This window comes from Microvirga pudoricolor, assembly GCF_016892705.1.
In the GTDB taxonomy this organism is placed as follows: Bacteria; Pseudomonadota; Alphaproteobacteria; order Rhizobiales; family Beijerinckiaceae; genus Microvirga; species Microvirga pudoricolor.
This window is the reverse complement of record NZ_JAFEMB010000003.1, coordinates 227,501-342,843: the sequence shown is the minus strand read 5'-3', so window position 1 is coordinate 342,843 and position 115,343 is coordinate 227,501. Positions and strand designations below refer to the sequence as shown.

Annotated in this window: 97 protein-coding genes and 1 tRNA gene (2 of these 98 running past the window's edge); 41 read left to right on the top strand and 57 right to left on the bottom strand. The window is 66.8% G+C overall.

The genetic code is table 11. The annotated features are described in order from the left end of the window. Positions 1–1,639: the 5' portion of a M3 family oligoendopeptidase gene (locus ILT42_RS13200; RefSeq protein WP_204216073.1), read on the bottom strand. It extends 218 nt beyond the left edge of the window; 1,639 of the gene's 1,857 nt are visible here — the first part of the coding sequence; it begins with the start codon at positions 1,637–1,639; its stop codon lies beyond the left edge, outside the window. Between the two features lie 170 nt (positions 1,640–1,809). Here ILT42_RS13200 and ILT42_RS13195 point away from each other — a divergent pair, with 170 nt between their 5' ends. From ILT42_RS13195 to ILT42_RS13185, 3 genes are all read left to right on the top strand, one after another. Continuing rightward, complete coding sequence (locus tag ILT42_RS13195; RefSeq protein ID WP_204216072.1) at positions 1,810–2,835, top strand: sigma 54-interacting transcriptional regulator; 1,026 nt, start codon at positions 1,810–1,812, stop codon at positions 2,833–2,835. A 100-nt stretch (positions 2,836–2,935) separates the two neighbouring features. Next, positions 2,936–4,690, top strand: coding sequence for a L,D-transpeptidase family protein (locus ILT42_RS13190; RefSeq protein ID WP_204216071.1), 1,755 nt, complete (start codon positions 2,936–2,938; stop codon positions 4,688–4,690). A gap of 135 nt (positions 4,691–4,825) precedes the next feature. Then, the gene (locus ILT42_RS13185) at positions 4,826–6,604 is read left to right on the top strand and encodes a DUF882 domain-containing protein (protein WP_204216070.1); all 1,779 of its coding nucleotides are present in this window, start codon (positions 4,826–4,828) and stop codon (positions 6,602–6,604) included. 39 nt (positions 6,605–6,643) lie between these two features. On the opposite strand, the gene ILT42_RS13180 is transcribed toward ILT42_RS13185, so the two are convergent. The 4 genes from ILT42_RS13180 to coxB are packed head-to-tail and all read right to left on the bottom strand — an operon-like array spanning position 6,644 to position 11,400. Then, entirely contained in the window at positions 6,644–7,414 is a 771-nt protein-coding gene (locus ILT42_RS13180) for a cytochrome c oxidase assembly protein (protein WP_204216069.1), read from the bottom strand. 25 nt (positions 7,415–7,439) lie between these two features. Continuing rightward, positions 7,440–7,790: a hypothetical protein gene (locus tag ILT42_RS13175; protein ID WP_204216068.1), complete on the bottom strand. Its 351-nt coding sequence runs from the start codon at positions 7,788–7,790 to the stop codon at positions 7,440–7,442. After that, positions 7,790–10,348, bottom strand: a complete 2,559-nt coding sequence (locus ILT42_RS13170) for a cbb3-type cytochrome c oxidase subunit I (protein WP_204216067.1) — start codon at positions 10,346–10,348, stop codon at positions 7,790–7,792. Before ILT42_RS13170 ends, ILT42_RS13175 begins: the two co-directional genes overlap by 1 nt. Continuing rightward, positions 10,345–11,400 (bottom strand): cytochrome c oxidase subunit II, encoded by a 1,056-nt coding sequence (gene coxB, locus ILT42_RS13165; protein WP_204216066.1) that lies wholly within the window; start codon positions 11,398–11,400, stop codon positions 10,345–10,347. Before coxB ends, ILT42_RS13170 begins: the two co-directional genes overlap by 4 nt. A gap of 114 nt (positions 11,401–11,514) precedes the next feature. Here coxB and ILT42_RS13160 point away from each other — a divergent pair, with 114 nt between their 5' ends. Beyond that, a complete protein-coding gene (locus tag ILT42_RS13160; protein WP_204216065.1) occupies positions 11,515–11,952 on the top strand; it encodes a c-type cytochrome in 438 nt (145 codons plus the stop codon). Here ILT42_RS13160 and ILT42_RS13155 read toward each other — a convergent pair. The 6 genes from ILT42_RS13155 to ILT42_RS13130 are packed head-to-tail and all read right to left on the bottom strand — an operon-like array spanning position 11,949 to position 18,891. Then, positions 11,949–12,998, bottom strand: coding sequence for a hypothetical protein (locus ILT42_RS13155; protein WP_204216064.1), 1,050 nt, complete (start codon positions 12,996–12,998; stop codon positions 11,949–11,951). The two genes, ILT42_RS13160 and ILT42_RS13155, sit on opposite strands and share 4 nt — an antisense overlap. After that, complete coding sequence (locus ILT42_RS13150; RefSeq protein ID WP_204216063.1) at positions 12,995–13,477, bottom strand: c-type cytochrome; 483 nt, start codon at positions 13,475–13,477, stop codon at positions 12,995–12,997. Before ILT42_RS13150 ends, ILT42_RS13155 begins: the two co-directional genes overlap by 4 nt. Next, the gene (locus ILT42_RS13145) at positions 13,474–14,007 is read right to left on the bottom strand and encodes a DUF3341 domain-containing protein (RefSeq protein ID WP_204216062.1); all 534 of its coding nucleotides are present in this window, start codon (positions 14,005–14,007) and stop codon (positions 13,474–13,476) included. Before ILT42_RS13145 ends, ILT42_RS13150 begins: the two co-directional genes overlap by 4 nt. After that, positions 14,007–15,317, bottom strand: coding sequence for an NrfD/PsrC family molybdoenzyme membrane anchor subunit (gene nrfD / locus ILT42_RS13140; RefSeq protein WP_204216061.1), 1,311 nt, complete (start codon positions 15,315–15,317; stop codon positions 14,007–14,009). The genes ILT42_RS13145 and nrfD overlap by 1 nt, the downstream gene beginning before the upstream one ends. 2 nt (positions 15,318–15,319) lie before the next feature. Then, complete coding sequence (locus ILT42_RS13135) at positions 15,320–18,238, bottom strand: TAT-variant-translocated molybdopterin oxidoreductase (protein WP_204216060.1); 2,919 nt, start codon at positions 18,236–18,238, stop codon at positions 15,320–15,322. 2 nt (positions 18,239–18,240) lie between these two features. Next, entirely contained in the window at positions 18,241–18,891 is a 651-nt protein-coding gene (locus ILT42_RS13130) for a cytochrome c3 family protein (RefSeq protein WP_204216059.1), read from the bottom strand. A 227-nt stretch (positions 18,892–19,118) separates the two neighbouring features. On the opposite strand from ILT42_RS13130, the gene ILT42_RS13125 reads away from it, so the two are divergent. Then, entirely contained in the window at positions 19,119–20,429 is a 1,311-nt protein-coding gene (locus ILT42_RS13125; protein WP_204216058.1) for a PQQ-dependent sugar dehydrogenase, read from the top strand. Positions 20,430–20,484: 55 nt separating this feature from the next. Here the strand turns inward: ILT42_RS13125 and ILT42_RS13120 are convergent, their stop codons facing one another. From ILT42_RS13120 to ILT42_RS13100, 5 genes are all read right to left on the bottom strand, one after another. Continuing rightward, positions 20,485–25,575: a putative Ig domain-containing protein gene (locus ILT42_RS13120; RefSeq protein ID WP_204216057.1), complete on the bottom strand. Its 5,091-nt coding sequence runs from the start codon at positions 25,573–25,575 to the stop codon at positions 20,485–20,487. 280 nt (positions 25,576–25,855) lie between these two features. Further along, a complete protein-coding gene (locus ILT42_RS13115; RefSeq protein ID WP_204216056.1) occupies positions 25,856–26,212 on the bottom strand; it encodes an antibiotic biosynthesis monooxygenase family protein in 357 nt (118 codons plus the stop codon). 111 nt (positions 26,213–26,323) lie between these two features. Further along, the gene (locus tag ILT42_RS13110) at positions 26,324–26,584 is read right to left on the bottom strand and encodes a DUF2312 domain-containing protein (RefSeq protein ID WP_204216055.1); all 261 of its coding nucleotides are present in this window, start codon (positions 26,582–26,584) and stop codon (positions 26,324–26,326) included. 61 nt (positions 26,585–26,645) lie between these two features. After that, the gene (locus ILT42_RS13105) at positions 26,646–26,951 is read right to left on the bottom strand and encodes a DUF1244 domain-containing protein (RefSeq protein ID WP_229428620.1); all 306 of its coding nucleotides are present in this window, start codon (positions 26,949–26,951) and stop codon (positions 26,646–26,648) included. 13 nt (positions 26,952–26,964) lie between these two features. Next, a complete protein-coding gene (locus tag ILT42_RS13100; protein ID WP_204216054.1) occupies positions 26,965–27,804 on the bottom strand; it encodes an N-formylglutamate amidohydrolase in 840 nt (279 codons plus the stop codon). 125 nt (positions 27,805–27,929) lie between these two features. Here ILT42_RS13100 and ILT42_RS13095 point away from each other — a divergent pair, with 125 nt between their 5' ends. The 3 genes from ILT42_RS13095 to pyk all read left to right on the top strand — a co-directional run bounded on the left by ILT42_RS13095 (position 27,930) and on the right by pyk (position 30,892). Continuing rightward, positions 27,930–28,856 carry a DMT family transporter gene (locus ILT42_RS13095; RefSeq protein ID WP_204216053.1) on the top strand — a complete coding sequence of 309 codons (927 nt, stop codon included), beginning with the start codon at positions 27,930–27,932 and terminating at the stop codon, positions 28,854–28,856. Positions 28,857–28,991: 135 nt separating this feature from the next. Next, on the top strand, positions 28,992–29,453 hold the full coding sequence (locus ILT42_RS13090; RefSeq protein WP_204216052.1) for a DUF1036 domain-containing protein: 462 nt from the start codon (positions 28,992–28,994) through the stop codon (positions 29,451–29,453). Between the two features lie 2 nt (positions 29,454–29,455). Next, complete coding sequence (gene pyk, locus ILT42_RS13085; protein ID WP_204216051.1) at positions 29,456–30,892, top strand: pyruvate kinase; 1,437 nt, start codon at positions 29,456–29,458, stop codon at positions 30,890–30,892. Positions 30,893–31,114: 222 nt separating this feature from the next. On the opposite strand, the gene ILT42_RS13080 is transcribed toward pyk, so the two are convergent. The 5 genes from ILT42_RS13080 to cpdR all read right to left on the bottom strand — a co-directional run bounded on the left by ILT42_RS13080 (position 31,115) and on the right by cpdR (position 33,806). Further along, the gene (locus ILT42_RS13080; RefSeq protein WP_204216050.1) at positions 31,115–32,101 is read right to left on the bottom strand and encodes an alpha/beta fold hydrolase; all 987 of its coding nucleotides are present in this window, start codon (positions 32,099–32,101) and stop codon (positions 31,115–31,117) included. A gap of 12 nt (positions 32,102–32,113) precedes the next feature. Continuing rightward, on the bottom strand, positions 32,114–32,749 hold the full coding sequence (locus ILT42_RS13075; protein ID WP_204216049.1) for a tetratricopeptide repeat protein: 636 nt from the start codon (positions 32,747–32,749) through the stop codon (positions 32,114–32,116). A gap of 112 nt (positions 32,750–32,861) precedes the next feature. Next, positions 32,862–32,987, bottom strand: coding sequence for a type B 50S ribosomal protein L36 (gene ykgO / locus ILT42_RS13070; protein WP_196272754.1), 126 nt, complete (start codon positions 32,985–32,987; stop codon positions 32,862–32,864). Between the two features lie 288 nt (positions 32,988–33,275). Continuing rightward, positions 33,276–33,350: transfer RNA gene (locus ILT42_RS13065), tRNA-Val, on the bottom strand. A gap of 99 nt (positions 33,351–33,449) precedes the next feature. Beyond that, positions 33,450–33,806, bottom strand: coding sequence for a cell cycle two-component system response regulator CpdR (cpdR, locus tag ILT42_RS13060; RefSeq protein WP_204216048.1), 357 nt, complete (start codon positions 33,804–33,806; stop codon positions 33,450–33,452). 197 nt (positions 33,807–34,003) lie between these two features. Here cpdR and ILT42_RS13055 point away from each other — a divergent pair, with 197 nt between their 5' ends. Then, the gene (locus ILT42_RS13055) at positions 34,004–34,891 is read left to right on the top strand and encodes an N-formylglutamate amidohydrolase (RefSeq protein WP_204216047.1); all 888 of its coding nucleotides are present in this window, start codon (positions 34,004–34,006) and stop codon (positions 34,889–34,891) included. A gap of 350 nt (positions 34,892–35,241) precedes the next feature. Next, positions 35,242–36,024, top strand: a complete 783-nt coding sequence (gene hisN / locus ILT42_RS13050; RefSeq protein WP_204216046.1) for a histidinol-phosphatase — start codon at positions 35,242–35,244, stop codon at positions 36,022–36,024. Here the strand turns inward: hisN and ILT42_RS13045 are convergent. Beyond that, the gene (locus ILT42_RS13045; RefSeq protein ID WP_204216045.1) at positions 36,021–37,079 is read right to left on the bottom strand and encodes an alpha/beta fold hydrolase; all 1,059 of its coding nucleotides are present in this window, start codon (positions 37,077–37,079) and stop codon (positions 36,021–36,023) included. The two genes, hisN and ILT42_RS13045, sit on opposite strands and share 4 nt — an antisense overlap. Before the next feature lie 213 nt (positions 37,080–37,292). On the opposite strand from ILT42_RS13045, the gene ILT42_RS13040 reads away from it, so the two are divergent. Next, positions 37,293–37,766: an Hsp20 family protein gene (locus tag ILT42_RS13040; protein WP_204216044.1), complete on the top strand. Its 474-nt coding sequence runs from the start codon at positions 37,293–37,295 to the stop codon at positions 37,764–37,766. A gap of 174 nt (positions 37,767–37,940) precedes the next feature. Here ILT42_RS13040 and ILT42_RS13035 read toward each other — a convergent pair whose 3' ends face one another. Continuing rightward, entirely contained in the window at positions 37,941–39,017 is a 1,077-nt protein-coding gene (locus ILT42_RS13035) for a threonine aldolase family protein (RefSeq protein ID WP_204216043.1), read from the bottom strand. Between the two features lie 586 nt (positions 39,018–39,603). On the opposite strand from ILT42_RS13035, the gene gltB reads away from it, so the two are divergent. Together gltB and ILT42_RS13025 are read left to right on the top strand one after the other, a co-directional pair. Continuing rightward, positions 39,604–44,235, top strand: coding sequence for a glutamate synthase large subunit (gene gltB / locus ILT42_RS13030; protein WP_204216220.1), 4,632 nt, complete (start codon positions 39,604–39,606; stop codon positions 44,233–44,235). Between the two features lie 74 nt (positions 44,236–44,309). Next, positions 44,310–45,731, top strand: coding sequence for a glutamate synthase subunit beta (locus ILT42_RS13025; RefSeq protein WP_204216042.1), 1,422 nt, complete (start codon positions 44,310–44,312; stop codon positions 45,729–45,731). 31 nt (positions 45,732–45,762) lie between these two features. On the opposite strand, the gene ILT42_RS13020 is transcribed toward ILT42_RS13025, so the two are convergent. Next, a complete protein-coding gene (locus ILT42_RS13020) occupies positions 45,763–47,037 on the bottom strand; it encodes an SGNH/GDSL hydrolase family protein (RefSeq protein WP_204216041.1) in 1,275 nt (424 codons plus the stop codon). A gap of 56 nt (positions 47,038–47,093) precedes the next feature. Next, complete coding sequence (locus tag ILT42_RS13015; protein ID WP_204216040.1) at positions 47,094–48,320, bottom strand: lytic murein transglycosylase; 1,227 nt, start codon at positions 48,318–48,320, stop codon at positions 47,094–47,096. Between the two features lie 299 nt (positions 48,321–48,619). Here ILT42_RS13015 and galU point away from each other — a divergent pair, with 299 nt between their 5' ends. Further along, positions 48,620–49,486 carry a UTP--glucose-1-phosphate uridylyltransferase GalU gene (gene galU, locus ILT42_RS13010; RefSeq protein WP_204216039.1) on the top strand — a complete coding sequence of 289 codons (867 nt, stop codon included), beginning with the start codon at positions 48,620–48,622 and terminating at the stop codon, positions 49,484–49,486. Positions 49,487–49,532: 46 nt separating this feature from the next. Beyond that, positions 49,533–50,540, top strand: coding sequence for a KpsF/GutQ family sugar-phosphate isomerase (locus tag ILT42_RS13005; RefSeq protein ID WP_204216038.1), 1,008 nt, complete (start codon positions 49,533–49,535; stop codon positions 50,538–50,540). On the opposite strand, the gene ILT42_RS13000 is transcribed toward ILT42_RS13005, so the two are convergent. The 6 genes from ILT42_RS13000 to ILT42_RS12975 all read right to left on the bottom strand — a co-directional run bounded on the left by ILT42_RS13000 (position 50,537) and on the right by ILT42_RS12975 (position 55,713). Then, positions 50,537–50,986: an NfeD family protein gene (locus ILT42_RS13000; RefSeq protein ID WP_204216037.1), complete on the bottom strand. Its 450-nt coding sequence runs from the start codon at positions 50,984–50,986 to the stop codon at positions 50,537–50,539. The two genes, ILT42_RS13005 and ILT42_RS13000, sit on opposite strands and share 4 nt — an antisense overlap. Next, positions 50,983–51,975 (bottom strand): SPFH domain-containing protein, encoded by a 993-nt coding sequence (locus tag ILT42_RS12995; protein ID WP_204216036.1) that lies wholly within the window; start codon positions 51,973–51,975, stop codon positions 50,983–50,985. The genes ILT42_RS13000 and ILT42_RS12995 overlap by 4 nt, the downstream gene beginning before the upstream one ends. Before the next feature lie 73 nt (positions 51,976–52,048). Continuing rightward, positions 52,049–52,456, bottom strand: a complete 408-nt coding sequence (locus ILT42_RS12990) for a DUF2000 family protein (RefSeq protein WP_204216035.1) — start codon at positions 52,454–52,456, stop codon at positions 52,049–52,051. Beyond that, on the bottom strand, positions 52,456–52,878 hold the full coding sequence (locus tag ILT42_RS12985; RefSeq protein WP_204216034.1) for a MarR family winged helix-turn-helix transcriptional regulator: 423 nt from the start codon (positions 52,876–52,878) through the stop codon (positions 52,456–52,458). The genes ILT42_RS12990 and ILT42_RS12985 overlap by 1 nt, the downstream gene beginning before the upstream one ends. 100 nt (positions 52,879–52,978) lie before the next feature. Further along, complete coding sequence (gene hemH / locus ILT42_RS12980; RefSeq protein WP_229428619.1) at positions 52,979–54,043, bottom strand: ferrochelatase; 1,065 nt, start codon at positions 54,041–54,043, stop codon at positions 52,979–52,981. 161 nt (positions 54,044–54,204) lie between these two features. Further along, the gene (locus ILT42_RS12975) at positions 54,205–55,713 is read right to left on the bottom strand and encodes a bifunctional metallophosphatase/5'-nucleotidase (RefSeq protein WP_204216033.1); all 1,509 of its coding nucleotides are present in this window, start codon (positions 55,711–55,713) and stop codon (positions 54,205–54,207) included. A gap of 188 nt (positions 55,714–55,901) precedes the next feature. Here ILT42_RS12975 and ung point away from each other — a divergent pair, with 188 nt between their 5' ends. Next, positions 55,902–56,603 carry a uracil-DNA glycosylase gene (gene ung / locus ILT42_RS12970; protein WP_204216032.1) on the top strand — a complete coding sequence of 234 codons (702 nt, stop codon included), beginning with the start codon at positions 55,902–55,904 and terminating at the stop codon, positions 56,601–56,603. Between the two features lie 30 nt (positions 56,604–56,633). On the opposite strand, the gene ILT42_RS12965 is transcribed toward ung, so the two are convergent. Continuing rightward, entirely contained in the window at positions 56,634–60,134 is a 3,501-nt protein-coding gene (locus ILT42_RS12965) for an indolepyruvate ferredoxin oxidoreductase family protein (RefSeq protein ID WP_204216031.1), read from the bottom strand. Positions 60,135–60,376: 242 nt separating this feature from the next. On the opposite strand from ILT42_RS12965, the gene ILT42_RS12960 reads away from it, so the two are divergent. Both ILT42_RS12960 and ILT42_RS12955 read left to right on the top strand, forming a co-directional pair. Continuing rightward, a complete protein-coding gene (locus tag ILT42_RS12960; RefSeq protein ID WP_204216030.1) occupies positions 60,377–61,024 on the top strand; it encodes a DUF1007 family protein in 648 nt (215 codons plus the stop codon). Beyond that, a complete protein-coding gene (locus ILT42_RS12955; protein ID WP_204216029.1) occupies positions 61,015–62,034 on the top strand; it encodes a nickel/cobalt transporter in 1,020 nt (339 codons plus the stop codon). Before ILT42_RS12960 ends, ILT42_RS12955 begins: the two co-directional genes overlap by 10 nt. On the opposite strand, the gene ILT42_RS12950 is transcribed toward ILT42_RS12955, so the two are convergent. Then, complete coding sequence (locus ILT42_RS12950; protein WP_204216028.1) at positions 62,031–63,626, bottom strand: gamma-glutamyltransferase family protein; 1,596 nt, start codon at positions 63,624–63,626, stop codon at positions 62,031–62,033. The two genes, ILT42_RS12955 and ILT42_RS12950, sit on opposite strands and share 4 nt — an antisense overlap. 149 nt (positions 63,627–63,775) lie before the next feature. Between ILT42_RS12950 and ILT42_RS12945 the strand changes: the two genes are divergently transcribed. Continuing rightward, positions 63,776–64,063, top strand: a complete 288-nt coding sequence (locus tag ILT42_RS12945; protein ID WP_204216027.1) for a hypothetical protein — start codon at positions 63,776–63,778, stop codon at positions 64,061–64,063. A gap of 9 nt (positions 64,064–64,072) precedes the next feature. On the opposite strand, the gene ILT42_RS12940 is transcribed toward ILT42_RS12945, so the two are convergent. The 4 genes from ILT42_RS12940 to ILT42_RS12925 all read right to left on the bottom strand — a co-directional run bounded on the left by ILT42_RS12940 (position 64,073) and on the right by ILT42_RS12925 (position 68,910). Further along, positions 64,073–65,077: a hypothetical protein gene (locus ILT42_RS12940; RefSeq protein ID WP_204216026.1), complete on the bottom strand. Its 1,005-nt coding sequence runs from the start codon at positions 65,075–65,077 to the stop codon at positions 64,073–64,075. 95 nt (positions 65,078–65,172) lie between these two features. Beyond that, on the bottom strand, positions 65,173–65,592 hold the full coding sequence (locus ILT42_RS12935; RefSeq protein WP_204216025.1) for a DUF1850 domain-containing protein: 420 nt from the start codon (positions 65,590–65,592) through the stop codon (positions 65,173–65,175). Continuing rightward, positions 65,538–67,850 (bottom strand): TRAP transporter permease, encoded by a 2,313-nt coding sequence (locus ILT42_RS12930; protein ID WP_204216024.1) that lies wholly within the window; start codon positions 67,848–67,850, stop codon positions 65,538–65,540. The genes ILT42_RS12935 and ILT42_RS12930 overlap by 55 nt, the downstream gene beginning before the upstream one ends. 91 nt (positions 67,851–67,941) lie before the next feature. Then, positions 67,942–68,910, bottom strand: a complete 969-nt coding sequence (locus ILT42_RS12925) for a TAXI family TRAP transporter solute-binding subunit (protein ID WP_204216023.1) — start codon at positions 68,908–68,910, stop codon at positions 67,942–67,944. Between the two features lie 145 nt (positions 68,911–69,055). On the opposite strand from ILT42_RS12925, the gene ILT42_RS12920 reads away from it, so the two are divergent. From ILT42_RS12920 to ILT42_RS12880, 9 genes are all read left to right on the top strand, one after another. After that, positions 69,056–70,633 (top strand): glucan biosynthesis protein, encoded by a 1,578-nt coding sequence (locus ILT42_RS12920; protein ID WP_204216218.1) that lies wholly within the window; start codon positions 69,056–69,058, stop codon positions 70,631–70,633. Between the two features lie 229 nt (positions 70,634–70,862). After that, a complete protein-coding gene (locus tag ILT42_RS12915; protein ID WP_204216022.1) occupies positions 70,863–71,012 on the top strand; it encodes a hypothetical protein in 150 nt (49 codons plus the stop codon). A 4-nt stretch (positions 71,013–71,016) separates the two neighbouring features. Further along, positions 71,017–71,763 (top strand): zinc ABC transporter ATP-binding protein AztA, encoded by a 747-nt coding sequence (gene aztA, locus ILT42_RS12910; protein WP_204216021.1) that lies wholly within the window; start codon positions 71,017–71,019, stop codon positions 71,761–71,763. Positions 71,764–71,812: 49 nt separating this feature from the next. After that, positions 71,813–72,679, top strand: a complete 867-nt coding sequence (locus ILT42_RS12905; RefSeq protein WP_204216020.1) for a metal ABC transporter permease — start codon at positions 71,813–71,815, stop codon at positions 72,677–72,679. A 22-nt stretch (positions 72,680–72,701) separates the two neighbouring features. Beyond that, complete coding sequence (locus tag ILT42_RS12900; protein WP_204216019.1) at positions 72,702–73,634, top strand: metal ABC transporter substrate-binding protein; 933 nt, start codon at positions 72,702–72,704, stop codon at positions 73,632–73,634. Positions 73,635–73,924: 290 nt separating this feature from the next. Next, positions 73,925–74,884, top strand: a complete 960-nt coding sequence (locus ILT42_RS12895) for a CobW family GTP-binding protein (protein WP_204216018.1) — start codon at positions 73,925–73,927, stop codon at positions 74,882–74,884. Positions 74,885–75,095: 211 nt separating this feature from the next. Continuing rightward, complete coding sequence (locus ILT42_RS12890) at positions 75,096–76,103, top strand: WD40 repeat domain-containing protein (protein WP_204216017.1); 1,008 nt, start codon at positions 75,096–75,098, stop codon at positions 76,101–76,103. A 3-nt stretch (positions 76,104–76,106) separates the two neighbouring features. Then, positions 76,107–76,376, top strand: a complete 270-nt coding sequence (locus tag ILT42_RS12885) for a hypothetical protein (RefSeq protein WP_204216016.1) — start codon at positions 76,107–76,109, stop codon at positions 76,374–76,376. A 15-nt stretch (positions 76,377–76,391) separates the two neighbouring features. Next, complete coding sequence (locus ILT42_RS12880) at positions 76,392–76,910, top strand: DUF2937 family protein (protein ID WP_204216015.1); 519 nt, start codon at positions 76,392–76,394, stop codon at positions 76,908–76,910. A gap of 1 nt (position 76,911) precedes the next feature. Here ILT42_RS12880 and ILT42_RS12875 read toward each other — a convergent pair whose 3' ends face one another. Both ILT42_RS12875 and ILT42_RS12870 read right to left on the bottom strand, forming a co-directional pair. Next, on the bottom strand, positions 76,912–77,250 hold the full coding sequence (locus ILT42_RS12875) for a hypothetical protein (protein ID WP_204216014.1): 339 nt from the start codon (positions 77,248–77,250) through the stop codon (positions 76,912–76,914). A gap of 159 nt (positions 77,251–77,409) precedes the next feature. Continuing rightward, a complete protein-coding gene (locus tag ILT42_RS12870; protein ID WP_204216013.1) occupies positions 77,410–78,837 on the bottom strand; it encodes a homospermidine synthase in 1,428 nt (475 codons plus the stop codon). 244 nt (positions 78,838–79,081) lie between these two features. On the opposite strand from ILT42_RS12870, the gene ILT42_RS12865 reads away from it, so the two are divergent. Then, entirely contained in the window at positions 79,082–80,305 is a 1,224-nt protein-coding gene (locus tag ILT42_RS12865) for an MFS transporter (RefSeq protein ID WP_204216012.1), read from the top strand. Positions 80,306–80,363: 58 nt separating this feature from the next. After that, entirely contained in the window at positions 80,364–81,566 is a 1,203-nt protein-coding gene (locus ILT42_RS12860) for an MFS transporter (RefSeq protein ID WP_204216011.1), read from the top strand. Between the two features lie 28 nt (positions 81,567–81,594). Here ILT42_RS12860 and ILT42_RS12855 read toward each other — a convergent pair whose 3' ends face one another. Both ILT42_RS12855 and ILT42_RS12850 read right to left on the bottom strand, forming a co-directional pair. Then, on the bottom strand, positions 81,595–82,167 hold the full coding sequence (locus tag ILT42_RS12855) for a GNAT family N-acetyltransferase (RefSeq protein WP_204216010.1): 573 nt from the start codon (positions 82,165–82,167) through the stop codon (positions 81,595–81,597). A 160-nt stretch (positions 82,168–82,327) separates the two neighbouring features. Beyond that, a complete protein-coding gene (locus ILT42_RS12850) occupies positions 82,328–83,482 on the bottom strand; it encodes a type III PLP-dependent enzyme (protein ID WP_204216009.1) in 1,155 nt (384 codons plus the stop codon). Positions 83,483–84,169: 687 nt separating this feature from the next. Between ILT42_RS12850 and ILT42_RS12845 the strand changes: the two genes are divergently transcribed. From ILT42_RS12845 to ILT42_RS12810, 8 genes are all read left to right on the top strand, one after another. Continuing rightward, positions 84,170–85,747 carry a glucan biosynthesis protein gene (locus ILT42_RS12845; RefSeq protein ID WP_204216008.1) on the top strand — a complete coding sequence of 526 codons (1,578 nt, stop codon included), beginning with the start codon at positions 84,170–84,172 and terminating at the stop codon, positions 85,745–85,747. Between the two features lie 86 nt (positions 85,748–85,833). After that, positions 85,834–86,841 carry an ABC transporter substrate-binding protein gene (locus ILT42_RS12840; protein ID WP_204216007.1) on the top strand — a complete coding sequence of 336 codons (1,008 nt, stop codon included), beginning with the start codon at positions 85,834–85,836 and terminating at the stop codon, positions 86,839–86,841. A 3-nt stretch (positions 86,842–86,844) separates the two neighbouring features. After that, complete coding sequence (locus ILT42_RS12835) at positions 86,845–87,639, top strand: ABC transporter ATP-binding protein (protein WP_204216006.1); 795 nt, start codon at positions 86,845–86,847, stop codon at positions 87,637–87,639. Further along, positions 87,636–88,490 (top strand): ABC transporter permease, encoded by an 855-nt coding sequence (locus ILT42_RS12830; RefSeq protein WP_204216005.1) that lies wholly within the window; start codon positions 87,636–87,638, stop codon positions 88,488–88,490. Before ILT42_RS12835 ends, ILT42_RS12830 begins: the two co-directional genes overlap by 4 nt. A 133-nt stretch (positions 88,491–88,623) precedes the next feature. Then, entirely contained in the window at positions 88,624–89,157 is a 534-nt protein-coding gene (locus ILT42_RS12825; protein ID WP_229428618.1) for a MarR family winged helix-turn-helix transcriptional regulator, read from the top strand. Positions 89,158–89,256: 99 nt separating this feature from the next. Next, positions 89,257–90,183, top strand: a complete 927-nt coding sequence (locus ILT42_RS12820) for a DMT family transporter (protein WP_204216003.1) — start codon at positions 89,257–89,259, stop codon at positions 90,181–90,183. After that, a complete protein-coding gene (locus tag ILT42_RS12815) occupies positions 90,180–90,482 on the top strand; it encodes a TfoX/Sxy family DNA transformation protein (RefSeq protein ID WP_204216002.1) in 303 nt (100 codons plus the stop codon). The genes ILT42_RS12820 and ILT42_RS12815 overlap by 4 nt, the downstream gene beginning before the upstream one ends. A 33-nt stretch (positions 90,483–90,515) precedes the next feature. Then, positions 90,516–91,481, top strand: coding sequence for a 2-hydroxyacid dehydrogenase (locus ILT42_RS12810; RefSeq protein ID WP_204216001.1), 966 nt, complete (start codon positions 90,516–90,518; stop codon positions 91,479–91,481). A gap of 58 nt (positions 91,482–91,539) precedes the next feature. Here the strand turns inward: ILT42_RS12810 and ILT42_RS12805 are convergent, their stop codons facing one another. The 5 genes from ILT42_RS12805 to ILT42_RS12785 all read right to left on the bottom strand — a co-directional run bounded on the left by ILT42_RS12805 (position 91,540) and on the right by ILT42_RS12785 (position 98,258). Further along, complete coding sequence (locus ILT42_RS12805; RefSeq protein WP_204216000.1) at positions 91,540–93,348, bottom strand: IlvD/Edd family dehydratase; 1,809 nt, start codon at positions 93,346–93,348, stop codon at positions 91,540–91,542. 165 nt (positions 93,349–93,513) lie between these two features. Continuing rightward, a complete protein-coding gene (locus tag ILT42_RS12800) occupies positions 93,514–94,290 on the bottom strand; it encodes a tellurite resistance TerB family protein (protein WP_204215999.1) in 777 nt (258 codons plus the stop codon). A 60-nt stretch (positions 94,291–94,350) separates the two neighbouring features. Next, the gene (eda, locus tag ILT42_RS12795; RefSeq protein ID WP_204215998.1) at positions 94,351–94,998 is read right to left on the bottom strand and encodes a bifunctional 4-hydroxy-2-oxoglutarate aldolase/2-dehydro-3-deoxy-phosphogluconate aldolase; all 648 of its coding nucleotides are present in this window, start codon (positions 94,996–94,998) and stop codon (positions 94,351–94,353) included. A gap of 33 nt (positions 94,999–95,031) precedes the next feature. Beyond that, positions 95,032–97,203 (bottom strand): TRAP transporter permease, encoded by a 2,172-nt coding sequence (locus tag ILT42_RS12790; RefSeq protein ID WP_204215997.1) that lies wholly within the window; start codon positions 97,201–97,203, stop codon positions 95,032–95,034. A gap of 71 nt (positions 97,204–97,274) precedes the next feature. Further along, positions 97,275–98,258, bottom strand: a complete 984-nt coding sequence (locus ILT42_RS12785; protein WP_204215996.1) for a TAXI family TRAP transporter solute-binding subunit — start codon at positions 98,256–98,258, stop codon at positions 97,275–97,277. Between the two features lie 298 nt (positions 98,259–98,556). Here ILT42_RS12785 and ILT42_RS12780 point away from each other — a divergent pair, with 298 nt between their 5' ends. After that, entirely contained in the window at positions 98,557–98,796 is a 240-nt protein-coding gene (locus ILT42_RS12780) for a hypothetical protein (RefSeq protein WP_204215995.1), read from the top strand. A 356-nt stretch (positions 98,797–99,152) separates the two neighbouring features. Here ILT42_RS12780 and ILT42_RS12775 read toward each other — a convergent pair whose 3' ends face one another. The 8 genes from ILT42_RS12775 to ILT42_RS12740 all read right to left on the bottom strand — a co-directional run bounded on the left by ILT42_RS12775 (position 99,153) and on the right by ILT42_RS12740 (position 106,696). Then, positions 99,153–99,362 carry a hypothetical protein gene (locus ILT42_RS12775; protein WP_204215994.1) on the bottom strand — a complete coding sequence of 70 codons (210 nt, stop codon included), beginning with the start codon at positions 99,360–99,362 and terminating at the stop codon, positions 99,153–99,155. 373 nt (positions 99,363–99,735) lie between these two features. Then, complete coding sequence (locus ILT42_RS12770) at positions 99,736–100,881, bottom strand: alpha-hydroxy acid oxidase (protein ID WP_204215993.1); 1,146 nt, start codon at positions 100,879–100,881, stop codon at positions 99,736–99,738. A 105-nt stretch (positions 100,882–100,986) separates the two neighbouring features. Further along, positions 100,987–102,150: an ABC transporter substrate-binding protein gene (locus tag ILT42_RS12765; RefSeq protein WP_204215992.1), complete on the bottom strand. Its 1,164-nt coding sequence runs from the start codon at positions 102,148–102,150 to the stop codon at positions 100,987–100,989. Between the two features lie 65 nt (positions 102,151–102,215). Next, complete coding sequence (locus tag ILT42_RS12760; protein WP_204215991.1) at positions 102,216–103,031, bottom strand: ABC transporter ATP-binding protein; 816 nt, start codon at positions 103,029–103,031, stop codon at positions 102,216–102,218. Continuing rightward, entirely contained in the window at positions 103,028–103,795 is a 768-nt protein-coding gene (locus tag ILT42_RS12755; RefSeq protein WP_204215990.1) for an ABC transporter ATP-binding protein, read from the bottom strand. The genes ILT42_RS12760 and ILT42_RS12755 overlap by 4 nt, the downstream gene beginning before the upstream one ends. Beyond that, positions 103,792–104,760, bottom strand: a complete 969-nt coding sequence (locus ILT42_RS12750) for a branched-chain amino acid ABC transporter permease (RefSeq protein WP_204215989.1) — start codon at positions 104,758–104,760, stop codon at positions 103,792–103,794. Before ILT42_RS12750 ends, ILT42_RS12755 begins: the two co-directional genes overlap by 4 nt. Continuing rightward, the gene (locus ILT42_RS12745) at positions 104,760–105,602 is read right to left on the bottom strand and encodes a branched-chain amino acid ABC transporter permease (RefSeq protein WP_204215988.1); all 843 of its coding nucleotides are present in this window, start codon (positions 105,600–105,602) and stop codon (positions 104,760–104,762) included. The genes ILT42_RS12750 and ILT42_RS12745 overlap by 1 nt, the downstream gene beginning before the upstream one ends. A gap of 329 nt (positions 105,603–105,931) precedes the next feature. Then, positions 105,932–106,696 (bottom strand): enoyl-CoA hydratase/isomerase family protein, encoded by a 765-nt coding sequence (locus ILT42_RS12740; protein ID WP_204215987.1) that lies wholly within the window; start codon positions 106,694–106,696, stop codon positions 105,932–105,934. 320 nt (positions 106,697–107,016) lie between these two features. On the opposite strand from ILT42_RS12740, the gene ILT42_RS12735 reads away from it, so the two are divergent. Together ILT42_RS12735 and ILT42_RS12730 are read left to right on the top strand one after the other, a co-directional pair. Beyond that, positions 107,017–108,111 carry a TRAP transporter substrate-binding protein gene (locus ILT42_RS12735; protein WP_204215986.1) on the top strand — a complete coding sequence of 365 codons (1,095 nt, stop codon included), beginning with the start codon at positions 107,017–107,019 and terminating at the stop codon, positions 108,109–108,111. 268 nt (positions 108,112–108,379) lie between these two features. Then, positions 108,380–110,287, top strand: coding sequence for a flavin-containing monooxygenase (locus tag ILT42_RS12730; protein WP_204215985.1), 1,908 nt, complete (start codon positions 108,380–108,382; stop codon positions 110,285–110,287). 14 nt (positions 110,288–110,301) lie between these two features. Here the strand turns inward: ILT42_RS12730 and ILT42_RS12725 are convergent, their stop codons facing one another. From ILT42_RS12725 to ILT42_RS12715, 3 genes are all read right to left on the bottom strand, one after another. Next, positions 110,302–110,853 carry a TetR/AcrR family transcriptional regulator gene (locus ILT42_RS12725; protein WP_204215984.1) on the bottom strand — a complete coding sequence of 184 codons (552 nt, stop codon included), beginning with the start codon at positions 110,851–110,853 and terminating at the stop codon, positions 110,302–110,304. 259 nt (positions 110,854–111,112) lie between these two features. Continuing rightward, complete coding sequence (locus ILT42_RS12720; protein WP_204215983.1) at positions 111,113–111,886, bottom strand: SDR family NAD(P)-dependent oxidoreductase; 774 nt, start codon at positions 111,884–111,886, stop codon at positions 111,113–111,115. Positions 111,887–111,927: 41 nt separating this feature from the next. After that, a protein-coding gene (locus tag ILT42_RS12715) for an indolepyruvate ferredoxin oxidoreductase family protein (protein WP_204215982.1) crosses the window boundary here: on the bottom strand, positions 111,928–115,343 show its 3' portion. It continues 13 nt past the right edge of the window; only the last 3,416 of its 3,429 coding nucleotides appear in the window; the start codon falls outside the window, past its right edge; its stop codon occupies positions 111,928–111,930.

Sequence of the window (115,343 nt, the reverse complement as noted above, 5' to 3'; positions counted from 1 at the left end):
AATCGCCGAACGCGTAGGCGTACACGTAGAACGGCGAATGGATAAAGTGCGGAATGTAGGTCCAGAACGACTCGTAGCCCTCGCCCATGCGGATCGCGGGCCCGAGGCTCTCGGCCTGAACGGACATCCAGAGTTCGCACAGTTTCTCGGCGGTCAGCTCGCCGTTGCGGCGCTCCAGGTGGACCTTGCGCTCGAAGGAATAGAACGCGATCTGGCGCACCACCGTGTTGATCATGTCCTCCACCTTGGAGGCCAGCATCGCCTTGCGCTGCACCGGATTCGTGGTCTGGTCGAGTAGGCGCCGGAAGGTGAGCATCTCGCCGAACACGCTCGCGGTCTCGGCGAGCGTTAGGGGCGTGGGCGCCATGAGGGCTCCGTTCGGAGCGGCAAGCACCTGATGCACCCCGTGGCCGAGTTCATGAGCCAGCGTCATCACGTCCCGGGGCTTGCCCTGGTAGTTGAGAAGCACGAAGGGATGCGCGGACGGCACGGTGGGGTGCGCGAAGGCACCCGGCGCCTTGCCGGGACGGGTCGGCGCGTCGATCCAGCTCTCGTCGAAGAAACGCCGGGCGATGCCCGCCATCTCCGGCGAAAAGGCCGAATAGGCCGACAGAACCGTGTCCCGGGCCTCGTTCCAGGGGATGGTGCGCTGCTCGACCTTCGGCAGGGGCGCGTTGCGGTCCCAGTGGTCGAGCTTGTCCTTCCCGAACCACTTGGCCTTCAGGGCGTAGTAGCGATGCGACAGGCGCGGATAGGCCTCGCGCACCGCCGACACCATGGCCTCCACGACCTCGCGCTCGACCCGGTTCGCCAGGTGGCGCGAATCCGCCACGTCCTCGAAGCCGCGCCAGCGGTCGGAGATTTCCTTGTCCTTCGCAAGGGTGTTGATGATGAGCGCGAAGGTGCGCAGGTTCGCCCGGAACGTCTTGGCGAGCGCGTCGGAAGCGTCCTTGCGCACGCTCTCGTCCGGGTCCTGCATCTTGTTGAGGGTCGGCTCGATGGCCAGTTCCTCGCCGCGCACGGTGAAGCGCAGGGACGCGATGGTCTCGTCGAACAGGCGGTTCCAGGCCGAGCGGCCCGACACGGACTTCTCGTGGAACAGCTTCTCGATTTGGTCGTCGAGCTGGTAGGGCTTGTCCTTGCGCAGGTCCTCCAGCCAGGGCCGGTAATGGGCCAGGGGCTGGGACTCCATGGCCCCGTCGAGCACCGCGTCGTCGATCCGGTTGAGCTCCAGCCCGAAGAACAGCAGGTCGCTGGAGGCCGCCGTCAGGCGCTCCTGGGTGTCGCCGTAGAACTTCGCCCGCGCCGGATCCGTGGTGTCGCCCGAATAAATCAGGCCCGCATAGGACATGAGCCGCCCGAGCAGGTCCTCCACGGCCTCGTAGCGCTTCACGGCCTCGCCGAGCGCAATCGCCGCGTCGGGCCCAGCCGCGAGGTCGGCGAGCTTGCCGCGATAGGCATCCGCCAGCGCCGTGCACTCGGCCTCTGCTTTGGCAAGATCGGCCCTGAAGGCCTCGCTGTCCATGGCCGGGTACAGGGCGGAGAGATCCCATTCCGGCAGCGTGCCGTATTCGGTGACGACGGCTCCCTGGGCGGAGGCGTGCTGGCGGGGGCTCGGGGCGTCGGGGAATGTGCGCATGGACCGTCGGAAGGGTTGGGAGAGGGGTTGAGAACAGGCTTGAGGGTCATATTGGCTGAGCCGGGGCCGGGATCAACCCGGCGGGCGGGTCCTGGCGCAAAAGGAGCGGCGTTAAGAACCGGTTTACCATAAGGGCGCAGCATCGCGCCGAACGAAGAATTGATTCCTTGATGCTTTTGACTTCCTTGCTGGCGGACACGATCCGGGCCCTGCGCGACGGCGGGCCGGGTTCGGTGCCGGCCCTGCACGACAGCCGAGCGATGCGCCAGGCCGAGCGCGCCTCCCGCACGGCGCTGCCGGTTCTGATCGAGGGCGAGCCGGGCACGGGTGGCGACGCCCTGGCGCGGGCCGTCCACGATTGCGGCGACCGGCGCTCCGCCCCCTTCGTCCGATGCCATGCGGACGATTCGAGCCTCGGCCTCTCCCTCTCGCATCGCCTGGCGGAGGCCCATGGGGGCACGCTCCTGGTCCAGGGCGTCGAGTCCCTCGGGTCCGGGGATCAGGGAACCCTCCTGCGGCTGCTCCAGGAGCGGGACGCCGATGGCGGGCGTCGGCCAGGGCGGCCGGACGTGCGCGTCATCGCCCTGACCGACGGCCACCTGATCGAGCGGGTGCGGGACGGGAGCTTTCGGGACGACCTGTTCTATCGCCTCAACATCCTGCCGGTCACCCTCCAGCCCCTGCGCGCCCGCCGCGAGCTGGTTGGACCGCTGGCCCGCCACCTCATGGGGCGCTTCGCAGCCGAGGAAGGCAAGCGAATCGCGCATCTCTCCCCCGAGGCCGAAAGCCTCCTGGCGGCCTATGACTGGCCGGGCAACGTACGCCAGCTCGAGAACGCCGTCTTCCGCGCCGTCCTGCTGGCGGAAGGCCTGCGCCTGACGCCGACGGAATTTCCCCAGATCGTGGCCCGCACGGGACGACGGCGCATCGATGTCCCTCCCGCTCCCCTCGCCTTCGCTCCCGAAGCGGCCGCCCTGCCCCCGGCCCTGCCCGATCCCCAGTCGATGCGTCTCACGAACGAGGACGGCGAGGTGCGCTCCCTCGCCGTGCTGGAAGCCGAGATCATCCGTTTTGCGCTGATCCATTATGGGGGCCACATGTCGGCCGTCTCCCGCCACCTCGGCATCGGCCGCTCGACCCTTTACCGCAAGCTGAAGGAGCTGGGCCTAGAGAGCGGCGTATCCCACGCGGCGTGAAAGCGCGGAACCATAAGCTTGGCCGGTGCCTTTACACACTGGCAAAGCTTTCGGGCTATGTAACATCCGATCATCACCGCGAATCGGGGAGCGCAGCGGAATGAAAGCCTTTCGTAAGGCCGTCGGAATGGTGGGCCTGGCCGGGTCCGTCTCGCTCATCGCCCTTGCGGCCATGGCGGAGGATATCGGCCTGCCGGAACCGCCGGCGCCCGCTCCGGTCTCCATCGAGGCCGCCGCAGCGCCGCAGCCGGCCGAAGCTGCGGTTCAGGACCCGGCAATCCCCGAGGTGACGCCGGCCCCCGTCACCATCACGGCGCAGGATGCGGCGCCCAAAGCGGCAAGCCCCGAGATCGTCCTCCCCGACATGCCGCCCGCCGCCGTGGTCTTCACCGCGACCGACTGGCTGCGGGCCGCGATGACGCAGGTTCTGGCGGACGAGACCTTCGTCAAATCCCTGCGACTCGACTCCAAGAACACCAGGGCGCTGACGGCCTACTATGCCGAGACTTCCGCGCCCGCGCTCTGGACCAAGGGCGGCGCCTGGAACCCCGGCGCGCTCGCTCTGGCGGGAACCATCCGCAACGCCGCCGAGGACGGCCTCGACCCGACGGATTATCCTCTTCCGGACATGGGCGCGCCAAGGGGCTGGAACGACAAGGCCTGGGCCGAGGCTGAGCTGAAGCTGAGCGCCGCTGCGGTCCGCTACGCCCGCGATGCGCGCGGGGCCAGGATCAACCCGGCGCGCCTCTCGAACCTCGTGGCGCCGTCCATGAGCGTTCCCGACGCGGGCGAGGTGCTCGCGAGCCTCGCGTCCTCGAAGAATCCCGGCATCACGCTCAACGCCTACAACCCGCCTCAACTCGGCTATCAGGCCCTGAAGGCGCGCCTGGCGCGCCTGCGGGAGAACCGCGTCACACGGCCGATGGTAAACGTTCCCCGGGGCCCGATCCTGAAGGTGGGCATGCGCGATCCTCGCGTGCCGCTCATCCGCGCCCGCTTCAACCTCGGCCCCGCCGGGGGCGACGAGACGGCTTACGACGAGCGCGTCGCCTCCGCCGTGGCCGATTTCCAGAAGAAGGAAGGCCTGCCGACCAACGGCAACCTGAACGCCCAAACCATCGCGGCCCTCGGCGGTCCGTCCCCGGCCCGGCTCGAGGGCGACCTCGTCGCCAACATGGAGCGCTGGCGCTGGCTGCCCCGCGATCTCGGCCAGAAGCACATCATGGTCAACGTGCCGGAATACAGGCTCCGCCTCAGCGACAGCGGCCGGGTGGTGCACCAGACCCGGGTGATCGTCGGCAAGGCGGAATCGCAGACCCCGATCTTTTCGGAGACCATGAAATACCTGGTGGTGAACCCGTCCTGGACCGTGCCGCCGTCGATCCTGAAGAAGGAGTTCCTGCCCGGCCTGGCGGCCGACCCGAGCTATGCGGCGCGGCGCGGCTACAAGGTGATCCGGCGCGGCAATTCGATCTCGGTGCAGCAGCCGCCCGGCGAGCGCAACGCGCTGGGCTGGGTCAAGTTCATGTTCCCCAACAATTACGCGGTGTACCTGCATGACACGCCGAACCGGAACCTGTTCAACGCCGAGAAGCGCGCCTTCAGCCACGGCTGCGTGCGCGTCGACCAGCCCTTCGAGCTCGCGGAAGAGATCATCGGCGCGCAGGGCTGGCCCGAGAAGAAACTGCGAGGCCTGATCGGCAAGGGTGAGCGCTACATCCACCTGAAGGAGCCGCTGCCGGTGCACCTGACCTACTTCACGCTCTCGGTGGACGAGGACGGCAACACCCGGTCCTTCGACGACATCTACGGCCTGCACCGCAAGGTCCGGTCCGCGCTCGGCCTCGATTCCTGACCTGACAAAAACGCGGTCCGGCCGCAGTTTCGTCGCCGGACTTAACGGGTAAGTAACCGTCTTCGGCAATGATCCTTTCACGATAAGGATGCCGCAGCTGTTCCCTGCGGCGAAGCGTAAAAAACGAGTATCACAGTGAGAGTATTGCGTTCGGGCCGCTCTGCGGCAGCGTCGGCCGGCGTGCGCCGGCTCGGCATCGGTCTGGCGGCCCTCGTCACCGTTTTCGTGGTGGGGACCCGCGGCACACAGGATGCCGTCGCCAATGGCGACACCCGCACCCTCACCCTCTATCACAACAACACCAAGGAGAGCCTGACGGTCACGTTCCGCCGGAACGGGCAATACGATTCCAACGCTCTCGACCAGTTGAACTGGTTCCTGCGCGACTGGCGCCGTTCCGAGACGACCAAGATGGATCCGCGCCTCTTCGATACGGTGTGGGAAGTCTATCGCGAGGTGGGCGCGAGCGAGCCGGTGCAGGTGAACTCCGCCTACCGTTCGCCCAACACCAACGCCATGCTCCGCCGCCGCTCCAGCGCCGTGGCCAAGAACAGCCAGCACATGCAGGGCAAGGCGATGGACTTCTACATCTCCGACGCCTCGACGGCGCAGCTGCGCGCCATCGGCATGCGCCTGCAACGCGGCGGCGTCGGCTATTATCCCAACGCCTACACGCCCTTCGTGCACCTGGACGTCGGTAGCGTGCGCTCCTGGCCGCGCATGACCCGCGACCAGCTCGCGCGCATTTTCCCGGACGGCAAGACCGTGCACATCCCGGCCGACGGACGCCCGATGGAAGGTTATCAGGAAGCCCGCGCCGAGGTGCTGGCGCGCGGCGGCTCGGTGGCGGGCTACAGCATGGTGGCGGAGGCCGAGGAGGCCGCTCAGCCGCGCCGCAAGAGCTTCTGGGCGACCCTGTTCGGCGGCAGCGACGAAGACGAGGACGTGGAGGAGATCCGCGCCGCCTCACGCCCGGGCCGCAACCTTTTTGCGACCCGCGGCACGAACCAGCGCAATCCCTACGCGGCCGACAACGACTCGCCCACCTCCGTTCTCCAGGCCTACAACGAGGGCCGCAGCGCACCGCAGCCGACGACCCGGGTGGCGGCAGTAGCACCGCAGCGCGCTCCCGAGCCCGAGCCCGAGCCGGTCCAGCCCCGCGTGACCGTGGCGGCCGCCCCGCCGCCGCCCGCCGCCTTCCGCGAGCCCATGACTCCGCCTCCCCTGCCGCCGACCCGGATCGCGGGCCTGCCGAGCACGGTGGCGACCCCGTCCGGTCCGGCGCTGGCCTGGCAGCAAGGTCCGGCGGGACAGAATGCCAATGGGGTTGAGATGAGCATCGGCCGCAGCACGGATCTGGCGCCGCTTCCGCCGCGCAGGCCTGGAGCCGGGGGCGGAGATGAAATCGTGGCCACGGGCGCCATCGCCTATGCGCCGATGCCACCGGCCCGGCCCGGATCACTCGCAGCCACCAACCCGATCCCGGCGCTCACGGAGCTGCGCGGCCCGGTTCAGGCGGTCGCCGCTCTCCAGGGTGTCGACCATCCCCTGCCGCCACCACGCCCCGGCATGCGTCCGGTGGCCGTGGCCTCGGCGGGCCCGATCGAGATCCCAGCCGCTCCGGTCCCGACTGCTCCGGCCATCAAGGCCAAGGAGCCCGCCAAAAAGGAGCCCGTCAGGATAGAGGCCGTGAAGCCCGAACCGGCAAAGTCCGCGAAGCCTCTAGCCTCGCCGACGACAACGGCTTCGATCAGCGCCGCCTCGAAGGCCGCCGCGAGCCCGGCCAAGGCGAAGGCCTCGGTGCTGACCGCGAATGGGCCCGGCTTGAACATGGGCTTCTCGGCCAAGCCGATGGGAGACCTTGCCACCAACCGTTTCACGGGACCTGCCGTGAAGCCGCTGCAAGTGCGATAAACATAGAAGGGCGGGCTTTCGGATCCGCCCTTTTCGTGTCTAGCCGTTCGATGCCGTACGGGTTTCCATACCGTCGAGCCAGCGCGAGACCTGCAGGAGAGCGACCGCGATGTACGGAATGGCGGGCGGGACCCACATGATGAGACCCGCCAGTTGCTGGTCTTCCAGGGGGGTGAGGCCCCACGGCAGGGTCGTGGCGAGGTGAGGCTCGTAGAGTGGCGTCCGCGCAAAGGTGATGAGCGCGCCGAGAAATCCCATCTGCACCGTGGTGCCGAGCAGCGCGAGTGCCACGCCGCCCGGCGAGCGGCACGCGAAGACCGCACGCCAGAAGAACAGGGCGGTACCGAGCAGGCTCAGCTCCATGAGCCAGAACAGTCCATGATGGGCCATGGCGGCCGCATAAGGCGCGGGTGCATGCCAGACCCAGACCGCGATGGTTTGCAGAAGCGTCGCGATGCCGAGGCGCAAACCTTGCGACATCTCTCCGGCGGGATGTGATGTCCAAGCCAGGGCGATGAGCGGCGCCGCAAAGGCGACGAGCACTGTGTGATGCGCGACGCGGGCCGAGAACAGCGCGGAGCTCAGCGCGCAGACCGGCGACACGAACACAACGGCAAGCAACAGCCAGCCCGCGATGAAGAGCGCGGAGGAGCGCGCCTTCTGGGGCTCCGGCTGACGCCGGACATGAAAACCGAAGGCGACCGCCAGCCCCAGGAGCCCCGTGAGGAGGAGTGGATCGAAGTTCCAACTCGCCCAGAACTCCGCCGGAACCGGTGCCGGGCCGCAATAGGGTACCGTATCGGGCATCATGGCGTGCTCCCTTGCGCGGCATTTTTCAACCGCATGATGGCACCACGAGGGCCGGAAGCCCCGTCCACAAGATGGCGAAGAGGGAAATGCCGGCAATCAGCGCCGTGACCTGCCGAATGAACCGATCGGTCGGGGATGCGTCCGCTCCCGATGGCCGGAGGGAGAGGACGAGCACCAGACCGGTCGCGGCGAAGCACAGGGCCGTTGTGGCCAGCACGCCCAACGACGCGGCGTCGAAGCCGCCCAGGACAGGCGCCGCATCGCTCTTCGCGCAGACGATGGACGCCACCATGTAGACGAGGGTGAACTGCAGGCCCCAGATCAGCAATCCGGCATTCATCACCAGAAGGCGCAGGATCGGGTTGCGAAGCAGCATCACGCGGCTCCGATGAGGTGCGGGAAGCCGTAGACCACCACGAGCCCCGCCACGCCCTGGCCCGAGGTGTAGTACCAGAACAGCATGGTGTTATCGAAAGTGGAGCGGCGGACGGCATCGAGCCGTCCCGACCACCAGCGCGCCATGGTGTAGAGGCCCATGAGAACCGCCGTGGCGGCGACGACGCCGTGGATGGACAGGATCGCGTAGACCGTCGCCCCGTAGGCGCTGTCCTCGGGCCCGAGGCCGGTGCGCCATTGCGCGGTGAGATCCAGCACCCACCCGGCCGCCAGCAGCACGACGGCGAGGCCGATCAGCCAGGGAACGGAGGGCGCGCGCCCCGCGCCCGCGAGACGCCGGCTCGCGAGGGCGATCAGGGCGCTGCTTCCGACATAGAGCCCGCCCGCCGCGAGCGACCAGATGGTACTCGGCAGCGTGACGCCCTGCGGCGGCCAGGCGGTGGTGTTCACGAGCCAGAGGAAGAAGTACGAGAACAGCAGGCAGGTGAAGATCATGCCGATGACCACGAGCAGGATCGACACCGCCCACCAGGAATGGCTGACCGAGCCGGTGGCGTAGACCGGGAGTGTGATGCCGCCTCCGATTTGGGCGGGCGGATGGTTCTGGCCCGGATCGGTCGCCCACATCCAGTAGAGGATGAGCCCGATGGCGAGCACGCCGCAGATCGCTGACAGCATGACGAACTTCACGGTGAGCAGCATGAAGAACGCCGCCGTGAAGAAGGCCGACAGGATCGGCGGCCAGCACGGTTCGCCCGGGACCTGGAGAATGTATTGCGGCCGCGCCTCGATGGGGCTCGTCACGATGGTCTCGCGCCCGCCCGTGACGGAGGCCGGCAGGTAATAGCGCCCCTTGTCCACGTCCTCGCCGAGATTGGGCTGGTCCCACAGCGGCTCGCGGCTCCTGACATGGGGAATGCTGCGCGTGCCGTAGGAGGTGTTGTTGAGCCATTCCAGGGTGCCCGCCTTCCAGACGTCGCCCGCATTGTCGTCGAAGCTGAAGCGGAAGCGCCGGGCGACGTCGATAACGAACAGGCCGACGCCTGCCGCGATCATGTAGGAGCCGATCGTCGAGACGAGGTTGTAGACATCCCAGCCGAGGCCGGCATGGTAGGTGTAGACCCGGCGCGGCATGCCGATGAGCCCCGCCACGTGCTGGGGGAAGAACGTGACGTTCACGCCCACGAACATGAGCCCGAACACCCACTTGCCCACGGGCTCGGAGAGCGCGTGCTTGCTGGCGGTGGGAAACCAGTAATAGATCGCGGCGAAGAGCGGGAACACCATGCCGCCGATGAGCACGTAATGCAGGTGCGCCACGATGAAGTACGTATCGTGCGCCTGCCAGTCGAATGGTGCCATGGCGACCATCACGCCCGTGAGGCCCCCTAGGGTGAAGATGAACAGGAAGCCCAGCACGAAAAGGGCCGGGGTGGTGAGCTTCATGCGGCCCGACGCGATGGTGGCGATCCAGGCGAAGACCTGGATGCCGCTCGGCACCGCCACGGCCGTGCTGGCGGCCGCGAAGAAGCCGGTCGAGAGCTTCGGGATGCCCGTCGTGTACATGTGGTGCACCCACAGGCCGAAGCTGAGCACCGTGGTGGCGATCAGGGCCAGCACCACGAGCCGGTAGCCCACCAGCGGCGTGCCCGCCATGGCGGGCACGATCATCGACACCATGCCGGCGGCGGGCAGGAAGATGATGTAGACCTCCGGGTGACCGAAAAACCAGAACAGGTGCTGCCACAACAGCGGATCCCCGCCCCGTTCGGCGATGAAGAAAGGCCAGTTGAAGGCGCGTTCCATCTCCAGCAGCGTGGTGGCCAGGATCACCGCCGGAAACGCGATGATGATCATCACGGCCAAACACAGCATGGCCCAGGAATAGATTGGGAGCTTGTCGAGGCTCATGCCCGGCGCGCGGGTCTTCAGCACCCCGACGATGATCTCGATGGCGCCCGCGATCGCGGAGATTTCGATGAAGCCGATCCCGAGGAGCCAGAAATCCGCATTCTCGGCGGGCGAGTATTGCGAGCTCGACAGGGGCGGATACATGAACCAGCCCGTATTGGGCGCAAGCCCCACGAAGATGGTGCAGAAGAAGGTCAGGCCACCGAAGAAATAGGCCCAGAACGCGTAGGCGCCAAGACGCGGGAACGGCAGGTCGCGGGCCGCCTGCATATTGGGCAGGAGGTAGACGGAGACCGCCTCCACGGCCGGCACGGCGAACAGGAACATCATGACCGTGCCGTGCATGGTGAAGAGCTGGTTGTAGAGCCCGTGCCCGACGAGATCGAGCTCCGGCTGGGCCAGCTGCGTGCGCATGATGAGCGCGAGGATACCGGCGAGCACGAAGAACAGGAGCGCGGTGCCGATGTAGAACACACCGATATAGGTGTTGTTGATGGCCCCCAGGATGCGCCACCCCTTTGGGGCCTTCCAGATCTCCCTGAGCCTGTCCTCCTCGCCTGCCGGGCGCGAGCCTGGATTCGGGAGCGCGGAGTCCTCCGCTTCCATCCGGTCGAGGGCGGCGCTCATTTTAGGCTCTCCATGTACTCGGCCACCGCCCGCAATTCCTCTCCCGTGAAGCTGCCGTAGGACGGCATGCGCGCGCCGCCTTTGAGATGCTGCGTGTTCGCGATCCAGCCGCCGAGGGTTCCGGCATTGTTCGGGAAGACCCCGGCCCCGATGCTGCGGCGGCTGCCCACATGGGTCAGGTCCGGCCCGAGAACGCCCTCGGCCCGCGTGCCGCGCACCGTGTGGCAATTGCCGCAGCCGCTGCGGATGAACAGCTCCTGTCCTCTCGCCAGGAACGGCGTCGCCGGAGCGGCAGCGTCCCGCGTTTGGCGCGTGCGCCATCCCGCGAAGGCGGCCGGCTCCGACGCCACCACGTCGAAGACCATGAGCGCGTGCTGGTCGCCGCAGAACTCGGTGCACTGCCCGCGATAGACGCCCTCGCGCTGGGCGGTGAAGTGCAGGCTGTTGGTATGCCCCGGAATCATGTCGACCTTGCCGGCGAAGTTCGGAATCCAGAAGGAATGGATCACGTCGGCGGACTTGAGCAGGATCTGGACCCGCCTGCCGACCGGGACATGGATCTCGTTGGCGGTCACGAAAGCGGGGTCGGCGCCGTCCTCCAGATAGGTCACCCGCCACCAATATTGTTCGCCGATCACTTCGATCCGCAAGGGATCGGCCTCGCCGGACGCATTATTGGCCCGCATCATGGAGAGGCCGAAGATCAGAAGGGCGGTGAGGGTCACGGTGGGAAACACGAAGCCGCCGATCACGATGGCGCGAGACGACCCCAGCCATCGTCGGCGCTCGGGCGGCGCGTAGACGGCCACGAGCACCAGCGCCATCACGAGCACGAAGATCGCCGTCCCGCCCCCGAACAGCACCCAGCTCAGAAGCGCGAGCCGGCCCGCATCGTCCGCGGCGGGGTCGAGGGCCGACTGAACGCCCTGGCAGCCGGAGAGCGTCGTGAGGAGCGGGAGGGCGAGCAGGCGACCCCAGGCGGGCCTCGGATCGATGCGTCGCGGATGCGCGAGGAAAGTGGTCAGCCCGTCAAGGGTCGATCGATGTTCCATCCGCTCCCGTCGAATTCCCGTGCCGTTTCCATGAGGCGTCACTTAGGGCGAAGCTTGCGCCGGACCAGCAGGGCCGGCCATGGAACCGTCCCGCTTGGGCCGGGTTGCGCCTTCATGCCGAGCCGTTCGCCCCTCCTTGCAAGCCTTTTCGCCCTCGCGGGCCTGACGGCCTGCGGCAATTCCTCCTCGCCGCCGGATTTTCTCCAGATCGCCGGGGCCGAGCCCGAGCGCGGGCGGCATCTCATCTATTCCTATGGTTGCGGCACCTGCCACGCCATCGAGGGCGTGCCGGGCGCGCGGGGCATGGTGGGACCGAAGCTTGACGACTTCGCGCAGCGCACGATGCTGGCCGGGATCCTGCCCAACGTGCCGCGCCATCTCGTGCCATGGCTGGTCGACCCTCCCGCCATCGAACCGAAGACCGGCATGCCCAAGATGGGCGTGACGGACGCCGAGGCCCGGGACATGGCGGCCTACCTGTACACGCTCGGGGCGGCGGACGTGCGGGTGGCGCCGGCAGACCTGCCCGTGGACCTGCGACCCGCCGACTAAGGCGGGTCGAGCGTGCGTCGCCGCGTCAGCAACGCGCCGTAGCACCCGGCCCAGAGCGCCGCAAATCCCGTCACGGTGGTGACGTCGCTCCAGCTCCACTGGTCCCACGCATGGGTGATCGGCCAAAGCAACCATGTCATGTAGGCGAAGTGGTGCAGAAGCAGCAGGGCCGCCCCCAGGCCGATGATGCCCCGGCCGATGCCGGGAGGCACCAGGATCACGACCGCCAGAGCGAGGGCGGCGACGGCGGCTCCCAGCAGCCAGAGCCAGTTTCCGGCCCGCGACAGGTACCAGGCGGCCTCGTGTGGGAGATCGGTGAACCAGACGATCAGGAATTCGGCGAAACCGGACCAGAGCGAGAGCAGCGCCAGGGTCAGCAGGGCCCGTTCCAGGCTGATCAGGCGGGACCGACGGTGATGCTCGGGCCGCAGCAGCGACACGAGGATCGCCAATGCCAGGGCCGCCAGGAGCTGGGACAGCAGGAACGAGACGCTGAACAGGCTCGACCACCAGAGCGGCGTGCGGGACAGGACCCAGTCCAGGATCGCGAACATCGCGAGCGGCACGAGGACAACAAGGCCTACGATGCTCGCGCGCCGGACCTGTCTCGCCTGCGCAACCCCATAGGCCAGAAGCGGCAGGCCCGCGAGATAGATCAGGCCGCGGCCCGCGAAGAAGGGCCCGGACAGATAGACGTCGCGAAGGGCCGGCAGATCGAGACGCATGCCGCCGTCCATCCACGGGAACAGCGCCGGGAGGTTCAGCGCGAGTGGGACCGCGACGGGAAGGAGGAGCGGCGCCGTGAGAGACGCGGCCTCCGCTTCGCGACGGACGGGATGAAGCCATTCCTCGCCCATGAGGTGGCCCAGCGTGAGAAGTCCCAGGCTGCCGATGACGAGGCCGAAAACGAGAATGAAGGCGAGGTAGTTGCCCTCGAGGCTGAACGATCCCGTTCCGAGCAGGGCCAGGAGCAGGACTGCGCCCCCACCTCCGATCGCAAGGCTCGCCGGATGGCGCGGGGTTCGAAGAGCCGTGGCCGCCGTCATGGCCTGGCGCTCCCCGATCCCGCCTGCAGGGATTTCACGTAATGGGCGATGGCCCATCGATCCTGCGGCGGGATGGATTCCGCAAGCGGATACATGGCGCCGAGGCCGTGGGTGATGACGCTGACGATCTGCTCGGGATCGGCGCTCGCGAGCCGGGCGTCCTGAAAGGAAGCAGGCCTCGGGAAGCCTCGGGCGGTGACGGAGCCGTTTCCGCTGCCGTCCGCGCCGTGGCAGGGCGTGCAGAACACCGCATAGCGCTCCCCGCCCCGACGCAGGAGGTCGTCCGTGACGGCTGGGCCGGGCGCCGCGAGAGCGAGCACGGCGGCGCCCGCGCCGCGCGGGACGGACCCGGCGGGCACCGGCGCATCGCCACGCATGACGGCGCGGGTCGAGGACGTGGTGGGCAGGTCATCGGTGCCGGAATCGCACGAGGCCAAGGCGAGCGCGGCGATGAGAGGGACGGCGATCACGATCCTCATGCGGGCACCTCGCGCACGGCGGTAGGCCTTCGGGCCTGGAGGAACGCATGGACTCCAGGAAGGTCGAAGCGGGGATCGTCGCTCTGGATCAGCAGGAAGAACCGGTCCTCGGAAGCGCGCTCGAAATCCTTCACGGCGAAGACCGGGTGGTGGAGGCGCGGCAGGTGCAGGATGAACAGCATCGACAGGAGCGCGGCCGCACCCGCCCAGAGGATCGCGACGATGACCGTGGACGGGAGGAAGGCGGGCCACGAATGAAGGGGGCGCCCGCCCACATTGATGGGGTAGTCCACCGCGTTCATCCAGTACTGCGAGCCGTACTGGAGGATCGCGCCGATCAGTCCGGCGATGACGGCGATGCGGAAGACGACGCCCGGCCGCGCGCCCAGCAGGGCCGCCGTCTCGCGCAACGGGAAGGGGCTGAAGGCATCCATGCGGGTATAGCCCGCGTCGCGGGCGTCCCGCACGGCGGCCTCCAGGCTCTCCGCCCGGTCGAACTCCGCGATCACCCCGTGCAGGCGTTCGGACATCAGGAGGCCTCCTCATGCTCGTCATGCCGGGTTTCGAACATGGAGACGACGGGGATGAAGCGGACGAAGAGCAGCAGAAGAGCCGCGAACAGTCCGACCGTCCCGACGAGAAGTCCCGTCTCGGTGATGGTCGGCGCGTAGGACCGCCAGGTGGACGGGAGGTAGTCGCGCTGAAAGCCGCCGACGATGAGGGAGAAGCGGTCGAACCACAGGCCCGCGCTGATGCCGAGCCCCACGAACACGGTGGCGACGACGCTGCGCCTCGCCGCCTTGATCCAAAGGATCTGAGGGATCAGGACCGTATAGACGACAGCGGCCCAGTAGAGGCCCGCATATTCGCCCGTCATCCGGTTGAGCCCCGCGATCTGCTGGCGGGGACCGGAGAGCAGAATGGCCATGAACTCATCGAAGTAGAGATAGCCGCAGACGAGCGCACTCGCGAGGGTCAGCTTTCCCAGGAGCTCCACGTCATAATCGTCGATGTATCGCTCGAGCCGCAGGAACCGGCGCAGCAGCATGGCGATGACGAGCACCATGGACAGGCCTTGAACGAGACCCGTGGCGACGAAGTGCAGGGGCAGGCGCGTCTCGTGCCAACCGGGCACGAGGGTGGTGGCGAACTCGAACGCGACGGTGCTCTGCATCACGAGGATAAGGGGCAGGACCAGGATGGCGACGACCCGGTAGGCTGCCTGATGATAGCTCCAGTGCCGCACCGAGCCGCGCCAGCCCAGGGCCAGCACGCCGTAGACGCGCTTCGCCAGGGGCCTGCGGGCGCGGTCGCGCAAAGTGGCGAGATCGGGGATCAGGCCCACGTACCACAGCAGAGTGGTGACGATCGCATGCGTGCTGATGGCCCAGAAATCCCACGTGAGCGTGGAGCGGAACTGCGGCCAGACCTGGTACGTGGCCGGATAGGGAAACACCCAATAGAAGAGCCAGGGCCGCCCCAGATGCACGATGGGGAACATGCCGGCGCAGATGACGCCGAACAGGGCGACGCTCTCGGCGAACCGGTTCACCGCCGTGCGCAGGTCATGGCGGCGCAGCACCAAGGTGGCGGCGAACAGGCTCGCGCCGTTGGCGATGCCGATCCACCAGGCATAGTTGATAAGATCGAAGCCCCACACATTGGGAATGTTCACGCCCCAGAGACCGACACCGAAGATGAGCGAGGACACGAGCGTCAGCCCGAGCAATCCCACAAGTGACAGCGCCACGAGAAGACCACCCCACCAGAGCGGCCCGAAATGCGGCGCGAGAGGAATTTCGGCGACCGGTGTGGTAATGGAGCGAGCGCGGCTTCGCATGCCTATTTCTCCACGTCGCCGGCGGACTGCTTCTCGATGCGTGCCAGGTAGGTGGTGCGGGGCTTGGTGTTGAGTTCGCCCAGGAGCGCGTAGTTGCGCTCGCTCGCCTTCGCGCGGCTGACCTCGCTCTCCCGGTCGTTCAGGTTACCGAACGTGATCGCCTGGGTGGGGCAGGCCTGCTGGCAGGCCGTCCGGATCTCGCCGTCGCGCACCTCGCGGTTCTCGATCCTGGCGTTGATGCGCGCCTCGCCGATGCGCTGGATGCAGAACGTGCATTTTTCCATGACGCCCCGGTCGCGGATCGAGACCTGTGGGTTCATCACATCCTCGGACGCCGAGAGAGGCGTGGCGTGATAGTCCAGGAAGTTGAAGCGGCGCACTTTGTAGGGGCAATTGTTGGAGCAGGTGCGCGTGCCGATGCAACGGTTGTACACCATGTCGTTGATGCCTTCCGACGAATGCACGGTGGCATTGACCGGACAGACAACCTCGCACGGCGCGGTCTCGCAATGCATGCAGGGCACGGGCTGGAAATAGGTGTCGGGGTTCTCGGTCGTGCCGGCGAAGTAGCGATCGATGCGAAGCCAATGCATCTCACGGCCCCGCGCCACTTCCTCGGGACCCACCACCGCTACGTTGTTCTCCGACTGACAGGCGATGACGCAGGCGTTGCAGCCGATGCAGGCGTCGAGATCCACCGCCATGCCCCAGGCGTACCCGTCATAGGTCCAAGGCGGATACAGGGAGGGTGGTGGCTCCGGCCGCTCCTCGGCCACCGGTTTCTGGGCAGAGACGATGCGGATGATGTCGTCGCTGTTCAGGGCATGGTGATGCTGCGTCGAGATGAGCTTTTCGCTCGAGGCGAGCGCCCGGACCCGGCCCGAGCCGATCCAGGGTTGGGCCGTGGGACGAACCCGGTAGGCGTCGAAGCCGATGCCGTTCCCGAGAGAGCCCGCGCCCGTGCGGCCATACCCTAAGGGAAGGGTCAGGGTGTCGGGGGCTTGGCCGGGCTGGAGCCAGACGGGCGCGACGATGCTGCGGCCCTCGACGCCGATCTCGACATGCGCGCCGTTGGAGAGGCCCAGGCGCCCGGCCGTCTCTGGGGCGATGAGCGCCGCATTGCCCCAGGCCTGCTTCGTGAAGGGCTTGGGCAGTTCCTGGAGCCAGCCGTTATTGGCGTAGCGCCCGTCCCAGAGCGACGGGTCGGGCGCGAAGACGATATCGGTCTCGCCCGGCGGCGGCGCGTTGGGAGTCCCCGGCGCGTCGCGGGGCGCGGCGGCCACCGGCGTGGAGGCCGAACCCTCGACGACGCCGTCCTCCAGGGCCTTCTCCCACCGGCCCCGGAAGGACGCCTCCCCGGTTTCGGCCCAGGCGGCACGCCAGGTGGCCTGGGTCAGCGCCATCCCGTCCAGGCCCTGTCCGGCCAGAAGGCCCAGGATCTCGTCGCGGCTGAAAGACGGCGCCAGGCGGGCCTGGGTCGGTTGGCGCAGCCCGGCCGTTCCGTCGACCGCGCGCGTATCGCCGAAGGCCTCGAAGGGATGGCATTGCGGGATATGCCAGCGGCACGCTCGTCCGGTCTCGTCGTAATGGGAGCTCAGGTGGACCGAGAACGGCACGCGTCGGATCAGGGCCGGGAGGCCGAGATCCGCCGGCCCATCGTAGGCCGGGTTTCCGCCGAGGATCAGAAGCCGCGACACGGACCCGGCTTCGATAGCCCGCGCCAGGGCGGACAGGGATTCGTCCCCCGCGACGGGCGGCACGACCGGATCGAGCAGCCGCACGGTGCCGCTGAGGGCGCCGAGCCGCGCATGCATGCGGTGGGCCAGGGCGTGGATCGCGGCAGGCTGCTCGCGCCCTACGGTCACCAGCGCCCGCGGGCCCGCGCCGCGCAGCTCCGAGGCCAGACGCCGGGCACGCGGGTCTAAGGCAGCTCCCGCAGGGTCATCGAGCGCCCGCAGGATGTCCCGGGCGAAGGCCTCCATGTCGCGCGGCCTCAGGACGACGCGCTCATCCGCCTTCGCGCCGACGAGGCTCGGGGTGCTCTCCACGGCGATCAGCCGGGTCGCCGCGCCGCCGTTCCGCCGACGCCCCTGATAGTCGGCGGCATGGCGCAGGCTGCCAGGCTCGGTCAGGAACAGGTCGCCGCCCAGCGCTACGATCACGTCAGCGGCGCTCAGGTCGTAGAGGGTGTCGAGAGGCCGGCCGAACGCCTCCGTGGCGCCCGCGTGACGCGCGTCGCCGGCCAGAGGCGCATACCTGTGCCAGCGGGCTCCCGGCAGCCTGTTCCGCACGGCCTGAACCAGGCGGAAAGCGGTCGGGGACGCCGTCGGCTCCATCAGCACGTGAAGCCCCCGGCCCTCCCCCGCGCTCAAGGCGTCACGGATCGGCTCCAACAGGCGCAAGGGATCGCCGTCCTGGCGCTCGCGGCCGTTCTCGCGAAAGGAACGGGACCGGTCGGGGTCGTAGAGCGACAGGACCTCCGCCTGCATGAACGCATCGGTGGCCCCAAGACTCGCGGGATGGAGCGGGTTGCCCTCCACCTTCACCGACCGCCCGTCCTGCGCCCGCACCAGCACGCCGAGACCATAGCCGTCCCGCTCCAGGGAGGTGGCGAAGATCACCGGCGTTCCCGGTGCAACGCCGGGAACGTTGCGGGCGCGGGAAATCAGCGGGGCCTTGCCGGAGACGCCGCCGTCGCCGCATGCGCCGAGGCCGGCCAGGGCCAGGGATGCGCCCATGAGGCGGAGCAACGTGCGCCGGTCGATGCTGCCTGCGCGCATCAGGTCCGGGAACTCGGCCTCCACATAAGCGCGCATCTCCGGCGCGTCCGCGAGGTCCTCCAGGCTGCGCCACAATCGTTGGCCGGTCTGGCCCGACAGGCGGGCTCGGATCGCGTCCGTGTCGAGGGGAGAGGAGGCCATGCTCAGCGATGGCACGTATTGCAGCTGGTCAGCCGCTGGGATGCCGCGCGATAGAAGGCCCGGACGTCCTCCGGCATGTCCCGATCGTGGGGTTTCCAGTCCATGGTGAACACCGCCTCCTGGGGACGCAGATGGGGCACGGGGTCCCGGTGGCAATCCAAGCACCAGCCCATGGAAAGGGTCTGGGTCTTCACGGTCTCGGCCATTTGATCGACTCGGCCGTGGCAGGTCTCGCAGGCCACCCCCTTCGACACGTGCGCTCCATGGTGGAAGAACGCGTAAGCCGGAAGGCGGTGCACGGACGTCCAGGTGACGGGCTGGTCGAGGGCGAGGCTGGAGCGCAGCGGCTCCAGCAGGCTCGCGCCCGCCCAGACCTGGGAGTGGCAGGTCATGCAGGTCTGGGCCGAGGGCATCCCGGCATCAGCGGCCTTCTCGACCGAGACGTGGCAGAACCGGCAGTCGATCTTGAGAGTCCCGCTATGCAGGTCGTGACGGAACGGGATCGGCTGCGGCGCGGGCTTACCAACGTTCCAGGTGCTGTCGGAGCGCGACGACACGTAGCCCAGGCCCGCCGCTCCCGCCACGGCGACAAGACCCAGGACGAGGCTGGCGCGAAAGACGGTCGTGGCCCGGCGGGAAAAGAGCTGCGCCATGACTCCCTTTGAACAGACTGATGCGGCCGAGGCCCGGCAATGGACAAGCTTCAGTGCAGCTAACTGGAGCCGTCCGGTTTCGTTCCGTCCTCCGAGGCCGCCTCACGGGAGCGTTATGGCGCGCACCCGCACACGAAGTTGTGTGAGCGTCGTGCCCCTTTCCTGGATCGATCGCGGTGTGGCCGCGTTGGACGGCCATCGATCGATCGACCCAAAGGCCAACCTGAATGCTCCACGCCCGATCCAGCGCCCTTCTCTTGGGCGCGAGCCTGCTTGCCACGACCCTAGCGGCCACCGCCACCCTCGCGCAAGCCCCGGCCGGAACCGGCGCGTCGCCGGGCTTGCCCGCCCCGGACCTCGCTCACGAGGCCCAGAACTATTCCCAGGTGACGATGTGGCCGGAGGGCGCGGCCCCGCGCGCGCCGGACGGTTTCGACGTCAAGGCCTTCGCCCGCGGTCTCGACAGCCCCAGAGGCCTCCTGGCCTTGCCGAACGGCGACATCCTGGTGGCCGAGGCCACCACCAAGGCCAAGCCGCCGGCCGAGCAGGACGAGAAGGCGAAAGGCCAGGTGCAATCGGGATCGGCGGGCGTGAGCGCGAACCGGATCACCCTGCTCAGGGACGCGGACCAGGACGGCGTGGCGGAGACCCGGCACGTGATCCTCACCGGATTGAACCAGCCTTTCGGCCTCGCCTTCGCGGGAGACCATCTCTACGTCGCCAATACGGACGGCGTCGTCCGGTATCCCTACAAGCCCGGAGACACGACCGTCACGGGCGAGGGCCGGAAGATCGTCGAGCTGCCGGCCGGCGGCTACAACAACCACTGGACCCGCAACCTGCTCCTCAGCCGGGACGCCGCGAAGCTCTACATCTCCGTCGGATCGGCCAGCAATATCGGCGAGTTCGGACTGGACAACGAGGTCCGGCGCGCGGCGATCCTCGAGGTCAACCTCGACGGGTCGGGAGAGCGGATTCTGGCATCGGGCCTTCGCAACCCGGTGGGCATGGACATCCAGCCCGAAAGCGGCGTTCTGTGGACGGCCGTCAACGAGCGCGACGGGATCGGCGACGACCTCGTGCCGGACTACATCACGGGCGTGAAGGACGGCGGCTTCTACGGCTGGCCCTACAGCTATTTTGGGCAAAATCCCGATCCGCGCCTGAAGGGCCAGCGCCCGGACCTGATCGCCCAGGCCATCGTGCCCGATTATGCGGTGGGGTCCCATACGGCGTCGCTGGGCCTCGCCTTCTACGACCAGGCCGCGTTCCCCGCAGCGTATCGCGGTGGCGCCTTCGTGGCGCAGCGCGGGTCCTGGAACCGCAGCAGCTTTAGCGGCTACAAGGTGATCTTCGTGCCCTTCAAGGACGGCAAGCCCTCAGGACCGCCGCAGGACTTCCTCACGGGCTTCATGGTGGATCCCGGCACCGGCAAGGCCCATGGGCGCCCCGTCAGCACCCTCGTGGACGGGCGGGGCGGGCTCCTGGTGAGCGACGATGCCGGAGACACGATCTGGTCCGTCCGGCATCGGTCGTAAACGTTCCAGCCTTGTAGGATGGAGCGCGGCTCGGGGCCGCGCTCCATGACGATGTCTAGATCACGAAGAAATCCTTGTAGGTGATCTTCAGGTTCTTGCCGACCTTGGCGAAGTCCACCTTCTGGCTACCGGTGCCCGAACCGTCCGCGTCGTACGAAATCACCCCCGTCTTGCGGTCGTAGAGGATGAAGTCGTTGGCATCCTTCGCCTTGTCGCCGATGGTGAAGTAGTCCTTCTTGAGGCGTCCCACCTTGCCGAGCTTCTTGAAGATCGCGTTGTCGAGCTCCAACCGGTCGTCTCGGACCGAGAAGTCGCCGATGCTGTCGAAGTTCACCTTCCGATCGGTGCTGGAGGTGCCCAGGCGCGTCGTGAAAACGAAGCTGTCATTGCCGCCCCCGCCGAAGAGCCGGTCGTTGCCGTTGCCGCCATTGACGCGATCGTTTCCGCCCACCGCTTGGATCGTGTTCTGGCCGGCGTTGCCCACCATGGTGTTGTCCAGATCGTTGCCGATCAACGTGACGGAGGCACGGCCGGTCGCCGTCACGTTGACCACGCCCGAAGGCAGGGTCAGGCTGGACGAGGTCACCACCGACTGCGAAACCGGCAGGTCGAGCACGGGCCTGGCGGGCTGTGTGAACGATAGGCCGTTGGCGTCGTCGCCGTAGATCACGTCCACGCCGCCCGCGCCGTAGAGCCTGTCGGAGCCGGAACCGCCCACGATCAGGTCGTCGCCGCCGTTGCCGTAGACGTTGTCGTTCTCGGTGCCGGCCAGGAGCGTATCCTGAACGTTGCCGCCGTAGAGGTTGTCCGCGCCGGCATTGCCCTCGATCCAGTTCACGCCCTCGTTGCCGTAGAGCAGGTCGCGGCCGTCTCCGCCCAGCAGCACGTCCATGGCGTTGCCGCCGAACAGCAGGTCGTCGCCCGCATAGCCTTCGATCCAGTTGTAGCCGTCGTTGCCGTAGATCCTGTCGCCGGCGGCACCGCCGCCGAGGATGTTGTTGCCGTTGCCGCCCGCGAACTCGATCCCGCCCAGGCCGCTCTGGACCGGATCGTTGCCGTAGCCGGGATGGGCCACCGGGTTCACGGCCGTCTCGCCGACGATGCCCCGGTCGGCCTTCGCGAGCAGGTCCACCCAGGTGACGTTGACGCCGGCGAGCGACAGGATGACGTCCCCGGATTTGGGACCCGGGAAGTCGTTGAAGACGATGGCGCCTTGGTCGTTGCCGAAGAAGATGACGAGCTTCTCGTGGGTGCCGGTTCCAATCCGGTTCGTCACGTCCCGGATGAACCCGACGCGCACGTCATTGAGGCTGAAGCCGCTGACGCGGATGATGTCCTCACCGGGCCGGAAGTCCCAGATCTCGTCGATGCCGTCTCCCTGGGCGTAATAATACGTGTCCCGCCCGTCATTGCCGTAGAGGTTGTCGCCGACGACGAGTTCCGTGAGCCTTCCGGACGCGAGATCGCGAACGATCTGGCCGCGGTCCTGCCCGCCATAGATGATGTCGTCGCCGCCCTCGCCCTGCATCTCGTCGTTGCCGAGCCCGCCATGGATCCAGTCGTTGCCGTCGCCGGCCTCGATCAGGTCGTCATAGGTCTCGCCCGCGACGGGGGTTTCCGCCGGACGGATGGCGACCGCGAACGTATCGGACACGGAGAAGGACCCGTCGCTGGCCGTGACGGTGAACTCGTAGCTGCCGTTCTGGCCTTGCGGCGGCGTTCCCGCGAAGGTGCGGGTCGTCGCGTCGAAGGTCAGCCACGGCGGCAGGGCCGACCCGTCCGCCAGGGTCGCCGTGTAGGTGAGCGTGCCGCCATCCGCATCGGTGAAGAGGTTGGCCGGAAGCTGGTAGGCCCAGGCAGCGCCGGCCGTGATGAGCTGGTCGACGACGGGCGCGGAGACGACGGGAGCGTCGTCGACCGCCGTGATCGTCAGCTTGAACGTGCTGGAGGCGTTCAGGGCCCCGTCGCTGGCGATCACCTTCAGGTCGAAGACGCCGTTCAGGTTCGCCGGGGGCGTGCCCGAGAACGTCTGGGTGGCGGCGTCGAAGAGAATCCAAGCCGGCAGGGCGGACCCGTCCGCCAGGGTCGCCGTGTAGGTCAGGCTGCTGTCGGCGTCGGTGAACGCGCCGGACGGCACCTGGAACGTCCAGGCCGTATCCTCGGCCAGGGTCTGATCGGCGATGGCGGCGTTGGCGACCGGCGCATCGTTCACGGCCGCGATGGCGAGCGTGAAGGTGCTCGACGCCTCCAGCCGCCCGTCGCCCGCCGTCACCCGGAGATCCAGGGAGCCGGGCTGATTGGCGGGCGGCGTGCCCGACAGGGTCCGGGTCGTCGGGTCGAAGACCAGCCATGACGGCAGCGCCGCCCCACTGGCCAGCGTTACCGCATAGGTCAGGGTGTCGCCGTCGACATCCGTGAAGGCGCCGGCGGGGATCTGGAAGGACCAGGCGGCGCCTTCGGTCGCGCCCGGGCCCACGATGGCGTTCGCCGCCACGGGCGCGTCGTTGACGGGCGTCACGACGAGGCGGAACGTGTCGTCGATGGTGGCCAAGCCGTCGCTCGCCGTCACCTTCAGGTCGAAGGCGCCCGTCTGGTCGCGCGGCGGCGTCCCCAGAAAGGTTCGCGTCGCCGCATCGAAGGTCAGCCACGGCGGCAGCGGCGAACCGTCCGCGAGCGTGGCCGTGTAGGTCAGCGGGCCGTCCACGTCCGTGAAGGAGCCGGGCGGCACCTGGAAGGTCCAGGGGGTGTCCTCCGCCACCGTCTGGTCGAGAATGGGAGCGCTCACCACGGGCGGGTCGTTCGCCGGAGTGACGGACAGCCGGAAGGTGTCGGAGGCCGAGAGACTTCCGTCGCTGGCCGTGACCGTGATGTCCAGGGCACCGTTGAAGTCCGCAGGCGGCGTGCCCGTGAAGGTGCGCGTCGTCGCGTTGAAGGTGAGCCAGGACGGCAGGACGCTCCCGTCCGACAGGAGAGCCGAGACGGTCAGGCTGGCGCTGTCCACGTCCGTGAACGTGCCTTCGGGGATCTGGAAGGACCAGAGCGTTTCCTCGGCCACGGCCTGATCGCCGATCGGACGGGCCACGGGCGCGTCGTTGACGGGCTGAACGATCAGGGTGAACGAATCCGGCACCGCCGTGGTGCCGTCGGTGGCCGTGACGGTCAGCGTCAGGCTGCCGTTGAAGTTCGCGGGCGGCGTGCCGCTGAAGGTCTGGGTGACCGGGTCGAACGCCAGCCATGCCGGCAGGGGGGATCCGTCCCCGAGGGCGGCCGTATAGGTCAGGTTCGGGCTGTCGATATCGGCGAACGTGTTCGGCGGCAGCTGGAAGACCCATGCGGTGTCTTCGTCGATCACCTGGTCGCCGATATCGGCCGCGACGGGTGCGTTGTCCACCGGCGTGATTTCGAGCCGGAAGGTGTCGGAGGCGTTCAAGGCGCCGTCACCCGCCGTGACCTTGATGTCGTAGGAGCCGTTGAAGTTTGTCGGAGGCGTTCCCGTGAAGGTGCGGGTCGCGGCATCGAACGACAGCCAAGACGGCAGCGGGCTTCCGTCCGACAGGGTCGCCGCATAGGTCAGGATGGGATTGTCCACGTCCGCGAAGGCGCCCGCCGGAACCTGGAACGTCCAGGATGTCTCCTCGGGGATCGCTTGGTCCGCGATCGGCACGGCGGCAACCGGCGCGTCGTTGACGGGCGTGACGTTCAGGGTGAAGGCCGAGGACGCGCTGAGCGCGCCGTCGCTCGCAACCACCCGCAGGACGACGGACCCATTGAAGTTCTCCGGCGGCGTGCCCGTGAAGGTCCGGGTCGCGGCGTTGAACGACAGCCAGGCCGGGAGAGGCGTCCCGTCGGCGAGCGTTGCCGAATAGGTCAGGCTGCTGTCCACGTCCGTGAAAGCGCCGGCCGGTACCTGGAACGACCAGGGCGTATCCTCGGCCACCTGCTGGGCCGCGATGGGAAGAACCGCGACGGGGGCGTCGTTCACGGGCGTGATGGTCAGGGTAAAGGTGTCGGAGGCCGACAGGGACCCGTCGCTGGCGATGATTGTGAGGTCCAGGGAGCCGTTGAAGTTCGCGGGCGGCGTTCCCGTGAACGTGCGCGACGCGGCATCGAAGGTCAGCCAGGACGGGAGTGGGGCGCCGGTGGCGAGCGTCGCCCTGTAGGTCAGGGCGCTGTCCACGTCCGTGAAGGTGCCCGCGGGAACCTGATAGCTCCAGGGCGAGTCTTCGGCGATGGACTGGTCGGGAATCTCGACGGCCCGAACCGGAGCGTCGTTCACCGCCGTGACGGTGAGCGTGAACGTGTCCGACACGGATAGCGACCCGTCGCTGGCCGTGACCTTCAGGTCATACGTCCCGTTGAAGTTCTCCGGAGGCCTTCCGGTGAAGGTGCGGGTCGCCGCATTGAACACGAGCCAGGACGGCAGGGGCGCTCCGCTTGCGAGCGTGGCCGTGTAGGTCAGGCTCGCGCTATCCACGTCCGTGAAGGCGCCGGCCGACACCTGGTAGGTCCAGGGCGTATCCTCGGCGACCGCCTGATCGGGGATCGGCGCCGCGACGATCGGCGCGTCGTTGACGGCGTTCACGGTGAGGACGAACGTATCGGAGGTCGAAAGCGACCCGTCGCTGGCCGTCACCCGCACGTCGAGGGAGCCGTTGAAGTTCGCGGGCGGGTTGCCCGTGAAGGTGCGCGTCGTCGCGTTGAAGGTGAGCCAGGACGGCAGGGCCGCCCCGCCCGCGAGGCTTGCCGTATAGGTCAGCGTGGGGCTGTCCACGTCCGTGAAGGTGCCGGACGGAACCTGGTACGTCCAGGTGGTGTCCTCATCGAAGGCCCTGTCGGGAATCGGGATCGCGACGACCGGCGCGTCGTTGACAGGGGTGACCGTCAGGTTGAACACGTCGGAACTGGTGAGCAGGCCGTTGCTGGCCGTGACCCGAATGTCGAGCGATCCGTTGTAGTCCTGCGGGGGCGTGCCCGTGAAGGTCCGGGTCGCGGGGTTGAACCTGATCCAGCTCGGCAGCGCCGAACCGTTCGCGAGGGTCGCCGAATAGGACCAGTCCCAGGGGAGCAGGGTCGAGAGCTGATAGGACCAAGCGGTGTCTTCTCTAACGGATTGGTTCGATAGGAACCCGAACAAGGAAAGAATCACGTGTAACGCCCCTTCGCGCGCATAAAAGCTCTCCCGTAAGCGCCTCCGGCCGAGCCCAGCGGACGAGCGCTTGCAGGCATGACGAAGGCTCCCCGGCGGATGCCGAGAGCCCAGTCACAACCTAGCACTCCCTTATGTGTGATTGCATTTATTTAGATATTATTCGCGCTCTGGGTGCAAGAGCCGCGATGAAAAACGGCCGTTATGTCGCGGCTTCCGGCCTGCGAAGTACTTGGATTCGCGAAGTATTTCGTATCTTTATATCAAATGTTAGGAGATTTCAGCAGGCGTCAGAGCTTGGACGTCCCCCGCTGTCCGCGGGTGCATGCACTCGATCCTGCGGACCATAATCGCGCAGCACCTCTGTGATCCGCAGCCGGTCATCCGCGAACATCTCCTGCCGGCCGATGGCCTGGGCCCGGCGGTGCTGGAGATGGTTGCGCCATTGGCGCACGGCCTCCTCGTCGCGCCAGAACTGCAGCGAGAGGAGCTTGCCCTCCTCGTAGAGGCTTTCGAATCGCTCGACGGAAATGAACCCGTCGATGGCCTCGGCCTCCGCCCTGAGGCTTGCGGCCATCGCCGGGTAATCGTCCCTCCGCCCGCCCGCGGGCCAGACTTCGAATATGACGGCGATCATCGCCGCACCTCGCGCGAGCGCCGGATCATGCAGGGGGCAAGTGGCCGGGCCGATGGTCAGGGCCCGCGCCACCCCGCCGACCGGGGATCTCGGCGGGCACTCCCGATGCGGTCAGCCGGCCATTCCCAGGGCCTGCATGTAAAGCTCCAGGATCGCCTCCTCCTCCTGGCGCTCGGCGTAGTCGCGCTTGCGCATGGAGATGATCTTGCGGATCACCTTGGTGTCGAAGCCGTTGCCCTTGGCTTCCGCATAGACATCCTTGATGTCGCCGGCGATGCCGGCCTTTTCCTCCTCGAGGCGCTCGATGCGCTCGATGAAGGCCTTGAGCTGATCGGCGGCGACCGATTCGGTCTGAAATGCTGCGTCGTCCATGAAATAAACCCTTGAAAGTGACCTTGGCGGTCAGAACTACCGGCATTTGGTTGAGGCCGCTTTAATGGCCCGGCTTCGACTTCTCAAAGCTCTCGCGCTGCGACGCATTGGCCTGCGCCTGGTGACGGGCCTTCCACTCTTCGTAGGGCATCCCGTAGACCGCCTCCCGGCTCTCGTCCTTGGAGAGCGGCACGCCCTTCTGGTCGGCGGCGTCCTTCAGCCAGTTCGACAGGCAGTTCCGGCAAAAGCCCGCGAGATTCATGAGATCGATGTTCTGGACGTCCGTCCGCTCGCGCAGATGGTCCACGAGGCGACGGAAGGCGGCGGCTTCGAGCTCGGTGCGGGTGGCGGAATCGATGTCCTTCATGGGGCTCTGGTCCTCAATGGCGGCGCAGGCGATCGCGCGTCCGGGTCGGCTGGAGGGAGGGTTTTCGCAGGTCCGGCCGGGCCGCGAGCGGCCCGATCAGGCGGGCGAAGCGCTCGGCCCACGCTGCCGCGCCCGTCCGGTCGGCGATCAGGTCCTGGCGGATCTCGATCAGCGCGTTGGCGAGGCCGCGAACCGTGGCGTGCCGGTCCACCGTGTCGCCCGCGAGCGCCCCGTCATAGGGTTCGTTGTCGCCCACCACGAGCCCGTCCTCGGCCGAGAGCCCCTCCAGGAGCGGGCGGGCGAAGCGGGCGTCGGCGTCCCATAGGATGCCCACGTGCCACGGGCGGGGCCAGCCGCGCCAGATCGGCGTGAAGCTGTGGACCGTCACGATAACGGGGGGATGTCCGGCCGCCATGGCGGCCTCGATGGCGGCCGTGACGGCAGCGTCGTAGGGGTCGTAGAACCGCTCGATCCGGGCCTGGATGTCGGCCTCCGTCAGCCGGGCGTTGCCGGGCACCACCGCGCCGTCCGACAGGCGCATCACGAGGGTCGGGTCGTCCCGGCCCCGGTTCGGGTCGATGATGAGGCGCGAGAACCGCGTGAGGATCGCAGGCGCGCCGAGGCGCTGGGCCAGGCATCGTGTCACGTCCGCGGCGCCGATGTCGTAGGCGATGTGACGCTTGAACTCGCTCTCCGGCACACCGAGGTCGCCCAGATCCTGCGGCACGGCGTTGGAGGCGTGGTCGCACAGGATCAGGACGCCGGAGGACAGGGGTCCGGGAATGATCTCCACCGGATGGGGCAAAGGACCGGCTGGGGCCGGGTCCATCCGGCGGGAGGCTGTAGCGGGCATGAAAATTCGTCGGCTAAAGGATCAGGGCAAGGATCAGGGATTGCTGAAGGGGCTTAACCTGCCATAGGAACCCTGGCAACGCGACTCATCGCGCGGCGATTCTTCAGGCACGATCCCCGAACCCCATGGCTACCGCTTCCACCCAGGCGCCACCCGGCACCGGCTTTGCCGCCGCCTTCGCGGCCCTCTGCGCCGGGGCCGTGGCCATGGGCATCTCGCCAGTGTTCGTCCGCTATTCGTCGGCCGATGTCGGCCCCTTCGCCAGCGCCTTCTGGCGGGTCGCCCTGGCCATGCCGGTGCTCTATGCCTGGATGCGGATCGAGGAGGGCCGGGCTCCGGCTTCCGCCCCGCGCCGGCGCTTCGGCCGCGCCACGATCCTCAGCGGCGTCGCCTTCGCCGGAGACCTGTTCTTCTGGCATCTGGCGATTTTCAACACCACGGTGGCCAACGCGACCTTCTTCGGCACCACCGCCCCCCTCTTCGTGATCCTCATCACGTGGCTCGTCCTGAGGCAGCGGATCGCCTCCAGCACCGTCCTGGGGCTGGCCCTGTGCCTTCTGGGCGGCGCCGCCATCATCGGCCAGAGCCTCCAGGTGGATCCGGCCCGCCTCAAGGGGGACCTCTATGGCATCGCCACGGCGTTCTTCTTCGGCCTCTACTTCCTGACCGTGAGCCGCGCCCGGGAGAGCGCGGGCGCCGCGCGGGTGACCTTCGAGGCCAGCGTCATCACCTCGGCGGTGCTGTTCGTCGTGGCCCTCGGTCTCGAGCCGCACATCCTGCCCAGGACCTGGACCGGTGCCGCCGCGCTCCTGGCCATGGCCTGGGTGAGCCATGCGGGCGGACAGGGGCTCCTGGTCTTCGCCCTGGGGCGCCTGCCGGCGGTGTTCTCATCCCTGGTGATCTTTCTCGAAGCCCTGGCGGCGGCGCTCTTCGGATGGGTGCTCCTGGGAGAGGCCCTGACCCTGCCGCAGGCCCTTGGCGGAGCCCTGATTCTGCTCGGCATCTGGACCGCGCGGCCCAGATCCGGATCCGGATCCGCGCCGGCGTCATGAGTCTGAAATGCATCAATGATACAAAATTTCATCGGCCTTTGGGGCAAAGCCTTGAAGCCCCCCGCGTTCTCGCGGACAACGATTCGACATTTTCCTGCCGCATGGGGCGCACGCGCTGAAGCTCGAACCACATTCATGATCTCCTTTCCCTTCTCTTCGACCCGCCTCGTGCGCCTGTGCGTCTGGCTCGCGGCCCTGCTGCCGGCGGGATCGCTCCTGGCGGCCGCGCCCGCGCTGGCGGACCTGCGCCTGTGCAACATGACGAGCAGCCGGGTGGGCGTGTCCCTGGGCTACCGCGACGGCCAGGGCTGGGTGACGGAGGGCTGGTGGAACCTCAATTCGCGCTCCTGCGAGACCCTTCTCAAGGGCCAGCTCGCCGGACGATTCTATTATGTCTATGCGCTCGACTACGACCGGGGTGGCGATTGGAGCGGCCGCTCCTTCATGTGCACCCGCGAGCGGGAATTCACGATCCGGGGAACCGAGGATTGCCTGGCGCGCGGCTTCGACCGCAGCGGCTTTTTCGAGGTCGACACGGGCGAACAGCAGAGCTGGACGATCCAGCTCACCGACACCAACCGCGCAGGGGGACAATAACGATGAGACGCGCACGGCGGACGAAGATTCTGGCCACCTTGGGACCCGCTTCGGAGAATCCGGAGATGGTCGCCAAGCTGTTCCAGGCCGGCGCGGACGTGTTCCGCCTGAACATGAGCCACCTGCCCCGTGAGAAGCTGCGCGAGCGGGTGCAGATGATTCGGAGCGTGGAGGAGAAATTCAAGCGCCCCATCGCGATCCTGGCCGATCTGCAGGGCCCGAAGCTGCGCGTGGGCGCCTTCGCGGGCGACAGCGCCGATCTGGTCAAGGGCCAGGCCTTCACCCTCGACAGCGACAAGACGCCCGGCAATGCCGAGCGCGTGCACCTGCCGCACCCGGAAATCCTGTCGTCCCTGGAGATCGGGCACACCATCCTGATCGACGACGGCAAGCTGCGTCTGCGCGTGACGGACGTGCGCGACGGCGCTGCCGTGACCGAGGTCGAGGTTGCGGGCAAGATCATGAACCGGAAGGGCGTGAGCCTGCCCGACACGACGATTCCCGTGGCGGCCATGACCGACAAGGACCGCTCGGACCTGGAAGCCGCCCTCGACGCGGGCGTCGACTGGATCGCGCTGTCCTTCGTGCAGCGTCCCGAGGACGTGGCGGAGGTCAAGAAAGTGGCGCAGGGCCGCGCCCTCGTCATGTCGAAGCTCGAGAAGCCGCAGGCCATCGCACGGCTCGACGAGATCATCGAAATCTCGGACGCCGTCATGGTGGCGCGCGGCGATCTCGGCGTCGAGATGCCGCTCGAGAAGGTGCCGGGCATCCAGAAGCGCATCGTGCGCACGGCCCGCAAGCTCGGCAAGCCCGTGGTCGTGGCAACCCAGATGCTGGAATCCATGATCACCTCGCCGGTGCCCACCCGCGCCGAGGTCTCGGACGTCGCCACCGCCGTCTATGACGGCGCGGATGCGGTGATGCTCTCGGCCGAAAGCGCTTCGGGCCAGTATCCCATCGAGGCGGTGACCACCATGAACCGCATCGCCGAGGAGATCGAGCTGGATTACAGCTACTGGTCGATCCTCCAGGCCCAGTCCGCCGAGCCGGAGGCGACGGGGTCCGACGCCATCGCGGCGGGTGCGCACCAGATTGCCGAAACCCTCAACCTGAAGGCGATCGCGGCCTGGACGTTCTCGGGCTCCACGGTGTTCCGCCTTGCCCGCGAGCGCCCCAACTCCACGGTGATCGCGCTCACGCCCAACATCAACACCGCCCGGCGCCTCGCGCTGGTCTGGGGCGTCCACCCCATCCGCACCAAGGATGCGAGCGACGTCGACGACATGGCGTTCCGGGCCTGCAAGTTCGCGGTGCGCGAGGGCTTTTCGCAGATCAGCGATCGTATCATCATCGTGGCCGGCGTTCCCTTCGGCACGCCCGGCGCCACCAACATGGTGCGCATCGCCTTCATCGGCCAGGAGCACGCCGCGAAGGCCTAAGGGACTGGTGCGCGACGGCGCGAGGGCGCCCCTCACAGGGGCGCCTTCCCCTCGCGCCATGCCCGGATCGCCAACGCCCTGCCGTCATGGCCGGACCTGATCCGGCCGCCTCCGTCCGGCGAGGTCGGGGCGTGCCCCCGAACGAATCCGAGGGATGGCGGCGGTGGCGAGCGTTGATCCACTCACGCGGCCCAGACGCCCCTGCCCTGCGACGTTCCTGCCCTACTGCGCCGCGGCCTTCTTGCCCGCTCGCGCAACCTGCTCGGCCAGGGCCTCGATCTCACGGATCACGCGCTCGGGCTGTGTGTATTGCGGCATATGGCCGACCCCCGGCAGGGTGACGAGCTTCGCGCCCGGAACGGCGGCCGCGAAGGATCGGACGTGGAGGTCTGTCCAGACGATCCTGTCCGCCTCCCCGCCCATCACCGTGGCGGGAACCCGGATGTCCTTGTAGCGCGGGCTCTGCTCGATCACGGCCCGGTTGAGCTCCGCCACATCCTCGGCATTCGCCTGAAAGACGCTGGGGCGGAAGATGAGCCGGATGCGGGAGGCCTCCAGGAAGCCCGGCGGCAGGGGCTGGGGCGCGAAGGACGAGCTTGCCCCGGGCTTCAGGAGAAGCAAGCCGACGGGGGTCGTGACCGTTCGGGTGAACACCCAACCCAGCCAGGACGTGGCCGCCGTGTAATGCCAATCGATCGCCCCGTCGGGCCACGGATAGGTGACTCCGGACAGTTCCAGGATGGCGCCCGTCACGTCGCGATGGTCCAGGGCGAGGTTGGGTATGATGGAGCCCGAGAAGGAGTGGCCGACAACCACGGCATCCTTCACGCCGAGCTGCCGCATCCCGTCCGCCAGGACGGCGGCCTGCCGGTCCGGGCGCGCCGCGCCGTCGCCTCCGATCCGGTCGCTCCAGCCGTGGCCCGGCCGGTCGAAGGCGATGACGCGGTAACGGCCGACCAGATGGGTGCCGAGCCCCAGCATGGCCTCCTCCAGATTGGAGGAGGCGCCGTGCAGCAGCACGATCGTGCCCAGAACCTGGCCCTGCGTCGGGCCGGTTTCCCGGTAATGCAGGCGGCCTCCCGGCACGGTCACGAAGCGGCCCGTGGGCGGATAGGTGCGCTCGATCCACCACGCGTAAATCTGCGTGAACAGCGCGCAGGCGGCCACGAGCAGCGCCAGGCCGAGGGCGCCATAGCGAAGGATCGTCATCGGGGGATCTGGTTAGAGGTCAAGTCCGTCGACCTCGTGGGACAGGCGCTCCACGATGGTCTTGAGGGTGGGAAACTGCGGGTTGAGCTTCAGGGCACGGCGATAGGCTTCGAGGGCCCGCGCCTTGTCGTCGGACGCCATGAAGATGTGGCCGAGCCCCGCCCAGGCATTGTATTCGCGCGGTTCCAGCTGCAGCACCCGGTGCAGGTCGACCATGGCGGCGACGGGATCGTCGAGCTGGTAGAGAACCGTGGCCCGCTGGCTCCAGGCCTCGGCCCAGTTGGGCTGGAGAGCGATGACCCGGTCGAGCAGCTCGACCGCGAGCGGATAATCCTTCTTGCCGGCGGCCTCGTTGGCCCGGCGCATGAGCAGATCGGCCGTGTCCGAGCCCGACCGCTCCCAGCGCCGCTCGATCAGGGCTCCGATGCCCTTGGCCTCGTTCTCGTCCTCGGCCTTGGCCAGCCGGTCGAACAGGTCGTCGAGGGACATGGACCGGCGCGGCTCGCGCTTCGACTCGATGGGCGTGTCGGGCTTGGGCCCGGTGGCGCCAGGCGGCGACCCGGCCGGAGGGGACCCGGTCCCCTGGGCGTGCAGGGGCAGGCTGGCGAGGCTGACCGCAGCGGTCAGGAGGAACGCAGAAAAGCGCATGGCGGGATCATCTAGGATCCCGCCATGCGCCGTCAATTCCCCGTCGGTGCGGCTGATTGTTGTGCCCCACCGGCATTCCCCGAGGCGCGAGTGTCCCCGCGCCTCGAAAACCTTAGCCCTGGCGGGCCTTGTAACGCTTCTGCGTCTTGTTGATCACGTAGATGCGACCCTTGCGACGAACCAGCTGGTTGTCGCGGTGACGGCCGCGGATCGACTTCAACGAGTTACGGATCTTCATGTCCGATCTCCAGCGGCCCGAAAGGCCGGATTGAAAGCAAAACGACAGGTGCGGCCAGGCTCGAAACGAGCGACCCCTAGAGGCTTAGCGCACCAGTGAGTGGGGGCCGTGTAAGGCATATCGGGAGATTTTGCAACCGCGATCCCCTGCAAAAAACGGCAAATTCGCGGGTTTTCTCAGAGGCTTCGGGCTCATCGCGGCGCAGACCCGCAGGTCCAGCCCAGGCTTTCCTGAAACAACCGTCGATCGGATGATAACGCCGCAGGGTCTCTGGCGAGACGGTGGAGATGGTGGGCGATACAGGGATTGAACCTGTGACCCCACCCATGTCAAGGGTGTGCTCTCCCGCTGAGCTAATCGCCCATCTCCAAACCCCGGGACCCGCGGCGGCGGACCTGAGGCGTGTATGCGGGCCGTATAGCCGCAAGCGCGTTGCGACGCAAGCCGGCCCACGAACCTTTTTCAGGCCGCCATCATCTTCTCGACCTCGTTGACGAGCTCGCGCAGATGGAAGGGCTTGGACAGGACCTTGGCGTCCCGCGGGGCCTGCGAATCCGGGTTCAAGGCCACGGCGGCGAAGCCCGTGATGAACATCACCTTGATGTCGGGATCGAGCTCGGTGGCCCGCCGGGCCAGCTCGATGCCGTCCATCTCGGGCATCACGATATCTGTGAGAAGAAGCTCGAAGGGCTCCTCCCGCATGCGGTTATAGGCCGAAAGGCCGTTGTCGAACGAGGCTACGTCGTAGCCGGCGTTCTCCAGGGCCTTGACCAGGAAACGGCGCATGTCGTTGTCGTCTTCGGCCAGAAGGATCTTCATGTCTCGTGAATCCCGAATCGTCGCGAGATGGGTTTGAGCCTTGATGCGGCCCGGACGGTAAACAAGCGGTGAAGATTGGCGGCCCTCCGGCCATTTGCAGGGGTTCTCCGCGCAATAATGACAATGGACAGATGACCATCGCGCCGCCACATTACCCTGGTCTGCGGTGATTTTCCCCTCCAGCGATCAGAGTTACGATGCGGCCCGTCCTCACCGGTGAATTCGACCCTCCCTTCATCGTTGCAGAACCGACGCAGCAAACCGTTCCGTTCGTGTTCAACGTCCCGCATGCGGGCGCCGTCTACCCGGCGGCCTTCCTGGAGGCGTCCCGCCTGGACGCCCTGGCGCTGCGCCGCTCCGAGGACGCCTTCGTGGACGAACTCTTCGCCGACGTGACGGCCATGGGCGCGCCGCTGATGACCGCCTGCTTCCCCCGGGCCTATCTCGATCTGAACCGGGAGCCCTACGAACTCGATTCGCGCATGTTCGACGGGCGGCTTCCGGCCTTCTCCAATACCCGCTCGATGCGCGTCGCAGGCGGTTTGGGCACCATTCCCCGCATCGTGGCGGACGGGCAGGAGATCTATCGCTCGCGCCTGTCCGTGGACGAGGCCCTGCGGCGGATCGACTGGCTCTACAAGCCCTACCACCGCGCCCTGCGCCAGCTGGTCCACAGAACGTCCCAGACCTTCGGGCATGCTTTCCTGATCGACTGCCACTCGATGCCGTCGGGCAGCGTGAGCCGGGACGATTGCAAGGCCGACATCGTGCTGGGCGACCGCTACGGCACGAGCAGCGCGGGCATCCTCGTGGATCTGGTCGAGGGCGCTTTCCGGAGCCTGGGCTACCGGGTGGTGCGCAACAAGCCCTATGCGGGCGGATTCATCACGGAGCATTACGGCGAGCCCTCCCTGGGGCGCCACGCCCTCCAGATCGAGATCAACCGGGCCCTCTACATGAACGAGCGCGCCCTGGAGAAGAAGCCCGACTTTTCGACCCTGTCCCACGACCTGACCCTGGTCTTCGCCGGGGTCATGCAGGAGATCGACGGCTACTTCACGCCCCGCCAGATCGCGGCCGAATAGGACGAACCCACCGGGAGCGGACAAGAAAAAAGGCCGCTGTTGCCAGCGGCCCGAAGTTTAGGGAGGAAACGCCCAAGAAGGGCTGCGATAGAGCGACGCCATCGCCATATCGCACTGCAAAATATACAGTGCGCTGCACAATATTCAAGAACTTTCGAAGCCTCGCGCATGCAAGTCGCGCATGCCAGACCGCGAATAAACGGATAGTTGGACGCCCCTCCACGTCATGTTTCGAAACCACAGAGGCCGAAAAACGACAACATCATTTCAAAACCCGGTTTCCGGAGGAGCGGCTGGCGGCTAAAAGCGTCGCGACATCCGAGCCCTCGGACACGAGCAGGACCGCCTTCATGAAGCCCATCGATTTTACGCATTTCGTCAACGAGCTGGCGACCTCATCGGGCCAGGCGATCCTCCCCTTCTTCCGAACCGCCATCGCCACCGAGGACAAATCCCGGGGCGGGGCCTTCGATCCCGTGACGGAAGCCGACCGGGCCTCCGAGGCGACCATGCGCCAGCTCATCAAGCGCAGCTTCCCGACCCATGGCATCCTGGGCGAGGAGTTCGGGGCCGAGCGGACCGACGCCGAATATGTGTGGGTGCTCGATCCCATCGACGGCACCCGCGCCTTCATTGCCGGGCTGCCCACCTGGGGCACCCTCATCGGCCTCAACCGCAACGGCCGCCCGGCCTATGGCATGATGCACCAGCCCTTCACGGGCGAGCGCTTCTTCGGCGACGGCGGCAGCGCCACCTATCGGGGCCCCGGCGGCGAGCGCAAGCTGATGACCCGCCGCTGCGCCTCCCTCAAGGACGCCGTGATCTCCACCACGAGCCCCCGGATCTTCGAAGGCGACGAACTGCGCGCCTATGACCGGGTCGAAAGCGTGGCCCGGCTGGCTCGCTACGGCTGTGATTGCTATGCCTATTGCATGCTGGCGGCCGGCCATATCGACCTGGTGATCGAATCGGGCCTCAAGCCCTACGACATCGTCGCCCTGATCCCGATCATCGAGGGCGCGGGGGGGATCGTCACCGCGTGGGACGGCGGGTCGGCGGCCGAAGGCGGGCGCATCGTGGCGGCGGGCGACAGGCGCGTCCACGCCGCCGCTGTCGAGCTTTTGAGCCGCTAGGCTGAATCGACGGTCGCTCTTGGTAGGCGAATGTCCTCCGGCGCGACACGCGGACGTTCGTCTTCAGCGAGAGATTGCACCACGATCACCGGATCGAGCGCGTCCCCGAACGCCGTGTCGGGCGTGCCGGGGATGAAGGCGTCGAAGGCGGCCCAGAAATCCTGGCGGATCGCATCCCGCTCCATCATGATCTCATGGCGCGCGCCCGGAATGACGAGGGCGTGCCCGGCCTTGAGGCGCGCGGCGAACCGCTCGGTGGCGGGCGTGGCGCAGACCGGATCGGCCCCCGCCGCCACGATCAGGGTCGGCAACCGGATCTTCAAGGCATAGCGCGGATCGAGGAAGCGCTTCATGAAGCGGAAAGCGGAGTCGAGCCAAGCCACCGTTGGGGCCCCAACCGCCCCCGCTCCCACCGCCATGGCGGACCCGGCATTGCGGGCGTACCGGACCGGATCGCTCGTGAGGCGGTTGCCCGTGAAGGGCTTCGCGGAGATCGAGGTCTCGCCCCCGCCGGGCACGAACATCCGGCCGAGCCCGAGCCACTTCAGGAACCGGGCCGAGAAGGCCGCCAGCCGCAGGTGCTTGATGATGCACAGGGCGATCATCGGCGTGGTGGTGACGAGCCGTCGGAACGGGAGCCAGCTCTCATAGGCGGCGCTCAGCGCGACGGCCCCGCCCATGGAATGGGCCAGGCCGAAATGCGGTTCCGGCATGTGCGGCACCAGGATCTGATCCCTCACGGCTTCGAGGTCGAGCCTGTAATCCGCGAAGCGGCGCACATGCCCCTTGCGGGCGTTGCGCACCTGCCGGCTCGACAGGCCCTGGCCGCGCCAATCGAAGGCCACCACGGCAAAGCCCCGCTCGAGGAGCTCGCCCACGACCTCGAAGTACTTCTCGATCCACTCCGCCCGCCCCTGCAGAAGGCAGACGGTGCCCCGCGGTTCGCCCTCCGGCATCCAATAGGCGGCGCGCAAGGTGAGCCTGTCCTTGGTGGTGACGGCCTGGAGGACCGGATCTCCCGGAACCGGGTTGTCGGAGGTGGGGAAAAACTGCACGCGCGGGCCCTTGCGAACGGCTGCCGACCATCCGGCTGAACCCCCTTTATAGGGCGTGTTTTTTCTGGCGCCGCAAGGGGTGTTTCCGCCTTGACAAGGCTTTGGGCCGTTCCCACCTCAAAACCGTGCCGGCCACGATGGCGGCACCCCCTGTGATCCGGCCCATAAGCGGCGGATCACGCAACTGTATGTCGCTTCTAGGAAGGATATGCCATGCGTCAGTTCGATCTTGCTCCCCTGTACCGCAACACCGTCGGTTTCGACCGTCTGTTTTCGATGCTCGACCAGCTCGTCAGCGTCGAAGGTGCTCCGAGCTACCCCCCTTACAACATCGAGCGCACGGGCGAGAATGCGTACCGCATCTCCATTGCCGTCGCCGGTTTCACCGACCAGGATCTCACCATTGAGGTGAAGGAGAATACCCTCTCCGTACGCGGCGAGCGGAAGGCTCAGGACGAGCGTAAGTCCGATGTCCTCTATCAGGGCATCGCGGCCCGCACCTTCGAGCGCCGCTTCCAGCTGGCCGACGGCGTCCAGGTCAATGGCGCCAAGCTCGAGAACGGCCTCCTGCACCTCGACCTCGTCCGCGAGATCCCCGAGGCCAAGAAGCCGAAGCTGATCCCGATCGCCACCAACGGCGCTCCCCGGACCATCGAAGCCACCTCCGAGACCAAGCAGGCCGCCTAACGCGCCGCTGTGTCGCTCGGCTTAAAAAAGAAGCGCCCCGGTTTGGCCGGGGCGCTTTTTTGTTATTGGTGCTTTTCCTGGTCCAGGAGGCGTTGGACATCACCTCTGGTCAACGGTCTTGAACCTATAGATCCAGCCCAATTGCGGCGCCGTTAGGGCAGATTGCTGAACGGTTCACTCCGCAGCCTGACGGGACACCGCGGCTGAGGCGATCTCCAAGAGGCGATCCACCTGCGTCTCCTCGGTCGCGAAGGAAACGACGAGCCGGATCAAACTTTCGTCATCGGCGACGGATTCCTGCCGATCGAGGCTGAGATCGGTCCACGACATGTAGTGAGCGCCCGCTTCGCGCAGGGCACGGTCCATCGCGGCGGGAATGATCGGGAAGACTTCGTTCGCTTCGGTCGGCCAGGCGATGCGCACGCCCGGCAGCCGTGCGAGCCCGTGCGAGAGGCGCTTGGCCAGCGCGTTGGCGTGGCGGGCATTGGCGAGCCAATGGTCTCCCGCGAGGTATCCCTCGAACTGAGACGCGATGAGGCGGCCCTTGGAGATGATCTGACCGGCGCGCTTGCAGCGGTAGTCGAGGGCATCCGCCAGGGCCGTGTTGAAGACCACGATGGCCTCCGCCATCAGGCAGCCGTTCTTGGTGGCCCCGAAGGACAGGATGTCGACACCGCTTTTCCACGTCATCTCGGCCGGGGTGCAGCCGAGGCTCACGAGCGCGTTGGCGAAGCGGGCGCCGTCCATGTGAAGGCTCAAGCCACCCGTCCGGCAGACCTCTCCGAGAGCCGACAGCTCGGCCAGACCGTACACCGTTCCGGACTCGGTCGCCTGGGAGATCGACAGGGCCTTCGGGGGCATCTGCTTCACGGCCTTGGGCAGGCCCTTCAGGTAGGCTGCCACATCCCTCGCCTCCAGCTTGGACCCGACCACCGGCAGCCCGGACAGCTTGGCCCCATGCATGAAAAATTCGGGCGCTCCGCACTCGTCGTCGATAACATGCGCCTCCCTGTGACAGACGCACAGGCCCCAGGGCGGCACGGCGGATGCGAGGGCCAAGGCGTTGGCGGCCGTTCCCGTCGTGACGAAGAAGACCTGCACATCTCTCTCGAAGATGTTCGCGAAGCTCGCCTTGACGCTCTTGGTGAGGTCGTCGTTGCCATAGGCCGCCATGGCGCCGCCGTTGTGCCGGGCGATGGCCTCGAGAACAGGAGCACTGGCCCCCACGATGTTGTCGCTTCCAAAGTTCATCTGTGTCTCCTGAACGCCGGAACCCGCACCATCCCGCCATTCATGTCAAGACTATTGACCCTTCGGTGAAGCCTTTCAGGAATTCGAGCGGAAACATCGCGTTGATTGCGCTGCGTATGCCACACTTGAAACTTTTGTCTAAAATCTTTCTAATCCCTCTTGAACGAGGGCGGGAAGTCTGGCAACGTCCCCTCGGTTAGGACAGTCTTGCTGTCCCTTTTGGGCGCCGGTGCGCGCCCTTCGCCCGAGGTTTATCTTGATGCTTCGCCTGACGCGAACGAAACGAGATACCAAATTCGCCGCCCGCAAAACGCGGGCGGGCCGGGCTTTCTGCGGCTGAACTCAGCCTGGGATGCCCGCGAGGTGCGGGCTCTCGAACGGACCCACAGCCTCGGAACGACGCAAGACGCGGGCGGGCATCCGGACGAACCCTTCATCCGGCAGCCCGGCCCCCAGAGAGACGACGATTGTGCGAGCGGATGTGAGGATTGCGATGAACGACGTGTCGACCCCAGGACCGGACAGCTCAGCACTGGCCCCTCCCGCCCCCAGCCGGACGACCGCCGCGGACGGGACGTCGCCCGTGATGCGCGACCCCGCCTTTCCCCGCGCCCAGGGCCTCTACAACCCCGCCAACGAGAAGGATTCGTGCGGCGTCGGCTTCATTGCCGACATGAAGAACCGCCAGTCGCACGCCATCGTGGAGCAGGGCCTCCAGATCCTCATGAATCTCGATCACCGGGGGGCCGTCGGGGCCGACCCGAAGAGCGGCGACGGCTGCGGCATCCTGGTCCAGATTCCGCACAAGTTCTACGCCGCCGAATGCGCCAAGCTCGGCATCTGGCTGCCCGAACCCGGCGAGTACGGCGTCGGACACCTGTTCATGCCCCGCGACCCGGAGGGCTTCCGGCTCGTGGAGGAGATCGTCACCAAGGCGGTGGCCGACGAGGGCTTGGCCTTTCTCGGCTGGCGCGACGTGCCGGTGGATTCGAGCGACCTCGGCGACGCCATCAAGGCGTCCGAGCCCCTGCACCGCCAGATCTTCATCGGCAGGGGCAAGGGCGAGGACCAGGAATCCTTCGAGCGCCACCTGTTCCTGGCCCGCAAGGTCATCTCGAACGCGGTCTATAACCTGAAGGACCCGCGCACGGCGGGCTATTATCCGGTCAGCCTGTCGTCCCGCACCATCGTCTACAAGGGCATGGTTCTGGTGCGTCAGCTCGGCGGCTACTACCTCGACCTGCAGGACCCGCGCTTCGAATCCGCCCTCGCCCTCGTGCACCAGCGCTTCGCCACCAACACCTTCCCGACCTGGCAGCTCGCGCATCCCTACCGCATGGTCGCCCATAACGGCGAGATCAACACCCTGCGCGGCAACGTGAACTGGATGGCGGCCCGCCAAGCCTCCGTCGACTCGGAGCTGTTCGGCAACGACATCTCCAAGCTCTGGCCCATCTCGTACGAGGGCCAGTCCGACACGGCGTGCTTCGACAACGCCCTCGAATTCCTGGTGCAGGGCGGTTACTCGCTGGCGCATGCCATGATGATGCTGATCCCGGAGGCCTGGGCCGGCAACCCGCTCATGGACGAGAGCCAGCGCGCCTTCTACGAGTACCACGCCGCCCTCATGGAGCCCTGGGACGGACCCGCCGCCGTGTGCTTCACGGACGGCCGCCAGATCGGCGCGACGCTGGACCGCAACGGCCTGCGCCCGGCCCGTTACCTCGTCACGGACGACGGTCTCGTGGTCGTGGCTTCCGAGATGGGCGTGCTGCCGATCCCGGAGGAGAAGATCGTCGAGAAGTGGCGCCTCCAGCCCGGCAAGATGCTCCTCATCGACCTGGAGCAGGGCCGCATCGTCTCCGACGACGAGCTGAAGCAGCAATTGTCCCAGGCGCACCCCTACAAGGAATGGCTCGCCCGCACCCAGATCGTGCTGGAGGACCTGAAGCCCGTGCAGGCGCGCGAGTCGCGCACGGACGTGTCGCTCCTCGATCGCCAGCAGGCTTTCGGCTACACCCAGGAAGACCTGAAGCTTCTCATGCAGCCCATGGCCGTCACGGGCCAGGAGGCGGTAGGCTCCATGGGATCGGACACGCCGATCTCCGCCCTCTCGGACAAGTCGAAGCTGCTCTACACCTATTTCAAGCAGAACTTCGCCCAGGTGACGAACCCGCCGATCGACCCGATCCGCGAGGAGCTCGTCATGAGCCTCGTGTCGTTCATCGGCCCGCGCCCGAACATCCTGGACCTGGAGGGCACCTCGCGCCGCAAGCGGCTGGAGGTGCGCCAGCCGATCCTCACCAACGAGGACCTGGAGAAGATCCGCTGCATCGGTCATTTCGAGGACCGCTTCGACACCAAGACCCTCGACATCACCTACCCGGCCGAACTCGGAGCCAGCGCCCTCGACGGCGCGCTGGACCGGCTCTGCGACCGCGCCGAGGCGGCCGTGCGCGGCGGCTACAACATCATCATCCTGACCGACCGCATGGTGGGACCCGACCGGGTTCCGATCCCGGCGCTGCTGGCCACGGCGGCCGTGCACAACTACCTGATCCGCAAGGGCCTGCGCACGTCCGTCGGCCTCGTGGTCGAGTCCGGCGAGCCGCGCGAGATCCATCACTTCGCCTGCCTGGCGGGCTACGGCGCGGAGGCGATCAATCCTTATCTCGCCTTCGAGACCCTGCTCTCCATGAAGGACGAGATGCCGCCGGAGGTGGATGAGGAGGAGATCGTCTATCGCTACATCAAGGCGATCGACAAGGGCCTGCTCAAGGTCATGTCCAAGATGGGCATCTCGACCTATCAATCCTATTGCGGCGCGCAGATCTTCGACGCGGTGGGCCTCAAGTCCGACTTCGTGAACCGGGACTTCTTCGGCACGGCGACGACCATCGAGGGAATCGGCATGGACGAGGTGGCCGAGGAGGCGGTGCGCCGCCACCAGGACGCCTTCGGGGATTCGCCGATCTACCGCAACGCCCTCGATGTCGGCGGCGAATACGCCTTCCGGCAGCGCGGCGAGGTTCATGCCTGGAACACCGACACGGTGGCAACGCTCCAGCACGCGGTGCGCCTCAACGCGGGGGACCGCTACCGCGACTATGCCCGCCTCGTGAACGAGCAGGAGAACAGCCTCAAGACGATCCGTGGCCTCTTCCGCATCAAGCTCGCGGAAGAGATCGGGCACGCGCCCATCGCGCTAGACGAGGTCGAGCCTGCCGCCGAGATCGTGAAGCGCTTCTCGACCGGCGCCATGTCGTTCGGGTCGATCTCCCGCGAGGCGCACGAGACGCTCGCCATCGCCATGAACACCATCGGGGGCAAGTCCAACACCGGCGAAGGCGGCGAGGAGCCCGAGCGCTTCCGGCCCCTGCCGGACGGCCGCTCCAGGCGTTCGGCCATCAAGCAGGTGGCCTCCGGCCGCTTCGGCGTGACGACGGAATATCTCGTCAATGCCGACATGATGCAGATCAAGGTCGCGCAGGGCGCCAAGCCCGGCGAGGGCGGACAGCTTCCGGGCCACAAGGTGGACGCCAAGATCGCCCGCGTGCGTCACTCGACGCCCGGCGTCGGCCTGATCTCGCCGCCGCCGCACCACGACATCTATTCCATCGAGGACCTAGCCCAGCTCATCTTCGACCTGAAGAACGTGAACCCGGATGCGGATGTGTCCGTGAAGCTCGTCTCGGAAGTGGGCGTCGGCACGGTTGCGGCGGGTGTCGCCAAGGCGCGCGCCGATCACATCACGATCTCGGGCTTCGAGGGCGGCACGGGCGCGTCTCCCCTCACCTCCCTGAAGCATGCGGGCTCGCCCTGGGAGATCGGCCTCGCCGAGACCCAGCAGACCCTGGTGCTGAACCGCCTGCGCGGGCGTGTCGCCATTCAGGCCGACGGCGGTTTGCGCACCGGTCGCGACGTGGTCGTCGCGGCGCTTCTCGGCGCGGACGAGTACGGTTTCTCCACGGCTCCGCTGATCGCGGCGGGCTGCATCATGATGCGCAAGTGCCACCTGAACACCTGCCCGGTGGGCGTGGCCACGCAGGACCCTGTGCTGCGCAAGCGCTTCAAGGGCCTGCCCGAGCACGTGATCAACTACTTCTTCTTCGTGGCCGAGGAGGTGCGCGAGCTGATGGCCGAGATGGGTTTCAAGACCGTCGACGAGCTCATCGGCCGCTCCGACCTGCTCGACAAGAAAGACGCCATCAGCCACTGGAAGGCGAAGGGCCTCGACTTCTCGCGCATCTTCCACAAGCCGGACGTCGGCCCGGAGATCGCCACCCGCCACGTGGAGCGGCAGGTGCATCCCATCGCCGAGGTGCTGGACCGCAGCTTCATCGCCCAGGCGATGCCGGCGCTCGAGAACGGCGAGGCCGTGACCGTCGAGGCGGCCATCCGCAGCGCCGACCGCACGGCGGGCGCCATGCTGTCCGGCGAGGTGGCCAAGCGCTACGGCCATGAGGGGCTCCCCGACGACACCATCACGGTCAACCTCACCGGCACCGCGGGCCAGAGCTTCGGGGCCTGGCTCGCGGCGGGCGTGACGCTGACGCTCGAGGGCGAGGCCAACGACTATGTCGGCAAAGGCCTGTCCGGCGGCAAGCTCATCATCAAGCCGTCGCGGGCCACCAGAGCCGTGCCGGAGCGCTCCATCATCGTGGGCAACACGGTGATGTACGGGGCGATCGCGGGCGAGGCCTATTTCCGCGGCGTCGCGGGCGAGCGCTTCGCGGTGCGCAATTCCGGCGCCATCGCGGTGGTGGAGGGCACGGGCGACCACGGCTGCGAGTACATGACCGGCGGCCTCGTGGTGGTGATCGGCCAGACGGGCCGCAACTTCGCGGCGGGTATGTCGGGCGGCATCGCCTACGTGCTCGACGAGGACGGCACGTTCTCCCAGCGCTGCAACCTCTCCATGGTCGACCTCGAACCCGTCGAGGAAGAGGAAGACCTGATGCAGCGGATCCACCATCATGGCGGCGACCTGGAGACCAAGGGACGCATCGACCTCATGGCCGACATGTCAGGCCATGACGAAGAGCGCCTGATCCAGCTGCTCACGAACCACCTGACCTATACGGGCTCGGCCAAGGCCAAGGCGATCCTCGACGACTGGGCCTCCTACCGGACGAAGTTCGTGAAGGTCATGCCGGTCGAGTACCGCCGCGCCCTCCAGGAGATGGATCGCCGCCGGACATTGCAGGCCGCCGAGTAGGCATCGTTTGGACTTTAAGCATGGACTGGGCCACGGCCCGGTCGTGACGACAGCATAAGGTGGGGCAGACACCCATGGGCAAGGTTACAGGCTTCCTCGAATACGACCGGCAGGAGCAGAAGTATCAGCTCGCCGGAGAGCGCATTCGGCATTTTCGCGAGTTCACGCTGCCGCTCGACACGGGCGACCTGCGCAAGCAGGCGGCGCGGTGCATGGATTGCGGCATCCCGTTCTGCCACGGCCCCACGGGCTGCCCCGTGCATAACCAGATCCCGGATTGGAACGACCTCGTCTTCAACGACGACTGGGAGGAGGCCTCGCGCAACCTCCACTCCACGAACAACTTCCCCGAGTTCACCGGCCGCATCTGCCCCGCGCCCTGCGAGGAAGCCTGCACGCTGAACCTCGAGAACCAGCCCGTCGCCATCAAGACCATCGAGCAGGCCATCGCCGATAAGGCCTGGGAGATGGGCCTGATCAAGCCCGAGCCCTCCGATGTCTCCACGGGCCGGCGCGTGGCGGTGATCGGCGCGGGTCCGGCGGGCCTCGCGGCCGCCCAGCAGCTCGCCCGCGTCGGCCACGACGTGCACGTGTTCGAGCGTCAGGCCAAGCCCGGCGGACTGCTGCGCTACGGCATTCCGGACTTCAAGATGGAGAAGTACCACATCGACCGCCGCGTGAAGCAGATGGAGGCCGAGGGCGTCACGTTCCATTGCGGCGTGAATATCGGCGTGACGCGCACCTTCGCGTCCCTGCACAACGAGTTCGACGCGGTGCTGTTCGCGGGCGGAGCGGAAGACCCGCGCAACCCGAACCTGCCCGGGCAGGACTTGGTCGGCGTGCATTACGCCATGCCGTATCTGACGCAGTCCAACCAGCGCGTGGGCGGCGAGGACGTGACCACCGAGACGATCCTGGCCTCGGGCAAGCACGTGGTGGTGATCGGCGGCGGCGACACGGCCTCCGACTGCGTCGGCACCGCCTTCCGCCAGGGCGCGCTGTCCGTCACCCAGCTCGACATCCGCCCCAAGCCCCCGGAGCGGGAAGACAAGCTCACGGTATGGCCGTACTGGCCGACCAAGATGCGCACCTCGTCCTCCCAGGCGGAGGGCGCGGAGCGCGAGTTCCAGGCCGCGACGCTGGGCATCGAGGGCAAGAAGGGCCGCGTCATCGGCGTGCAATGCGCCCGCGTGGACGAGCGGCGCCAGCCGGTCCCCGGCTCCGAATTCCTGCTCAAGGCCGATCTCGTGTTCCTGGCCATCGGCTTCGCGGGCTCGGTGAAGGAAGGCCTGCTGGACCAGTCCGGCGTGTCCATGGACCGGCGTGGCAACGTCGTGGCCAACGATCGCGACTACAAGACCTCCAGCGATAAGGTGTTCGTCGCGGGCGACATGCGTCGCGGCCAGTCCCTGGTGGTGTGGGCCATCCGCGAAGGCCGCCAGGCCGCCAAGGCCATCGACGAGTTCCTGACCGGATCGAGCATCCTGCCGGTCTAGAAACGGCGCCTCTTCCGCAAGGGGTGCGGCCTCAGGGCTGCCACTTGAAATCGTCGGCCCGTCCCGGCGGCGGGCTGGTTGCGGCTCCGTCGCGCAGGGCGCGGCGGGCGGCGTAGGCTTGGTCGCCATCCAGGCGTGGAGGCGCTGACGCCAGGGAGCCGCCGGGCGAGACCTCCGTGCGAGTCAGGGGCAGGACGGGGCCGATCAGTGGTTTGACCGGAAGCAGAGGCATCGCGACCGGATCCGGCAGGGCCGGCATGTTGTCTTCCACCGAGATGGGCTGTCCTTCGGCGGGCGCCGCCGGCAGGGCCGCGACTGCGGCACCGGGTTTCGCTTCCAGGATCCGCTTGATCTCCACATCGGCGAAGTGGGCGACCTTGCGGGCGCCCGCCTTGGTGAAGAGCACCCCGTCATTGGCCCGCAGCTTCGCGGGCTGACCCTCCACGTCGGGTCCGGTGGCGGTGTAGTGGTTGTCCTCGTCCACGAAGCCCGGCCAGATGTCCACATAGGCGCCGCCGAGGCGCTGCACGCTCTCCCGGACGATCTCGTTCATGGCGATGAGGTCCTCCGAGAGCTTGTCGCTCTTCATGGGCGGCACGCCGATCCACACCACGGGAACAGACCGTTCCTTGAAGGCTTGCATCACGGCGTCGACCCGGCGGCGGTAGGCCTCTTGCCAGCGATCGGTGAGCGGCTCCAGCGTGCCGGCCTCTTCGCGGATCGCCTGCCGGTCGTTGGATCCCAGCATCACCACGGCGAGGCTGACCTTCTGGCCGCCGTCCAGGGTCTCCCGGATGGTCTTGGGCCAATCCGTCAGGTCCCCGCGCACGAGGCCCGCATCCGGCTTGGTCCTGCGTACGACCGCCACGTCCTTGTTCTCGGCATAGACATCGTCGATGCCCTGACCGGCGAGGTCCGCAAAGGCATCCCCGAACACCACCAGCTGGGTGGCGGCCTCCGTCTTGGGCGGTCGCTCCTGCCTCGCGACCGCAGCCGCGGCCGGAGCCGAGGGCCGGGGACGGGCCGGGCGGGCTTGGCGCGGCGTGACGGGGCGCATCACCTGCGGGGGCGGTTCGTCCGGGACGCCGAACAGGCGGCGCAGGCTGAAACCCTCCTGGGGGGCGGGCTGGGCGGGGCGCACGAGCTTGCCGGGGTAATAGCCCGGCGGATAGGCGCGCTGCCCCTGCGGCGGGGCGGGACTGCGCTGCTGGTACTGATATTGGTACTGGGCTTGCGCCGGCAGGCTGCCGGCCGCGAGCAGCGGCAGCAGGATCAGGGCCATCCAGGGGCGGTTCAGCCAACGCATTCCGGCATCCGGGTCTCGTTCCGATCCGGCCAATATAGCGTGAGGGGCCCGGCCCGTCAGCGGGCTGCGCGCAATTCGCGCAACAGGGCCGAATCCGCATAGCCGTCCGGAACGAGGCTGTGGCGAAGCTGGAAGTTGCGCACCGCCTCCCGGGTCATGGAGCCGAGCTTCCCGTCCGTCTCCCCGCGATAGAAGCCGAGGCGCAGGAGCCGCTGCTGCACCTCTTGGCGCTGGTCCTTGTCCAGCATCGGCTCATCCTTGGGCCAAGCGCCTCGGATCGGCCCGCCGCCCATGACCCGGTCGCCCAGATGGGCCACGCCCATGGCGTAGGCGTCGGACGAATTGTAGGTCTTGATGACGGCGAAATTGTCCGTGACCAGGAAAGCCGGCCCCCCCGCCCCGGCGGGCAGGAAGAGCGTGCCTTCGCCGGACCGGGGCATCGCGCTCCCGTCCATCCGCTTCAGGCCGATCCGGGACCAGCTTGCGAAATTGTGGCGGTGGTTGCGGAAGTCGAAGCCGCGCGGCAACTGCACTTCGAAACCCCACGGCAGTCCCGGCTCCCAGCCGTGCTGGCGCAGGTAATTGGCCGTGGACGCGAGCGCGTCCGGCACGGAGGACCAGATGTCCCGCACCCCGTCCCGGTTGCCGTCGACCGCGTATTTCATGAAGCTCGAGGGCATGAACTGGGTCTGGCCCATGGCGCCGGCCCAGGAGCCCAGCATCCGGGAGCGGTCGATATGCTCCCCCTCCAGGATTTCGAGGGCGGTCAGCAGCTCGCCCTTGAAGAAATCGCCCCGGTAGCGGGTATAGGCTAGGGTCGCGAGCGCCCGCACGGCATAGATCGAGCCCGTGAAGGAGCCGAAATTGGTCTCCATGCCCCAGACGCCGAGCACCACGGCGCGCGGCACCCCGTAGGTGCGCTCCACCATGTCGAGGGTTTTGTCCCACTGGGCCGCCATGGCGCGGCCGCGCTCCAGCCTTTGGGCCGAGATCGCACCGTTGATGTATTCCCAGATCGGCCTGACGAACTCGGACTGCTTGCGGGTGAGCGCGATGATCTTCGGATCGGGGGCGACCCCACGGAAGGCCTCGTCGAAGGTGGCGCGGGACACGCCGCGCGCCTTGGCGGCTGGCCAAAGCCCCTCCACGAACCGCCCGAATCCGGCCTGGGACGCTTCCTGCGCCATGGCCGGGGCTGTCGGCGCGCCAAGAGAGGCCACCGTGACAGTGGCAAAAGCCAAGGCGCCGCACAGAATGCGGCTGGCCGAACGCAGTCTCGGCATGGTGGACGCCCCTCCCGGGATGAGTTTGTCTCATCCGCATTGCGCCATCATCGAGATTAAGGAAGTGTTGAACAAGCACCGTCGGAGGCGGCGTTTCGTCCCTGGGAAAGATCACGGTCTCGTGTCGATCAGCCTGAAGCGTTCAGCCCAAGGTCAGCTTGACCGTTACAAAACAACGCATCTTCCGTGCAACAGAACCGACATCCGTTCGTTATATGGCATCTTGAAACTTGACAGTTCCCCCGCCCGCTCTCTCTCATCCCATCAAGTCGTCTCCACTCTTCAACATGGCTCGATCAATGAAGCGCATCCGTAAAGCCGTTCTTCCCGTCGCCGGCCTCGGCACCCGTTTCCTTCCAGCCACCAAGGCGGTGCCCAAGGAGATGATGTGCGTCGTCGACCGGCCCGTCGTGCAGCACGTCGTGGATGAAGCCCGCGCCGCCGGCATCGAGCATTTCATCTTCGTGACGGGCCGCAACAAGGCCGTGATCGAAGACCATTTCGACATTGCCTACGAGTTGAACCGGACCCTCGAAGGGCGCAACAAGACCAAGGAGCTGGAGATCCTGGCCAAGGACCAGCCCAAGGCCGGCCATACGAGCTTCACCCGTCAGCAGGAGCCGCTCGGCCTCGGCCACGCGGTCTGGTGCGCCCGTGAACTCGTGGGCGACGAGCCCTTCGCGGTAATCCTGCCCGACATGCTGAGCCGGGGCTCCATGGAGCAGATGCTGGCGGCCTACGAGCAGCATGGCGGCAACATCATCGCCGTGGAAGAGGTCCCCGAGGACCAGACCCATCAGTATGGCATCGTGTCGGTCGGCCAGGAATTCGGCAAGACCTTCGAGATCACCGGAATGGTGGAGAAGCCGCCGAAGGGCACTGCCCCCTCGAACTACATCATCTCGGGCCGCTACATCCTGCAGCCGGAGGTCTTCAACCTCCTGGAGACGCAGGAACGCGGCGCCGGGAACGAGATCCAGCTCACGGATTCGATGATCCGGCTCATGAAGGAGCAAAAATTCTACGGCATGAAGTATGAGGGCCGGACCTACGATACCGGCTCCAAGATCGGCTTCCTGATGGCGAATGTCGCCTATGCCCTGGAGCGTGGCGACCTCGGACCGGATTTCCGCGCCGAGCTCGAGGCGTTCCTGGCCCGCAAGTAGGTCCCCTGCTTTCATCGGCCCGCCGCTCCGTGCTAGAGCGGCGGCCATGACGCCAGCCGAGACGCCAGCCAACGCCGCCCAGCCCCTTCCGTCCGACGCCGTCGCCTCGGCCCTGCGAACCCTTGCGGCCGAGCGCGACGGGCTGAGCGGCCTCATGGCCGCCATCGCCGACGGGCTGGGCGATCTCTTCACGAAGGCCGTGGAGACGATCGCCGGATCGAGGGGCCGGGTCATCGTGTCCGGCATGGGCAAGTCCGGCCATGTAGGCCGCAAGATCACGGCGACGCTGGCCTCCACAGGCACTCCCGCCCATTACGTTCATCCGGCCGAGGCGAGCCACGGCGATCTCGGCATGGTGCAGCCCGAGGACGTGATCCTGGCGCTGTCCTGGTCCGGCGAGACCACGGAACTCGCCGATCTCATCGCCTATGCCAAGCGCTTCCGGGTGCCGCTCATCGCGCTCACATCCAGTGCGACCTCGACGCTGGGTCACGCCGCCGATATCTGCCTGTGCCTGCCCAAGGCCCAGGAGGCCTGTCCCAACGGGCTCGCGCCCACCACGTCGACCACCATGCAGCTTGCGCTCGGCGACGCTCTCGCCGTGGCGCTTCTCGAAAAGCGCGGCTTCACGGCCGAGCACTTCCGGGTTTTCCACCCCGGCGGCAAGCTGGGCGCCCAGCTCAAGCTGGTCCGGGACGTGATGCACACAAACGAGCGCCTGCCGGTGGTCGGGATCGACACCCTCATGGAGGAGGCCATCGCCGAGATCGGCCGCAAGGGCTTCGGATCCGTGATCGTGGTCCATCCGGACGGGACGCTGGCCGGGATCGTCACGGACGGCGACCTGCGCCGCAACCTGCGGCCCGATCTCGCGAGCCTGCCGGTGGCCAGCATCATGACCCGCAGGCCCCGGACCATCGCGCCCGACGACCTCCTGGCCTCGGCCCTGGAGGTGCAGGAATCCTCGAAGATCACGGCCCTGATCGTGGTCGAGAACGACCGCCCCGTGGGACTGGTGCACTACCTCGACCTGCTGCGTGCCGGCGTGGCCTAGGCCGCCTCGACCACCAGCGTCGCGCCGTCCACCCGCACCACGCGAACCCGAGTGCCAAGGGCCTGATCGGCCCCTGTCACACGCCAGGAGCTGTCATCCACGCGGATACGGCCCTCCCCGTCGCGGATGGGCGCCTCCAGAACGAAGACCCGGCCGACGAGCGCCTGGCCGCGGCGGTTGAGCAAGGACGCGGTCGTGTCGTCGTGGCGGCTCGGCCGGTTGACGGCGCGGCCCGCCAGGACGGACACGACCGAGAGGCCCGCGAAGGCCAGCGCCGCGACCTGCCACGAAAGGTCCAACACCATGCCGAGGAGGCCCGTCGCGACCGCCGCGATGCCGAGCCAGATCAGGAAGGCGCCGGGCGCCACCAGCTCCAGCCCGATCAGGACGACGCCCAGAATGATCCAGCTCCATCCGCCCAGGCGCACGAACGTGTCGGCGATCATGGGGTCTCCTTCTTGGACGCGACCGAGGGCACCCGCTTGACGGGAGCCCGTTCCGGGGCGCCGCCATTGCCGAACACCGATCTGGTGAGTTCGGCGATGCCGCCCAGCGTTCCGGCGAGACCCGCCGCCTCGATGGGCACGATCACGACCTTCTGGTTCGGCGCGGTGGCCACGGCCTTGATGGCGTCCACGTATTTCTCGGCCACCAGGAAGTTGGCGGCGGCCAGATCGCCCCGTGAGATGGCGTCGCTCACCATGGCGGTGGCCTTGGCTTCGGCCTCCGCCTGGCGCTCGCGGGCCTCCGCGTCCCGGAAGGCCGCTTCCTTGCGGCCCTCGGCGGCGAGGATCTGCGACTGCTTCTGACCCTCGGCCCGCAGGATCTCGGCCTGGCGCATGCCTTCGGCTTCGAGCACGGCAGCGCGCTTCTCGCGCTCGGCTTTCATCTGGCGGGCCATGGCGCCCGCGAGGTCGGCGGGCGGTACGATGTCTTTGATCTCCACGCGGGTGACCTTGGCGCCCCAGGGCGAGGCCGCCGCATCCATGACCCGCAGCAGCCGCTCGTTGATCTCGTCGCGATGGGACAGCAACTGATCGAGGTCCATGGACCCGACCACGGTGCGGATGTTGGTCATGGTGAGCGTGAGAAGCGCCTGCTCCAGGTTGGAGACCTCGTAGGAGGCCCGGGACGCATCCAGGATCTGGTAGAAGGCCGCCGCGTCGATGGTGACGCCCGCATTGTCCCGGGTGAAAGCCTCCTGGCTCGGCACGTCGAGGACCTGCTCCATGACGTTCACCCGCTTGCCGACGGTTTCCACGTAGGGAAGAATCAGCGACAGGCCGGGCCCGAGGGTGCGGGAATAGCGGCCGAACCGCTCGACCGTATAGGCATAGCCCTGCGGGATCGTGCGCACCCCCATGGCCACCGTCACGATGACGAGGATCACCAGGGCGATCACGAAGATGTCGAAGCGGTCCAGGGGAAGGTTCATCGGAGGCCTTGAGCTTTACTGTAACAGGTTCTCAAGGCGTACCGGAAAGCCGCGTCTCAGGCTAGAGCGCGCTTCAAGGATGCATGCGGGCGCCCTTGGTGATCTTGTCCACGAGCTTGCGATCCTCCCGCAGCGCCAAACCCACCACCTTGGCGGTGTCCGGCCCATGCTCGGCGAAGACGGCCCGGTTGGCGGCGTCGTGGCCGGTCGTGAACATCTCCTCGATGTAGAGCGCGTGGGGCACGCCTCGGTCGAGGGCGCGGCGGTGGACGTTGGCGAGGGTCGGCCGGTCGGCCGCCAGCACGATGATGGGCTGCCGGCACAGGCTGGCGTAGAGGTTGCCGGCCGCATCCCGGTAGGGTTCGCCGATCAGGCCCCCGTCGGCTCCCACGATGCCGCTCATGAGAAAGGCGGTCACATTGAGCTTCTGCCAGGTTTCCAGGTCGTCCCGGATGACGATGGCGATTTTGGTGTCGAACATCAGGCGTCCTTCTCGGCGGCGAGCCTGCGCAGCATGCGCCACAGGGCAGGCGCTTCGTCACCGAGGCTTGCGGCAACCTCGGCGTTGATGGCGTCCATGGTGGCTTGCAGGGGAGCCTGGAGGTCTCGTCCGGCCGCCGCCAGGACGAGACGGTTGACCCGGCGGTCCACCGGATCGGGCTGGCGCGCGATCAGGCCCTGCTTTTCGAGCCGGTCGATGACGCCCGTCATGGTAGCGCTGTCCAGGATCAGGCGCCCGCCGATCTCGGCGCCGCTCTGGCCGTCACGCTCCCACAGGACCTGGAGGACCGCGTACTGGACCGGCGTCACCCCGTGATCCGCCAGCCGGTCGCGCGTCAGGCGGGTGACTGCCTGGGCGGCTTTACCGGTGAGAAAGCTGATGCAGTCCTCGATGCGCTCCATGAGATGAACCTAAGACACATATATCTTGCATGCAAGATATATGTGTAAAAGCTATCGGTATAAGAGCAGGCCTCAGGAGTCGGTTGTCGCTTCGAACGTCTTAAAGCCAGCCCTGGAGTTCCTTCTCGACGATGTGGCGGATGACCCGCATGCCGTCGGGGCTGTCGTTGAGGCAGGGCAGATAGGCGAACTCTTCGCCGCCGTTGTGCAGGAAGATCTCGCGGTTTTCCACGTCGAGCTCTTCCAGGGTCTCCAGGCAATCGGCCGAGAAGCCCGGCGCCACGATGGCCATGCGCTTGATGCCGCCTTCCGCCAGGGTTTTCACGGTCTCGTCGGTATAGGGCTGGAGCCACTCGTCCGGCCCGAAGCGGGACTGGAAGCTCATGCGGAAGCGCTCCTTCGGCCACCCGAAGGCCTCGCGCATCAGGCGCCAGGTCTTCACGCAATGGCAATGATAGGGGTCGCCCTTGAGCAGGTACTCCTTCGGCACCCCGTGGAAGGACACGAGAATGACCTCGGGCTCGAAGGTGAGCTTGGCGAGCGATTCCTTCATGGAGGACACCAGCGCGTCGATATAGACCGCGTCGTCGTGATAGGGCGGCGAGACGCGCACGGTCGGCTGCCAGCGCATGTCCATGAGGGCCCGGAAGGCCTGGTCGCAGGCGGTGGCCGAGGTGGCGGCGGAATATTGCGGGTAGAGCGGCACGAGGAGGATGCGGTCGCAGCCCTGGTCGAGTAGCGCCTGGATGCGGGCCCGCACCTCCGGCTTGCCGTAGCGCATGGCCCAGTCGACCACCACGCGGTCGCCCGCGATGGCCTTGAAATGCGCCGTCACGTCCTCGGCCTGGGCGCGGGTGATGGTTTTCAACGGTCCCTCGTCCCGCTCGTTGTTCCAGATGCTGGCGTAGTCCTTGCCCTTCCGGCCCGGCCGGGTGGTGAGGATGATGAGGTTGAGAAGCGGCCACCACAGGAGGCGCGGGGTCTCGATGACCCGGCGGTCGGACAGGAATTCTTTGAGATAGCGCCGCATGGGCCAGTAGCTCGTGCCCTCGGGCGTGCCGAGATTCATGAGCAGCACGCCGATGCGCCCGGACCGCACGACCGGATGGTCCACCGGCATGAGGCCGGGCTGCTGCAACTCGTTCAGGTCGATCCGCTGGTTCATTCGTGCTGGCCCTTGGCGGGCCGCTTCACGCCGCCCTTGCTTGGATGGATGCTAGATAGGCGGTTCTGGCCCTTGAGCCAACGTGATCGAGTGTCACTTCCCTCCGAAATGAAAAAGCCGGAGCCCGAAGGCCCCGGCTTTAACGTTCGGACGTTCCCGTCTCAGCGCAGGACGACGCGGCCCTCGACCTTCGGGGCGACCTTGCCGGCCTTGGCCACGTAATCGATCACCTGGCTCGCCATGAGCTGGCTCGCCGAGGGGTCGATCAGGTTCTTGTTGCCCGCGAAGGACGAGTAGCCGTCGCCGCCGCGCGCCATGAAGTCGTTGGTGGCGAGCTTGTAGGTCTTGGCCGGGTCGAGGTCCTGTCCATTCACCTTCACGGACTTGACCCGGCTGCCCGGGGGCTCCTTCATGTCCACCTCGACCACGAGGCCGGAGACCTGCGGGAAGCGCCCGCCGAGCTCGCGCACCTGGCTCACGCCGTTCTCGAGTCCGGCCTTGAGCTTGGCGCCCGTGATCTCCATGAGCACGGTGGTGTTGCCGAAGGGCATTTCGGACTGGAAGTCGCGGCGGGTCAGCTTCTTGCCGGCCGGGTATTCCTTGTCGGCGCGCAGGCCGCCGCCATTGGTGATGGCCACGTCGGCGCCGACGGCGGCTTTCAGGGCATCCGCCACGAGGTTGCCCATGGCGGCCTCGCCTCCGCGCACGGTGGCGCGGCGGCTGTCGAGGGGCGTCTCGGTGACGCCGATCTCCACGTCGAGCTCCTTGGACAGCTTGTCCTCGTAGCCCTTCACCACCGCCTCGATCTCGGGATCGGGCTTCACGGTGGCGGTGTCGATGATGCGGAAGTTGGGGCTCCAGCTCACCGTGGTCTTGCCGTCCTTGGTGGCCTTGGTGACCGACAGCTCGGTGATGACCACGTAATTGGCCTGCGACTCGGCCTCGGTCAGCGCCACCTTGCCGTCGTAGAAGGCGAGCAGGTGCTCGTCATGGCCGCCGATGATCACGTCCACGCCGGCGGAGCGGGCGATGATCATGTCGACTTCCAGCGGCGTGTGGGCCACCGCAACCACGATGTCGACGCCCTTGGCGCGCAGGTCCTTGGCCTTGGCGCGAGCCGCGTCGATGGTGGACGAGAACTGGATGGTGCCGGGGCTCGAGGCGATCGGCGTGTCCTCGGTGGTGAGGCCGAAGAAGCCGACCTTCACGCCCTCCACGTCCACGATCTTCTCGGGCTTGGTGTTGGCGGGGGCGCCCGCGCCGTCGACGATGTTCGAGGTGAGCACGTCGAACTTGGCATCGGCCATGCGGGCGCGGAACACCGAGTCACCCAGGTCGAACTCATGGTTGCCCGGCGTCATGGCATCGACGCCCATCCGGTTCAGGATGTCGATGACGTGCACGCCCTTGTCGAAGCCCGACAGGAGCGAGGGCGAGATCGTGTCGCCCGCATGGACGAAGAACGCGTTGCCCTTGGCCTTCTCTTCCTTGACCACGGTGGCGAGGCGCGCGAAGCCGCCCCGGCCCTTTTCCGGGCCCATGCGGTCGATGTCGTTGGTCTGGACGAAGCGGATCGTCACCGGCTGCTGGGCATAGGCCGCCGTGCCGGTGGCGAGCATCGTCAGGCCCAAAAGGCCGGCCCGCAAGGCCGTGGTCGAGCGTTGAAACATGGTGAGATGTCCTCTCATGGGACGGGAAACCCCTGGTGGTTTTGGCAATGATGCGGGGTTACCGTGTCATAGAACGCAACCCCTGTCGACGGCCCAGATCGGAGAGGGATCGCCTTTCCGGCCGGGCCCGCGCGCACCATAAAGCGGCCTGTGTGACAAGACGATTTCGGATCGAGAAGGGTGACGCAATGGCAGGACCGACGGAAGACGCGCTCCGGCATTTCAAGGACAGCCGATCCGGCGGGTGGCGCGATCTCGCCTTCTTTCGTGACGGCAGCGCCGAGGCGGTCGCCGCCAAGGTCGATGGCCGCATCGCGGCCGGCGCAAATGTCCTTCCGCCACCGCCCGACATCTTCAACGCCCTGCTCCTGACGCCCCTCGACACGGTGAAGGCGGTCATCCTGGGCCAGGATCCCTACCCGACCCCGGGCGATGCCCATGGCCTTGCCTTTTCCTACCGGGGCGGACGGCGCCTTCCGGCCTCCCTGCGCACCATCCTGGCCGAGATGGCCGCCGAGACCGGCGCGCCGATGCCGAAAACGGGCGACCTGACGCCGTGGGCCCGGCAGGGCGTGCTTCTCCTCAACACCGCCCTGACGGTGGAAGCCGGGGCCGCGGGCGCGCATCTGAAGTTCGGCTGGTCGGCCCTGGTCGACCAGGCCGTCCAGGCCGTCTCGGACCGGCGGCCGGCCGTGGCCTTCCTGCTTTGGGGGGCGCCCGCGCGCAAGCGGGCGGCGCTGATCGACGCAGCCAAGCATCTGGTGCTGGAATCGGGCCACCCCTCGCCCCTCAACCGACTCAACGATTTCAGGGGCACACGGCCGTTCACCCGGGCCAATGCCTGGCTGGACGAGAAGGGAATCGAGCCGGTGGACTGGCGGTTGGGGTAGCCCTCTCCCCTGTGGGGAGAGGGACGAGCTCTATTCCGCCGCGATGGGCATCGCCGGGACGGGAGCCCGGAACTGGGCCAGCAGTTCGGCCTCCTCGGCCTTGGCGGTCTTGAGGTTGCGCTCCTTGATGTGACCGAAGCCCCGGATCTTCTGCGGGATGCTGGCGAGTCCCACCGCCGTCGGATGGTTGGCGGCGCTCAGGCGCAAGGTGATCTCACCGACCATAGCCTCGTAGTCGCGGATGAGCTGGCGCTCCGTCTTGCGCTCATGGGTGTAGCCGAAGACGTCGAGCGGTGTGCCGCGCAGAACCTTCAGGGGCGCGAGCACCCGGAAGGCCTTCATCATCCAGGGCCCGAAGCTCATCTTGCGCGGGAGACCGGTGTTCGGGTCCTTCTTGGCCAGCAGCGGCGGCGCGAGGTGGAACTCGTAGCGCAGGGACTCGCCCTCGAAGGTGCTCTCCACCTGCTTCTCGAACTCGCCGCCGGTATAGAGCCGGGCGACCTCGTACTCGTCCTTGTAGGCCATGAGCTTGAAGAGCGAGCGGGCCACCGCCTCCGTCAGCGTCGTGGCGGACGCGTCGACCTTGGCCTCGGCGGCGCGCACCCGCTCCACGAGCGCCCGGTAGCGCCGGCCGTAGCGGGCGTTCTGGTAGTCCGTCAGGAAGGCGACGCGGCGCTCGATGACCTCATCGAGGGTTTGCGAGAGATGGCGAACCTCCGTCGGCTCCCGCAGGCGGGACATCATCTGGGCGATCACCTCCGGCTCGGCCGCGGCGCGGCGGCCCCAGGTGAAGGCCGAGAGGTTCATCTTCACGGCCTCGCCATTGAGCTCGATCGCCTTCTCGATGGCCTCGGCCGTCAGCGGGACGTGGCCGGTCTGGTAGGCGTAGCCCAGCATGAACATGTTGGCCGCGATCGCATTGCCGAGCAGCGCCGTGGCGATGGCGGTGGCGTCCACGAAGGCGGCGCCGTCGCGGCCCGCGGCCGACCGGATCGCGCGCTTGATGCGCTCGGTGGGCAGCGAGAAGTCGGCATTGCGGGTGAACTCGCCCGGCATCACCTCGGCGGTGTTCACCACCAGGGCCGTCCGGCCCTCCTTGACGGAGGCCAGCACCTTCTTGGTGCCGGTTACCACGAGGTCGCAGCCGAGCACCAGGTTGGCGGCGCCTGCCGTCACCCGGATGGCATGGATGTCGTCCTGGGTGTTGGCGAGCCGCACGTGGCTGTAGACCGCCCCGCCCTTCTGGGCGAGGCCCGCCATGTCGATCATGCCGAGGCCCTTGCCCTCGAGATGGGCCGCCATGCCCAGGATCGCCCCGATGGTGACCACGCCGGTGCCGCCCACGCCCGTCACGATGATGTTGAAGGTGCGCTCGATGGAGGGGATCGCCGGATCCGGCAACGGCCGGAAGGTCACGCCCTCCGTGGACGCGGTCTCCGGCACGGCCTTTTTCGGCTTGGCGCCGTGCACCGTCACGAAGGACGGGCAGAAGCCCTTCACGCAGGAGAAATCCTTGTTGCAGTTCGACTGGTCGATCTGCCGCTTGCGCCCGAACTCCGTCTCCACGGGCTGCACGGCGACGCAGTTCGACTGGACGGAGCAATCGCCGCAGGATTCGCAGACCAGCTCGTTGATGATGACGCGCTTGTCCGGATCCGGGAAAGCGCCGCGCTTGCGGCGGCGGCGCTTCTCGGACGCGCAGGTCTGGTCGTAGATCAGGGCCGTGACGCCGGGGATCGCGGCCAGCTCCCGCTGCACGGTCTCGAGGTCGTCCCGGTGGTGAATCGACATCCGCGCCGGCCAGCGGATCTCCTTCGGGTACTTGTCCGGCTCGTCGGTCACGAGGGCGATGCGCTCCACGCCCTCCTCGCGCACCTGACGGGCGATCATGTCCACCGTGAGCCCGCCCTCATGGGGCTGGCCGCCCGTCATGGCCACCGCATCGTTGAACAGGATCTTGTAGGTGACGTTGGATTTCGTGGCGATGGACCAGCGCAGGGCCAGGATGCCCGAATGGTTGTACGTGCCGTCACCGAGGTTCTGGAACACGTGGCCTCGGGTGGAAAAGGCCTGCTCGCCGATCCAGTTCGCGCCCTCGCCGCCCATCTGGGTGAAGCCGTCCGTGGCGCGGTCCATCCACTGTACCATGTAGTGGCAGCCGATGCCCGCATAGGCCCGCATGCCCTCCGGCACTTTGGTGGAGGAATTGTGCGGGCAGCCGGAGCAGAAATGAGGCGTGCGGGTGGCCACGTCGCTGGTGAGCGCCAGCACCTCCTGGGCGTGCTTCAGGCGCTCGACCCGTCCGCGCAGGTCGTCGTTGTTGTGATACTTGAGCAGGCGCTCGCCGATCACGATGGCGATGTCGTTGGGATCGAGCGCGCCCTTGACCGGGAAGAGCCACTTTCCGGTCTCGTCCTTCTTGCCGATGCAGAGCGGCTGGTCGGTGGTGCCGTACAGCTCCTCGCGCAACTGCACCTCGATGAGCGAGCGCTTCTCCTCCACCACGATGACCATGTCGAGGCCGCGGGCGAAATCCACGAGTTCCGCCTGCGAGAGCGGCCACGGGCAGGCGACCTTGTAGAGGCGCAAGCCCATGTCGTTGGCCTTGACCTCGTCGAGGCCGAGCTCGTCCATGGCCTGGCGCACGTCGAGATAGGACTTGCCCACCGTGATGACGCCCACCTTGGGGGTCCGGCCGCCGGAGAGCACGAGATGGTTGAGGTTGTTGGCCCGCACGAAGGCCAGCATGGCGTCGCGCTTGTAGTCCTGGAGGCGGGCCTCCTGGTCGAGAACGCCGTCGCGGTTGCGGATGTTGAGACCACCCGGCGGCATCGTAAAATCGTCCGGGATGACGATCTTCACCCGGTCGAGGGAGCCGTCCACGGAAGCCGTGGATTCGATGTTCTCCTTGACGCACTTGAACGCCACCCAGGAGCCGCAGAAGCGGCTCATGGCGTAGCCGTAGAGGCCGTAATCGAGAATTTCCTGAACGCCCGCCGGGTTCAGGATCGGGATCATCACGTCCACGAAGTGGAACTCGGACTGATGCGCCACGGTGGAGGATTCCGCCGTATGGTCGTCGCCCATCAGGGCCAGCACGCCGCCATGCTTCGAGGACCCGGCCATGTTGGCGTGGCGGAACACGTCGCCGGAGCGGTCGACGCCCGGGCCCTTGCCGTACCACATGCCGAACACGCCATCGTACTTGCCGTCGCCCCGGATCTCGGCCTGCTGCGAGCCCCAGACCGCCGTGGCGGCCAACTCCTCGTTGAGGCCGGGCTGGAACAGGATGTTGGACGGCTCGAGCCACTTCTTGGCCCGGAACAGGTTCTGGTCGAGGCCGCCGATGGGGGATCCGCGATAGCCCGACACGAAGCCGGCCGTGTTCAGCCCGGCCAGCCGGTCGCGTTCGCGCTGCATCAGCAGCAGGCGCACGATGGCCTGGGTGCCGGTGATGAAGAGCCGATCCTTGCCGAGATCGTACTTGTCGTCGAGCGTTACGGTACGGAGAGCCTCATGACCTGCGGCCATCGCCCAAATCCTCCTGGAGCCTTTGCCCCGCGCGCCGGTTGGTCCCGGTTCTTCTGTCGTTTCGATATGTCAGTGATGCTGACATATCTAGTTTAGAACGTCAATCAAGTAGGGACCGCACTGGACCTTGGTCGCATCGGCGCCGCGCCTCCCTTTCGCCGCCTTTGCGGGCCAAGGCTCGCCCATCCGGTTCATGTGGTTTCACATGACATCTCGCTCAAGCGTCGCCATAAGATCAACGCATGAATCGTCGCCTCGGTCCTTCACGTTTTCTCGTCCTTTTGGCAGGTCTCCTGCTGGCCGCCTTCGCGGTCCCGGCCTGGGCGCACCCCCATGTGTTCGTGACGGCCCGATCCGAGGTGGTGTTCTCGCCCGAGGGGACGATCACGGGCGTTCGCCACTTCTGGTCGTTCGACGAGGCCTACTCGTCCTACGTGACGCAGGGCTTGGACAAGAACGCGGACGGCAAGCTGACCCCCGACGAGTTGCTCGACCTGGCCAAGGAGAACACCGAGTCCCTGGTCGATTTCGACTATTTCACCTTCGTGAAGGTGAACGGCCGGAAGCAGGCCTTCGGGACGCCGCGGGATCCCGCCATGGCCTACGAGAACGAGCGGGTGGTGCTGAGCTTCTTCCTGCCCCTGGCCAAGCCCGTTCCGGCCTCCAGCATCTTCGCCGTCGAGGTCACGGACCCGACCTTCTTCGTTTATTTCGAGATGTCGCCCAACAAGGACGCCGTGAAGCTGGCAAGCGCTCCCGCGGGCTGCTCGCTGACGGTGGCGAAGGCGGTGGGCCTCGACATGTCCCAGCAGCAGGCCATGGCGGACAACACCTTCCCGATCCCCTCGGGCGAGCAATACTCGAACAAGGCCATCGTCACATGTCCGTGACGGCCCGCCCTCTTGGGCTCCCGGTGTCCGGCGGCGGCGCATGGGCGCGCCTTGCCCTGGCGGCGGGTGCGGTCGCCTTGGTGGCGCTTGCGGCCACGCTCCTCGTCGGGTGGCTGGCCCCGCCCGCCCCCCCGCCCGTGAAGAACCCCTTCAACATGGGGCTCCGGGAGGCCGCCCCCTCGGGCAGTCTCGGGGCCTATATCCTGTCGGTTCAATCGGGCTTCTACCGCTCCCTCCAGGGCGCGGTGCGGGAGATGAAGGAGAACGGGGCGGCGTTCTGGTCGCTGATGGGCATCGGCTTCGCCTACGGGGTATTCCATGCCGCGGGCCCAGGGCACGGCAAGGCCGTGATCTCGGGCTACCTCATTGCCGACGAGAAGGCCCTGCGCAAGGGCTTCGCCTTGAGCCTCGCGGCCGCCCTCGTCCAGGCCCTTGTGGCGGTGGGCCTCGTGGCCGTGGTGGCCTTCCTGCTGCGGGCGACCGCCGCCACCATGAACGCCCTGGCGGCCCAGGTCGAGCTCGTCAGCTTCGCTCTCGTGGCGGCGCTCGGCCTGCTCATCACCTGGCGCAAGGCCGGAAAGGTTCTGGGCGTGGCGGCGCTGGCCCGCGACCCGCTCGCCGCCCCGGCGAGCGAGGGCTGCGACCACGCCCACATGCCGACCCCGGAGGCCTTCGAGGGCAAGAGCCGCTGGCGCGAGATGGCCGGCGTCGCGCTCGCGGCCGGGATCCGGCCCTGCGCAGGCGCCCTGATCGTGCTGGTCTTTTCCCTGTCGCAGGGCGTGTTCGCGGCCGGGATCGCGGCCACCTTCGCCATGGCGCTGGGCACCGCCCTCACCACGGGCGCCATCGCGGCGGTCGCGGTCTTCGCCAAGACGCTGGCCTTGAGGGTGGCGGGCGGGCGCGGCGCCGCGGGCGCGCTCGCCATGGCCGGGATCGAGCTCCTGGCGGCCGCCTTTGTGCTGGTGCTGGGCGTGAGCCTGCTCCTGGGCGTCTGGACGGGCGGCGCCTAAAGCCCGAGCGCGCCGCCGTCCGAACGCGGATCGTGCGTGGCCTCCACGCGGCCGTTGCGGGGGTGCTTCACGAGCATGCCCGCATGGCCGAAATTGTCCGAATAGGCCTCCCCGGTCTCCTCCACCGGATGGCCGAGGCTCGCGAGACCCCGGATCACGCCCCCGTCGAAGCGATCCTCCAGGCGAAGGCGCCCCTCCGGCTCGCCCCAGTTCCGGCCCAGGATCCAGCGCGGCGCGTCCACGGCCTCCGCGAGCCCCATGCCGAATCGGTAGCGGGTGAGGATCTGGCCCAAGATCTGCGGCTGCGGCTCCCCGCCCATGGTGCCGTAGGACAGGACGCGCCCATCCGCGAAGGCGGCCAGCGCCGGGTTGAGGCTGTGGAAGGGCTTGCGGCCGGGCGCAAGCGCATTGGGGCTGTCCGGATCGAGGGAGAAGGCGCAGCCCCGGTTGTGCCAGAGAAGCCCCGTGGCGGGCAGGACGCAGCCGCTGCCGAAGGCCCAGAACACCGATTGGATGTAGGAAACGGCGAGACCGTTCCCGTCGATGGCCCCCATCCAGACGGTGTCGCCGTCGGTGGAATATCGCAGCGGCGCGGTGGCGGCCCGCCGGGCATCGATGAGGGCGGCCTCCCGGTCCAGGGCGCTGGAGCCCAGCCAGGCTTCCCCGCCGGAACCGGGGACCGATGGGTCCGAGGGAAGACGCTCGCGGATCGCGGCGGCCCGCTTGAAAGCCTCGATGAGCGCATGGTGGTGGGCCGGACTCTCCGCCCGCGCCACATCCAGGCGCTCGAACAGGCCCAGCATGATCAGGGACGTGAGCCCCTGCGTGGGCGCCGGCAGGTTGTAGACCGTGGCGTCCCCCAGGCGGAGGCTCAAGGGCCTCACCACCCTGGCCTCGTAGCGCTCGATGTCCCGCCGGGTGACGGGAGCGCCGATCCGCTCCAGGTCGGCGGCGACCTCCCGGCCGACGTCGCCCCGGTAGAAGTCGCGCAGGCCCGCATGAGCGAGTTGCTCCAGGGTGGCTGCGAGCGCGGGCTCCCGGCGCAAGGTGCCGGCCGGCGCTCGCTTGCCGTCGACCAGGAAAGCCTCGGCGAAGCCTGCCACGGCATAGAGGTCGGCCTCGCCGCTGGTCTTGAAACGGGCCTCGGACTCCGACACCGGATAGCCCTCTCGGGCGAGCCGGAGCGCCTCCCCCAGGAGCAGATCCAGGGGCAGCGAGCCGCCAAGCGCCCCCGACAATTCGAGGGCGAGCCGCCAGCCGCCAACCGCTCCCGCCACGGTCAAAGCCGCGTCCGGGCCGCGGGGCGGGATGGCGTCGTAGCCCTTGTGCCGGTAGCGCCGGATCGTCGCGAGGGCGCCCGCCGGGCCCGAGGCATCGAGGGCATGGACCCGGCCGCTCGGCTCCCGCACCAGCCAGAATCCATCGCCGCCGAGGCCGTTCATATGGGGGTAGACCACCGCGATGGTCGCCGCCATGGCCACCATCGCCTCGACGGCGTTGCCGCCCGCCGCGAGGACGACCTGGCCGGCCTGGGCGGCCGCGTGGTGGGGAGCGGCGACCGCCGCATGGGAGAAGACAGGGGTTTCGGGCATGGTTTCAACCAAGTGTGACGCGGGCGGAACTTGCGCCCCGGCCGGCCTTTAGGGTAGTTCCTGGCGCATCGTGCGGAAAAAGGGACCCGGTTTTCCGCCTCGAACGATGCGCCGCGTCAGAGATTGCATCAGAGGGGCCCCGGAGGTGGATGCCACTTTCGGGTCTGATGCTCAAGCAAACGGAGTTCGAAGTCTTGGCTCAGTCCACCCGCACCAATTGGCGCAACGTCATCACGGTTGCGAGCATCATGATCCTCGTGGGCGTCGAGGTGTTCGGCGTGGCGCTCGCCGGCGGCTGGGCCGTGGCGGGCCTGTTCGAGCTCGGCACCACCGTGGGCTACATCCTGATGGTCCTGTTCAGCGTCCTTGCCGCCTACCTGATGCTGATCCTCTGGCGCCATTGCGTGTCCGTCGAGCCGCTGGCCGAGCGGAGCTAAAGGCAGGCCTCACCGTCCGATGGCCTTGAAGCCGATCCGTCCGCCCTGGCCGTCGAAGGCGACGGCGTAATAATTGAAGAACAGCCGGCTCGAATTGGCCTCGCGCTCGTCCTTGACGCGAACGCCCATCTCGGGCCCGACCCGGACGCTCAGATCCACCACGTCCCCGACCTTCATGGTGAAGACCGGCCCGTGGCGGTAATGCATGATGGGCGTCAGCAGCGCCGGGTCGGCATCGTCGTCCTTGAAATGAACGTCCCGGCTGCCGCCGGTGTCGAACACGATGGGCGAGCAGGCCTGCTCCGCCCCATCGACCCAGAAGCATGCGTTCAGCGAGCCCGTATCCCAGAGCTTCTGGCCGTCATCACCCGCGTCCGGCTGAGCGGGCTGCAACGACGCGAACCGGAATCCCGACAGATCGCGCTCTTGAAGTCCGACCGTCACGCGGGGGCTGTCTCCGCCCATGTCGACGATGAAGCCGGATTTGAGCTGGCCGGGCAGCTGCATGAGGGGGCTGTAGGCCTCGTCCGGGCGGGCGTTGAGCTTGGTGCCCATGATGCCCATCGTGCCCCGAGGCAGGCCGGGGCAGCGCTCCTGCCCGTCCTTGCAGCGGATCGTGGTGATCACGTCGATGCGGACCGGTTCGGACGTGGCGATGGGCGGCTGGGCCTCCGGGAACGAGACCCGCGCATAGCCGACATAGCCCTCGACCTCGGTGCCGTCGCCGTAAATCGCCTGCGTCCGCTCGCCGGTCTTGCGCAGGTCGGGGCCCAGCGCGCCTTCGAGGATGCGCAGTCCGCTCGATCCGGTGTCGAACAAGACAGGCACCGGATCGCCGCCGCCGACGGCCGCCGTCACGGCGTTGGGCACCGAGGCGCCGGGATGGTGGCGCAGGGGCAGGGTCGCGGTCTCTTCCGCCGCCAGCGCGGGCGTCGCCGCGAGGGTGAGAAGACCGGCGCAGCCCGCCAGAAGGGCGCACCGCCCGTTGATGTTCGGTGAATGCCTGCCCGCCATGATGCCCCCGGTCGCCGGGCCTTTTGCCCGTTTGTGTGAGGGCACGATCATGCGGACCGAAAGCTTACGTTGCGTAAATTTCGAGCGCGCGCCGTTCAGGGTTGATCGCAGGCGGTCATGACAACCGGGTCGGCATCGCCCGGAACCACCTCGCCCAGGGGACGGCAGCGCCTCTCCCTGCAGATCCGCCAATCGGCGGTCGCCCCCGAGCGGCGCAGCACGACCTCGCGCTGGGGCGGAATGCCGGGTTTCCATGACCACACGCCATCCTTGAGGCGCGCCTCCGGCGGCGGCTCCATTCCGGCGCCCGATCCCCTCACCCGCGCCTCGTCGATGACGAGGCCCTGCGGCGTGCGGCGCCAATCCTCTTCCCACAGGATCTTCTCGACCGAATGCGTCCAGGCCAGGGTGAGCGTGTTGCCGAGGAGCGGCACGAGCACCGCCCCGGCCGCCAGGCAGATCATCCGGCGACAGCCGGTGTGGCCGGAGCCTGGCGCGTCCGCCAGACGTGCCATCCGATGAACAGGGCGCCGAGCGCGAAGCCGATCTCGTCGGTGAGCGGGATCGCAGCCACGAGGAACGCCGCCGCGACGGCGGCCCACAGGCGCTCCCACCACGTGAGAGGCGCCCGGAAATAGCCCACGGCGGCCACGCCCCACAGGCACATGGCAAGCGACGCCTTGACCACGATATAGGCCACGGCGAGCCAGTAGCCCGCCCCCTCCAGGCCGGGCACGGGCTGGAGCATAAGGGTCGGGTCGTACACGGCCATGTAGGGCACCACGAAGCCCGGCAGGGCGATCTTCACGGCCTGGATGCCGATCTTGAGCCCCGATTCCTTCGCCATGGGGGCGGCCGCGAAGGCCGCGAGCGCCACGGGCGGGGTCAGGTCCGCCATGATGCCGAAATAGAACACGAACATGTGCGACACGATGAGCGGCACGTCGAGGTTCAGGAGGATCGGCGCGGCCAGCGACGACGTGATGATGTAATTCGGGATCGTCGGGATGCCCATGCCGAGGATGAGGCTGAACACCATCGTGAGCACCAGGGCCAGGAACATGTTGTCCCGGCCGATGGAGATCATCCAGTTGCCCACGATGGTGCCGAGCCCCGTGAGCGTCATGGTGCCGATCACGATGCCCACCACCGCGCAGGCCAGGCCCACGGGCAGCGCCTGGCGGGCGCCGTCCGCGAGCGCATCGACGCAAGCCCGAAGGGTCAGGCGCCCCCGGCCCGAGAAGGCGTTCCAGATCGACAGGGCGGCCACCACGGCCAGCACGAGGGTGACGCTTGCGGCCAGCGAGGCGGCGGAGACCAGCGCGAGCGCGATCCAGAAGGCGACGCGCAGGGCCGGAACCGCGATCCCGGCCGCGATGGCGGCGCCGAGGATCAGCGCGACCGTGAGCGCGAGGCCGACCGCGCCCGCGAAGAGCGGCGTGTAGCCCGCGAACAGCAGGTAGACCAGCACGCCGAGCGGCGTGATGAGGAACCACTTCTTCTTGATCTCGGCCCAGCCGCTGGGCAGTTCAGCCCGCGACAGGCCGCGCAGGTGGCGCTTTCCGGCTTCCAGATGAACGGCGAGATAGCACGCCGCGAAGTAGAGCAGCGCCGGGATGATCGCGGCCTCCACGATCTTGGAATACGGCACGTCGATGGTCTCGGCCATGATGAAGGCCACCGCGCCCATGACCGGCGGCATGATCTGGCCGCCCATGGAGGAGGTCGCCTCCACGCCGCCCGCGAAGGCGGACGGGAAGCCGAAGCGCTTCATGAGCGGGATGGTGAACTGGCCCGACGCCACCACGTTGGCGACGCCCGAACCCGACACTGTGCCCATGAGGGCGGAGGACGCGACGCAGACCTTGCCGGGCCCGCCCTGCGCGCTGCCGAAGGCCGCCATGGAGATGTCGTTGAAGAAATCGATGACGCCCGCCTTCTCCATGAAGGCGCCGAACAGGATGAACAGGAAGATGTAGGTGGCGGAGACCAGCGCTGGCGTCCCGTAGATGCCCTCCGTGCCGAAGGACATGTGCTCGATCACCTGCTCGAAGGTGTAGCCGCGATGGTCCAGGGGCGCGGGCAGCCAGTGGCCGAAGACGCAATAGGCCAGGAACAGCCCCGCCACGATGGGAAGCGCCGGGCCCATGACGCGCCACACGAGATAGAGCAGGACCGCCAGCGCCACGACGCCGCTGACCATGTCGCCGGACGTGAGTTCGCCCGCGCGCACCAGCAGGTCGTTGTAGAGCGCCCATTGATAGAGCCCGACCGCGAAGCCCGCGAGCCCCACGCCCCAGCCGATCGCCCTGAGAGCCGGGGACCCGGCCCTGTGGATGGCGATCATCGCGCCGGACACGAGGCACAGGAAGGCCACGTGCATGGCCCGCACCACCTGGCTCGGCATGCTGCCGCCGAAATGCAGCACGAGCCCGAAGGCCGCCGCGACCGCGATCCAGCCGAGCACGCCGTCCACGATGCTCCGGCGGCGGACAGCCAATACGACGATCCATGCGGCCCAGCCCGCGAGCGCGACGGCCAGGAAATGCGTCAGGGTCACGGGGCCGAGAAACGGGCGATCCAGGGGAATGCCGAAGGACGTGATGATCTGGAAGATCGAGAACGCGATGGCGATCCAGAACAGAACCTTGCCCGGAAGCCCAGCCCCGAAGTTTTCCGGCAATCCATGCTCCGGGTTCACGGCCTCGGCCGGGGCCTCCATCTGGGCGAGTTCCGATGCGTTCGCACCCTGACCGGTCACACCGTGGCTCATAGGCCGCTCCCCTTCGACTTCCTGCAAACCCAAAACGAAAAAAGCCGGAGCAGTTCATCTGCCCCGGCTCCTCGGTCAATTGGCCGATGGATTAGGATCCGGGCTTCTTGACGCCCTTCTCGTCGAAGTATTTCTGCGCGCCCGGATGGACCGGGACCGGCATGCCCGCAAGCGCCTGGTCGAGCTTGATGTCCTTGGCGGCCGCGTGGGCGGCGGCGAGGTCCGGCAGGCTCTCGTAGATCGCCTTGGTCATGGCGTAGACCTGGTCGTCCTTCATGCCCGAATGGGTCACGAGGTAGTTCACCACGGCGGCGGCCTGCACCGGCTGGGCCTGGCCCTCATAGGTGTTGGCCGGGATCGTGGTGGCGATATAGGGCGCGCCGATCTTTGCGACGATGTCCTTCGGCACCTCCACCACGACGATGGGCACCGAGGTGGCGAGGTCGCGGATGGACGACACGCCGAGGCCCGCCGATTGCAGGGTGGCGTCGAGCTGGCGGTTCTTCATGAGCTCCACCGACTCGCCGAAGGCCAGGTACTCGACCTTGCCGAGGTCCTTGTAGGACAGGCCCGCGCCCTGGAGGATCGCCCGGGCGTTCAGCTCCGTGCCGGATTTGGGCGCGCCCACCGAGAGGCGCTTGCCCTTCAGGTCCGCGAGGGTCTTGATACCGGATTCCTTGGACGCCACGATCTGGATATAGTTCGGGTAGATCGCCGTGATGCCGCGCAGCTTGTCGAGCTTGCCCTTGAAGCCCGCCTCCTCGTCGCCGGCCCAGCCGAGCGCGAGGCTGTCGCCCAGGGTGAAGCCGATCTCGCCCTTGGCCTGCTGCAGGAGCGTCAGGTTTTCCACCGAGGCCTTGGTGGCCTGGACCGAGGGCCGGCTGCCCTTGATCTTGTCGGTATAGACCTTGGAGAGCGCCACACCCAGCGGGTAATAGACGCCGGAGGTGCCGCCCGTGAGGATGTTGATGAAGTCCTGGGCCTGGGCGGGCAGGCTCGCGCTCACGAGGCCGAGGGCCGCGACGGCCCCGGCGAGGCGCCGCTTGAAAGTCGGATGCATGGTCAACTCCCTGTCAACTGTTATTCATTGTATCGTGGCCTGAAACCTACTTTGGCTGCTGACGACAATTTCTCAAGGCGTTAAGAGGGTCCTATTCCTGCCACCTTGGTAGGGTGACCTCATTCCCGGTTGAAGTGCTCCTCTCATGTTCGATCGCCGCCAGTTTCTCCAGTTCGCCACCGCCACGGCAGGCCTCGCCGCCACGGGCTTCTCGAGCGAGGCCATGGCCCAGCAGGGCCTGCGCTACGGCGCGCCCGCGCCGTTTTCCTTCGTGGAGCTGAAAGCGCGGGCGCAGGCCATGGCCAAGACGGCCTACGTGCCCCCACAGGCGCCCTCGCCGGAGGTTCTGAACCGGATCGACTACGACGCGCACGGCAAGATCCGGTTCAAGACCGATCTGGCGCTCTGGGCGAACGGCCCGAGCGAGTTCCCGGTCACGTTCTTCCACATGGGCCGCTACTTCCAGAAGCCGGTTCACATGTTCGTGGTCGAGAAGGGCCAGGCCAAGGAGATCCTGTACGAGGCGGCCTATTTCGACATGCCGGCGGACTCGCCCGGCCGGGAGCTGCCCGACAATTCAGGCTTCGCGGGCTTCCGGTTCCAAGAGCCGAGGAGCGGCAAGCTCGACTGGCGCAAGAACGACTGGGTGGCGTTCCTGGGCGCATCCTATTTCCGGGCCATCGGCCAACTCTACCAATACGGCCTCTCGGCCCGGGGCCTCGCCGTGAACGTGGCGGTGTTCAACAAGCCCGAAGAATTTCCGGACTTCCGCGAGGTCTATTTCGAGACCCCGGCGGCGGGATCCGACACGGTAGTGCTGTGCGCCCTGCTCGACGGTCCGAGCGTTGCCGGCGCGTACCGCTTCACCATGAGGCGCACCGATGCCGTGCTCATGGACATCGAGAGCACCGTTTACCTGCGGGGGGATATCGAGCGCCTGGGGATCGCGCCGCTCACCTCCATGTACTGGTACTCCGAAAAGTCGAAGTCGACCGCCATCGACTGGCGGCCCGAGATCCACGATTCCGACGGCCTCGCCATGTGGACCGGCAGCGGCGAGCGCATCTGGCGCCCCCTCAACAACCCGCCCCGCATCATCACGTCGGCCTTCTCGGACGACAACCCGAAAGGCTTCGGGCTGCTGCAGCGGGACCGGAACTTCGACCATTATTTGGACGGCGTCTATTATGACCGGCGTCCCTCGCTTTGGATCGAGCCCAAGGCCGGCTGGGCCCGGGGCACGATCCAGCTCGTGGAAATCCCCACCGACGACGAGATCCACGACAACATCGTGGCCATGTGGGTGCCCGCCGAGCCCGCCCGGGCCGGTCAGGCGCTCGACTTCAACTATCGCCTGCATTGGGTGGCGGAGGAGCCCTATCCGACGCCCCTCGCCCGCGTGGTCGCCACCCGCTTCGGCAACGGCGGGCAAGCGGGCACGGCCCGTCCCAAGGGCGTGCGCAAGTTCATGGTGGAATTTTTGGGCCAGCCCCTGACCAAGCTCCCGGCGGGCGTCATTCCCCGGCCTGTGCTCACCGCCTCCCGTGGCGAGTTCTCCAACATCCTGACCGAGGCTGTGCCGGACGACGTGCCGGGCCACTGGCGCACGCAGTTCGACCTGACCGTCACGGGCACCGAGCCCGTGGAGGTCCGCTGCTACCTGCGCAATGCCGACGAAGTCCTGAGCGAAACCTGGCTGTATCAGTACCATCCGACGGCCTGATTGTCCTATCTTAGATCTCGAAGACCTCATCCTGAGGAGCCGCTTCAGCGGCGTCTCGAAGGAGGATCCAGAGATCACTGGAAACGCCTCGTCCTTCGAGACGAATTGCTTCGCAATTCCCTCAGGATGAGGCTCCGGTGGCGCGGGCTACCAGCTCCTTTCGCACAAAAACGTACAATATACGCAGATTCCGCTGGCCTTCTGTCTGCGTATATTATACTAAACCCCTATGCATGGCGGTCACCACCCTCACCGGACCCACGCGGTCGCGGCAGCTCCGACCTTCTCGCTCCTGCGCCTGTCGGCCTGGGAGCGGTTGGCGGGCGCGAGCGTTCTTCTGGGCGCCCTGTGGGTGCTGGTCCTGCTGGTTCTGGGTTGACCCGATGACCAAATCCGCGATCCGTTTCGACGAAGTGACCCTGGGCTACGACCGGCGGCCCGCCATCCATCACCTGGACGGCGCGATCGCGTCTGGCAGCCTGACCGCCATCGTCGGCCCCAATGGGGCCGGAAAGTCGACGCTGCTGAAGGGCATCGTCGGCACCCTGTCGCCCTTGAGCGGCCAGATTCACCTGGACGCGACCGCCCCCTCGCGCGTGGCGTATCTGCCCCAGGCGGCGGAACTCGACAGGTCGTTTCCGCTCTCCGTCTACGATCTCGTGGCCATGGGCCTGTGGTCCCGCGCCGGGTCCTTCGGAGGCATCGGCCGCAAGGATCGGGGCCGGATCGAGGAGGCGCTGGCGGCCGTGGGCCTGACCGGGTTCGAGCGGCGCCCGATCTCCACTCTCTCGGGCGGCCAGATGCAGCGCGCTCTCTTCGCGCGGCTGCTGCTCCAGGACGCCGAATTGATCCTGTTGGACGAGCCGTTCACGGCCATCGACGCCAAGACCACCGCCGACCTGCTCGACCTCGTGACCCGCTGGCACACGGAAAAGCGGACCGTCGTGGCGGTGCTCCACGACCTCGACACGGTGCGCCGGGTGTTCCCGGAGACCTTGCTGATCGCCCGCGAGCCCGTGGCCTGGGGCGAGACCGGCGCGGTGCTGAGCGCCGAGAACCTGCTCAAGGCCCGCCGCATGGTGGAGGCGCACGATCCGCACGCCGCGCCCTGCCACCGGCACGCGGCTTAACAATAACTCTCATCCCGTCCCTCGATGCGCCCTTGGGCGAGGCCTGAACATGTTCGATGTCTGGATCGGCCCGTTTTCCGAATTCGCCTTCATGCAGCGCGCCTTGGTGGGCACGGTCGCCATCGCCCTCGGGGGCGGGCCGGTGGGCGTGTTCCTGATGCTGCGGCGCATGAGCCTGACGGGCGACGCCATGGCCCACGCGATCCTGCCCGGCGCCGCCTTCGGGTATCTGCTCGCGGGACTGTCCCTGCCGGCCATGACCTTCGGGGGGCTCGTGGCGGGCGTCGTCGTGGCGGTGGCGGCCGGCCTCGTGTCCCGGTTCACGGCCCTCAAGGAGGACGCGTCGCTGGCGGCCTTTTACCTCCTGTCCCTGGCGCTCGGCGTCACCATCGTGTCCCTGCGCGGCTCGAACGTGGACCTCCTGCACGTGCTCTTCGGCACCGTGCTGGCGCTCGACGACAACACGCTCCTGCTGCTGGCCACCATCTCGACCCTGACGCTGCTGACGCTCGCCGTGCTCTACCGGCCCCTGGTGCTCGAATGCGTCGACCCGACCTTCCTGCGGTCCGTGAGCCGCACCGGGGTCGTCACGCACCTGGCCTTCCTGGGCCTCGTGGTGATCAATCTCGTCGGCGGGTTTCACGCGCTCGGCACGCTCCTGGCGGTGGGAATCATGATGCTGCCCGCCGCCGCCTCCCGGTTCTGGACCGCCGACATCACCCTCATGATGGCGGTCTCGGTCGCCATCGGCATCTTGTCGGGCTTCGGCGGGCTGCTGCTGTCGTTCCATGCCGAACTGCCCGCCGGACCGGCCATCATCCTGGTGGCGGGCGGGATTTACATCCTGTCCCTCGTATTCGGCCGCGAGGGCGGCCTGCTGTGGCTCGCCCTGCCCCGCAGACACTTGGAAGCCTGATTTCAATCTGGAAGGACCCGCCATGCTGACGAAGCGATCCGCCCTGACCCTGCTGGCCGGAGCCCTGGCCTTGGCCGGGACCGCGCTGCCCGCCCTGGCCCAAGCGCCCGAAAAGCTGAAGGTGGTGGCCACCTTCTCGATCCTGGGCGACATCGTCAAAAATGTCGGCGGCGACCGGATCGAGGTGAAGACCCTCGTGGGCCCGAACGGCGACGCGCACGTCTATTCGCCCACTCCGGCCGACGCGAAGAGCCTCACCGAGGCCAAGGTGGTGTTCACCAACGGCTTGAAGTTCGAGGGCTGGATCGCCCGCCTCATCCGGTCCTCCGGCACGAAAGCGCCGGTCGTCGAGGCCGCAGGGGGCGTCAAGGCCCTGGACGGGGACGACGATCACGGCCAGGGTCACGACCATGCACATGACCACGGCGCCCTCGACCCCCATGCCTGGCAGAACGTCGCCAACGCCAGGATCTACGCCCTGAACGTGCGCGATGCCCTGATCCGCGCCGACGAGGCCGGCAAGGCCGCCTACGAGGCCAACGCCGCCGCCTACGTCGCGCAGCTCGACGCCCTGGATGCCGACATCAAGGCCCTGGTGAGCCGCATTCCCGCCGACAAGCGCCGGATCATCACGTCCCACGACGCCTTCCGGTATTTCGAGGCGGCCTACGGCATCGATTTCGTGTCGCCCCAGGGCGTCTCCACCGAATCGGAGGCCTCCGCCAAGGACGTCGCCACCATCATCCGGCAGATCAAAAAGGACCGGATTTCCGCGATCTTCGTGGAGAACATCTCCGACCCGCGCCTCATGGAACGTGTCGCCAAGGAGACGGGCGCCCGGATCGGCGAGCCGGTCTTTTCGGACGCCCTCTCGGACGCCTCGGGCCCGGCGGGGACTTACATTGACCTGATGAGGCACAATATAAAGGCCTTCAGCACGGCCCTGTCGAGCTGAACCCAATTCACCCTCCCTAAAGGAGTGTTGCCGGAGCGACGATGACAGGCGCAACCTACTCTCCTCCCCCTTGTGGGGAGGAGTTGGAGGTGGGGGTGTGGGTGCTAAGATTTCAGACGTGGGCGCTCACACCCCCATCCCCAGCCCTTCCCCACAAGGGGGAAGGGAGGAAGCCGCGCCCCTTTCGACAATCCTTCCTTCGGTAGAGGCTGCAAGCATCTTCAACCACCCCGGAGCGCTGTCGCGCCCCGGCCCTCCCCCAACGGGAGGGCAAGACCCGGAATCGTCCCATGTCCGACAAGATCCCCGTCACCGTCCTCACCGGCTATCTCGGCGCCGGAAAGACCACGCTTCTCAACCGCATCCTCACGGAAGAGCACGGCAAGCGCTACGCCGTGATCGTGAACGAGTTCGGTGAGATCGGCATCGACAACGAGCTCGTGGTCGGCGCCGACGAGGAAGTGTTCGAGATGAACAACGGCTGCATCTGCTGCACCGTGCGCGGCGACCTGATCCGCATCCTCGACGGCCTCATGAAGCGCAAGGGCAAGTTCGACGCCGTGATCGTGGAGACCACCGGCCTCGCTGATCCGGCCCCCGTGGCCCAGACCTTCTTCATGGACCAGGACGTGTCCGACGCCGCCCGCCTCGACGCCGTGGTGACGGTGGCCGACGCCAAGTGGCTCTCCGACCGCCTGAAGGATGCCCCCGAGGCCAAGAACCAGATCGCCTTCGCGGACGTCATCATCCTCAACAAGATCGATCTCGTAAGCGAAAAAGAGCTGGAGGAGGTCGAGGCCCGCATCCGCGCCATCAACCCCTATGCCAAGCTCCACAGGACGCAGAATTGCGCCCTGCCGATCTCCGACGTGCTCGACCGCAACGCCTTCGACCTCGACCGCATCATCGAGATCGAGCCGAACTTTCTGGAGGACGCGCACCATCATCACGACGAGGAGATGCAGTCGGTCTCCGTGAAGGTGGATGGCGAGGTCGACCCGGAGAAGTTCATGCCATGGATCTCCAACCTGACCCAGGTCGAGGGCCCGAACATCCTGCGCTGCAAGGGCATCGTGGCCTTCCCGAATGAGCCCAAGCGCTTCGTGTTCCAGGGCGTCCACATGATCCTCGACGGCGACGTGCAGGGCGATTGGAAGCCCGGCGAGAAGCGCGACTCGAAGGTGGTGTTCATCGGCCGGAACCTCAACGAGAACGCCATCCGCGAGGGCTTCCTGAGCACGGTGGCTTGAGGTCCAAGCTCGATCAGGCGTCCTCATCCTGAGGGCCCGCGAAGCGGGCGTCTCGAAGGACGAGGGCGGCGGATCGAGCGCTCGCTGGAAACGCCTCGTCCTTCGAGACGAATTGCTGCGCAATTCCCTCAGGATGAGGCTTCTGTCGCATCATTTCCTCCCGCATCCCCAATCTTATGCTATGGCCCCTCCATCAACAGGGATCGCCTTCATGAGTACCGGAACCGCTCCATCGCTCACCGAGAACATCGCCCCCGTCGCGGCGGGCGGGCACGTAATCGCGGCGAACTGGCTGAAACACACGGCTGCGTTCTCTACCAGCGACGGCACGGTGATCCTGGCGCGCGACGGGGACAGCCACCGGGTCGAGGCGCATCCGGATGCCGGTCTCCTGGTGGCGGCGGGCGACGGCGAGCGCCTGGTCACCGGCGGCGATGACGGGCGCGTGGCCGTGACGGGACAGGACGGTTCCACCAAGACGCTGGCCGAGACCAAGGGCGCATGGATCGATTCGCTGGCGCTGAGCCCAGGCGGCGCCTTCGCGTACGCGGCGGGCAAGCGGGTGTTCTCCCGGGATCATCGCGGCTCCGAGAAGACCCTCGAGGTCACCTCCACGGCGCGGGGCCTCGCCTTCGCGCCCAAGGGCTACCGGCTGGCGATCTCGCATTACAACGGCGCGACCCTGTGGTTCCCCAACGTGGAGGGCAAGCCGGAAAACCTCGAATGGAAGGGCTCGCATCTCGACATCGTCTGGTCGCCGGACGCCCGTTTCGTCATTACGTCGATGCAGGAGAACGCGCTCCACGGCTGGCGGCTCCAGCCCGACAAGGGCCACATGCGTATGAGCGGCTATCCGTCGAAGACCCGCTCGATGTCCTGGTCCCATGACGGCAAGTGGCTTGCCACGTCGGGCGCCGAGGCCGCCATCGTGTGGCCGTTCGAATCCAAGGAAGGCCCCATGGGCAAGGCGCCGCGCGAATGCGGCGTGCGGCCCGCCAAGGTGAGCCGCGTGGCGTTCCATCCCAATACCTACGTGCTGGCCGTCGCCTACGAGGACGGCTGCATCCTGCTGATCCGGCTGGTGGATGCCTCGGAGATCCTCGTCCGACCGGCGACCCCCGACAGCGGCGTCACGGCGCTGGCCTGGGACGGTCGCGGCCAGCGCCTCGCCTTCGGGTGCGAGGACGGACAAGCCGGCGTCCTGACCCTGCCGACCTGAGTCATGGCCCGCCTCGGTGCCTTCCTGAAATCCGCGTTCGGGCGCCCGAAGCCCGACGGGGAGGCGCTCGCTCAGGTCAAGGCCTGGTGCCGGGCGGCGCTCCCCGAAGCCTCCTATGCCGTCAACGAGATCGCCTGCACGGATCCCGGCTGTCCGGGCATCGAGACCGTGATCCTAGTCATGGAGCCCGGCCGCAAGACCCGCGCCGTGAAGGTCCAGAAGCCCTTGGACGAGGTTTCGGAACAAGATGTGCGAGAGGCCTTTAAAGCTTGAGAGGAGGCGTCGAGCGTGCCGCGGATCGTGAGAATCATCGCCTTCGGGCTGGGGCTGGCCGGGGGCGTCGTGGCCTCGCAGGGGCCTGAATATTCCCAGCAATACCGCCAGCGCCTGGGCGGCACCATCGACGAGTTGCACCGGATCATCTCCCGCTTCGACGCGGATGCGGGCGCCAGCGGCGAAACCCGCGACAGTGCCATTGCCCGTCTGCGGGGCAATTCCGACACCTTCGTGGAACGCCAGGGCGCTGCCATGCAGGGCAACGTGGAGCGGGTGGCGCGGCTGGAATCGCAACGGCAAGCCATGACGGATGCGGGCCCCTTCGGCCGCATCGGCGTGATGGTGCGCGACGGCGACAGGGACGTGATGGAGGCGGCCTACCGGGATTTCGAGCCCGCCGTGCCGGTCACCCAGGAGGGACTGCTCTCGGCCGCTGCGGGCTTCATCCTGTTCTGGGGCGGGTTTCTCCTGCTCGCGGGCTTCATCCGCAGCCTGCGACGGTCGCGCCGAGCGCAGGCCGCAAGGGCCTGACCTACTCGGCCCGCTCGGGCTTTCCGGCCAGCACCACGTAGAAGCCGAGCCCATCCTGGGCCGGGAGAGTTTGCAACCGCTCGATCCAGCCGCGCTTCTTGGCCTCCAGCAGCGCCTTGCCGATGGGCTGGAACAGGGTCTCGCCCCCACCTTCGGGCGGAGGCGACAAGCGGATCGCCACGGTCTTGCCCCTCGCGAAGCGGCTGCGCTCCAGCATGTCCTGGATCGAGGCCGCCGCCCGCTCGCGGCCCGCGTCCCGCAGGTCGAGAACCGATTCGGCGTCCACGACGCCGAGCGAGCCGCGCAGCTTATCGGCGTAGAATTCCTCGAAATGGGGCATGGGATCGTCCTTCATAAAAGGCTCGCCACAATCCCCTCCCCCTTGTGGGGAGGGCCAGGGTGGGGGCGCGAGCGCAGACCTTCACAGGTTCGGAGCCAACACCCCCACCCCCATCCCTTCCCCACAAGGGGGGAAGGGAGCAGGGCGGCATTCGATTATTCACCGCACCAGCACGTTCCGGAACTGCCATGGGTCGGACGTGTCGATGTCCTCCGGGAAGAAGCCCGGGCGGTCGGCCAGCGGGGTCCAGTCCGTGTAGAAGCCGTTCACGGGACCGAGATAGGGCATCTGAACCTCGAGGCAGCGGCGGAAATCCATCTCGTCCGCCTCGACGATGCCCGCCTCCGGGTTCTCCAGCGCCCAGACCATGCCGGCGAGCACGGCGGAGGTCACCTGGAGGCCGGTGGCATTTTGATACGGCGCGATGCGGCGCGTCTCTTCGATGGAGAGCTGCGAACCGTACCAATAGGCGTTCTTCGCGTGGCCATAGAGCAGGACGCCGAGTTCGTCGATGCCGTCCACGATCTCGTTCTCGTCGAGGATATGCTGCGTCTCCTGCACGTTGCCGGCATTGCCGAACATCTCATGCAGCGACAATACCGCGTCGTTGCTGGGGTGGTAGGCGTAGTGGCACGTGGGCCGGTAGACCGCGTTCCCGTTCTCGCGAACGGTGTAATAATCCGCGATCGAGATCGACTCGTTGTGCGTGACGAGAAAGCCGTGCTGGGGTCCCGGCGTCGGGCACCAGCTGCGCACGCGGGTGGCCGCTCCGGGCTGCCGCAGGAAGATCGCCTGCGCGTCGGGACCGAGAGTCTCGGCGTTCTCGGGCATCCAGGTCTCGTGCGTGCCCCAGCCGAGCTCGGCGGGCTGCTGGCCCTCCGACACGAAGCCGTCCACCGACCAGGTATTCACGAAGGTGCCCATCGGCTTGGCGGATTTGGCGCGCTGGGTGTCGCGCTCGGCGATGTGCACGCCCTTCACGCCCACCTTCCGGGCCAAGCGCGCCCAGTCCTCGCGGCTCTTGGGCTCGGGCCCGCCGACACCCAGATCGCCGGCGATGTTCACCAAGGCCTGCTTGACGAACCAGGACACCATGCCTGGATTGGCGCCGCAGCACGACACCGCGGTGGTGCCCCCCGGATTGCGCCGTCGTGCCTCCAGGGTGATTTCGCGCAGCGCGTAATTCGTGCGGGCGGCCGCACCCTTGCTCTTGTCGAAGTAGAAGCCGACCCAAGGCTCGTTGACGGTGTCGATGTAGAAGCAGCCCAGCGACCGGCACAGCTCCATGATCTCGACCGAGGACGTGTCCACCGAGAGGTTCACGCAGAAGCCCTGGCCGCCGCCTTCGGTGAGAAGGGGCGAAAGCAGGTCGCGATAGTTGTCCTTCGTGACGGCCTGCTGAATGAAGCGGATGCCGCGCTCGTCCAGCAGTTCCTTGTGCTTCTCCTGCGGGTCGATCACCACGAAGCGGCTCTTGTCGTACTCGAAATGGCGTTCGATGAGCGGCAGGGTGCCCTGGCCGATCGAGCCGAAGCCGATCATGACGATGGGGCCGCTGATGCGGCCGTGAACGGGCCAAGTGGTCATCGGATGGATCTCCTTGAGAGCCGAACGAGGGGTCGCGTCGGACGATGTGTTCGGGCGGCATGTAGGGTTGCGGGAGCGCCGGGGTCAATGCCCGCAGGGAAAGTCATGGTCTTTCCCCATGACAGACCCGTGACCGGGCCTCGCACGCGCCCAAAAGCGGATCGGCCATTCCGTTTATGCACTCGACATTAAGTTGCGATTCCGCATGATCGGCCGATATTTTGAGCCGCCTCACCATGTTTCCATGACATTTCGCGACCTGCTGGCCAGCCACGGGCGAACGGTCGGCCTGGGCTATGCCCTGGCGCTCCTGTCGTCCTTCGGGCAGACTCCCTTCATCGCCGTGTTCGTGTCCGACCTGCGAGGCGCCTTCGGCCTCAGCAATGGGACCTTCGGGTTGATCTACTCGGCCGCGACCCTGAGCTCGGGCCTGATCATGATCTGGCTCGGCGGCCTCATCGATCGGGTGAATGCCGGCCTCTACGCGTCGCTCGCCCTGTTCGGCCTCGGCCTCGCGGCCCTGAGCCTGTCCTTCGCGTCGTCCCTGGCCCTGATGGGCGTGAGCCTGTTTTGCCTGCGCCTCTTCGGTCAGGGCATGCTGAGCCATGCGGCCATCACCTCCACGGCGCGCCTTCCGGAGGCGATCCGCGGCCGCGCGGTGGGGATCGCGACCATCGGGTTTCCCAGCGGCGAATCCGTCCTGCCGGGCCTCGCCCTGCTGACGATCTCCACCCTGGGCTGGCCCAGCGCCTGGCGGATGGCGGCCTTGGTGATCCTGTCGAGCCTCGTGGCCGGCTGGGCCGTCGGGCGCTGGCTCGGCGCGCGGGATCGGACCCTCGACCGCGACCTCGATCCGCCTGCCCGCAACACGGAGCCCAGGCCGCCGGTGGCGGGGCCGAGCCGCTTGGACATCCTGCGCAGCCGGGGCTTCCTGCTCTTCATTCCGCCCATGATCGCCCCCACCGGGATCTTCACGGCCTACCTGATTCATCAGCGCTACATCGCCGAAACCAAGGGCTGGCCCCTGGAGGCTCTCGCCAGCGGCATCTCGACCTACGCCGTCGTGTCGGTGGTCACGACCATGGCCACGGGCACCCTCGTGGACCGGTTCGGCGCCATCCGCCTCAGCCACCTCTATCTGGCGGGGCTCGTCTTGGCGTCCCTGACGCTCGCCCTGTTCGACGATCCCGCCGCCGCGCCCCTGTTCTTCGCCCTGCTAGGGCTGACCGGCGGCGCCAACAACGTGGTTCTGCCCGCCGTCCTGGCGGAGCTGTTCGGCACGCGCCATCTGGGCACCGTACGGGCCCTGTCCGGCTCGATCTGCGTCACAGCCTCGGCCGTGACGCCGGGGGTCGTGGGCCTGCTCTTCGACCGGGGCGTCACGATCGGGACCCTGTCGGCCTGGTTCGCGGCCTATACGATCCTGGCGACCCTCCTCACTTTCGCTCTCCCCAACCCCAGGGCCTGACGGCTCACCCCCATCAGGACGCAGGCTCTCGTCATGTTCACGAAACCGGATCCCGCCCATGAAGCTCCATGACCTTCTCGCCCGCCACGGACGGGTCATCGGCCTGGGATTCGGCCTCACGCTCCTGTCGTCCTTCGGCCAGACCTTCTTCATCTCGCTCTCGGCCCCGGACATCCGCGCCACGTTCGGGATCACCCATGGGGGTTTCGGGCTGATCTATTCGGCCGCGACCCTCACGTCGGGCCTTTTGATGATCTGGATCGGGGGCGTGATCGACCGGGTGCGGGTCGGCCTTTACGTCACAATCGCGCTCGTCGGCCTGTCGCTCGCGGCGGCCGGCCTCTCGCTGGCCCCGAACCCCATCGTGCTGGGCTTGTGCCTCTTCGGGCTTCGGTTGTTCGGACAGGGGATGACGAGCCACGCGGGCATCACCTCGACGGCGCGCCTGCCCGCGGGTTTGCGCGGGCGCTCCGTGGCCGTGGCGGCGCTCGGGTTTCCGGCGGGCGAGGCGATCCTGCCCGGCATTGCCCTGGTGACGGTCGCGGCTCTGGGCTGGGTGGCGGCCTGGCGCGTGGTCGCGCTGGCGATCCTGGTCGCCCTTGCCCTGGGCTGGGCCCTGAGCTTCGCTTTGGGACCCGACCGGTCGCAGGCGGCCGACATGGAGGCCCCCTCCCCCCATGAGCCGGGGCCACGCTGGGTCGATCTCCTGCGGGATTGGCGGTTCCTCGCCCTGATGCCCGCCTTCATGGGCTATCCGGCCATCGTGACGGCTTTTTTCTTCCATCAGCGGCTGATCGCCGACATGAAGGGGTGGAGCCCCGAGCTGCTCGCCAGCGGGATCACGACCTTCGCGCTGGTGTCGGTGGTGGTGGTGATGACGGCCGGAAGCCTCGTGGACCGGTTCGGCGCCGTGCGGCTCAGCCATTTCTACCTGATCGGCCTCATGAGCGCGTCCGTCGTGCTGGCCCTCACGGAGGGAGCGTTGTCGGTCTTCCCGTTCTTCGCGCTCGTCGGCCTGACGGCGGGCGGCACCAACGTGGTGGCGGCCTCCGTTCTGGCGGAGCTGTTCGGCACGCGGCACCTCGGCAAGATCCGGGCGCTCGCCGGCTCCGTCATGGTGGTGGCCTCGGCGACGACGCCGGGGCTCGTGGGCCTGCTGTTCGACGCCGCCGTGCCGCTGCCGACGATCTGCCTGTGCTTCGCGGCCTATCTGGCGTTCGCCACCGCCATGACCTTCCTGCTGCCGAATCCGAGGGCATGATCGCACGCCCTCGGATCCATGGTCAGTTTCAGGCGGCGGGACGTAACGCCGCCCAATGGCCTTGGGCTGCCGCCGCCACGAGAGCCGCGAGATCGGGCTTCTCCTCGAACGCACCCGTGGCCGACACCAGGCCGCGCGCACCGGACAGCGCGCCGGCCCTCAGCTCCAGCGCGAGAAAGCGCTCGCGCTCGAAGGGACCCGGCATCCACAAGCCCTCGGTCATCTGCGTCGAGAAGCCGAAGCGGTCGTAATAGGGCGCGTCGCCCACGAGCAGCACCGATCCGTGGCCGAGTTCAGCCGCGCGGGCCAGCGCCTCGCGCATGAGCTTCCCGCCAAGGCCGAGGCCCTGAAGCGCCGGATCGACCGCGATGGGGCCGAGCATGAGCGCAGGGCGGCCCGGGCCCGCCGACACGTGCCAGAGACGCACGGTGCCGACGATGCGGCCGTCCATCTCGATGACCAGCGCCAGGCCGTCCGCAGGCAGACGGCCTTCGCGCAGGCGCTCGCAGGTCTTTTGGAAGCGGGCGGGTCCGAAGCAGGTGTCGAGCAGCGTCTCGCGCGCGTCGACGTCACGGAAGGTTTCCTCGCGAATCGTGATCATGGCCGTGGCCTCCCAGCACAAATGGGGTGAGCGACAGCCCTCGCACCTGCTCAACGGAGCAGGCCGTCCGGGACAACTATGGGTGAGTTGGGGCCTGCCTCAACCCTGAGGCAGGCGGGACGTGACGTCTGCTGAGTCGCGTCGTCTTTCGACGGCGCCCTCAGATCACGTAGGACTTCAGCGGGGGAAACCCGTTGAAGGCGACCGCCGAGTAGGTGGTCGTGTAGGCGCCGGTGCCTTCGATCAGAACCTTGTCGCCGATTTCCAGGGACACCGGGAGCGGATAGGGGTTCTTCTCGTAGAGCACGTCGGCCGAGTCGCAGGTCGGGCCGGCGAGCACGCAGGGTACCTTGCGGTCCTCGTCGTGCTCGGTGCGGATCGCATAACGGATCGACTCGTCCATCGTCTCGGCGAGACCGCCGAACTTGCCGATGTCGAGATAGACCCAGCGGATCTCGTCCTCGTCCTGGCTCTTCTTCGAGACGAGAACGACCTCGGCCTCGATGATGCCGGCGTTGCCCACCATGCCGCGCCCCGGCTCGATGATCGTCTCCGGGATGCGGTTGCCGAAGTGCTTCGACAGCGCCCGGAAGATCGACTCGCCATAGGCTTCGACCATCGGGACCGTCTTCAGGTACTTCGTCGGGAACCCGCCGCCGAGATTGACCATCGACAGGTGGATGCCGCGCTCCGCGCACTCGCGGAAGATCATGGATGCCGACCCCAGGGCGCCGTCCCAAGCCTCGGTGTTGCCCTGCTGCGAGCCCACGTGGAAGGACACGCCATAGGCCTCGAGGCCCTGGCGAACCGCATGCTCGAGCACGTCCACGGCCATCTCGGGCACGCAGCCGAACTTGCGCGAGAGCGGCCATTCGGCGCCGGCGCCGTCGCACAGGATGCGGCAGAACACCTTGACGTCGGAGGCCTCCACGCCCACCAGGGCCGCCGCGCGGGCGATCTTCTCCACCTCGGCCTCGCAATCGACCGCGAAGAGACGCACGCCGAGCTCAAGAGCCCGCGCGATGTCGCGCTCCTTCTTGATCGTGTTGCCGAAGGAGATGCGGTCCGGGGTCGCGCCGGCGTCCAGGGCAAGCTGGATCTCGACGGTGCCCGCCGTGTCGAAGCACGAGCCCAGATCGGCCAGAAGCTTCAGCACCTTCGGGTCCGGGTTCGCCTTGACGGCATAGAACACGCGGGTGTCGGGCAGAGCGCGGGCGAACTTGGCGTAGTTGTCGCGCACCACGTCGAGATCGACGACCACGCAGGGGCCATCCTCACGTCGGTTGCGCAGGAATTCACGAATGCGCTCAGTCATGGCGCTCTCCCCACCAAAGGTTCAATGAGGCTGTTCCGTTGAGCCTCGGATTGAAGTTCAGACGTCGTCGATGCCTTTCGAGGGCATTGTTCGCGTCCGGCGTCAGCGGGAGAAGACGACCTTGCATCCTCGTGCGATGGAGACACGAAGGGATGCGTGGGCTCTTCACCCGACGATGCTGCCTTGGATTGGATGGGGGATTCCCGTCCGCACGCCTGGCAATGATAAACAAGCCTCTTCGGTGCTGACCTTTGGAGGGCCAGCGAGACCAAAAAAGCCCGTTCGTCGTTGCTTTAAGTCGCGTCCCCCGTTGAGAACGAGGTACGCCGGTTTTCGCCTCCGGCTGCCGGTTAGGGGTATCGAGAACTAGGGCGTTCTCGGGCGGCTGTCCGGCCTCTTGTCCGGATGCCCACCAACCGACACACGACCACAGGCACGTGCGAAATTGGGCAGGGCTGAGATAAGCTTAATAGGGCCCCTGTACAAGAGTTTTTTTGATATTTTTTCACGGACCGGAGGCCGGGTTTCCCCAACGGACCCGGACGCGCCCTCTGGGCAAAACCGTTCAGCTTCTGTTAACGGGCAAAGCTAGACGAAAGGTGGAGGCGAGCCCATCTCTCTGCTTGGCGTCCTTGCCCGATGCCGCCACCCGATCCCGGCTCCCGCGACCCGAGAAATCACGCTTCGATGATGCCCCTGTCCCGCCGCCTCCTTCTCCAAAGCCTTCTCGCGACGGCCGCCGTGCCGGCCCTGGCCCAGCAGCCCCCGGCGGCCCAGCCGGCGCCCACGGGACCGGTCGACCCTGCGCCGTTCCGGTTCGAGGACGTGGTGCGGCGCGCCCGCGAGCTCCAGGCGGTCGCCTACGAGGCCGCCGCGGCCCAGCTGCCCCCGCCCCTCAACGGGCTCAGCTTCGACGACTACAGGGACATCCGCTTCCGGCCGGAGCGGGCGCTGCTGTCGTCCTCGGGCTCTCCGTTCCGGATGCAGCTCTTCCACCTGGGCTTCCTCTACCAGCGCCCCGTGACCGTGAATGTGATTCGCGACGGGGTGCCGACGCCCGTCCCCTACCAGCGCGAGCTGTTCGATTACGGTCGCAACGCAATCGAGCGTCCCCTGCCGGTGAACCTGGGCTTCGCGGGGTTCCGCCTCCATTACCCGCTCAACAGCCCGAAGGTCTTCGACGAGCTGATCGCCTTCCTGGGTGCGAGCTACTTCCGCTTCCTCGGCCGGGACCAGAAATACGGCCTTTCGGCGCGGGGCCTGGCGATCAACGTGGAGGGCGGCGACGGCGAGGAGTTCCCGGCCTTCCGGGAATTCTGGATCGACATGCCCAAGCCCAACAGCGATCAGGCGACGATCTACGCGCTTCTCGACAGCCCCTCGGTCACGGGCGCCTACCGCTTCGTGATCTATCCGTCCCAACGGACCACCATCGACGTGACGGCCACGCTCTTCCCGCGCCGCCGGATGGAGAATGTGGGCCTTGCCCCCCTCACATCCATGTATTTCGAGGGCGAGAACGACCACAAGCGGGTGGACGAGTTCCGGCCCGAACTGCACGATTCGGACGGCCTGCTGATGCATTCCGGCGCGGGCGAGTGGATCTGGCGGCCGATCTCCAACCCGGATAAGAAGACCGTCTCGTCCTTCTCGGACAACAACCCCCGGGGCTTCGGGCTCATGCAGCGGGACCGGACGTTCGAGAACTACCAGGACCTGGAGGCCTTCTATCACCAGCGTCCCGGCTATTGGGTGGAGCCGGTCGGTCAGTGGGGCGAGGGCCGCGTGGAGCTCGTGGAGCTTCCCACGCCCGACGAGACACACGACAACATCGTGGCTTATTGGGAGCCCAACCGCCCCTACGAGGCCGGCCAGGAGACCACGATCAGCTACCGGCTGCGGTCCATCGGCTCCACGGACGAGATGCATCCCGGCGCCAAGGCCGTGAACACCTTCCACACGCCGGCCCGCAACAGCGGCTCAAGCGCGCCCAGCGATCCGACCCGGCGACGCTTCATGATCGATTTCGCGGGCGGCGACCTGGAGTTTTACCTGCGCGATCCGAGCCAGGTGGAGGTGGTGCCGTCAATCTCGCAGGGCCAGATCACCCATACCTTCATCGTGCCCAACCCTCACACCAAGGGGTTCCGGGCCGCCATCGACGTGAAGCTGGAGCCGGGGCAGTCCACGGACCTGCGGGCCTTCCTGAAGGCCGGCAACCGGACGCTCACGGAAACTTGGACCTATCCCTGGACGGCGGGCTGATCGTCCGCCGCACGGACAAGCTTGCCAAGCCTCGCGGGAGCAAGCAGAACCGGGGTTCAGCATCCCGTCGCCTTGGAGGATCGGGCATGACATCTCGCACGAGCCTTGTTGCCGCGGCAGTCGCCATCGTGGCCTGGGCCGCGCCCGTGCAGGCGCAGCCTCTCACGGAGGTGGCCTTCGGCACCAACTGGCTCGCTCAAGGCGAGCATGGCGGGTATTACCAAGCCCTCGCCGACGGCACGTATGAACGATACGGCCTCAAGGTCAGGATCGTGCCGGGCGGCCCGCGCGCCAACAACCGCATGCTCATGGCGGCGGGCAAGCTCGACTTCTACATGGGCGGCAGCCTCATCCAGGCCTTCTCGGCGGTGGAGAAGGACATTCCGACGGTGGTGGTCGCGGCGCATTTCCAGAAGGATCCGCAGATCCTCATGAGCCACCCCGGCCAGGGCCTCGACACGTTCCTGGATCTCCGGAAATCCAACGATCTCCTGATCTCGAAAGACGGTTTCGCCACCTATTTCCAATGGATGAAGGTGGAGTTCGGCTTTCGCGACGAGCAGGTGAAGCCCTACGGCTTCAGCCCGGCGCCCTTCATCGCCGACAAACGCGCCGTTCAGCAGGGCTATGTGACGTCCGAGCCTCTGGTGATCGAGAAGGCAGCGGGGTTCAAACCCAACGTCTTCCTGCTGGCGGATCACGGCTTCAGCACCTATTCGACGACCGTGGAGACCCGCCGCGAGGTGATCGACGCCAAGCCCGACCTGGTGCAGCGCTTCGTCGATGCCTCCACGGTCGGCTGGTACAACTACCTTTACGGCGACAGTACGGGAGCGAAGGCGCTCATCCGGCGCGACAACCCGGAGATGACCGACGAACTGCTCGCCTATTCGGCTGCCAAGATGAAGGAATACGGCATCGTCGATTCCGGCGATGCGGAGCGGCTCGGCATCGGCGCCATGACCGACGCCCGGGTGAAGGATTTCTTCGACAAGATGGTGAAGGCCGGCCTCTTCAAGCCCGATCTCGACTACCTGCGCGCCTACACGCTCCGGTTCGTGAACAAGGGCGTCGGCCGGGACCTCAAGAAATAGGCCGTGCCGGATCAGGATCAGGCCATCGTGCCGCCTCTCGTTTCGCTCAGCGGTGTCGCCAAGACGTTCGCCAATGGGCTGAAGGCCCTCGACGGGATCGATCTCGATATCGCGCGAGGCGAATTTCTGTCGCTCCTCGGCCCGTCCGGATGCGGCAAGTCCACGGCCCTGAGAATCATCGCGGGGCTGACGCCGCCGACGGCCGGAACCGTCGCCTGGAGCGACGCGCCCGACGGCGACCACCGGGGCGAGATCGGCTTCGTGTTCCAAGAACCGACGCTGATGCCCTGGGCCGATGTGGCCGGGAATGTCGGCCTGCCCCTGCGCCTGCGGGGCCAATCCCGGCGCGAGGCGTGGCCCCGGATCGAGGAGAGTCTGGAGCGGGTCGGGCTGCGGGAGTTCGCGCACGCGTATCCGGGCGAATTGTCCGGCGGCATGAGCATGCGGGTCTCGATCGCGCGGGCGCTGAGCCTTCGCCCGAAGCTGCTTCTCATGGACGAGCCTTTCGCGGCCCTCGACGAGATCACCCGCTTTCGCCTCAACGACGACCTCCTGCGGCTGCACCGGGAGCTCGGCTGCACCGTGGTGTTCGTGACGCATTCCGTCTTCGAGAGCGTCTACCTCTCGCATCGGATCGCCGTCATGACGCCGCGCCCGGGCCGCATCGCCGCCACGCTGGCGGTCGACCCGGCCCAGCGGCGCGACGAGGCGTTCCGGAGCAGCGCCCAATACGCAAGCCTGTGCGGCAAGGCCTCCCGGGCGCTGGCCGACGCCTCCGGGCCGGGACGGCCGTCGTGAGGCGCGCGGGACCCGGCCGTGACCGAGCCCAGGCGCGCGACGCCCGCCTTCGCGTCGCGCTGCCGCTCGTCGTCTGCATCGCCGGTCTCCTGGCCTGGGAGGCCTATGTGCGCCTGGCCGCCGTGCCGCCCTACATCCTGCCCGCCCCCACCCTGATCGCCGCGACCCTCGTGACGGACCGGCACATCCTCCTGGCCTCTTGGCTCGTCACCTTGGAAACCGCGCTGCTCGGACTCGGCCTGGCAGTCCTGGGGGGCGTCGCGCTCGCCGTGGCCCTGAGCCTGTCGCGGATCGTGGAATACGCGGTCTATCCCCTCGCGGTCGCGCTCCAGGTGACGCCCGTGGTCGCGGTCGCGCCCCTCCTGCTGATCTATCTGCCGGAGAGTGTCGCAGTTCTGGCCTGCGCCTTCGTGGTGGCGTTCTTCCCGATTCTGTCCAACACCATGCTGGGCCTACAATCCGTGGACCGGAACCTGCTGGAACTGTTCGCGCTCTACGGGCAGCCCGTGGGGCGGTCCACCGCCGCCGCGCGGTTCCGGGCGCGGGCTAAGGCCCTCTGGCACCTGCGCCGCCCCGCCGCCCTGCCATCCTTCCTGGCGGGGCTGCGGATCGCCGGAGGATTGTCCCTCATCGGGGCCGTGGTGGCCGAGATGGCGGCGGGCTCGGCCGGCGCCAGCTCCGGCCTCGCCTATAGGATCATCGAGAGTCAGTACCGCCTCAACATCCCCCGGCTCTTCGCGGCCCTGGTACTGTTGATCACAACCGGAATCCTCATCTACCTCCTGACCTCGGCCGTTTCCCATCGCCTGCTGCGCCGCTGGCATCCAAGCGCCCTGACGCCGGAACGGTAGGGTTCACCCATCTCATCTGTAGGAATATGGTCCGAGAGGCCTGTTTTTCGCGGTTTTGTCATCGAACCGTCATGACGCGCCCCACAAGGTGGCGTAGACATCGACGGAAAGATGCAGGACGCGGGTGAACCGGATGAAGCATCCAGGGATGAAAAGTGTCGGTTGGGCCCTCGTCCAGGCGTCGCGTCTTCATCGGAGCCGGATGGGCGACAAGCTTGCCGGCCTCGAGCTTTTCGCAGGCCAGGAGCAGGTTCTCCAGGCGCTCGCGAGCGAGGGCAAGATGACGATGGGGGAACTCGCGGCCATCCTGCGGGTCCGCCCGCCCACCGCCTCCAAGACCGTCTCGCGCCTGGCCGCCATGAAGCTCGTCGAGCGCCACACGGAAGCCGGTGATGCCCGGGTGGTTCGGGTCAAGCTCACCAAGGAAGGCAAGAAGAAAGCCGCCGCCATCGACGATCTCTGGAACGAGGTCGAGGACGAGTTGCTGGCGGATTTCGACTTGAAGGACCGCAAGCGGCTGCGCAAGCTCTTGAAGCGCTCCGCCAAGAACCTCGCCAAGCTCACCGGCGCCGACCTCGACGGGTTCGACATCACCGACGACGAACTCGACGAGACGGACGACGCGGTCACGCCGCCCGTCGTCACCGGGCCGATCCTGGCGGCCTGAACCCGCGTCGTCCCCTCGGCCTCTGCCCCGATCCAGGCGCAGGGCCCCTCGGCGCTTTTGGCGGTCGCTATCTTCGGGAGGGGCCGATAGCATCGCCCCATGGCAGACACCACGACCTATCCGAGCCTCGACAGCGGGCGCGCGCAGCGGAAGCGACGTCTGGCGGGCATCGCCCTCATGTGCCTCGGCCTCGTGAGCCTTTGCTGCCTGGACGCCACGGCGAAATGGATCAACCGGACAGGCGATCCGCTGTTCACGGTCTGGGCGCGCTATATCGGCAGCGTCCTTCTCACCTTGGCTTTCGTGAACCCCGCCACGACGCCCGGCGTGCTGAAGACCAAACGGCCGGGTGTTCAGGCCCTGCGCTCCCTCATTCTCTTCGTCTCCACGTCCCTCGGCTTCTTCGCCCTGCAGCATCTGCCCCTCGTGGAGAACACGGCCATCGTGTTCGCCACGCCCCTGATCGTGGCGCTTCTCGCCGGGCCGCTCTTGGGTGAGTGGGCCGGCCCCCATCGCCTCGCGGCCATCGGGGTCGGTTTCATCGGGATCCTGGTGGTGACCCGCCCGGGCCTCGGGACCCTGCATCCGGCCGCGTTCCTGGCGCTGGGCAGCGCCGTCTGCTACGCGCTCTACGCCATCCTGACCCGGATGCTGGCGGCCCATGATTCCTCCGCCACCACCCTGGTCTATTCCGGCTTTGCGGGCGTGATCCTCATGACGCCGCTGCTGCCCTGGATCTGGTCCACACCGGTCTCGGGAACGGCCTGGGTGCTGCTCTTCGCCACCGGGGTCTTCGGAACCCTCGGCCATTGGCTGCTGATTCTCGCCCACCGGCGCGCGCCGGCCCCGATCCTGTCGCCGTTCATGTACAGCCAGATCATCTGGACCCTGAGCTTCGGCTACATTTTCTTTGGAGACTGGCCCGACCAATGGACGTTTCTGGGTGTCGGGATAATCATCGCGTCCGGCTTGTATTTGCTCTATCGTGAACGCGTTCGCCACGTCGATCCCGGCACTTCCCCATGACCGATACGCCTCTTCATGCGCCGCCCGGCCTCGGCCCCGTGACCGAGGGGCGGCTGCGCGAGGTCGGCATCGCCACCATCGCGGATCTGAGAGCCATCGGCGCTGTCGAGGCCTATCGCCGCCTGAAATTCGTCATGCCCCGGCAGGTGAGCCAGAACGCCCTCTACGATCTCGAGGCCGCACTGCGCGGCTGCGGCGGGCTCGATCTGCCCCTGGACGTGAGGAATGCCCTCCAGGCACAGTCCCAGGCCATCGACTCCGCCCTGCGCAAGGGCGCCGCCGCCCGCTGCGCCATCTGATCCCCCCAACCGACAGGAGCCTTAGAGCCCACCATGACTCGCCCCGACGTGCTGATGCTGGCCCCCATGCTGCCCGCAACCATGGATAAACTCGACGAAGCCTTTACGGTCCATCGGATCTGGGAAGCCAGCGACCCCGATGCCGCGCTCCGCGAGGTCGCGCCGCGCATCCGCGGCATCGCTCTGAGCACCTCGTCGCCGCGGCGGGCCGATACCGCCTTGTTCGATCTCCTGCCGAACCTGGAGATCATCTCGGGCTTTGGCGTGGGCTACGACAACGTTGACGCCAGGGAGGCGGGCGAGCGCGGCGTCATCGTAACCAACACACCGGATGTGCTGAACGACGAAGTGGCGGATCTGGCCATCGGGCTGCTCATCGCGACCCTGAGGCAGATCCCGCAATCGGACCGCTATCTGCGGGCCGGCCGCTGGCTCGAGAAACCCTTTCCGCTCTCGGCGACGCTGCGCGAGCGCAAGATCGGCATCATCGGTCTGGGGCGCATCGGGAAGGCCATCGCGCAGCGGCTCGAAGGCTTCGGCGTTCACATCGCCTATCACGGCCGCACCCGCCAGGACGGTGTGACGTATGCGTACCACCCGACCCTGATCGGCATGGCGGAGGCCGTGGACGTACTCATCGCCATCACGCCCGGCGGCGCCGGAACGCGGCATCTCGTGAACGCGGACGTGCTCCGGGCGCTCGGGCCGCAGGGTGTCCTCATCAACGTGGCGCGCGGCAGCGTGGTGGACGAAAGGGCTCTGATCGAGGCCCTGAAATCCGGCACCATTCTGACGGCCGGTCTCGACGTGTTCGACGATGAGCCTCGGGTGCCGCAGGAACTGATCGACATGGACCACGTGGTGCTCCTGCCCCATGTGGCATCCGCGTCGGTTCACACCCGCAACGGCATGGGCCAGCTCCTGGTCGACAACCTCACATCCTGGTTCGCCGGCAAGGGGCCCGTGACGCCCGTTCCGGAAACGCCCTGGAAAAAATAGAGCATAAAAGAAAGGCAGGTTGCGAGACCTGCCTTTTTCCATGAAGCATCGTTGAGCGTCAGTGGTTGTCGCGCGGGACCCCGAAGGTTTGCGCGACGCGCTGGTATTTCACGGCGGGCTTGAGGACCATGCCTTCCGAGAGCTGATCCACCATGGAGCGCTGGATCTCCTGCCACGGCGTCTGGCTCGCCGGATAGGCGTAGCCGCCCCGCGCCTCCAGATCGGCCCGGCGCCGCTGGAGTTCTTCTGCCGGGATCAGGATGTCGGCGCTGCGCTTGTTGAGATCGATGCGCACCCGATCGCCCGTCTGCAGCAACGCCAAGCCGCCGCCCGCCGCCGCTTCGGGGGAGGCGTTGAGGATGGACGGTGTGCCCGACGTTCCCGACTGGCGCCCGTCGCCGATGCAGGGCAGCGAGAGAACGCCCTTCTTGATGAGCGCGCCCGGTGGCTGCATGTTCACCACCTCGGCCGCGCCCGGATAGCCGATGGGGCCGGCGCCGCGCATGATCAGGATCGTGTGCTCGTCGATGTGCATCGACGGATCGTCGATGCGGTGATGGTAGTCCTCCGGTCCGTCGAAGACCACAACGGGGCCCTCGAAGGCGTTGGGATCGTCCGGATTGTTGAGGTAGCGGTCCTGAAACTCCTGGCTGATCACGCTTGTCTTCATGATGGCCGAGTCGAACAGGGTGCCCTTGAGGTTGAGGAAGCCCGCTCTTTCCTTCAGGGGCTTGTCGTAGGGCAGGATCAGGTCCCGGTCCCAGGTGAACTTGCCGCGGCAATTATCGCCGATGGTCTTGCCGTTGCAGGTGATCGCGTTCTCGTGGATCTTGCCGGCCTGGATCAGCTCCGCCATCACGGCCGGAAGGCCGCCCGCGCGGTAGTATTCCTCGCCGAGGTAGAAGCCGGCAGGCTGCATGTTGACCAGAAGCGGAATGTCGAACCCGTACTTCTCCCAATCGTCACAGGTGAGGTCCACGCCGATATGCTTGGCGATCGCGTTGATGTGGACCGGCGCGTTGGTAGAGCCGCCGATGGCCGCGTTCGCAACGATGACGTTCTCGAACGCTTCGCGGGTCATGATGTCGGAGGGCTTCAGATCCTCCCAGACCATGTCGACGATGCGCAGGCCTGTCTCGTAGGCCGCCTGCCCGCGCTCGCGATAGGGAGCCGGAATGGCCGCGGAGCCCGGCAGCGACATGCCGAGCGCCTCCGCGAGGGCATTCATGGTCGAGGCGGTGCCCATGGTGTTGCAATGGCCGACCGACGGGGCCGACGATCCCACGATGTCCATGAACTGATGATAGTCGATGTCGCCCGCCGCATGACGCTCGCGCGCCTTCCACACGATGGTGCCGGAGCCCGTCCGTTCGCCGTTGTGCCAGCCGTTGAGCATCGGGCCCACATTCAGTGAGATCGCCGGAATGTTCACCGTCGCGGCCGCCATGATGCAGGCCGGCATCGTCTTGTCGCAACCCGTGAGCAGAACGACGCCGTCCAGCGGATAGCCGTAGAGAACTTCGACCAGGGACAGGTAGGAAAGGTTGCGGTCAAGGCAGGCCGTGGGGCGCTTGCCGGTTTCCTGGATGGGATGGCAGGGGAACTCGAAGGCGACGCCGCCCGCTGCCGTGATGCCGTCGCGAACGCGCTTGGCGAGGTCGAGATGATGCCGGTTGCAGGGCGAGAGGTCCGAGCCGGTCTGGGCGATGCCGATGATTGGCTTCTTGGACTGCAGCTCCTTGCCGGTCAGGCCGTAGTTCAGGTAGCGCTCGAGATAGAGCGCCGTCATGCCCGGATTGTCGGGATTGTCGAACCACAGCCTGGAGCGCAGTTGATCGGGCGTACGCCGGTGAGGCCTCTCAGCCATGCCGCTTGTCCTTATTTAGAAATCCTTCAATGCGTATAGCGCGATTTGCGGGGGAGCGGGAATGGCTTTTTGGATCACCCCAGGCCCACGCGCTCGCCCCAGAGGGGCCGGGCCTCCGGGGCGAGCGGTTCGATGCGATTTGCGCTGGCGGGACCGAGCGGGGCCCTAGCGCGCCGCCCCGATGGTCTCCTCGATCTGGGACCGAAACGCCTGGTCGAGGTCCAGCGACTGGGCCAGCAGGCGGAGGAACTCGCGCTCCTGCATGGTGTCGGGATCGATGGCGATACGGGCCGCGGCGTAGACCTGAGCGGCCTTTTCCGGGGTGTTGACGTTGGCGGCAAGTTCCTCGACGTCGGCGGGCGATGCCAGTTCCGACTCGAGCCAGCGTGTCGCCTCCGGATCGAGGCCGGCTTCGGTCATGCCTTTGACGATGCGGGCCCGCTCCGCCGCATCGACTTGGCCGTCAGAGGCCGCCGCCGCTACCATGGCGCGCAGGTACAGCAGGGCGTCGTCCTCCGTTTGCGATACCGGATGGAAGCGCGACTGCTCCGGAACCCCAAGCGCGTCAGGCTCGACCGGGAAAGGGCGTTGGGTGGCATTGACCGGCGTGGCCGCGCCCTGCTGGGACTGCCAACCTTGATAGGCTTTGTAGGCAAGCCCTCCGATGGCCGCCAAGCCGCCGAGCTTGGCGATGCTGCTGGAGATGCCACCCGATTTGCGCTTGCCGAACATGAGCCCGACCAGGCCCAGGAAAGCCGCTTGGCTCAATTTCGGGTTCTGGGCGATGACGTCCCTGACCTTGCCGATGAGCTGGTCGGACGATTGGCCCGCGAGAGGATTGCCCGTGGGAGCCGGAGCTTTGCCGCCCTGCCCTGCCGGGTCCTGTCCCGGACGGGATGCGGCACCGATCAGGGCATCGAGCATCGCTTTCGGATCGAACATTTTTTCCTCCCGCTTAAGGTTTGGCTGAGCATGGGCCTAACGGGACTTGGGCGGATTGGTTCAATCCCGCCGTGGGCGCAAAGCCGCAGCTTCACGCGCCAAGGTGCCGATGGTCTTGAAATCGCCCGCCTTCAGGGCGGCCTGCGGGGCCATCCAGGTGCCGCCGACGCACAGGACATTCGATAGGGCCAGAAGGCTCGGCGCATTGGCGAGATCCACACCGCCCGTCGGGCAGAAACCGAGCTTCGGCAGCGGTCCCTGCACGCCCTTGAGCCAGGCGGCGCCGCCGGACGCCATGGCGGGGAAGAATTTCAGAGCCTCGAAGCCGAGGCTCGATAGCCCCATGGCCTCGGACACCGTCGAGCAGCCCGGCATGACGGGGATCGGAGCTTCCGCCAAGGCCTCGGCGAGGCGCAGAGGCGTGCCGGGCGTCACGATGAACTTGGCGCCGGCGTCCGCCACTTCCTTGATCTGAGAGGGATGAAGGACTGTGCCGGCGGCCACCACCGCGTCCGGCACGGCCTTAGCGATGGCCGCAATGGCGTCGAGGGCTGCGGGCGTGCGAAGGGTCACCTCCACGACCGGAAGCCCCGCCTCGACCAGGGTCTGCGCCAGGTCGATGCTGAGCCGCGCATCCTCGATGGTCACGACCGGGATCACGGGGGCGAGCCTGGCATAGCCTCGAAGCGTCTCGGTCTTGTTCATCATGATGTCCTCGTGTGGTGGCGACCGCCGTCAACGTCAGGCGGGCGCCAGTGTTCGCGCCGTGCGGGCCCGCGAGAGCTGTGAGACCACGACAGGCGCCGCGAGGGCAAGCCCGATCAAGGTCGAAATCAGCTCAGGGGCGATGATCGGCAGGGCGGCAATGCCCGCCAGCCACCGCTCCCAAGCCCGCAAGGGCGCCAGGGCATAGCCCGCGAAGGCGGCCGACAGCAAGACGATTCCGGCCATGGCGCAGAAGGTCACGAACAGGAAGCTTGGCCAGGTGAATTCCGGCGTGACGATGAGCATGGCGGGACCGTAGACGAACACAAACGGCACCAGGACCTTGCCGAGCCCGAGGCGGAAGGCCGTGTTGCCGGTCTTGAACGGATCGGCCCCCGCCATGCTGGCCCCCGCATAGGCCGCCAGCGCCACCGGCGGCGTGATGTCCGCCAGCACGCCGTAATAGAACACGAAGAAATGGGCCACGATGGGCGCAACGCCGAGAAGGCCGAGTGCTGGCGCCGCCACAGTCACCATGATGATGTAGTTCGCGGTCGTCGGAACGCCGCATCCGAGCAGGATGCACACGACCGCCGTCATCAGCAGGGTGAAGAACAGGGTCAGGCCCTTGGCGCCGGCCAGCCACGCGGGCAGGAACGCTCCGACCGTCTCGGCCAGTTGCGCCGCGAAGGACGTTACGATGAACGAGATCTTGAAGCCGACGCCCGTGAGCGTGACGATGCCGACGATGATGCCCACCGTCGCGGCTGCGGCACCGACGCTGATGGCGTACTTGGCGCCCACCACGAAGGCGTCGATGAGGTCGATCACCTTGGCCTTGCCTTCGTCCGTGCGGATCCAAGTGTAAACCAGCAGCGCCCCGACGAAGAGAAGCGCCGGCACCGAGAAGGCGAGGTTCGTGAGGAATCCCGTCGCGATGGCAATCGCGATCGCGGCCAGGAAGCCCAGATTGATCGCCGGCACGCGGGTTGCGCCGACGACCACGCAGGCCGTGATGCCCCAGAAGGCCGCCAGATAAGGCGTGAACCCGGAGAACAGCACCATCAGGAGCACGGCCAGGGGCATGATGGTCTGCCAGCCCTCGCGCAGAACCTGGGCGGGCTTCGGCAATTCATCCGCCGGAAGCCCCTTGAGGCCGGCCCGCTTGGCCTCGAAATGCACCTGCATGAAGACGCCGAAGAAGTGCATGCAGGCCGGCACGATGGCGGCCAGGATGACGGTCTGGTAGGATACGTTCAGAAACTCGACCATCAGGAACGCGGCCGCGCCCATGATCGGCGGCGTGATCTGCCCGCCCGTGGAGGCGGCCGACTCGACCGCCGCCGCGAAGTGACGCTTGTAGCCCACGCGGATCATCGCCGGGATCGTGAGCGATCCCACCGTGACCGTGTTGGCGATGGACGAGCCCGAGATCATGCCGAACAGGGCCGAGCCGAAGATCGAGACCTTCGCGGGCCCGCCCGCGTAACGCCCCGCAACGGCGGTGGCGAGATCGATGAAGAGCTTGCCGAGACCCACCCGCGTGGCCAGCACGCCGAACAGCACGTAGTGAAACACGTAGGTGGCGACGACGCCCAAGGCGATGCCGTAGATGCCCTGGCTCGTCAGGTAGAGGTGGTTGACGATGTTGGACCAGGATGCGCCGGGATGCTGCAGGATCCCCGGCATGGACGGGCCGAAATAGGCATAGAGCATCATCACGATGGCGATGACCGGCAGCGGCCAGCCGACCGACCGGCGCGTGGCCTCCAGCAGCACGACGATCAGGGCCGTTCCCATGGCCACGTCCGTCACGCTGGGATTGCCGACCCGAAAGGCGAGCTCGCTGAAGATCCACGGTACGTAAAGGCTGGAGACGACCGCGGCCGCTCCCAGGATCCAATCCGGCAGGGCGATGCCGCCCGGGCGCCAGAGAGAGGACGGGATGACGCGGTCCTGGTCCGCCTTGAACGCGGCGAAGACCAGGAAGATCAGGCCCAGCACGAAGGCCATGTGGATGCCGCGGTGGGTGACCTCCCGCAACAGGCCGAACCCCGCCGTATAGTAGTGGAACATCGACAGGGCGAAGAGCAGGCCCGCCACGAGCCACGCGGTCCCCGGCAGGAGAGGCCGGAAGCGCATCTCGGGATCGAATTTCTCCTCGAGGCTGCGGTTCTCGACGATGACGGACGGATCGGCTTGGGACATGGAGGTCTCGCTCAGCAACAAAGAGCCTCCCACGGCGCACCGTGGGAGGCATGATCGACGGTGGACAGGGATCAGCTCTTGAGGAGACCGGCTTCGCGATAGAACTTGGCGGCGCCGTTGTGAACCGGGATGCCGGCGCCCGCCAGCGCGTTCGCCTTGACGATGGCCTTGCCCTTGGCGTGACCGGCATCGAGCGCGGCGCGGGTCTTGTCGCTCCAGAGGCCCTTGACCACCTCGTACACCACCGCGTCCGGCACCTTGGCGGACGTGATCCACTGCGCACCGACCGCGAGAGTCTTGGCGGCGCCGACATTCTTGTAGGTGTTCGCCGGAATTTCATCGGCCGCGAAGAATGTGTACTGTTTCAGGATCGCGTCCGCCTCCGGCCCCGTCAGCGGCACGATATCGACGCCTCCGCCGGTCGCGGCCAGTTCCGTGATCGCGCTGGTCGGATAGCCGCCGACGAAGAAGAACGCGTCCATGCCGCCGTCACGCATCCGCTCCGCGGCCTGGTTCGGCTTGAGGAAATCCGCCTTGACGTCACTCTCCTTGAGGCCCCAGGCGTTCAGGATGATGCGGGAATCCACGAGGGTGCCGGAGCCCGGCTCGTCCATGGAGACGCGCTTGCCCTTGAGGTCGGCCACCGATTTGATGTTGGCGGATTTCGCCGCCACGAGATGGATGCTCTCGGGATAGAGGTTCGCGACGAGGCGCAGATCCTCCATCTTGCCCTTGCCGTCGAACAGCCCGGTGCCGGTATAGGCCCAGTAGGCCACATCAGCCTGACTGAAGCCGGATTCCAGAGCGCCGGACACGATGGAATTCACGTTGGCGACCGAACCATTGGAGGCCTGCGCCGTCAGGACGAGCTGCGGCGGATTGGAGATCGCATTCGCCAGCAGGCCGCCGACGGGATAATAGGTGCCCGCCGTGCCGCCGGTGCCGATGCGGAAGAAGGCCGGCGCCTGGGCGTGAGCGCCGCGTCCCAGGGCAGCGCCGGCCGTCAGGCCAAGTCCGAGCGCGGCGAATTGGCGGCGATTGAGTGTCATCGACATTGTGGGTCCCTCTGAAAGTCGAACCGCTTCTGGCGGCTTGACCGGAGTGTAACCAAAAATCAGAGCTCGTCCACGAAGCCCACGGCGTTCACCGGCAGTGAGACATGTCCCTGTGCGCAAGCCGGGCCAATCGACCGGCATCGCGACGAGGGCCGGAACGCCACTGCGCCCGCTCACCGGTCTCAGTTTAAATTTTTTCTAATTATACAGTAAAAACAATTACTTGCCTTCTGTCTCCAGGCTTCTTAGGCCTGATGACCGAGGGGCTGTGGAATCAGCCGCAACCAGGAGCATGCCCGTGAGCCCGATCCTGCCTGCAGACGTCATCGCCGCCATCGGCCCCGCCGACCCGCTGATCGTGAACGAGATCGTGCAGACCCGGGCGAGCTGGCGGGAGTGGCAACAGGCCATGCGGATCACAAGCGCGTCCGAGGCCTGTCATCGTCAGCAAGGCGGCCAGCTCAACGGGCGTCTCAAGCGCCTGATCGATTTGTTGTCCGTGGTTAACGGACGGGGTCGTGGGGACGGTGAACCATGACAGGCGATGACCGACTGCAAGCCAGCCCGACGGCAGAGCAGACTCAGTCTTTCCTGGAAGAAGCCTTGTTGACGGCCTTTTGCCAAGCTCTCCGGAATTCCGGCCTCCCGACCATGGAGGTTCTCCAGCTTTCCGCTATGGCCCTTGGGAGCGTCTATCGGGATGTGGCCGCAGCCCATGATCGGGGTGGCTGCCCCTGCGGATGGAAGCCGGCTCCAAAAGCGGACGTCGCGACGCTGCAGGAAGCCCTGGCTCGCGCGCACTCGACTCGGCTCACGCCGGATCTGGCGCGCATGCCGGTCGCAGGGCGGGCATGAGGGGCCGGTCTGGGCCCCTCGCCCCGAATCGCCGGGCGATCACTCGGCCGGAAGCTGGTCGGGCGAGAAATGTCCGCACCAATCCTCGGCAGCCACCACCGGCCAGAGCCCATGGCCTTCGGGATTGGGCTGGCTGACCGGCGGGTTGAAGCGGCACAAGCCCGCATCGTCCTTGGACGCGGCGCCGTTGACCTTGTGGTCGTCGTAAAAGCGGCAGCTTGCGCAGGCTGCGCTCGAGCTCATGGGCATGGGTGTCTCCTTCGCGGGGCGCTCCCGTCCGGGAGCCGAACGGGGCTATATTAGAATTCGTCTAAACAAGGAATCAAGCCCTCAAGTCCCGGAAGGTTCCGAATTCGGGTGGAGTGGCGTGCATGTGCTGTGCTTTGGCGAGTTCGGGACGAGACGGCCTCGAATGCCTCAATCTTCACAACCTTCGAGCCCGAGGAGACCGAGCCTGGCGCCGAGGCTGTGCGTTCCCGGCTCTCCGAGCGAGGGGGTTCAATCCGCCCTCCAGGGCATCAGACTTGCGATGTAATCCGACAAGGCCCTGGCGCGGGACAGCACGGGTTCTTCCGCGAGGCGGCCAGGGGCTACTGGGGAGGCCCGCGAGGCCGGCGGCGGCTCAGGCGCTCCAGATATGGGACCGTGCGATCTGATCGACGGCCGAGCAGCCCATATGGATCATCGTGTTCTCGAGTTCCGCCGACAGGATGCCGATCAGTCGCTCCGGCCCGCGCTCGGCACCGAGCGCCGCGATACTGTAGAGAAAGGGGCGGCCGATCAGGACGAAATCGGCGCCCAGGGCCAGCGCCCGGGCGATATCGTCACCGGAGCGGACGCCGCTATCGAACAGGACCTTGAGGCGGTCGCCGACCGCGTCACGGACACGCGGCAGCATTTCGATGGAAGCCGGCGCCGCATCGAGCTGTCGGCCGCCATGGTTGGACACGACGACGCCTTCCGCTCCCAGGTCGGCTGCGCGCACCGCATCCGCCGGGTTGAGAACGCCCTTCACCACGAGGGTGCCCCGCCAACGCTTGCGGATCCGCTCCAATTCGGCCCAGTCGAAGCGCGGGGACGAGACCCGGCGGGCGATCTGGGAGGCGTGCGGCTTTTCCCTCTCGTCCTTGAAGTAGGGGGCGATCGTTTCCAGCTTGGGAACGCCACCCGTCAGCATCTGGAGAAGCCAGCGCGGCCGGAACGCCGTGTCGGCGATGACGGCGGGAGACGGCCGCAGCGGGAGCGTGAGGCCGTTCACGAGATCGCGCACACGCTTTCCGGGCGCGGGCACGTCCACGGTCACCAGAAGAACCGTGATGCCCGCCCGCTCGGCCCTGGCGATCAGATCGTCCGTGATCGCCGGATCCTCGCCGACATAGAGCTGGAACCACGCGTGGCCCGGCACGGCCTTCGCGATCGTCTCGATGGACGTCGTGCCGGCCGTCGATAGTGCATAAGGAATCTGGGCCTTCCAGGCGGCCCGGGCCAGCGCCTCGTCGGTTCCGGCGCGCACCAGATTGGCGAGCCCGACGGGAGCGACTCCGAAAGGGGCCGCATACGTCACGCCGAAGAGCGTGCGCTGCATCGTGCACGAGGTGCAGTTGTTGAGGGCCTCCGGGAGCAGCCGCACCGCATCGAGCGCGCGACGGTTGCGCCCGAGGGTGTCCTCCCCGCCTGCTCCCCCCTCCACGTAGTCGAAGACCATGCGGGGCAGAAAGCGCTTCGCCTTGGCGCGGAGATGCTCGGACGTATGGCAGGCTGCTGGCATCGGTCGGTCACGTCATGCGGTCTGAGGCGGAGCCTGCGTCGCAGGCTCCGGAAGAACGAGCGCCCCTGTCAGGATACGGTCCGACACGGGCGCTCCGGGGCCCATCTATTTCACCGTCTTGAACTTGCCGTTCTCGACGACGACGCTCACGAGGGCTTCCGCCGGCGCGCCGTCATGATCCTCCGCGCTGAAGCAGATCTCGCCCTCGGAATAGACCTTCACGCCGCACAGGCTTTCCAGGTTCTTCCGCAAGGCCTCGCCCTTGGCCATCGGGTCCTTCTTCAGGGCTTCCACGAGGACCAGGAGAGCGCTGGAGGCGATCGGTTCACCCACGCCGATCGGCGGCTTGCCGCCTTCGGTCAGGACCTTGCCCAGCCGGGCGAGCCCCGGAGACGGATCGTCCCAGTTGGCGAGAAGGACCGCCCGCAGGCCGTTGCCGGCAGGACCGGCGCCGTCCAGAAAAGCCTTCTGGCCGAGGCCCACGCCGCCCCACAGGCTCGCCTTGAGGCCAACCTGATTGGAGGCTCGGGCGAAGGCGGCCGCGAGAACCGGCGAGGACGTCACGATGGCGACGGCATCCGGGTTGGCGTTGCGCAGCTTGGTGGCCTGGGAGGCGACATCGGTCGCATTCGTCGGCGAGGCCGCCGTCGCAACGACCTTCATGCCCAGTTCGGGCGCCAGCCGCTCGATCACCTTGGCGCCCTCCTGACCGTAGGCGTCCTCCTGATAGAACAGGGCAATCGATTTCGCACCGCTCGCCGCCGCCTGTTCGGTCATCGTCTTCAGGATGTCGTTGTCGCCGACGACGACACGGAAGATCCACGGGAAGAACGCATGCTGCTTCGAGGTCGTGGTGGCCGTCGAATTCGGCGAGATCAGAGGAACGTTGTTCCGGGCCAGGATCGGAGCGGCTGCGAGCGCGCCGCTGCCGGTGCTGCCGCCCAGGATGGCGACGACGCCATGCTGCTGGATCAACTGCGTCGCGCCGCGGGCGGCCTCGATGGGATTGCTCGCCTCATCGTAATTGACGACCTGAAGCGGATGACCGTCGATGCCGCCTTCCTTGTTGATGTTGTTGATGAGGATGTCGACGGTATCCCGTTCGGCGATGCCGAACGGCGCCGCCGGCCCCGTTAGGCTCCAGAGACTTCCGATCTTGATCGGCGCCTTCGTCTGCGCCCATCCGGCCCCCGTGGCGGCGAGGAGCGAGGCGCCGGCGATCCAGGAGAGTTTCGTCCAGTATCCGAAGGACCTTTTGCTGCGGGTCATGTTTTCCTCCCAACGGTTGTTTCGATAAGTCAGCGCTGCGGTCTCTTGGCGAACCGCTTCATGTCTCAGGGAACCACGGACGGGTCTTCGCTCCCGTCCAGGTCCTTCGGGAAATAGCGTTCGACGATCCGGTCGGCATTGTGCAGTTCGTGCCCCTCACCTGCTCCGACCAACCGTCCTCCCGCCAGGACGAGATAGCGATGGGCGACCCGCGCCGCGAAGCGGATGTTCTGTTCGGCCAGAAGGATCGGAAGCCCCGACTGGGACAGGGACTTGAACGTCGTCTCGAGAATATCGAACACCGCGGGCGCGAGCCCCTGCGTCGGCTCGTCGAGCAACAGTGCTTTCGGCTTGCGCGCCACCGCCATGGCGATGGCCAGCATCTGCTGCTCGCCGCCGCTCAGCATGCCGGCATCGGTCGAGAGACGCGTCTTGAGAATGGGAAAGAGTTCGAAAACTCTGTCACGCATCCGCGCGCGGTCCCCGTGCGGGAGCGCGTGAAGAACAAGCTGGAGGTTCTCCTCAACCGACAGAACGGGAAAAATGTTGCCGCGGATCTCGGGGACGAAGGCCAGTCCGCGCCGCGCCCTCAGGTGCGCCGGCAGCGATTCCAGATCTTCCCCGGACAGCTTGACGGAACCTTGCCCGGACACGGTCCCGGCCAGTGCCCCGAGAAGGCTGCTTTTCCCCGCTCCGTTGGGACCCAGAACGGCGACGATCTCGCCCGGCATCGTCGCGAGAGAAATATCGAAGCAAACCTGAATCGGGCCATAGCGCGCCGACAGATCCGTGCACGTCAAAGGTGCCGCAGGAGCGAAGTTCTGCACGGCGACCGCCTGCCGAAACGGCGCGGATGACGGGAGTGCGATGACCTGATTCATGCGGCATGGCTCCCGAGATAGGTCTGAAGGAAGACGGGATTGCTCCGGACGGTCGCGACATCGCCTTCGAGAAGAACCTTCCCCCTGTCCAGCACCGTCACGTGCCGGCACAATTCGCCGACGAGTCCGAAATTGTGCTCGACCAGCAGGACGCCGACGCCATCCGCGGCCAGCAGGCGGATCGCGGCGGCCAAGCGCCGCTGCTCCAGCAGGGAAAGGCCGGCGGCCGGCTCGTCGAGCAGCAGGTAACGGGGTTCGGACGCCATGGCCCGGGCCACGTCGACGAGCCGGACCTGGCCCATCGGGAGTTCGCCCAGCGGAACGTCCGCCACCTCGATCAGACCCAGCCTCTCCATGATGGCGCGGCACGACGCGCGCATCTGCGCTTCCTCGCGTCTTTGTCCCGGCAGATGCAGCATCGCGCCGAGGAGGGATTGCCGCGCTTTCGTTTGGAAGCCGCACAGGATCGCGGCCTCGACAGGCAGAACCGGATCGACACGCGGGGTTTGAAACGTGCGGGCCAATCCCTGGCGGACGAGCGTCTCGGGCGGCACACCGACGGCATCCTGGCCATCGATCCGGATCTCGCCCGAGGCCGGACGGACGAGGCCAGAGACCGCGTTGAACAGGGTGCTCTTGCCGGAACCGTTCGGCCCGATCACGCCGACGATATCTCGAGGCTGAACGTTCAGCGAAACGTCGCTGAGGGCTGTCACGCCTCCGAAGCGGACCGTGACGGACGAAACGACGATCCCTCGATTCATGACGCCACCTTTCCGGGCACCGCGCCGGCCGACACAGCGCCACGGCGAACCGCCGGGGATCTGCGCCTGAAGCGCGTGAAACCCAGCAGGCCGCTCGGAGCGACGACGAGCGTCAGAATGAGAGCCGCGCCATAGAACATGCCGCGGGATTCCTGTCCCGGCAGGAACTCGTAGAAGAAGCTGAGCACCACCGCTCCGGCGACCGGGCCGAGGATCACTCCGGCCCCGCCGACGACGGCCATCAGGATGGCGTTGATCGACACCGGGATGCCGAACAGGTCGGGACTGATGAAGCTCAGCTGATGCGCATAGAGCCAGCCTGCGAGGCCCGCCATGCCGGCCCCGAGGGTGAAGACCAGGGATTGCAGGCGGGTTACGTTGGTACCGTCGGCGACCGCGCGCATGGGATCGTGCCGCACCGTGTTGATCGCCCGTCCCCAGGCGGAGTTCATGAGGTTCGCATAGAGGAAGACGACGACCACGACGGCGAACCAGGCGATGAGATTGAAGGTGACCGGCGTTTGGGCATCGAAAAGCGGCGGTATGCCCGACAGGCCGATATAGCCGCCCGTGAGGTCGCCGCCCCCACGCAGCAGGATCTCGACGATCGTCGCGAACATGAGCGTGGCGATGGCGAGGACGAGAGGCGAGAGAGGCGAGACCAGCCTTGCCAAGGGCAGCGCGACGAGGGCCGGCAGAAGCACAGACACCGGCAAGGTGAGAAAGGGCGAGATCCCATATCGCGCCGTCAGGATGCCGGTCGCGTAGGCTCCCATGGACGCGAAGGCCCCTTGAGCGACGGACAGGATCCCGGCTTGGCCGTACGTGATGCCGACCGACAAGGCGAGCAGGGAGTAGATGGCGATCAGCGTCGAGGTCCCAAGCCACGCGGCGTTGGACCCCATGCCGATGGCGGCCAGGACGGCCAGCACCAGGACGATGAGAGCGGACCATTTCTCGATCATCAGGCTCGTCCCCCGCTGAACGTACGGCTCGTTCCCTGCAAGATCAGGATGCCGAAAATGAAGAAGAGGGGCACCACCGTGGCCACGTGGCTCGGCAGATATCCGTTGCTGAGGGACTCGACCACGCCGATGGCGATGCCGCCGAGAAATGCCCGCAAGGGACTTTTCAGCCCGAAGATGATGGCGGCGCCGAAGCCCGAAAGCGCGAGGTGCATGCCCGACGAGTAGCTCAGGCCCGACGTGTAGAGGTGGAGAACGCCGGCGATGCCGGCCAGTAGCCCGGCGAACACGAAGGTCGAGGCGCGCATGATATGCACGGGAATTCCCGCAAGCGTCGCGCCTCGGGGGTTGATGGCGCTGGCGCGCATCATCCGGCCGACGGGCGTCGCGTAGAGCAATCCGAAGGTCACGGCCAGGACCACGAGCGCCGCCGCGAGATTCACGCCTGCCTGCGGCGAAACCCGCGTGCCCAGGATGTCCCAGTAATCCGTGAAAGGCTGGCGGACATAGGGCTGCTCGCCGAACGTGCTCAGGACGAAGGACTCGAGAAAGATCGCGAAGCCGAAACTGGCGAGCACAAGCGTCAGGTGATCGCTGCGGCGGTTGTGATCCAGGAGGCGGGAGACGAGGCCGACGAGACTTGCGGCGAGAACGGCGCTGAGGATTCCGGCAACCATGCCCAGCGGTCCGCCGACCACGAAGCAGACGAGGCCTGCCAGAACCGCGTAGGCGCCGAGCGCGAAGTCGACCGTGCCGGTGGCGATGAAGAGAAGGCTCAGCGGCAACGCGAGAAGACCGTAGCTCACGCCGACGACGATGCCGAGAATGATGAAATCAACCACTCAGGACTCCCTCCCCTCTGATCTTGTCTTGTTGGGCCTTGTCGGCCTGGATCCTGCGGCTTTCTTTTGTCGCTCGCGGATCCGGAGCCCCTTGGCGATGGCGTCGCACGTGAGGCTTCCTGACAACGCAGCCTATAGGACGGCAGACCGATGTCAATAGAATTTCGACTTATGACTCAGCGATCATATTTTTGGTGTTCGGGCAGAAAATGGCCTTCGGGCGAGTGTCCTGGCCGGCGACGACGTCGCCGAAATGGCGCGCCCGAGTTCCATTTTCGTCGAAGCACTCGGGAGTTCCACCGGCGCGCTGGGTCCGCGGCATATGGTGATCATTCGTCCGGAAATACCGGCTGCCTCTTTGCAAGAAACGCCTCGATCCCGATCCTTGGGTGACCGCTTCCCCGAACCTGGGCGACCATTTCGCGCTCGGCCGCCTCCCTCTCTCGATAAGCCTCCACGCGGTGCAGCATCGCCGCCTTCTTGGCGGCGCGGACGGCCACCGGACTGTTGCGCGCGATGCTTCCCGCAAAGTCCATCGCTGCGGCGCGGAAGCCCTGTGACGGCAGCACCGAACTCACCAATCCGATCCGCTCAGCCTCCTGGGCGCCAATCAGGCGGCCGGACAGCAGAAGATCCATGGCGTGAGCCTGCCCGATCTGGTCGGCGAGCTTCATGGCAGCGCCGCCCGACGGCATGATGCCCCAACGGACCTCGGGCAGCCCAAGCCGCGCGGTTTCACTCGCCAGGCGGATGTCCGCCCCAAGCGCGATCTCCAAGCCGCCGGCGACACAGACGCCGTTGATGGCGGCGATGACCGGCATCGGCACGTAAAGGGTCTTGAGGAACGCGGCCGCGATGAGGTCGTCGATTCCGGGCTCCGACGCCAGGTCTGCCGACAGATCCGCGCCCGAGCAGAACGCTTCCTCGCCCGCCCCGGTGACGACGACGACTCGCACGGACCGATCGGCTGCCAAGCGTGACCAGAGACCCGCCAATCCGGTGAACATATCGAGCGTCAGGGCATTCCGGCGGGCCGGATTGGACAATGTGACCGTGGCGATCCCTGCAGAGGAAAGGTCGCATTCGATGGACATGGATCCGCACCGTGGTTCGAGGTACGTCAGGACACCGCCTTAGGGGACTGGGCTCGAGGCGATCGAAGCGGGTCAGGGCCATCGGACGGTCCGGCGCAACGTGCGAGCCCCAGGCCCGGCATTAGATGCTTGACGGGACAGCCGTTGGAAGACAATATGAACGAAGACTCATAAATCATCAATAGCGCAGAGACGCTCAATCGAGTCGACGCCATCTGGACGCTCAAACGTTCATGATCCCAACGCCTAGGAGAAGACTGCCATGTCTTTGAGGCTGTCCTCCCAGGATCGAAGGTGTAGATCAGCGGAGGAAACAGAACATGAAGCGCAGGGATTTCCTGAAATCGGCGGCAACCGGCATGGTCGCAACGGGCACGCTCGCGGCCCCCGCCATCGCTCAGTCCATGCCCGAGGTCAAATGGCGGCTGAGTTCCGCGTTTCCCAAGTCCCTCGACATTCTCTACAGCACGGGCGAAACGCTTGCGCGGCACGTGGCCGAGGCGACGGACGGCAAGTTCCAAATCCAGTCCTTCGCGGCCGGCGAGATCGTGGGCACCATGCAGGCCCTGGACGCGATCAGCAGCGGCACGGTCGAGATGACCCACACCTCATCCTATTACTACAACGGCAAGAGCCCCGTCTTCGCGCTCATCACCTCCGTCCCCTTCGGCATGAATGCCCGGCAGCAGAACGCCTGGATGAACCAGGGCGGCGGCATCGACATGTGCAACAAGTTCCTTGAGAAATACAATGTCTATGCTCTGCCCGGGGGCCATACGGGAACGCAGATGGGCGGGTGGTTTCGACGGGAGATCAATTCGATTGACGACTTGCGCGGCTTGAAGTTCCGCGTGGCCGGGATGGCCGGTCAGATCCTGTCGACCCTTGGGGTCGTCCCGCAACAGCTTCCGCCGGCTGACATCTATCCGGCCCTCGAGCGTGGCTCCATCGATGCCGTCGAGTTCTCGGGGCCCTATGACGACGAGAAGCTCGGCTTCGTCAAGGTCGCGCCGTATTACTACTATCCGGGCTTCTGGGAAGGTGGTCCCACAACCCACTTCATGTTCAATCTGCAAAAGTGGAACGAACTCCCCAAGGCATACCGCGCAGCCCTGCGGGACGCCGCCGCCTATGCCAACACGGACATGACGGCGAAGTACGATACCCGCAACCCGGCGGCCCTGCGCAAGCTGATCGGCGCCGGCGCACAGCTCCGGCCCTTCAAGCCGGAGATCATGGAGGCATCCTTCAAGGCGGCCAATACGTTCTACGATGAGCTTTGCACGAAGGACCCCGAGTTCAAGGCCATGTGGGAATCCTACAGCGCGTTCCGCAATGAAGAGTATGTGTGGTTCCAGGTCGCCGAATACAGCTACGACAGCTTCATGATCCGGATGATGCGCTCCAGAAGTTGATCTTATCCGCACGATGGCGGGCTCGGCCTAAGGGCCGGGTCTCCTCGATGGATGCCGGCCAAACCGGTCTCCTCTCGGCGCGTGGTCGCCTGGCGGGTCGTATCGCATCAGCGGACGCGATCATGCCTCGCTAAAAACTTGACTGGTGATTCATAGATCGTTATTTGAATACCATCATGTCTGAGAGCGGCCTGCGCTGCCGGGCCGTCTCAGCAGGCTTCCTCGGAACCACCGGTACGCAACTTTCATCCGCTCGCGGGTCATGCTCATGAACCTTCAATACGCCTCCTTTCGCACGCGTCTCGAAGCCTCCCTGGCAGGTGCGGACATGCGCGTGCTTCTGATGGTTCTCGTGCACATGACGGGCAATCTCCGTTGGCTGGAATCGCCCTATCGGCCCAAGCGGGACGTCAGCCTAATTCCAGATCCCTCCGCAGGCCTTCCGGTCAGCATCCAAGATGAGATCCGTCACGCGGTCGCGGACGTTTTCTCTCCGCCGTTCCCGCGCCCCGTCATCTCGGATCCCGGCAACGATCTCATGCGGAGGATGATGAGCACTTGTCTGGGGGAAACCGTGCCGGACGAGTATGCGCCGCTCATTCGCGAGGAGATGAATCTCATCTCGCGGCTCCCTGAGTGGAAGAGCGGCCGGCCGGAAGCCGCGTCATCGACCCACGTGCTGATCGTCGGTGCGGGCGTGTGCGGCATCGCGCTGGCGGTGGGGCTGAAGAATGCCGGGATTCCGTACACGATCATCGAGAAGAGACCGGATGTCGGCGGCACCTGGAGCACCAATCGCTATCCCGGATGCGGCGTCGATACGCCCAACCACTCCTACTCGTTCTCCTTTGCCCAGAAGAATCCGTGGACCCGCTATTTCTCCCAGCGCGAGGAAATTCACGACTATCTTCGAAGGGTGGCGGACGACTTCGCCATCCTGCCGAATATCCGCCTGGAGACCGAGTTCCTGTCATCATCGTGGGACGAGAAGGCGGGCTGCTGGATCTCGTTCATTCGGTCGGGGGGCGAAATCGAACGGGTCGAGTCGCGGATCCTGATTACGGCCATCGGCCAGCTCAGCGAGCCGTCGACGCCGAAGATCGAAGGAGCGGAAGACTTTCAAGGCCAATTGTTTCACAGCGCGAACTGGCCCGATGATCTCTCGGTCGATGGAAAGCGGATCGCGGTGATCGGCACCGGTGCGACGGCCATGCAGCTCGTTCCCACGGTGGCCGATCGCGTCGCTTCCATAACCGTCTATCAGAGGACACCGCAATGGGCCCGGCCGATCGCCGGCTACGCCGATCCGATCAGCGAGGCGAACAGGTGGCTTCTGGAGAAGCTCCCGTTCTATGCGGAATGGTTCCGCTTCAACATGTTCTGGCGATACGGCGATGGACTTCTCCCACTGCTGCGGAAGGATGCGTCCTGGACCAACCCGGACCGCTCGGTGAACAGGGCCAACGACCGCCACCGCGAGGAGATGATCGCCTTCATCCGCTCGGAGCTCGCCGACAGGCCCGATCTGGTCGAGAAATGCATCCCGGATTATCCGCCTTATGGAAAGCGCATCCTGCTGGACAACGGTTGGTACCGGGCCCTGATGAAGCGCAGCGTCGACCTCGTCACCACACCGATCGATCATATCACGTCGGACGGGATCGTGACGAATGACGGCGTCTCGCGACCGGCGGACGTCATCGTGTATTCGACCGGCTTCCGCGTCGACGAGATGGCCGGGCGGCTCGATATCCGCGGTCGGGACGGCGTGCCGCTGCGGGATGCCTGGAAGCAACAGAACCCGACGGCCTATCTTGGCCTCACCGTTCCGGGCTTCCCGAACTTCTTCTGCATGCTCGGGCCGAATTCAGGCCCTGGCCACGGCGGAAGCGTCATCTTTCAAGCCGAGTGCCAGACGCGTTACATCGCAAGCAGCCTGCTGCAGATGATCGAGAACGACATCGGCGCCATGGAGGTTCGGCAGGACGTTCATGACGCCTACGTGAAAAGCGTCGATGACGAGCATGAGCAGCTCATCTGGACCCATCCTGGGATGTCGACCTACTATCGCAACGGTCTTGGACGCGTTTTCTCCGTCATGCCGTGGCGCTTCGTGGATTATTGGGCGATGACCCATGACCCGAACCTGGAGGACTATCACGTTCGGCGCGCATGAGGCGGGAGCGGTCCCTAGCGATAGATCCCGCCTTTGACGACGGTCATGTAGGCATCGACAACCCACTCGGGAAGGCTGATGGAGCCTTTGCCACGCCGCGCGAAGCGCATGCAGAGATAGTGTCGCGCGCCCATGAGCATTTGAGCGATGGCTTCGAGCTCGCGCTTGTCCGCAACCTTCAGCTCGCCACGGTCCAGCGCTCTTTCGAGAACGCGCACGTAGCCGCGCGCGACGGATTCGTTGTGCCGCTGATAGGCCTCGGGAGCGAAAACCTCGGCCTCGTACAGGATGCGGTAGAAGTCGGGATTGATCTTGAGAAACTCGAAGAACGCGCGAAAGCTTTTCTCCTCCCGCTCGATCTCCGAATGCGCGTCGCTCGACGCGTCCTTGATGAAGGCCAGCATAGCCTGCCCGATCGTCGGCAGGAGCTGATCCAGAAGATCCTGTTGCGACTCGAAATAATTGTAGAACGTTCCCTGCGCGACCGACGCCTGAGCAGTGATCATCGCCACCTGAGCATTCGAATATCCATGCTCTCCCACTACCTTCGCGGCGGCGGTGAACAAGGCATCCCGGATCTGTTCTTTCTTTTGTGCTCGCGTCAGCTTGGGGCGCCTGGCAACAGGAAGGTCCGCGTCTTTGACCGGTTTCGGAGCTGCCGCTCGCGCCTTCTTGGCTTCCTTCAGCAAGAGATCGATCCTGTGCTTTGTAGCAGAATGTGACTATAGCAGTTTCAGCAACATCCTTGCAACCGGCTTACCCCGGAGGGTCGCGGGACCCGATCGCAGCAATTCGGACGGGCTCCGCGCTCCCGGCTCTGGCGCGTCATCGAGCGGCCGGAACGCCGTTGAAGCTCAACCAATTGATCCCGCACAGCCAACCGGCATCCACCGGAATATCGATGCCGGTGATGCCCCGCGCCATGTCGGAGACGAGAAACGCAGCCGTGTCGGCGATCTCGTCCGGCTCGACCCACCGTCCCAGAGCGGTCTGGTTCGAGAGGGTGTCGGTGTCCCAGTTCCGAACCTTGATGAGTTCCTTCAAACGCGGTGTCAGCGTGAAGCCGGGTGAGATCGAGTTGACGCGAACCCCGGAGCGTCCCCATTCCGCCGCAAGCCCTTTGGTCAGGCTCATCACGGCGGCTTTGGAAGCCGCGTAGGAATGCGTGGGCCATGATCGGTGCCCGGCAACCGACGAGATCGTCACGATGCTGCCGCCGCCCAGAGCCGCCATCCTGGCACCGGCGAACTTGCAGAACAGCCACGTCCCTCGGGTGTTCACCGCCTGGACTTGATCCCAATGATCCTGCTCGAACTCTTCCGGCGAGAACGCCCGCTCCTGAATGATGCCCGCACACATGACCATCGCGCGGAGCGGTCCGACATCGGAATCGACCTTGTCGACGCACGACCTCACGTCGGCCTCGGAGGTCACGTCGCAAGCGAGTCCGATGCCACCGATCTCGTCCGCGACCTTGACGGCTGCGTCCTCGTTCACGTCGCAGACGACGACCTTATGGGTTTCGGCGAGCCGTCTGGCGCAGGCTTCGCCGATCCCTCCGGCTCCACCCGTGACCAATGCGATCGGTTTCGTATCCACTTCGGCAACTCCCTAAGCTGCTGGTTTCCGGCAGGCTTCTGTTATTCGGCGGCCCTGGCGTAGGCCGTTTGGCGAAACTCATCTAGGAGCCGAACCTGTCTCTCGCGCACCTGATGAACGGCCTTGTCCTTGACATGTCCGTAGCCGCGAATGTCCTGGGGCAGAGAGGCGATCGCCACAGCGGCGTGATGGTTCTCGGATGTCAGCTCCTTGAGAACCTGTCCGATGGTTTCGCGGTAATCGGCGATCAGCGCGCGCTCCATCTTCCGCTCCGCCGTGTGACCGAACGGATCGACAAAGGTGCCCCGCACACGACGGAAACGGGCCAGCATCTTGAAGGCAGGGAAGATCCAGGGACCGTAGCCGCGCTTCTTGAGCTCACCCGTGCGCTTGTCGCGCCGCGCGAAAACGGGTGGGGCCAGAAGGAACTCGAGCTTGTAGTCTCCCGTAAACTTCGCCTTGATCTCCCGCTCGAACTCTCCGCTGGTGTAGAGCCGGGCGACCTCGTACTCGTCCTTGTAGGTCATGAGCTTGGCGAGACTTTCGGCCACCGCCATCGTCAGCGCTGTGGAGCCGGGAAGACGTTGTTGCTCGACGCGGCGAACACTCTCCACGAACTCACGGTAGCTGCGTGCATAGGCCTTGTCCTGGTAGTCGGTCAGAAAGGCCTCTCGGTGGGCCAACAGGGCTGGAAGGTCCGGAGGCTGAACGGCGGGCGCCTCGGCAACAGGTTCGGACAGTGCCGCCCTGCGCCCGGCCCTGAAGGCGGCCTTGTTGAGCGCTACGCCCACGCCGTTGAGTTCGAAGGCCCGTTCGATGGCCTCTTCCGAGATCGGAATGAGGCCTCGCTGATAGGCCATTCCGAGCAGATAGGTATTGGTGCCGATCGTATCCCCGACGCTTTCCATGGCCCGGCGCGTCGCGTCGACATAGGTCACGTTGGCCGCACCCGATGCCGCCTCGATCCGCCCACGCAAGGCCGGCGCCGGGAATGCGAGATCACGGTTGCGCGCGAAATCTCCGGGCATCGCTTCGTTCGTGTTGGCCAGCACGATGGTCCGATCATATCCGATGGTGGAGATCGGCTCATGGGACGCCAGGGCGAGGATATCGCAGCCCAGCACGACATCCGCCGTACCGACAGGGATCCGCGCGGCCCGAACGTCGGACGGGGATGCCGCGACGCGCACATGGGACGTGACCGCTCCGCCCTTCTGAGCCAGTCCCATCATGTCGAGGGTTGCGCAGCCCTTACCCTCCAGGTGGGCCGCCATCCCGAGGATCGCCGCCAGCGTGATGACGCCTGTGCCGCCGACGCCCGCCAGCACGATGTTGTAGGGCTGATCCAGATCGCGGGGCGTCGGCCGGGGAAGGTCCGGACCGTCGTCCCGCTTCGCGACTTCCTTCTTGCGCAGTTCGCCGCCATGCACCGTGACGAAGCTGGGACAGAAGCCGTCCGTGCACGAAAAGTCCTTGTTGCAGGAATACTGGTCGATCTCGCGCTTGCGGCCGAGGGCAGTCTCTCGGGGGAGCACCGAGACGCAGTTCGATTTCACGCTGCAGTCGCCGCACCCTTCGCACACGAGATGGTTGATGAAGGCCCGTTTCGGCGGATCGGCCAGTTGGCCTCTCTTGCGCAGGCGCCGCTTCTCGGTGGCGCACATCTGATCGTAGATGAGCACGGTGACGCCCTTGACGTCCCGCAGCGCGCGCTGAACCTCGTCGAGGTCGTCGCGGTGGCGGATGTCGACGCCGTCGGGCATCGGCTCCGAACCATGGCGAGAGGGTTCGTCCGTCACGAGAACGACCTTGCGGGCCCCCTCGGCGAGAACCTGCCTGGCGATGACGGCCGGCGAGAGCGCGAAATCGTGCGGCTGTCCGCCCGTCATGGCCACGACGCCGTTATAGAGGATCTTGTAGGTGATGTTGACGTCGGCCGCGACCGTCGCGCGAATGGCCAGGAGACCGGAATGCGTATAGGTCCCGTCGCCCAGGTTCTGGAAGACATGGTCGCGGTTGCTGAACGGTGCCTCGCCGATCCAGTTGACGCCATCGGCCCCCATCTGGGTGTAGCCGACGCTTCCCCGGTCCATCCACATGACCATGTAGTTGCAGCCGGTACCGGCGCCGCCTCGGCTGCCCTCGGGCACGACCGTGGACCGGTTGTGAGGGCAGCCGGAGCAGAAGGACGGGCGGCGCTCGAGCGGCATCAGCGGAATGACTTTTCCGGCTTCGCGTCCCTCGAGGGCCTTCAAGGCAGTGCGCAGGGCCGGATCATCCTTGAGGGCCAGGAGAAACCTGGCGATCCAGATCCCGATCTGATTGCTGGCCAGCACGCCCGACGTCGGAAGGATCGACCGGCCCTCTTGGTCCGTCTTGCCGATCACGGAGGGCGCATGGGGAACCCGGAAGAGCAATTCCTTCAGTTGCGTCTCGATGAGCGAACGCTTTTCCTCCACCACGAAGACCGTCTCGAGCCCGTCGCAGAAAGCCCGCGCCCCTTGCGGCTCGAGCGGATAGGGCATGCCGACCTTGTAGATCGCGAGACCCATCGCGGCGGCTCGCTCTTCGGTCAGCCCGAGGTCGTCGAGCGCCTCAAGCACGTCCAGATAGGTCTTTCCCGTCGTGACGATTCCGAAACGCGAGGAAGGCTGCTTCCAGAGCGACCTGTCGATGCCGTTGGCGCGGGCGAAAGCCTTGACCGCATCGAGCTTGTAATGATGAAGCCGAGCTTCCTGCGCCAGCGGAGTGTCGGGATAGCGCAGGCCGAGGCCGCCCGGCGGCATGTCGAAGTCCCCTGGGATCGTCCAGCGCCGGGGCTCCGTTGTGACGTCGATCGAGCCTGCGCTTTCGACGACGTCATGCAGGCATTTCAGCCCTGTCCAGCTGCCGGAATAACGGGACAATGCGATCCCGAAGAGGCCATACTCCATTAGCTCCCCGATATCGGCCGGATTGAGGAGCGGCATCATGAAGTCGACCATCGTGTACTCGGCATTGTGCGTCACGCTGGACGATTCCGCCCTGTGATCGTCGCCGAGGAGGAGGAGAACGCCGCCATGCTTGGAAGATCCGGCCAGATTGCCGTGGCGGAGCGCGTCGCCGGATCGGTCGAGCCCGGCGCCCTTGCCGTACCAGAGGGCGAAGACGCCATCCACCTTGCTGTCGCCGCGCACCTCACCCTGTTGCGACCCCCAAACGGAGGTCATCGCCAAGTCTTCGTTCAAGCCCGGCTGGAAACGGACGTGGTGGTCGGCCAGCAGCGCCTGGGCTTGGCGCAGCTGCACGTCGTAGCTCGCAAGCGGCGAGCCGGGGTATCCGGTGACGAAGCCGGCGGTGTTCAAGCCGGCGGCCGCGTCCATGGCCCGTTGCATCATGGGCAGTCTCACAAGCGCCTGAACACCCGTGAGGAAGACTTGGCCGTCTGCGAGCTTGTATTTGTCGTCAAGTGAAACTT

Bases quoted from the DNA above. Each gene is read 5' to 3' on its own strand.
- ILT42_RS13195 (WP_204216072.1), top strand. From the start codon at position 1,810: ATGCTTTTGACTTCCTTGCTGGCGGACACGATCCGGGCCCTGCGCGAC.
- ILT42_RS13190 (WP_204216071.1), top strand. From the start codon at position 2,936: ATGAAAGCCTTTCGTAAGGCCGTCGGAATGGTGGGCCTGGCCGGGTCC.
- ILT42_RS13180 (WP_204216069.1), bottom strand. From the start codon at position 7,414: ATGATGCCCGATACGGTACCCTATTGCGGCCCGGCACCGGTTCCGGCG.
- ILT42_RS13175 (WP_204216068.1), bottom strand. From the start codon at position 7,790: ATGCTGCTTCGCAACCCGATCCTGCGCCTTCTGGTGATGAATGCCGGA.
- ILT42_RS13170 (WP_204216067.1), bottom strand. From the start codon at position 10,348: ATGAGCGCCGCCCTCGACCGGATGGAAGCGGAGGACTCCGCGCTCCCG.
- coxB (WP_204216066.1), bottom strand. From the start codon at position 11,400: ATGGAACATCGATCGACCCTTGACGGGCTGACCACTTTCCTCGCGCAT.
- ILT42_RS13160 (WP_204216065.1), top strand. From the start codon at position 11,515: ATGCCGAGCCGTTCGCCCCTCCTTGCAAGCCTTTTCGCCCTCGCGGGC.
- ILT42_RS13155 (WP_204216064.1), bottom strand. From the start codon at position 12,998: ATGACGGCGGCCACGGCTCTTCGAACCCCGCGCCATCCGGCGAGCCTT.
- ILT42_RS13150 (WP_204216063.1), bottom strand. From the start codon at position 13,477: ATGAGGATCGTGATCGCCGTCCCTCTCATCGCCGCGCTCGCCTTGGCC.
- ILT42_RS13145 (WP_204216062.1), bottom strand. From the start codon at position 14,007: ATGTCCGAACGCCTGCACGGGGTGATCGCGGAGTTCGACCGGGCGGAG.
- nrfD (WP_204216061.1), bottom strand. From the start codon at position 15,317: ATGCGAAGCCGCGCTCGCTCCATTACCACACCGGTCGCCGAAATTCCT.
- ILT42_RS13135 (WP_204216060.1), bottom strand. From the start codon at position 18,238: ATGGCCTCCTCTCCCCTCGACACGGACGCGATCCGAGCCCGCCTGTCG.
- ILT42_RS13130 (WP_204216059.1), bottom strand. From the start codon at position 18,891: ATGGCGCAGCTCTTTTCCCGCCGGGCCACGACCGTCTTTCGCGCCAGC.
- ILT42_RS13125 (WP_204216058.1), top strand. From the start codon at position 19,119: ATGCTCCACGCCCGATCCAGCGCCCTTCTCTTGGGCGCGAGCCTGCTT.
- ILT42_RS13115 (WP_204216056.1), bottom strand. From the start codon at position 26,212: ATGATCGCCGTCATATTCGAAGTCTGGCCCGCGGGCGGGCGGAGGGAC.
- ILT42_RS13110 (WP_204216055.1), bottom strand. From the start codon at position 26,584: ATGGACGACGCAGCATTTCAGACCGAATCGGTCGCCGCCGATCAGCTC.
- ILT42_RS13105 (WP_229428620.1), bottom strand. From the start codon at position 26,951: ATGAAGGACATCGATTCCGCCACCCGCACCGAGCTCGAAGCCGCCGCC.
- ILT42_RS13100 (WP_204216054.1), bottom strand. From the start codon at position 27,804: ATGCCCGCTACAGCCTCCCGCCGGATGGACCCGGCCCCAGCCGGTCCT.
- ILT42_RS13095 (WP_204216053.1), top strand. From the start codon at position 27,930: ATGGCTACCGCTTCCACCCAGGCGCCACCCGGCACCGGCTTTGCCGCC.
- ILT42_RS13090 (WP_204216052.1), top strand. From the start codon at position 28,992: ATGATCTCCTTTCCCTTCTCTTCGACCCGCCTCGTGCGCCTGTGCGTC.
- pyk (WP_204216051.1), top strand. From the start codon at position 29,456: ATGAGACGCGCACGGCGGACGAAGATTCTGGCCACCTTGGGACCCGCT.
- ILT42_RS13080 (WP_204216050.1), bottom strand. From the start codon at position 32,101: ATGACGATCCTTCGCTATGGCGCCCTCGGCCTGGCGCTGCTCGTGGCC.
- ILT42_RS13075 (WP_204216049.1), bottom strand. From the start codon at position 32,749: ATGCGCTTTTCTGCGTTCCTCCTGACCGCTGCGGTCAGCCTCGCCAGC.
- ykgO (WP_196272754.1), bottom strand. From the start codon at position 32,987: ATGAAGATCCGTAACTCGTTGAAGTCGATCCGCGGCCGTCACCGCGAC.
- cpdR (WP_204216048.1), bottom strand. From the start codon at position 33,806: ATGAAGATCCTTCTGGCCGAAGACGACAACGACATGCGCCGTTTCCTG.
- ILT42_RS13055 (WP_204216047.1), top strand. From the start codon at position 34,004: ATGCGGCCCGTCCTCACCGGTGAATTCGACCCTCCCTTCATCGTTGCA.
- hisN (WP_204216046.1), top strand. From the start codon at position 35,242: ATGAAGCCCATCGATTTTACGCATTTCGTCAACGAGCTGGCGACCTCA.
- ILT42_RS13040 (WP_204216044.1), top strand. From the start codon at position 37,293: ATGCGTCAGTTCGATCTTGCTCCCCTGTACCGCAACACCGTCGGTTTC.
- ILT42_RS13035 (WP_204216043.1), bottom strand. From the start codon at position 39,017: ATGAACTTTGGAAGCGACAACATCGTGGGGGCCAGTGCTCCTGTTCTC.
- gltB (WP_204216220.1), top strand. From the start codon at position 39,604: ATGCGCGACCCCGCCTTTCCCCGCGCCCAGGGCCTCTACAACCCCGCC.
- ILT42_RS13025 (WP_204216042.1), top strand. From the start codon at position 44,310: ATGGGCAAGGTTACAGGCTTCCTCGAATACGACCGGCAGGAGCAGAAG.
- ILT42_RS13020 (WP_204216041.1), bottom strand. From the start codon at position 47,037: ATGCGTTGGCTGAACCGCCCCTGGATGGCCCTGATCCTGCTGCCGCTG.
- ILT42_RS13015 (WP_204216040.1), bottom strand. From the start codon at position 48,320: ATGCCGAGACTGCGTTCGGCCAGCCGCATTCTGTGCGGCGCCTTGGCT.
- galU (WP_204216039.1), top strand. From the start codon at position 48,620: ATGAAGCGCATCCGTAAAGCCGTTCTTCCCGTCGCCGGCCTCGGCACC.
- ILT42_RS13005 (WP_204216038.1), top strand. From the start codon at position 49,533: ATGACGCCAGCCGAGACGCCAGCCAACGCCGCCCAGCCCCTTCCGTCC.
- ILT42_RS13000 (WP_204216037.1), bottom strand. From the start codon at position 50,986: ATGATCGCCGACACGTTCGTGCGCCTGGGCGGATGGAGCTGGATCATT.
- ILT42_RS12995 (WP_204216036.1), bottom strand. From the start codon at position 51,975: ATGAACCTTCCCCTGGACCGCTTCGACATCTTCGTGATCGCCCTGGTG.
- ILT42_RS12990 (WP_204216035.1), bottom strand. From the start codon at position 52,456: ATGTTCGACACCAAAATCGCCATCGTCATCCGGGACGACCTGGAAACC.
- ILT42_RS12985 (WP_204216034.1), bottom strand. From the start codon at position 52,878: ATGGAGCGCATCGAGGACTGCATCAGCTTTCTCACCGGTAAAGCCGCC.
- hemH (WP_229428619.1), bottom strand. From the start codon at position 54,043: ATGAACCAGCGGATCGACCTGAACGAGTTGCAGCAGCCCGGCCTCATG.
- ILT42_RS12975 (WP_204216033.1), bottom strand. From the start codon at position 55,713: ATGTTTCAACGCTCGACCACGGCCTTGCGGGCCGGCCTTTTGGGCCTG.
- ung (WP_204216032.1), top strand. From the start codon at position 55,902: ATGGCAGGACCGACGGAAGACGCGCTCCGGCATTTCAAGGACAGCCGA.
- ILT42_RS12965 (WP_204216031.1), bottom strand. From the start codon at position 60,134: ATGGCCGCAGGTCATGAGGCTCTCCGTACCGTAACGCTCGACGACAAG.
- ILT42_RS12960 (WP_204216030.1), top strand. From the start codon at position 60,377: ATGAATCGTCGCCTCGGTCCTTCACGTTTTCTCGTCCTTTTGGCAGGT.
- ILT42_RS12955 (WP_204216029.1), top strand. From the start codon at position 61,015: ATGTCCGTGACGGCCCGCCCTCTTGGGCTCCCGGTGTCCGGCGGCGGC.
- ILT42_RS12950 (WP_204216028.1), bottom strand. From the start codon at position 63,626: ATGCCCGAAACCCCTGTCTTCTCCCATGCGGCGGTCGCCGCTCCCCAC.
- ILT42_RS12945 (WP_204216027.1), top strand. From the start codon at position 63,776: ATGCCACTTTCGGGTCTGATGCTCAAGCAAACGGAGTTCGAAGTCTTG.
- ILT42_RS12940 (WP_204216026.1), bottom strand. From the start codon at position 65,077: ATGGCGGGCAGGCATTCACCGAACATCAACGGGCGGTGCGCCCTTCTG.
- ILT42_RS12935 (WP_204216025.1), bottom strand. From the start codon at position 65,592: ATGGCACGTCTGGCGGACGCGCCAGGCTCCGGCCACACCGGCTGTCGC.
- ILT42_RS12930 (WP_204216024.1), bottom strand. From the start codon at position 67,850: ATGAGCCACGGTGTGACCGGTCAGGGTGCGAACGCATCGGAACTCGCC.
- ILT42_RS12925 (WP_204216023.1), bottom strand. From the start codon at position 68,910: ATGCATCCGACTTTCAAGCGGCGCCTCGCCGGGGCCGTCGCGGCCCTC.
- ILT42_RS12920 (WP_204216218.1), top strand. From the start codon at position 69,056: ATGTTCGATCGCCGCCAGTTTCTCCAGTTCGCCACCGCCACGGCAGGC.
- ILT42_RS12915 (WP_204216022.1), top strand. From the start codon at position 70,863: ATGCATGGCGGTCACCACCCTCACCGGACCCACGCGGTCGCGGCAGCT.
- aztA (WP_204216021.1), top strand. From the start codon at position 71,017: ATGACCAAATCCGCGATCCGTTTCGACGAAGTGACCCTGGGCTACGAC.
- ILT42_RS12905 (WP_204216020.1), top strand. From the start codon at position 71,813: ATGTTCGATGTCTGGATCGGCCCGTTTTCCGAATTCGCCTTCATGCAG.
- ILT42_RS12900 (WP_204216019.1), top strand. From the start codon at position 72,702: ATGCTGACGAAGCGATCCGCCCTGACCCTGCTGGCCGGAGCCCTGGCC.
- ILT42_RS12895 (WP_204216018.1), top strand. From the start codon at position 73,925: ATGTCCGACAAGATCCCCGTCACCGTCCTCACCGGCTATCTCGGCGCC.
- ILT42_RS12890 (WP_204216017.1), top strand. From the start codon at position 75,096: ATGAGTACCGGAACCGCTCCATCGCTCACCGAGAACATCGCCCCCGTC.
- ILT42_RS12885 (WP_204216016.1), top strand. From the start codon at position 76,107: ATGGCCCGCCTCGGTGCCTTCCTGAAATCCGCGTTCGGGCGCCCGAAG.
- ILT42_RS12875 (WP_204216014.1), bottom strand. From the start codon at position 77,250: ATGCCCCATTTCGAGGAATTCTACGCCGATAAGCTGCGCGGCTCGCTC.
- ILT42_RS12870 (WP_204216013.1), bottom strand. From the start codon at position 78,837: ATGACCACTTGGCCCGTTCACGGCCGCATCAGCGGCCCCATCGTCATG.
- ILT42_RS12865 (WP_204216012.1), top strand. From the start codon at position 79,082: ATGACATTTCGCGACCTGCTGGCCAGCCACGGGCGAACGGTCGGCCTG.
- ILT42_RS12860 (WP_204216011.1), top strand. From the start codon at position 80,364: ATGAAGCTCCATGACCTTCTCGCCCGCCACGGACGGGTCATCGGCCTG.
- ILT42_RS12855 (WP_204216010.1), bottom strand. From the start codon at position 82,167: ATGATCACGATTCGCGAGGAAACCTTCCGTGACGTCGACGCGCGCGAG.
- ILT42_RS12850 (WP_204216009.1), bottom strand. From the start codon at position 83,482: ATGACTGAGCGCATTCGTGAATTCCTGCGCAACCGACGTGAGGATGGC.
- ILT42_RS12845 (WP_204216008.1), top strand. From the start codon at position 84,170: ATGATGCCCCTGTCCCGCCGCCTCCTTCTCCAAAGCCTTCTCGCGACG.
- ILT42_RS12840 (WP_204216007.1), top strand. From the start codon at position 85,834: ATGACATCTCGCACGAGCCTTGTTGCCGCGGCAGTCGCCATCGTGGCC.
- ILT42_RS12825 (WP_229428618.1), top strand. From the start codon at position 88,624: ATGAAGCATCCAGGGATGAAAAGTGTCGGTTGGGCCCTCGTCCAGGCG.
- ILT42_RS12820 (WP_204216003.1), top strand. From the start codon at position 89,257: ATGGCAGACACCACGACCTATCCGAGCCTCGACAGCGGGCGCGCGCAG.
- ILT42_RS12815 (WP_204216002.1), top strand. From the start codon at position 90,180: ATGACCGATACGCCTCTTCATGCGCCGCCCGGCCTCGGCCCCGTGACC.
- ILT42_RS12810 (WP_204216001.1), top strand. From the start codon at position 90,516: ATGACTCGCCCCGACGTGCTGATGCTGGCCCCCATGCTGCCCGCAACC.
- ILT42_RS12805 (WP_204216000.1), bottom strand. From the start codon at position 93,348: ATGGCTGAGAGGCCTCACCGGCGTACGCCCGATCAACTGCGCTCCAGG.
- ILT42_RS12800 (WP_204215999.1), bottom strand. From the start codon at position 94,290: ATGTTCGATCCGAAAGCGATGCTCGATGCCCTGATCGGTGCCGCATCC.
- eda (WP_204215998.1), bottom strand. From the start codon at position 94,998: ATGATGAACAAGACCGAGACGCTTCGAGGCTATGCCAGGCTCGCCCCC.
- ILT42_RS12790 (WP_204215997.1), bottom strand. From the start codon at position 97,203: ATGTCCCAAGCCGATCCGTCCGTCATCGTCGAGAACCGCAGCCTCGAG.
- ILT42_RS12785 (WP_204215996.1), bottom strand. From the start codon at position 98,258: ATGTCGATGACACTCAATCGCCGCCAATTCGCCGCGCTCGGACTTGGC.
- ILT42_RS12775 (WP_204215994.1), bottom strand. From the start codon at position 99,362: ATGCCCATGAGCTCGAGCGCAGCCTGCGCAAGCTGCCGCTTTTACGAC.
- ILT42_RS12770 (WP_204215993.1), bottom strand. From the start codon at position 100,881: ATGCCAGCAGCCTGCCATACGTCCGAGCATCTCCGCGCCAAGGCGAAG.
- ILT42_RS12765 (WP_204215992.1), bottom strand. From the start codon at position 102,150: ATGACCCGCAGCAAAAGGTCCTTCGGATACTGGACGAAACTCTCCTGG.
- ILT42_RS12760 (WP_204215991.1), bottom strand. From the start codon at position 103,031: ATGAATCAGGTCATCGCACTCCCGTCATCCGCGCCGTTTCGGCAGGCG.
- ILT42_RS12755 (WP_204215990.1), bottom strand. From the start codon at position 103,795: ATGAATCGAGGGATCGTCGTTTCGTCCGTCACGGTCCGCTTCGGAGGC.
- ILT42_RS12750 (WP_204215989.1), bottom strand. From the start codon at position 104,760: ATGATCGAGAAATGGTCCGCTCTCATCGTCCTGGTGCTGGCCGTCCTG.
- ILT42_RS12740 (WP_204215987.1), bottom strand. From the start codon at position 106,696: ATGTCCATCGAATGCGACCTTTCCTCTGCAGGGATCGCCACGGTCACA.
- ILT42_RS12735 (WP_204215986.1), top strand. From the start codon at position 107,017: ATGAAGCGCAGGGATTTCCTGAAATCGGCGGCAACCGGCATGGTCGCA.
- ILT42_RS12730 (WP_204215985.1), top strand. From the start codon at position 108,380: ATGAACCTTCAATACGCCTCCTTTCGCACGCGTCTCGAAGCCTCCCTG.